Origin of the sequence: Thioclava sp. L04-15 (assembly GCF_002020275.1) — a bacterium.
Classification (GTDB): Bacteria; Pseudomonadota; Alphaproteobacteria; order Rhodobacterales; family Rhodobacteraceae; genus Thioclava; species Thioclava marina.
Window position 1 is genome coordinate 56,349 of the sequence record NZ_MPZW01000007.1, and the last position, 115,093, is coordinate 171,441.

The 115,093-nt window shown below is 64.9% G+C and carries 100 protein-coding genes and 1 riboswitch (2 of these 101 only partly in view); of the genes, 59 read left to right on the forward strand and 41 right to left on the reverse strand.

The window, feature by feature from the left end; translation table 11 throughout:
- The 7 genes from BMI90_RS14690 to BMI90_RS18610 form a co-directional block, all read left to right on the forward strand.
- Window positions 1–736, forward strand: partial view of an MBL fold metallo-hydrolase gene (locus BMI90_RS14690; RefSeq protein WP_078530251.1) — the 3' portion only. The gene continues 644 nt to the left of window position 1, outside the view; 736 of the gene's 1,380 nt are visible here — the last part of the coding sequence; its start codon lies off the left edge, out of view; its stop codon occupies window positions 734–736.
- Window positions 737–990: 254 nt separating this feature from the next.
- Window positions 991–1,100, forward strand: a riboswitch (guanidine-I (ykkC/yxkD leader).
- Between the two features lie 96 nt (window positions 1,101–1,196).
- A complete protein-coding gene (locus BMI90_RS14695) occupies window positions 1,197–2,264 on the forward strand; it encodes a putative urea ABC transporter substrate-binding protein (RefSeq protein WP_078530252.1) in 1,068 nt (355 codons plus the stop codon).
- A gap of 55 nt (window positions 2,265–2,319) precedes the next feature.
- Window positions 2,320–3,132, forward strand: coding sequence for an ABC transporter permease (locus BMI90_RS14700; protein WP_078530253.1), 813 nt, complete (start codon window positions 2,320–2,322; stop codon window positions 3,130–3,132).
- The gene (locus BMI90_RS14705; RefSeq protein ID WP_078530254.1) at window positions 3,129–3,914 is read left to right on the forward strand and encodes an ABC transporter ATP-binding protein; all 786 of its coding nucleotides are present in this window, start codon (window positions 3,129–3,131) and stop codon (window positions 3,912–3,914) included. Before BMI90_RS14700 ends, BMI90_RS14705 begins: the two co-directional genes overlap by 4 nt.
- A 102-nt stretch (window positions 3,915–4,016) precedes the next feature.
- Window positions 4,017–5,291, forward strand: a complete 1,275-nt coding sequence (locus BMI90_RS14710; protein WP_078530255.1) for an agmatinase family protein — start codon at window positions 4,017–4,019, stop codon at window positions 5,289–5,291.
- A gap of 3 nt (window positions 5,292–5,294) precedes the next feature.
- On the forward strand, window positions 5,295–5,789 hold the full coding sequence (locus BMI90_RS14715; protein WP_078530256.1) for a hypothetical protein: 495 nt from the start codon (window positions 5,295–5,297) through the stop codon (window positions 5,787–5,789).
- Entirely contained in the window at window positions 5,786–5,950 is a 165-nt protein-coding gene (locus tag BMI90_RS18610; RefSeq protein WP_146671307.1) for a peptidase M23, read from the forward strand. The genes BMI90_RS14715 and BMI90_RS18610 overlap by 4 nt, the downstream gene beginning before the upstream one ends.
- 5 nt (window positions 5,951–5,955) lie before the next feature.
- Here the strand turns inward: BMI90_RS18610 and BMI90_RS14720 are convergent, their stop codons facing one another.
- Window positions 5,956–6,876, reverse strand: a complete 921-nt coding sequence (locus BMI90_RS14720) for an endonuclease/exonuclease/phosphatase family protein (RefSeq protein WP_078530257.1) — start codon at window positions 6,874–6,876, stop codon at window positions 5,956–5,958.
- Between the two features lie 127 nt (window positions 6,877–7,003).
- On the opposite strand from BMI90_RS14720, the gene BMI90_RS14725 reads away from it, so the two are divergent.
- Window positions 7,004–7,552 (forward strand): flavodoxin domain-containing protein, encoded by a 549-nt coding sequence (locus BMI90_RS14725; protein WP_078530258.1) that lies wholly within the window; start codon window positions 7,004–7,006, stop codon window positions 7,550–7,552.
- Here the strand turns inward: BMI90_RS14725 and BMI90_RS14730 are convergent.
- On the reverse strand, window positions 7,549–8,028 hold the full coding sequence (locus BMI90_RS14730; RefSeq protein ID WP_078530259.1) for a MarR family winged helix-turn-helix transcriptional regulator: 480 nt from the start codon (window positions 8,026–8,028) through the stop codon (window positions 7,549–7,551). The two genes, BMI90_RS14725 and BMI90_RS14730, sit on opposite strands and share 4 nt — an antisense overlap.
- Window positions 8,029–8,174: 146 nt before the next feature.
- Between BMI90_RS14730 and BMI90_RS14735 the strand changes: the two genes are divergently transcribed.
- From BMI90_RS14735 to BMI90_RS14770, 8 genes are all read left to right on the forward strand, one after another.
- Complete coding sequence (locus tag BMI90_RS14735; protein ID WP_078530260.1) at window positions 8,175–9,254, forward strand: cupin domain-containing protein; 1,080 nt, start codon at window positions 8,175–8,177, stop codon at window positions 9,252–9,254.
- Between the two features lies 1 nt (window position 9,255).
- The gene (locus BMI90_RS14740; protein ID WP_168172799.1) at window positions 9,256–9,819 is read left to right on the forward strand and encodes a maleylpyruvate isomerase N-terminal domain-containing protein; all 564 of its coding nucleotides are present in this window, start codon (window positions 9,256–9,258) and stop codon (window positions 9,817–9,819) included.
- Between the two features lie 35 nt (window positions 9,820–9,854).
- Entirely contained in the window at window positions 9,855–10,550 is a 696-nt protein-coding gene (locus tag BMI90_RS14745) for a fumarylacetoacetate hydrolase family protein (protein ID WP_078530262.1), read from the forward strand.
- Window positions 10,547–11,194 carry a maleylacetoacetate isomerase gene (gene maiA, locus BMI90_RS14750; RefSeq protein WP_210401962.1) on the forward strand — a complete coding sequence of 216 codons (648 nt, stop codon included), beginning with the start codon at window positions 10,547–10,549 and terminating at the stop codon, window positions 11,192–11,194. The genes BMI90_RS14745 and maiA overlap by 4 nt, the downstream gene beginning before the upstream one ends.
- A 46-nt stretch (window positions 11,195–11,240) precedes the next feature.
- Window positions 11,241–12,230: a TRAP transporter substrate-binding protein gene (locus BMI90_RS14755; protein WP_210401963.1), complete on the forward strand. Its 990-nt coding sequence runs from the start codon at window positions 11,241–11,243 to the stop codon at window positions 12,228–12,230.
- Complete coding sequence (locus tag BMI90_RS14760; RefSeq protein ID WP_078530263.1) at window positions 12,227–12,721, forward strand: TRAP transporter small permease subunit; 495 nt, start codon at window positions 12,227–12,229, stop codon at window positions 12,719–12,721. Before BMI90_RS14755 ends, BMI90_RS14760 begins: the two co-directional genes overlap by 4 nt.
- Entirely contained in the window at window positions 12,718–13,980 is a 1,263-nt protein-coding gene (locus BMI90_RS14765) for a TRAP transporter large permease (RefSeq protein ID WP_078530264.1), read from the forward strand. Before BMI90_RS14760 ends, BMI90_RS14765 begins: the two co-directional genes overlap by 4 nt.
- Window positions 13,981–14,053: 73 nt before the next feature.
- On the forward strand, window positions 14,054–15,274 hold the full coding sequence (locus tag BMI90_RS14770) for a 3-hydroxybenzoate 6-monooxygenase (RefSeq protein ID WP_078530265.1): 1,221 nt from the start codon (window positions 14,054–14,056) through the stop codon (window positions 15,272–15,274).
- A gap of 63 nt (window positions 15,275–15,337) precedes the next feature.
- Here the strand turns inward: BMI90_RS14770 and BMI90_RS14775 are convergent, their stop codons facing one another.
- The gene (locus BMI90_RS14775; RefSeq protein ID WP_078530266.1) at window positions 15,338–15,526 is read right to left on the reverse strand and encodes a hypothetical protein; all 189 of its coding nucleotides are present in this window, start codon (window positions 15,524–15,526) and stop codon (window positions 15,338–15,340) included.
- On the opposite strand from BMI90_RS14775, the gene BMI90_RS14780 reads away from it, so the two are divergent.
- The 10 genes from BMI90_RS14780 to BMI90_RS14825 all read left to right on the forward strand — a co-directional run bounded on the left by BMI90_RS14780 (window position 15,525) and on the right by BMI90_RS14825 (window position 27,465).
- Window positions 15,525–16,553, forward strand: coding sequence for a BMP family protein (locus BMI90_RS14780; RefSeq protein WP_078530267.1), 1,029 nt, complete (start codon window positions 15,525–15,527; stop codon window positions 16,551–16,553). The two genes, BMI90_RS14775 and BMI90_RS14780, sit on opposite strands and share 2 nt — an antisense overlap.
- 3 nt (window positions 16,554–16,556) lie before the next feature.
- The gene (locus tag BMI90_RS14785; RefSeq protein WP_078530268.1) at window positions 16,557–18,107 is read left to right on the forward strand and encodes an ABC transporter ATP-binding protein; all 1,551 of its coding nucleotides are present in this window, start codon (window positions 16,557–16,559) and stop codon (window positions 18,105–18,107) included.
- On the forward strand, window positions 18,097–19,146 hold the full coding sequence (locus BMI90_RS14790; protein ID WP_078530269.1) for an ABC transporter permease: 1,050 nt from the start codon (window positions 18,097–18,099) through the stop codon (window positions 19,144–19,146). The genes BMI90_RS14785 and BMI90_RS14790 overlap by 11 nt, the downstream gene beginning before the upstream one ends.
- Complete coding sequence (locus tag BMI90_RS14795; protein WP_078530270.1) at window positions 19,146–20,090, forward strand: ABC transporter permease; 945 nt, start codon at window positions 19,146–19,148, stop codon at window positions 20,088–20,090. Before BMI90_RS14790 ends, BMI90_RS14795 begins: the two co-directional genes overlap by 1 nt.
- Window positions 20,090–21,367 (forward strand): amidohydrolase family protein, encoded by a 1,278-nt coding sequence (locus BMI90_RS14800; protein ID WP_078530271.1) that lies wholly within the window; start codon window positions 20,090–20,092, stop codon window positions 21,365–21,367. Before BMI90_RS14795 ends, BMI90_RS14800 begins: the two co-directional genes overlap by 1 nt.
- A gap of 190 nt (window positions 21,368–21,557) precedes the next feature.
- A complete protein-coding gene (locus tag BMI90_RS14805; RefSeq protein ID WP_078530272.1) occupies window positions 21,558–22,760 on the forward strand; it encodes a M24 family metallopeptidase in 1,203 nt (400 codons plus the stop codon).
- A gap of 308 nt (window positions 22,761–23,068) precedes the next feature.
- On the forward strand, window positions 23,069–24,166 hold the full coding sequence (gene dctP, locus BMI90_RS14810; protein ID WP_078530273.1) for a TRAP transporter substrate-binding protein DctP: 1,098 nt from the start codon (window positions 23,069–23,071) through the stop codon (window positions 24,164–24,166).
- 92 nt (window positions 24,167–24,258) lie between these two features.
- Window positions 24,259–25,581, forward strand: a complete 1,323-nt coding sequence (locus tag BMI90_RS14815) for a TRAP transporter small permease subunit (RefSeq protein WP_078530274.1) — start codon at window positions 24,259–24,261, stop codon at window positions 25,579–25,581.
- A 3-nt stretch (window positions 25,582–25,584) separates the two neighbouring features.
- Window positions 25,585–26,940 carry a TRAP transporter large permease subunit gene (locus BMI90_RS14820; RefSeq protein ID WP_078530275.1) on the forward strand — a complete coding sequence of 452 codons (1,356 nt, stop codon included), beginning with the start codon at window positions 25,585–25,587 and terminating at the stop codon, window positions 26,938–26,940.
- 81 nt (window positions 26,941–27,021) lie between these two features.
- Entirely contained in the window at window positions 27,022–27,465 is a 444-nt protein-coding gene (locus BMI90_RS14825; RefSeq protein ID WP_146671308.1) for a hypothetical protein, read from the forward strand.
- 36 nt (window positions 27,466–27,501) lie between these two features.
- On the opposite strand, the gene BMI90_RS14830 is transcribed toward BMI90_RS14825, so the two are convergent.
- From BMI90_RS14830 to BMI90_RS14855, 6 genes are all read right to left on the reverse strand, one after another.
- Window positions 27,502–28,407, reverse strand: a complete 906-nt coding sequence (locus tag BMI90_RS14830; RefSeq protein WP_078530277.1) for an N-carbamoyl-D-amino-acid hydrolase — start codon at window positions 28,405–28,407, stop codon at window positions 27,502–27,504.
- On the reverse strand, window positions 28,404–29,636 hold the full coding sequence (locus BMI90_RS14835) for a Zn-dependent hydrolase (protein WP_078530278.1): 1,233 nt from the start codon (window positions 29,634–29,636) through the stop codon (window positions 28,404–28,406). Before BMI90_RS14835 ends, BMI90_RS14830 begins: the two co-directional genes overlap by 4 nt.
- Window positions 29,633–30,868, reverse strand: a complete 1,236-nt coding sequence (locus tag BMI90_RS14840) for a diaminopropionate ammonia-lyase (RefSeq protein WP_078530279.1) — start codon at window positions 30,866–30,868, stop codon at window positions 29,633–29,635. The genes BMI90_RS14835 and BMI90_RS14840 overlap by 4 nt, the downstream gene beginning before the upstream one ends.
- Window positions 30,869–30,955: 87 nt before the next feature.
- Entirely contained in the window at window positions 30,956–31,993 is a 1,038-nt protein-coding gene (locus BMI90_RS14845; RefSeq protein WP_245795066.1) for a DctP family TRAP transporter solute-binding subunit, read from the reverse strand.
- 40 nt (window positions 31,994–32,033) lie between these two features.
- Window positions 32,034–33,317 carry a TRAP transporter large permease gene (locus BMI90_RS14850; protein WP_093470172.1) on the reverse strand — a complete coding sequence of 428 codons (1,284 nt, stop codon included), beginning with the start codon at window positions 33,315–33,317 and terminating at the stop codon, window positions 32,034–32,036.
- On the reverse strand, window positions 33,317–33,847 hold the full coding sequence (locus tag BMI90_RS14855; RefSeq protein ID WP_051692762.1) for a TRAP transporter small permease: 531 nt from the start codon (window positions 33,845–33,847) through the stop codon (window positions 33,317–33,319). Before BMI90_RS14855 ends, BMI90_RS14850 begins: the two co-directional genes overlap by 1 nt.
- Before the next feature lie 98 nt (window positions 33,848–33,945).
- Between BMI90_RS14855 and BMI90_RS14860 the strand changes: the two genes are divergently transcribed.
- The gene (locus tag BMI90_RS14860; protein WP_078530280.1) at window positions 33,946–34,815 is read left to right on the forward strand and encodes a MurR/RpiR family transcriptional regulator; all 870 of its coding nucleotides are present in this window, start codon (window positions 33,946–33,948) and stop codon (window positions 34,813–34,815) included.
- A 119-nt stretch (window positions 34,816–34,934) separates the two neighbouring features.
- Here the strand turns inward: BMI90_RS14860 and katG are convergent, their stop codons facing one another.
- Entirely contained in the window at window positions 34,935–37,109 is a 2,175-nt protein-coding gene (katG, locus tag BMI90_RS14865; RefSeq protein WP_078530281.1) for a catalase/peroxidase HPI, read from the reverse strand.
- Between the two features lie 305 nt (window positions 37,110–37,414).
- A complete protein-coding gene (locus tag BMI90_RS14870; RefSeq protein ID WP_078530282.1) occupies window positions 37,415–39,271 on the reverse strand; it encodes a heavy metal translocating P-type ATPase in 1,857 nt (618 codons plus the stop codon).
- 498 nt (window positions 39,272–39,769) lie between these two features.
- On the opposite strand from BMI90_RS14870, the gene BMI90_RS14875 reads away from it, so the two are divergent.
- Entirely contained in the window at window positions 39,770–41,383 is a 1,614-nt protein-coding gene (locus BMI90_RS14875; RefSeq protein ID WP_078530283.1) for a Na/Pi symporter, read from the forward strand.
- A gap of 7 nt (window positions 41,384–41,390) precedes the next feature.
- Here BMI90_RS14875 and BMI90_RS14880 read toward each other — a convergent pair whose 3' ends face one another.
- Entirely contained in the window at window positions 41,391–42,728 is a 1,338-nt protein-coding gene (locus BMI90_RS14880; protein WP_210401964.1) for a Glu/Leu/Phe/Val dehydrogenase, read from the reverse strand.
- 364 nt (window positions 42,729–43,092) lie between these two features.
- Between BMI90_RS14880 and BMI90_RS14885 the strand changes: the two genes are divergently transcribed.
- The 5 genes from BMI90_RS14885 to BMI90_RS14905 all read left to right on the forward strand — a co-directional run bounded on the left by BMI90_RS14885 (window position 43,093) and on the right by BMI90_RS14905 (window position 47,823).
- Window positions 43,093–44,310: an ABC transporter substrate-binding protein gene (locus BMI90_RS14885; protein WP_078530284.1), complete on the forward strand. Its 1,218-nt coding sequence runs from the start codon at window positions 43,093–43,095 to the stop codon at window positions 44,308–44,310.
- 75 nt (window positions 44,311–44,385) lie between these two features.
- Window positions 44,386–45,156: an ABC transporter ATP-binding protein gene (locus BMI90_RS14890; RefSeq protein ID WP_078530285.1), complete on the forward strand. Its 771-nt coding sequence runs from the start codon at window positions 44,386–44,388 to the stop codon at window positions 45,154–45,156.
- A complete protein-coding gene (locus BMI90_RS14895; protein ID WP_078530286.1) occupies window positions 45,153–45,875 on the forward strand; it encodes an ABC transporter ATP-binding protein in 723 nt (240 codons plus the stop codon). The genes BMI90_RS14890 and BMI90_RS14895 overlap by 4 nt, the downstream gene beginning before the upstream one ends.
- Before the next feature lie 46 nt (window positions 45,876–45,921).
- Window positions 45,922–46,827 carry a branched-chain amino acid ABC transporter permease gene (locus tag BMI90_RS14900; RefSeq protein ID WP_078530287.1) on the forward strand — a complete coding sequence of 302 codons (906 nt, stop codon included), beginning with the start codon at window positions 45,922–45,924 and terminating at the stop codon, window positions 46,825–46,827.
- Between the two features lie 12 nt (window positions 46,828–46,839).
- Window positions 46,840–47,823, forward strand: a complete 984-nt coding sequence (locus BMI90_RS14905; protein WP_146671309.1) for a branched-chain amino acid ABC transporter permease — start codon at window positions 46,840–46,842, stop codon at window positions 47,821–47,823.
- Window positions 47,824–47,942: 119 nt separating this feature from the next.
- On the opposite strand, the gene BMI90_RS14910 is transcribed toward BMI90_RS14905, so the two are convergent.
- The 5 genes from BMI90_RS14910 to BMI90_RS14930 all read right to left on the reverse strand — a co-directional run bounded on the left by BMI90_RS14910 (window position 47,943) and on the right by BMI90_RS14930 (window position 54,206).
- Window positions 47,943–50,636 carry a DUF2339 domain-containing protein gene (locus BMI90_RS14910; protein WP_168172801.1) on the reverse strand — a complete coding sequence of 898 codons (2,694 nt, stop codon included), beginning with the start codon at window positions 50,634–50,636 and terminating at the stop codon, window positions 47,943–47,945.
- A gap of 194 nt (window positions 50,637–50,830) precedes the next feature.
- On the reverse strand, window positions 50,831–51,592 hold the full coding sequence (locus BMI90_RS14915; RefSeq protein WP_078530289.1) for an enoyl-CoA hydratase/isomerase family protein: 762 nt from the start codon (window positions 51,590–51,592) through the stop codon (window positions 50,831–50,833).
- Window positions 51,589–52,893: an AMP-binding protein gene (locus BMI90_RS14920; RefSeq protein WP_078530290.1), complete on the reverse strand. Its 1,305-nt coding sequence runs from the start codon at window positions 52,891–52,893 to the stop codon at window positions 51,589–51,591. The genes BMI90_RS14915 and BMI90_RS14920 overlap by 4 nt, the downstream gene beginning before the upstream one ends.
- Window positions 52,890–53,564, reverse strand: coding sequence for a TetR/AcrR family transcriptional regulator (locus BMI90_RS14925; protein WP_078530291.1), 675 nt, complete (start codon window positions 53,562–53,564; stop codon window positions 52,890–52,892). Before BMI90_RS14925 ends, BMI90_RS14920 begins: the two co-directional genes overlap by 4 nt.
- A gap of 81 nt (window positions 53,565–53,645) precedes the next feature.
- Window positions 53,646–54,206, reverse strand: a complete 561-nt coding sequence (locus BMI90_RS14930) for a PAS and helix-turn-helix domain-containing protein (protein ID WP_078530292.1) — start codon at window positions 54,204–54,206, stop codon at window positions 53,646–53,648.
- Window positions 54,207–54,298: 92 nt separating this feature from the next.
- Here BMI90_RS14930 and BMI90_RS14935 point away from each other — a divergent pair, with 92 nt between their 5' ends.
- The 3 genes from BMI90_RS14935 to BMI90_RS14945 are packed head-to-tail and all read left to right on the forward strand — an operon-like array spanning window position 54,299 to window position 57,770.
- Window positions 54,299–55,465: an acetyl-CoA acetyltransferase gene (locus tag BMI90_RS14935; RefSeq protein ID WP_078530293.1), complete on the forward strand. Its 1,167-nt coding sequence runs from the start codon at window positions 54,299–54,301 to the stop codon at window positions 55,463–55,465.
- Complete coding sequence (locus BMI90_RS14940; RefSeq protein ID WP_078530294.1) at window positions 55,462–56,970, forward strand: AMP-binding protein; 1,509 nt, start codon at window positions 55,462–55,464, stop codon at window positions 56,968–56,970. Before BMI90_RS14935 ends, BMI90_RS14940 begins: the two co-directional genes overlap by 4 nt.
- Window positions 56,967–57,770, forward strand: a complete 804-nt coding sequence (locus BMI90_RS14945) for a 3-hydroxybutyrate dehydrogenase (protein WP_078530295.1) — start codon at window positions 56,967–56,969, stop codon at window positions 57,768–57,770. The genes BMI90_RS14940 and BMI90_RS14945 overlap by 4 nt, the downstream gene beginning before the upstream one ends.
- A gap of 30 nt (window positions 57,771–57,800) precedes the next feature.
- Here BMI90_RS14945 and BMI90_RS14950 read toward each other — a convergent pair whose 3' ends face one another.
- The gene (locus tag BMI90_RS14950) at window positions 57,801–59,414 is read right to left on the reverse strand and encodes a hypothetical protein (RefSeq protein WP_078530296.1); all 1,614 of its coding nucleotides are present in this window, start codon (window positions 59,412–59,414) and stop codon (window positions 57,801–57,803) included.
- A 75-nt stretch (window positions 59,415–59,489) separates the two neighbouring features.
- Window positions 59,490–61,052 carry an alkaline phosphatase PhoX gene (locus BMI90_RS14955; RefSeq protein WP_078530297.1) on the reverse strand — a complete coding sequence of 521 codons (1,563 nt, stop codon included), beginning with the start codon at window positions 61,050–61,052 and terminating at the stop codon, window positions 59,490–59,492.
- Between the two features lie 503 nt (window positions 61,053–61,555).
- Here BMI90_RS14955 and pstS point away from each other — a divergent pair.
- The 4 genes from pstS (at window position 61,556) to pstB (ending at window position 65,308) form a co-directional block, all read left to right on the forward strand.
- Window positions 61,556–62,608, forward strand: coding sequence for a phosphate ABC transporter substrate-binding protein PstS (gene pstS / locus BMI90_RS14960; protein ID WP_078530359.1), 1,053 nt, complete (start codon window positions 61,556–61,558; stop codon window positions 62,606–62,608).
- A gap of 76 nt (window positions 62,609–62,684) precedes the next feature.
- Window positions 62,685–63,653 (forward strand): phosphate ABC transporter permease subunit PstC, encoded by a 969-nt coding sequence (gene pstC, locus BMI90_RS14965; RefSeq protein WP_078530298.1) that lies wholly within the window; start codon window positions 62,685–62,687, stop codon window positions 63,651–63,653.
- A gap of 3 nt (window positions 63,654–63,656) precedes the next feature.
- Complete coding sequence (gene pstA, locus BMI90_RS14970) at window positions 63,657–64,499, forward strand: phosphate ABC transporter permease PstA (protein ID WP_078530299.1); 843 nt, start codon at window positions 63,657–63,659, stop codon at window positions 64,497–64,499.
- Window positions 64,499–65,308, forward strand: a complete 810-nt coding sequence (gene pstB, locus BMI90_RS14975; RefSeq protein WP_078530300.1) for a phosphate ABC transporter ATP-binding protein PstB — start codon at window positions 64,499–64,501, stop codon at window positions 65,306–65,308. Before pstA ends, pstB begins: the two co-directional genes overlap by 1 nt.
- Before the next feature lie 39 nt (window positions 65,309–65,347).
- On the opposite strand, the gene BMI90_RS14980 is transcribed toward pstB, so the two are convergent.
- Window positions 65,348–67,642: an arginine/lysine/ornithine decarboxylase gene (locus BMI90_RS14980; protein ID WP_078530301.1), complete on the reverse strand. Its 2,295-nt coding sequence runs from the start codon at window positions 67,640–67,642 to the stop codon at window positions 65,348–65,350.
- A gap of 266 nt (window positions 67,643–67,908) precedes the next feature.
- On the opposite strand from BMI90_RS14980, the gene BMI90_RS14985 reads away from it, so the two are divergent.
- The gene (locus BMI90_RS14985; RefSeq protein WP_078530302.1) at window positions 67,909–69,585 is read left to right on the forward strand and encodes a thiamine pyrophosphate-binding protein; all 1,677 of its coding nucleotides are present in this window, start codon (window positions 67,909–67,911) and stop codon (window positions 69,583–69,585) included.
- 7 nt (window positions 69,586–69,592) lie between these two features.
- Here the strand turns inward: BMI90_RS14985 and BMI90_RS14990 are convergent, their stop codons facing one another.
- Together BMI90_RS14990 and BMI90_RS18890 are read right to left on the reverse strand one after the other, a co-directional pair.
- Window positions 69,593–70,666, reverse strand: a complete 1,074-nt coding sequence (locus BMI90_RS14990; RefSeq protein ID WP_078530303.1) for a site-2 protease family protein — start codon at window positions 70,664–70,666, stop codon at window positions 69,593–69,595.
- 265 nt (window positions 70,667–70,931) lie between these two features.
- Entirely contained in the window at window positions 70,932–71,171 is a 240-nt protein-coding gene (locus tag BMI90_RS18890; protein ID WP_210401965.1) for a hypothetical protein, read from the reverse strand.
- On the opposite strand from BMI90_RS18890, the gene BMI90_RS14995 reads away from it, so the two are divergent.
- Window positions 71,154–71,375 carry a hypothetical protein gene (locus BMI90_RS14995; RefSeq protein ID WP_146671310.1) on the forward strand — a complete coding sequence of 74 codons (222 nt, stop codon included), beginning with the start codon at window positions 71,154–71,156 and terminating at the stop codon, window positions 71,373–71,375. The genes BMI90_RS18890 and BMI90_RS14995 overlap by 18 nt on opposite strands.
- 153 nt (window positions 71,376–71,528) lie before the next feature.
- On the opposite strand, the gene BMI90_RS15000 is transcribed toward BMI90_RS14995, so the two are convergent.
- The 6 genes from BMI90_RS15000 to BMI90_RS15025 form a co-directional block, all read right to left on the reverse strand.
- Entirely contained in the window at window positions 71,529–72,527 is a 999-nt protein-coding gene (locus BMI90_RS15000; protein ID WP_078530305.1) for an FAD:protein FMN transferase, read from the reverse strand.
- Entirely contained in the window at window positions 72,508–74,715 is a 2,208-nt protein-coding gene (locus BMI90_RS15005) for a PepSY domain-containing protein (protein ID WP_078530306.1), read from the reverse strand. Before BMI90_RS15005 ends, BMI90_RS15000 begins: the two co-directional genes overlap by 20 nt.
- A 12-nt stretch (window positions 74,716–74,727) precedes the next feature.
- Window positions 74,728–75,198 (reverse strand): DUF2271 domain-containing protein, encoded by a 471-nt coding sequence (locus BMI90_RS15010; RefSeq protein WP_078530307.1) that lies wholly within the window; start codon window positions 75,196–75,198, stop codon window positions 74,728–74,730.
- Window positions 75,199–75,236: 38 nt separating this feature from the next.
- Complete coding sequence (locus BMI90_RS15015; RefSeq protein WP_078530308.1) at window positions 75,237–75,626, reverse strand: PepSY domain-containing protein; 390 nt, start codon at window positions 75,624–75,626, stop codon at window positions 75,237–75,239.
- Window positions 75,627–75,801: 175 nt separating this feature from the next.
- Window positions 75,802–76,479, reverse strand: a complete 678-nt coding sequence (locus BMI90_RS15020) for a cytochrome b/b6 domain-containing protein (RefSeq protein WP_078530360.1) — start codon at window positions 76,477–76,479, stop codon at window positions 75,802–75,804.
- Complete coding sequence (locus BMI90_RS15025; protein WP_078530309.1) at window positions 76,472–76,789, reverse strand: PepSY domain-containing protein; 318 nt, start codon at window positions 76,787–76,789, stop codon at window positions 76,472–76,474. Before BMI90_RS15025 ends, BMI90_RS15020 begins: the two co-directional genes overlap by 8 nt.
- A gap of 144 nt (window positions 76,790–76,933) precedes the next feature.
- On the opposite strand from BMI90_RS15025, the gene BMI90_RS15030 reads away from it, so the two are divergent.
- The 8 genes from BMI90_RS15030 to BMI90_RS15065 all read left to right on the forward strand — a co-directional run bounded on the left by BMI90_RS15030 (window position 76,934) and on the right by BMI90_RS15065 (window position 85,851).
- Window positions 76,934–77,593, forward strand: a complete 660-nt coding sequence (locus BMI90_RS15030; protein WP_078530310.1) for a response regulator transcription factor — start codon at window positions 76,934–76,936, stop codon at window positions 77,591–77,593.
- Window positions 77,590–78,933, forward strand: coding sequence for an ATP-binding protein (locus tag BMI90_RS15035; protein WP_078530311.1), 1,344 nt, complete (start codon window positions 77,590–77,592; stop codon window positions 78,931–78,933). The genes BMI90_RS15030 and BMI90_RS15035 overlap by 4 nt, the downstream gene beginning before the upstream one ends.
- 355 nt (window positions 78,934–79,288) lie before the next feature.
- Entirely contained in the window at window positions 79,289–80,395 is a 1,107-nt protein-coding gene (locus BMI90_RS15040; protein ID WP_078530312.1) for an ABC transporter substrate-binding protein, read from the forward strand.
- 73 nt (window positions 80,396–80,468) lie between these two features.
- Window positions 80,469–81,323: an ABC transporter permease subunit gene (locus BMI90_RS15045; protein WP_078530313.1), complete on the forward strand. Its 855-nt coding sequence runs from the start codon at window positions 80,469–80,471 to the stop codon at window positions 81,321–81,323.
- On the forward strand, window positions 81,320–82,108 hold the full coding sequence (locus tag BMI90_RS15050; protein ID WP_078530314.1) for an ABC transporter permease: 789 nt from the start codon (window positions 81,320–81,322) through the stop codon (window positions 82,106–82,108). The genes BMI90_RS15045 and BMI90_RS15050 overlap by 4 nt, the downstream gene beginning before the upstream one ends.
- Window positions 82,109–82,111: 3 nt before the next feature.
- Window positions 82,112–83,170 carry an ABC transporter ATP-binding protein gene (locus BMI90_RS15055; protein WP_078530315.1) on the forward strand — a complete coding sequence of 353 codons (1,059 nt, stop codon included), beginning with the start codon at window positions 82,112–82,114 and terminating at the stop codon, window positions 83,168–83,170.
- 557 nt (window positions 83,171–83,727) lie between these two features.
- Window positions 83,728–85,050, forward strand: coding sequence for a hypothetical protein (locus BMI90_RS18985; RefSeq protein WP_078530316.1), 1,323 nt, complete (start codon window positions 83,728–83,730; stop codon window positions 85,048–85,050).
- A gap of 3 nt (window positions 85,051–85,053) precedes the next feature.
- On the forward strand, window positions 85,054–85,851 hold the full coding sequence (locus BMI90_RS15065) for a hypothetical protein (protein ID WP_078530317.1): 798 nt from the start codon (window positions 85,054–85,056) through the stop codon (window positions 85,849–85,851).
- A gap of 7 nt (window positions 85,852–85,858) precedes the next feature.
- Here the strand turns inward: BMI90_RS15065 and BMI90_RS18800 are convergent, their stop codons facing one another.
- From BMI90_RS18800 to BMI90_RS15075, 3 genes are read right to left on the reverse strand one after another with little or no spacing between them, the layout of a single operon-like run.
- A complete protein-coding gene (locus BMI90_RS18800) occupies window positions 85,859–86,023 on the reverse strand; it encodes a hypothetical protein (RefSeq protein ID WP_168172802.1) in 165 nt (54 codons plus the stop codon).
- Window positions 86,020–87,150 carry a YeeE/YedE thiosulfate transporter family protein gene (locus BMI90_RS15070; RefSeq protein WP_078530318.1) on the reverse strand — a complete coding sequence of 377 codons (1,131 nt, stop codon included), beginning with the start codon at window positions 87,148–87,150 and terminating at the stop codon, window positions 86,020–86,022. The genes BMI90_RS18800 and BMI90_RS15070 overlap by 4 nt, the downstream gene beginning before the upstream one ends.
- Window position 87,151: 1 nt before the next feature.
- A complete protein-coding gene (locus tag BMI90_RS15075) occupies window positions 87,152–88,093 on the reverse strand; it encodes a rhodanese-like domain-containing protein (protein WP_078530319.1) in 942 nt (313 codons plus the stop codon).
- Window positions 88,094–88,677: 584 nt separating this feature from the next.
- Between BMI90_RS15075 and BMI90_RS15080 the strand changes: the two genes are divergently transcribed.
- Window positions 88,678–89,220: a flavin reductase family protein gene (locus BMI90_RS15080; protein ID WP_078530320.1), complete on the forward strand. Its 543-nt coding sequence runs from the start codon at window positions 88,678–88,680 to the stop codon at window positions 89,218–89,220.
- Window positions 89,221–89,343: 123 nt separating this feature from the next.
- Here the strand turns inward: BMI90_RS15080 and BMI90_RS15085 are convergent, their stop codons facing one another.
- Complete coding sequence (locus BMI90_RS15085; RefSeq protein ID WP_246831559.1) at window positions 89,344–89,889, reverse strand: cysteine hydrolase family protein; 546 nt, start codon at window positions 89,887–89,889, stop codon at window positions 89,344–89,346.
- Window positions 89,890–89,980: 91 nt separating this feature from the next.
- A complete protein-coding gene (locus tag BMI90_RS18805; RefSeq protein ID WP_168172796.1) occupies window positions 89,981–90,205 on the reverse strand; it encodes a hypothetical protein in 225 nt (74 codons plus the stop codon).
- A gap of 212 nt (window positions 90,206–90,417) precedes the next feature.
- Here BMI90_RS18805 and BMI90_RS15090 point away from each other — a divergent pair, with 212 nt between their 5' ends.
- From BMI90_RS15090 to BMI90_RS15110, 5 genes are all read left to right on the forward strand, one after another.
- Window positions 90,418–93,054, forward strand: coding sequence for a cation-transporting P-type ATPase (locus tag BMI90_RS15090; RefSeq protein ID WP_078530321.1), 2,637 nt, complete (start codon window positions 90,418–90,420; stop codon window positions 93,052–93,054).
- A gap of 119 nt (window positions 93,055–93,173) precedes the next feature.
- Complete coding sequence (gene acsA / locus BMI90_RS15095) at window positions 93,174–94,913, forward strand: acetate--CoA ligase (RefSeq protein ID WP_078530322.1); 1,740 nt, start codon at window positions 93,174–93,176, stop codon at window positions 94,911–94,913.
- Window positions 94,910–96,907, forward strand: a complete 1,998-nt coding sequence (gene pdhA / locus BMI90_RS15100; RefSeq protein WP_078530323.1) for a pyruvate dehydrogenase (acetyl-transferring) E1 component subunit alpha — start codon at window positions 94,910–94,912, stop codon at window positions 96,905–96,907. The genes acsA and pdhA overlap by 4 nt, the downstream gene beginning before the upstream one ends.
- A gap of 6 nt (window positions 96,908–96,913) precedes the next feature.
- A complete protein-coding gene (locus tag BMI90_RS15105; RefSeq protein WP_078530324.1) occupies window positions 96,914–98,095 on the forward strand; it encodes a dihydrolipoamide acetyltransferase family protein in 1,182 nt (393 codons plus the stop codon).
- Window positions 98,092–98,334 (forward strand): acyl carrier protein, encoded by a 243-nt coding sequence (locus BMI90_RS15110; RefSeq protein WP_078530325.1) that lies wholly within the window; start codon window positions 98,092–98,094, stop codon window positions 98,332–98,334. Before BMI90_RS15105 ends, BMI90_RS15110 begins: the two co-directional genes overlap by 4 nt.
- A gap of 163 nt (window positions 98,335–98,497) precedes the next feature.
- On the opposite strand, the gene BMI90_RS15115 is transcribed toward BMI90_RS15110, so the two are convergent.
- From BMI90_RS15115 to BMI90_RS15125, 3 genes are read right to left on the reverse strand one after another with little or no spacing between them, the layout of a single operon-like run.
- On the reverse strand, window positions 98,498–99,409 hold the full coding sequence (locus tag BMI90_RS15115) for a U32 family peptidase (protein ID WP_246831560.1): 912 nt from the start codon (window positions 99,407–99,409) through the stop codon (window positions 98,498–98,500).
- Between the two features lie 5 nt (window positions 99,410–99,414).
- Window positions 99,415–100,413 carry a peptidase U32 family protein gene (locus tag BMI90_RS15120; protein ID WP_078530327.1) on the reverse strand — a complete coding sequence of 333 codons (999 nt, stop codon included), beginning with the start codon at window positions 100,411–100,413 and terminating at the stop codon, window positions 99,415–99,417.
- A gap of 19 nt (window positions 100,414–100,432) precedes the next feature.
- Window positions 100,433–100,939: an SCP2 sterol-binding domain-containing protein gene (locus tag BMI90_RS15125; RefSeq protein ID WP_078530328.1), complete on the reverse strand. Its 507-nt coding sequence runs from the start codon at window positions 100,937–100,939 to the stop codon at window positions 100,433–100,435.
- 296 nt (window positions 100,940–101,235) lie between these two features.
- Here BMI90_RS15125 and BMI90_RS15130 point away from each other — a divergent pair, with 296 nt between their 5' ends.
- Window positions 101,236–101,649, forward strand: coding sequence for an Rrf2 family transcriptional regulator (locus tag BMI90_RS15130; protein WP_078530329.1), 414 nt, complete (start codon window positions 101,236–101,238; stop codon window positions 101,647–101,649).
- A 91-nt stretch (window positions 101,650–101,740) separates the two neighbouring features.
- Here the strand turns inward: BMI90_RS15130 and BMI90_RS18810 are convergent, their stop codons facing one another.
- Window positions 101,741–101,917: a hypothetical protein gene (locus BMI90_RS18810; RefSeq protein WP_158521757.1), complete on the reverse strand. Its 177-nt coding sequence runs from the start codon at window positions 101,915–101,917 to the stop codon at window positions 101,741–101,743.
- Between the two features lie 632 nt (window positions 101,918–102,549).
- On the opposite strand from BMI90_RS18810, the gene BMI90_RS19085 reads away from it, so the two are divergent.
- Entirely contained in the window at window positions 102,550–102,678 is a 129-nt protein-coding gene (locus BMI90_RS19085) for a hypothetical protein (protein WP_281251075.1), read from the forward strand.
- A gap of 181 nt (window positions 102,679–102,859) precedes the next feature.
- Here the strand turns inward: BMI90_RS19085 and BMI90_RS15140 are convergent, their stop codons facing one another.
- The 4 genes from BMI90_RS15140 to BMI90_RS15155 form a co-directional block, all read right to left on the reverse strand.
- Entirely contained in the window at window positions 102,860–104,155 is a 1,296-nt protein-coding gene (locus tag BMI90_RS15140; protein ID WP_078530331.1) for an HlyD family type I secretion periplasmic adaptor subunit, read from the reverse strand.
- Window positions 104,156–104,189: 34 nt separating this feature from the next.
- The gene (locus BMI90_RS15145; protein ID WP_078530332.1) at window positions 104,190–106,091 is read right to left on the reverse strand and encodes a cadherin-like domain-containing protein; all 1,902 of its coding nucleotides are present in this window, start codon (window positions 106,089–106,091) and stop codon (window positions 104,190–104,192) included.
- 3 nt (window positions 106,092–106,094) lie between these two features.
- On the reverse strand, window positions 106,095–107,873 hold the full coding sequence (locus tag BMI90_RS15150) for a type I secretion system permease/ATPase (protein ID WP_078530333.1): 1,779 nt from the start codon (window positions 107,871–107,873) through the stop codon (window positions 106,095–106,097).
- A 72-nt stretch (window positions 107,874–107,945) separates the two neighbouring features.
- Window positions 107,946–114,755 (reverse strand): peroxidase family protein, encoded by a 6,810-nt coding sequence (locus BMI90_RS15155; RefSeq protein WP_078530334.1) that lies wholly within the window; start codon window positions 114,753–114,755, stop codon window positions 107,946–107,948.
- A 251-nt stretch (window positions 114,756–115,006) separates the two neighbouring features.
- On the opposite strand from BMI90_RS15155, the gene BMI90_RS15160 reads away from it, so the two are divergent.
- Window positions 115,007–115,093: the 5' portion of an ATP-binding protein gene (locus BMI90_RS15160; protein ID WP_168172803.1), read on the forward strand. Its footprint extends 1,392 nt past the window's final position; only the first 87 of its 1,479 coding nucleotides appear in the window; the start codon lies at window positions 115,007–115,009; the stop codon falls past the right edge of the window.

A 115,093-nucleotide genomic window follows, 5' to 3' on the forward strand; every position in this document is an offset into this window, starting at 1 on the left:
TCGGACCCATCGCAGCCTCGAAGCCTCGGTCGAAGAGTTCACCCACGCCATCACCGCGACCGAACGGCGCGGCGGCAATGTGATCATCCCGACCTTCGCCCTTGAGCGCGCGCAGGAAATCCTGTGGTTCCTGCGCGAGGGGATGGAGGGGGGCAAGATCCGCAAGTCGCTCAAGGTCTTTCTCGACTCGCCGATGGCGATCTCCGCCACGCGGATCTTCGCGCGTCATGAAGAGGCGTTGCGGCCCGAACTGGCGAAGATGATCGCCCATGGCCGCGATCCCTTCCAGCTGCCCGAGTTGCACATGACCCGCGAGACGCAGGAATCAATGGCGCTGAATGAGATCCGCGCGGGCGCGGTGATCATGGCGGGCTCGGGCATGTGCACGGGCGGGCGGGTGCGTCACCACCTGCGCCACAATCTCGCGCGGCGCGATGCGAGCGTTATCTTCGTGGGCTATGCGGCCGAAGGTACGCTTGCGCGGATCATCATCGACGGGGCGAAACATGTGAAACTCTTCGGCGCGGAGATCCCGGTTCAGGCGCAGATCCACACGATCAACGGCTTTTCGGCCCATGCCGACCGCGACGATCTGATCGAATGGCTGAGCCGTACCGGACACCCCTCGAAGGTCTTTCTCGTGCATGGTGAGACCCGTGCCATGGAGAGCTTCGCCAAGGCGATCGGGCCGGAGCGGGTCGAGATGCCGAAAGCCGGACAGAGCTTCGAGCTCTGAAGGGTGGCGAACCGGGTGCACTGGGTGCCCGGTCATCCACCGGGAGCAGGCATCACGACAGCCCGCGCTGTCGCGAAGCGGCGATGCGATACGTTGCGATGGCGCGGCTGAGATCGGTGGTTTCGCCCGCGAGGGAGTCACTTCCGCGATCATCCCGCCGGGATGCGCGCCTGTTTTTTGGGCAGCTGGAGTCTCGGGGCGAAAAAGAGCGAGGCCTCGCTTTGAGAAGCGCGGCGGAGTGGTTTTTGATGAAAGGGCAGGGCGCTTAGGGTTCCGTTGCCGATACGGCAGGTCTGGTCCGAGAAGTGCCACCCTTGCGGCAAAATCCGCGACGGGCACACGGCGGGCCAAAATCCCGGGAGATTACTGCGCAGGTCTGACCCGCGCCTAATCTCTTGTTCCGCCAGCGGGTCGGCCTCTACGCCAAAATACGGCGGGACGCATGCCAACGGGGAAGACCATGACCAGAACGAAATTCCTGTCCGCCACGGCCCTCGGCTTGGGCATTCTCGCCGCCTCCTTCTCGCCCGCGATGGCCGAGAAGAAAACCGATTTCAAACTCGCCTGGTCGATCTATGCCGGCTGGATGCCCTGGGGCTATCTGGACAGCTCGGGCATCATGGACAAATGGGCCGAGAAATACGGCATCACAGTCGATATCGTGCAGATCAACGACTACGTGGAATCGATCAACCAATATACGGCGGGCGCCTTCGATGGCGTCTCGGCGACCAATATGGACACGCTTTCGATCCCCTCGGGCGGTGGCGTGGATACGACCGCGCTGATCGTGGGCGATTATTCCGACGGCAATGACGCGATCATCTCGAAGAGCGCGAAAACGGTCGAGGAGCTGAAGGGCACGAAGGTGAACCTCGTCGAGCTGTCGGTGTCGCATTACCTGCTGGCGCGCGCACTCGACAAGGCGGGGCTGGCCGAGAAGGATCTGGCCGGTGTGGTGAACACCTCCGACGCCGACATGATCGCGGCCTTCGCGACCCCCGAGGTCGAGACGGTGGTGACCTGGAACCCGCTCGTGTCTGAAATTCTCGGCTCGAACCCCGATGCGATCAAGCTTTTCGACAGCTCGCAGATCCCGGGCGAGATCCTCGACCTGATGGTGGTCAATACCGAGACCCTCAAGGACAATCCCGAGTTCGGCAAGGCCGTGGCCGGTGCCTGGTATGAGGTGATGGCCAAGATGGCCGCGGGCGACGAAGAGGCGCTGAGCGCGATGGCCGAGGCCGCCGGGACCGATCTGGAGGGCTACAAATCCCAGCTGGCCGCCACGGCGATGTTCTACGACCCGTCCAAGGCGGTCGCGCAGGCGACGAGCGCCGAAATGCCCGAGACGATGACGATGGTCGCGAATTTCCTCTTCGACAAGGGGATCCTCGGCGTCGACGCGCCCTCCGCCGATTTCGTGGGTGTCGAATATCCCGACGGCAAGGTCACCGGCGATCCGGCCAATGTGAAGTTCCGCTTCGACACGACCTACATGCAGATGGCTGCCGACGGCAAACTCTGAACTGACTTGCCCGGCCTTCGGGCCGGGTCTTTTTGCCGACAGCGCGGGACCGCCTATGCGCCTTCTCAACCGACGTCCGACCCGACCCGCAGGCGTCCTGCTTGCCGCGCTGCCTTTCGTGGCGGTGTTGATCGCCTATTGGATCGGCTCGGAAATCCGGCTGGCGGCGAACCCGCAGGACAAACTCCTTCCCGCGCCCGCGACGATCCTGAACACCGCTGGCGGGCTCTTCACCGAGCCCAACAAGCGCACGGGCGAGATCCTGCTCTGGGCCGATACATGGGCGAGCCTGCGGCGGCTGGCGCTTGGCGTCGGGATCGGGGCGCTGATCTCGCTGACGGTAGGTGTGGGGATCGGGCTTTTGCCTTACATTCGGCGGGGGCTGTCGAGCTTCGTCGCGGTGCTCTCGATGGTGCCGCCGCTGGCGCTTTTGCCGATCCTGTTCATCGTTTTCGGACTGGGCGAGACCTCGAAAGTCGTGCTGATCGTGATCGGCATCACGCCCTTCCTGACCCGCGACCTCTCGCAGCGGGTGCTCGACATTCCGCACGAAGAGATCGTGAAGGCACAGACGCTCGGGGCCTCGACTTGGGTCATCGCGCTGCGCGTTGTGCTGCCGCAAATCCTGCCGCGCCTGATCGCGGGGATAAGGTTGTCGCTCGGCTCCGCTTGGCTGTTCCTGATCGCCGCCGAAGCCGTCGCGGCCGAGGTGGGCCTTGGCTACCGGATCTTCCTCGTGCGCCGCTATCTCGCGATGGACATCATCCTGACCTACGTCATCTGGATCACGCTGCTCGCCTTCCTGATCGACTTCGCGCTCAAGACGCTCTCGCGCAAAGCCTTCCCCTGGCTGGGAGGTGGGCTATGAGCTTCGTCACCGTTCGCGACGTGTTTCAGGAATATGACGGCCGCCCGATCATCGAGCGGGTCAATCTCGACGTGGCCGAGGGCGAGTTCGTCTCGATCGTCGGCGCCTCGGGCTGCGGCAAATCCACCTTCCTGCGGTTGCTCTTGGCCGACGAGACCCCCACGCGCGGTCGCATCACCGTCGATGGCGGCAAGCCCGCACGAGAGCCGGGGCGCGAGCGCGGCGTGGTGTTCCAGAAATACTCGGTCTTCCCGCATATGACGGTGCGCGACAACATCGTCGCTGCCGAGAGCTTCCCGAAAGGCTGGGGCTGGTTTCACGGTGCGAAGCTGCGCGAGGCGCGCGCGCGGGCCGATGAGGTGCTGGAGCGCATCGGGCTGGCGCATGTCGCGAAGAACTACCCCTCAACGCTGTCGGGCGGGATGCAGCAACGCCTCGCCATCGGGCAGGCGCTCCATGCCCGGCCTCGTATCCTGCTGCTCGACGAGCCCTTCGGTGCGCTCGATCCCGGCACGCGGCTTTCGATGCACGACTTCCTCACCCAATTGCGCGCCGAGACCAAGATGACCGTCTTCATGGTCACGCATGATCTGGGCGAGGGGTTCAAGCTGGGCGACCGCGTTCTCGTTTTCGACAAGACCCGCTGGGACCCGGACTATCCCGAACGCTACGGTGCGACGATCACCTATGATTTCGACGCCCGCGATCACGGCATCCCCTACCAGCACATCCTCGACAAGATCCCGTCTCTGGCCGCCGCCGCGACCCCGCCGCCCGCCTGAGACCCAAGTTTCACCGCGCGCGCCGCTGGGCCCCGCGCGCGGGCCGCCGCCAAGGTCCAGAAAAGCCTGCCCCGACAGAGGGGCGATAGATTGGAGACAGAAATGTTCCATGATCTGCCAGGCGGGCGCTCGCGCCCGCATCACCCGCAAGCGGCTATTTCGGCACGTGTCCAGCGCGAGCGCCGCCAGCATCACCCGGACTTGACGAAGCTCGCGGGCTGGAAGGCGATGCGCAAGGAAGCCGAGCTGCCCGAGGGCCGCTGGGCCGAGGAACGGGCCTGGGCGCTGCGCATGGGGCTGACCGGCGCGGACAGCATCGACGACAAGTCGATCCCGACCTTCGCGCGCGGGGAACTCCCCCATTACGCAGGCATCAACACCTTCCTGAAGGCGCCCTATACCGAGGACGTGCTGGAGGTCGCCCATTACGACGCGACCGTGCTGGGCATTCCCTTCGACGGCGGCACCACCTACCGCGCGGGAACCCGTTTCGGGCCGCAGGGCGTACGCAAGATCTCGGCGCTCTACACGCCTTACAACTACGAGATCGGCGTCGACCTGCGCGAACAGATGACGCTCTGTGACGCGGGCGACGTATTCACCATCCCCGCGAATATCGAGAAGAGCTTCGACCAGATCAGCCGCGCCGTGTCCCACGTCTTCTCGTCGGGCTCGCTCCCGATCATGATCGGCGGCGACCACTCGATCGGCTTTCCCTGCGTGCGAGGTATCGCCGAATGCACCTCGAAGAAGATCGGCATCGTCCATTTCGACCGCCATGCCGACATTCAGGAGAAAGACCTCGACGAGCGGATGCACACCACGCCCTGGTTCCACTCGACCAACCTGCCCAATGTGCCCGCGAAGAACCTCGTGCAGATCGGCATCGGCGGCTGGCAGGTCCCGCGCGAGGCGGTGAAGGTCGCGCGCGAGCGTGAGACCAACATCATCACCATGGGCGACATGGAGAAGATGGGCATCGACAAGACGATCGAGATGGCGCTCGAGATGGCCTGGGACGGGGTCGACATGGTCTACATGTCCTTCGATATCGACAGTATCGATTGCGGTTTCGTGCCCGGCACCGGCTGGCCCGAACCGGGCGGCTTCCTGCCCCGCGAGGCGCTGGCGCTGGCCTCGGGCATCGCCGCCGAAGGCATCTGCGGGATGGAGCTGGTCGAGGTCGCACCGCCCTATGACACCTCCGATATCACCGCGCTGATGGGCACGCGCGTGATCGTGGATGTGCTGGGGGCGCTCGTGTCGAACGGCAAGCTCGGGGCGCACAAGAAGCATATCGACAAGCCGGTCTCGATCCCGCATGGCGAGTTCGAAGGCAAGCGCTGGTCGAACCCCGATCCGCATAAGGTGGGTTGAGCCATGCCGCATGATCACGGCCCCCACGGGCACCATCATCACCACGATCACGGGCACGCCCATTCGCACGGGCATAGCCATGATCACGCCCATCACGGGCATGGCCACAATCACGCCCATGGCGAACACCTGCACAGCCACATGCATCACGAGGACGAGGCGGCCGACCTGCAGGTTCTCGCCACCCAGTTCATCGACGGTTTCGTGCAGGCTTCCGACAAGACGAGCTATCTCAAGCTCGCCGGAGTGCCCTTCGAGCGCGCCTCGGCGACTGGGCCGAAATCGCTCAAGCTCGTGGATGTCGAGCTCAAGACCGAATGGCAGGTGGGCACCGCCTCGCCCTCCTTCGGCTCGCGCGAGCTCTCCTACCTTCCGTTTCCGGGCGAAATGGTCCGTGAGCGCACCAACATGTCGCTGATCTACGTGTCGATGGATGAGAAATCCGTCCTCGACATCCGCGACTTCCTGACCCAACGCAAGAAAGAGATCGACCAATGAAACCGCTGTTTTTCGCCCTCCTCGCCACGCTCGCTTCTGGCCCCGCACTGGCCCATGACGGGATGCACATGCATCCGCATGGCTTCGAGAACGTGATCTCGCTCGCGCTTATCGCGGCCGCCGTCTGGGGGCTGGTCGTGGTGATGAAGCAGCGCCGCTGACGCTCTCACAACCCCGGCAGGTCGATCACCACGGCGGCATGATCGCTCGCATGGGGCCGGTGAAAGCCCACACCCTCGAGCCGCGCGCCCGCAAAGCGCGCGGCTTCTTCGCCCAAGCCCTTGCGCAGGATGCGGGGCACCGCATCCGGGTAGCGCGCGGCCAGCGCGGGCGAGGCCAGCATCGCATCGGGGCAGTGATAGCGGCCCGAATGCGGATCGAAATAGGTCCAGCGTTCCGGGCGCGGCATGCGCGCCATCAGATCCACACTGAACCCCTGTTCGAGCGGTACGGTCGCACGTGGCAGCGCCAGTTGCGGATCGTCGGGCTCGTTGAGATCGCCGAGGATCAGCCACAGCGCTCGGGAGGGATCTTCGAAACGCCGCTCGATCAGCGCGCGCGTCGCCTGTGCTTCGAGGCTCCGGGTGCGCCATGACGCCGCCTCGTCGGGATAGGGCGATTTGAAATGTGTCACGAACAGCGTCAGCGCGCCGACCTCGGCCGTCAGGCAATCGCGCCGGAAGACCGGCATCTCGGGATCGACGCCCTCGGGCAGGCGCAGCCCCAGATCGCCCGGGGTGAGCGTGGCATGGCTGCGCACCTCTCCCAACGCCCTGCGCGACAGGATCGCCACGTCGAGCCCGCGCCCGTCATTGCCCGGAAGGCAGACCCGGTGAGGGTAGGGGCGCGCGCCACTGGCAAGCAGGTAACGGGCGTGGAAATGCTCCAGCGTGGCGAAGTCGAACACCTCCTGAAGCGCGATCAGATCGGCGTCGGCTTCGTGCAAAAGCTCTGCGGTGAGCCGCCGGTCGATCCGGTCGAGGCGCGGATCTTCGGGATCGTCGCTGTCCCACGCGCCGTGCAGCTGCCCCACCTCCCGGTTTGGCAGCAGGCGCATGTTCTGGGTGTTCAGGCTCGCGATACGCATCTTGGCGGCACTTTCGCATGGGCGAGGTGGAAAGGGGTAGAGCGAAATCGCGCGCTGCGGTTGATGCGGCTCAATGCGCGCCGATGCAAGTTCGGCTAAGTTAAAAGCCAGCAAAGAGGAGGAGGGGATGATAATCCTGATCGCCTATGCCAGCAGCGAGGGCCATACTCGCAAGATCGCGCGCCATGTCGCCGACCGGATCGCCGGGGCCGGGCAGGGGGTGGAATTGATGCCGCTTTCCGAGGCTGATGAAACGCTCGATCTCGGGCGGTTCTCCGGGGTGATCCTCGCAGGATCGGTGCATGTCGGCCAATACCAGCGCGCGCTCGGCGAATTCGCGGGCGATCATGGAAAGGCCCTTTCCGCGATGCCGTCGCTCTTCGTTTCGGTCTCTCTCGCAGCTGCGGGGCATGATGCCGAGGATTGGCGCGGGCTCGACCAGATTCTTGAGGATTTTATCGCCGCGACCGGCTGGCATCCGGGGCGGGTGGCGCAGGTGGCCGGGGCTTACCTGCCTTCGAAATATGATATCTTCCGCCGCTTCGTGATGCGCCGGATCGTGGCGAAGAAAGATCCGCAGGCCGATCTCGACGCCGATCGCGAATATACCGACTGGGCGGCGCTCGACGCGCTGGTCGATGACTGGATTTCCGGACAGGCGAAAGAGGCGACCTAGCGCGCGGGCGCCTTGGGCGGGGTCGGGCGCAGTGGCGCGCGGCTCAATTCGTTATTCGCATCGGCCATCTTGCGCAAAAGCCGCAGCAGCGTTTCTTGCTCTTCGGGGGTGAGATCCTTCAGGATCGTCTCTTGGGTGCGCCGAACGGCGGGCCAGACAGTGGTGAGGACGGATTCGCCCCGCTCGGTCAGGCGCAGCTGGCGTGCGCGCCGATCGGTTTCGCTGATCGTACGCTCGATCAATCCGCGTGCCTCGAGCCGGTTCACCACTCCCCCGAGCGTCACTCGGTCATAAGCGATCAGCCCCGCGAGCGTCGCCTGGTCGATATCGGGGTGTTCCTTGAGCATCCGCAGCGCCGCGAATTGCACCGGCGTCAGGTCGAAACCGGCCGCGCCCACCTCCTGGGTGAAGGCGGAGACGGAAATCTGATGCAGGCGCCGGATCAGGTGGCCGGGCAATTCGTGAATGACGCTCATGCTTTCTGCCTAAGTCAACCGGCCGGTCCAGACAAGATGGGGGACGCACCATGCAAACATGATAAGCATACGTATCTTTGATTGACACGTATACTAATGATAAGCATACTTCCTATAAATCGAGTCGCTTTTAGGGAGGAGTGCCGATGGAGGCCAACGCCATGCAGCCGGACGATAGTCCGGCCCTGCGTCAGCTCTACGCAGATTTCAAATCTCAACACCTCAACCCGCTCTGGACCCAGACCGGAGACCTGATGCCGCGTCATCCGCGCCCGAAGGCGCAAGCGCATGTCTGGAAATGGTCCGATCTCTACCCGCTGGCAAAAGCCTCGGGCGATCTGGTGCCGGTGGGCCGTGGCGGCGAGCGCCGCGCGATCGGTCTGGCCAATCCGGGGCTGGGCGGGGCCGCCTATGTCTCGCCGACGCTCTGGTGCGCGATCCAGTATCTCGGCCCCAAGGAAACCGCGCCCGAGCACCGTCACTCGCAAAACGCGTTCCGTTTCGTGGTGGAAGGCGAGGGGGTCTGGACCGTGGTGAATGGCGATCCGGTGCGCATGAGCCGCGGGGATTTTCTGCTCACCCCGGGTTGGAATTTCCACGGCCACCACAACGAGACCGACCAGCCGATGGCCTGGATCGACGGGCTCGATATTCCATTCAGCTACCAGAACGACGTGGGCTTCTTCGAGTTCGGCTCGGATCGCGTCACCGATTACGCGACGCCCAATTTCTCGCGCGGCGAGCGGCTCTGGTGCCATCCGGGACTGCGCCCGCTCTCGCAGTTGCAAAACACCGTTTCCTCGCCGATCGGCGCTTATCGTTGGGAATATACCGACGCGGCGCTGACCCAGCAGTTGCTGCTCGAGGAAGAGGGGTACCCGGCCACGGTCGAGCAAGGCCATGCAGCGGTGCGCTACGTGAACCCCACGACCGGCGGCGACGTGATGCCCACGATCCGCGCCGAGTTCCACCGCCTGCGCGCAGGGACCGAGACGCCCACGCGGCGCGAGGTCGGATCCACCGTTTTCCAGGTGTTCGAAGGCAAGGGCGCGGTGGTCATGGGCGGCGAGACGACCAAGGTCGAGAAGGGCGATATCTTCGTGATCCCTTCGTGGGTGGCGTGGTCGCTTCAGGCCGAGACCGAGTTCGACCTGTTCCGCTTCTCGGATGCGCCGATCATGGAACGGCTGCATTTCGACCGCACCCAGATCGAGCCGGCCGAATAATATGGCGGATCTCGAGCAAGCACGCGCCGCGCTGCGCGAGCGTCAGGGCATGGGGGCGCGTTACGATGCCCCCGAGGCTCCGGCCGCCGAGCTCGCGCTCGCCCGCAGCGGCACGGCCTATTTCGCGCGCAAGCTCAACGAGCTGAGCGACGCGGCGCTGTATCAGCCCTCCGCGATCGCGGGGCAGAGCCGGGCGCATGTGATCTGCGCGGTCTCCTATCGGGCGCGCGCACTGGCGCGTCAGCTTGAGGCCGCGACGTCGGGGCAGGCGATCCCGCCGATGGTCGATCCCGCATGGGCGGAGCTTGAGGATCTCGATCTGGGCGCGACCCTGCCGCCGCGTGCGCTGCGCCATCTATTCGACCATTCCGCGATCCATCTCGACGTGGTCTGGCGCGATCTGCCAGGCCCGGCCTGGGATCTCGAGGCCTCCGACGTAACGGGGCGGATGCGCCCTCTGCGCGCCACCGCAATCGAGCGCGCTCATGCCCTCTGGCATGGCGCCCTGCATCTGGGCAATGGTGCGCGCATGCGCGACCTGCCGCCCGAGCTGTGCGTGAACTAAGCCGCGCAACGATCTGAAAAACAAGGAAACGACAGATGACCAACCTCTTTCCCTCGCCGCAATGGCCCACCGTTCCCGTCAAGGGTGAGACCGCGGCTTATCCGGTGCACCGCATCTTCTGCGTCGGGCGCAACTATGCCGCCCACGCTGCCGAGATGGGTGTCGAGGTCGATCGCGAAGCGCCGTTCTACTTCACCAAATCGGCGCTGATGGCGCAGGCGACCGACACCACCATTCCCTATCCGCCGGGCACCGAGAATTTCCATTACGAGATGGAGCTGGTGATCGCGATCGGCGCGCCGGTCTTCAAGGCCGATACCGAGCGTGCCGCGAAGGCGATCTACGGTTATGCCTGCGGGCTCGACATGACGCGCCGCGATCTGCAACTGGCCGCGCGCGCCAAGCAGCGCCCCTGGGATTTGGGCAAGGATGTCGAGCAATCGGCAGTCTTCGCGCCGATCACCAAGGCGGGCGAGTTCGCCGCACCGGGGCCGCAGCGCATTCACCTCGAGGTCAACGACGAGACCCGCCAGGAGGCCCGGCTCGACGACCTGATCTGGAAGGTCGAGGAGATCGTCTCGCACCTGTCGCATTACTATCACCTCCAGCCGGGTGACCTGATCATGACCGGCACGCCCGCGGGCGTCGGCGCTGTCGTCGCGGGTGATGTGATCACCGGCGGGATCGACGGGCTCGATCCGATCAAGCTCACCATCGGGGCGGCGGAATGATCCGCTTCCACGGATATTTCCGATCCTCCAGCGCCTATCGCTGCCGGATCGCCTTCAACCTCAAGGGGGTGGAGTATGACTTCACCTCCGTACATCTGAGGAAGGATGGCGGGCAGCAGAAGACGCCGGGCTATCGCGCGCTCAATCCGCAGGCGCTGGTGCCGACGCTGGAGGAAGGCGATCTGCGCCTCACCCAGTCGCTGGCCATCATCGAGTGGCTCGACGAGGTGAAGCCGGGGCCGAAACTGCTGCCCGACGATGCCGGTCTGCGCGCGCAGGTCCGCGCCTTTGCTCAGGTCATCGCCTGCGACGTGCATCCGCTGCAGAACCTGCGCGTGCTCGATTATCTCAAGGCCGAGTTCGGGGCCGATCAGGCCGCGCTCGACGCCTGGTGCGGGCGCTGGATTCACGACGGTCTGGCTGCCTGCGAAGCGCTTCTCGCGGCGCGACCCGAGAGTGAATTCTGCTTCGGAGACACGCCGGGGCTGGCCGATATCTGTCTGATCCCGCAGGTCTTTTCCGCCGCCCGCTTCAAGGTCGACATCTCCGATCTGACCCGCGTCAGCCGCATCACCCAGACCTGCAACGCGCTCCCGGCTTTTGCCGATGCGCATCCGAAGAACCAACCGGACTGGGAGGCCTGAGGAGGGCCCCATCCAACGAGACCGTCATGCACAGGGAGGATACGCCATGACATTCGCCAAACTCACCAAATCCGCGCTGATCGGCGCCTTGATGGCCACCGTGGCCGCCGGTGTCGCGCAGGCGCGCGACCTGCGCATGGGGCTGATCACGCCCCCCAGCCATGTCTGGACCAAGGTCGCCAACCGGATCGCCGAGAAGCTTCCCGAGGCCACCAATGGCGAGTTGACTGTCTCGGTCTTCCCCGCGGGCCAGCTCGGTTCGGAACAGGAGATGTTCCAGCAGATGTCGGCGGGTCTTCTGGATGCGGGCCTGATGACGGCGGCGATCACCTCGCTGCGCGCGCCCTCGATGCAGGGCTGGTTCACGCCCTACCTGTTCAGCGACGTGACCGAGGCGGAAAAGGCCGCAAGCCTTCCGGCGGCAGGCCAGATGCTTGACGAGCTCCAGGCCGCGAACCTGCACGGCATGGGCTACACTTTCGCCGGGATGCGCCAGATCCTGATGAAGGACAAGCCCGCGACCTCGGTCGATGATCTCAAGGGCAAGAAGATCCGCATCGTGCCCTTCCCGGCGATGAAGGTCTGGTGGGGCGAGATCGGCGCGGTGCCGACCCCGGTGAACCTCACCGAGGTCTATCAGGCGCTGCAAACCGGCCTTCTGGACGGGATCGACATCGACCTCGACGCGCTGGTCGGCCTGAAATTCGACGAGGTGGCCAAGGGGCTGACGATCACCAATCACATGGCCTTCCCGGCGGTGATGATGGTCTCGAACCCGACCTGGAACAGCCTGTCTGATGCCGACAAGGAGGCCTTCCAGAAGGTTGTCGACGAGGCGCTCGCCTGGGGCTCGGCCCAACAGGTCGAGGCGGAGAAATCGAACCTCGCCGCCCTCGAGGGCAAGCTCGAGATCGTGCATCTCGACGATGGCGCCAAGGCCTTCGCCGCCGCCGACGACGCGGTCGCGCAAAGCTTCGCGCAATACCCGCTGATCGCCGCGTTCCAGCAGGAAGTCGCCGCGGAGCAAGGTCAGTGAGACTGTTTCCCGCTCTCTCGGGCGGGCTGGTCCGGCTGGAACGCTGGGCCAGCCGGGCCCTGGTCGTGCTGTTCGTGGGGCTGATCGTGGTAAATGTCGCCATGCGCTACCTCGCGGGCAAGCCGATCGTCTATGCCGAAGAGCTCGCGGCGATCCTGCTGGTCTGGCTGACCCTCGTCGCGGTCTCGATCTCGATCCGAGACAAGGCGCAGATCGGAGTGACGCTGATGGTCGACAAACTGCCGCGCGTGACCCGGCTCTGGGTCGATGCGCTGATCTGGGCGCTGATCGCGGGGATGTTGGGGCTCTTGCTCAAGGCCGGCATTGCCTGGGTCACCGGTCCCTCGGTCGGATTTGAGCAGGTCATCACCACCGGCTGGCCGAAATGGCCTTTCTTCTGGATTTTCCCGATCTTCTGCGCGACCGCGCTCATTCATGTCCTTGGCCATCTGAGCGATGCCGTGGCCCGGATCACGGGGAGGCTCGCATGACCGGCGGTGTTTTCCTTGCGCTGATGCTCACGGGTATGCCGATCGCTTTCGTGCTGATCGGCGCGACCCTCGCTTTCGTGGCCTTCTCGGGCAACACCGCGATCCTCTCGGCGATCCCGCAGATCGCCTTCGGCTCGGTCGAGAATTTCGACCTGCTTGCGATCCCGCTCTTCGTTCTGCTGGGCGAGATCATGAATGAAAGCGGGCTGACCCGCCGCATCATCCTTGCGGTGCGGGTCTGGCTCACACGGCTTCCGCATAACCTCGTCATCGTGAACCTCGTCTCGAACCTCGCGCTGGCCGCGATCATGGGCTCGGCCACAGCGCAGATGGCGGTGATGAGCCGCGTTGTCGTCCCCGAGATGGAGCGTGACGGCTACAAGCGTGGCTATGCCGCCTCGATCACGGCTTCGGCCGGTCTGCTGGGGCCGATCATCCCGCCCTCGATGGTCTTCATCATCTATGGCGTGATCGCGCAGGTCTCGATCGCGGACATGTTCACGGCGGGCATCATGCCGGGGCTGTTGCTCTTCGCGCTGATGGTCGCGATCGCGATGTGGCAGGCGGGGCGCAATCACGACCCGGCGGCCGCGGGCGCAGGGCTGCCCGATATCCCGCGCTGGAAGGCGACGCTGCCGGGGCTGGCCACGATGCTCATTCCGCTGACCATCGTCGGCGGGATCTCTGCCGGGATCTTCACCCCGACCGAAAGTGCTGCGGCCGCGATCGTGGTGGCGCTCGTCTTCGGCGGCCTCGTCTTCCGCGAGCTGCCGCTGCGCGCGATCCCGGCGATCATCGACCGGACCGTGTCGAACTCTGCGATCGTGCTGTTCCTGATCATGGCGGCCAAGGTCTTCGGTTGGGTGCTGACCTACAATCAGGTCCCCCAGGCGGTTGCGGCCTTCATCACCTCGCTCTCGGACGATCCCACGATCTTCATGCTGCTGATCATGGGGGCGCTGATGGTGGTGGGGATGTTCCTCGACGGGGTGGCGGCGCTGATCATACTGACGCCGATCCTGCTGCCGGTGGCGATGAACCAATATGGCATCGACCCGATCCAGTTCGGCGTGATGATGAGCCTGACGCTCGTGCTGGGCCTGCTGACCCCGCCGGTGGGGACGGGGCTTTACATCGCCGCGGCGCTGTCGAACGTGCCGATCCTTCAGCTCTCGAAACTGGTCATGCCTTACGTGCTGGCCACGATCCTCGTGATCCTCACGACGATCTTCCTGCCCTGGATGGTCCACCCGTTCTGAGGCGGGCCATTCCTTCATCATCTGACCCTGACACCGGGCCCGGTTCCGCCGCGGCCAAAGGAGGAGACTTGTCATGACCCAAGACCAACCCATCCTGATCGCGGGCGGCGGTATCGGCGGGCTTGCCACCGCGATCGGCCTTGCCCAGAAAGGTTTTCGCTCGCTCGTGCTGGAAAAGGCGCCCGAGCTTGGCGAGATCGGCGCGGGCATCCAGCTCGGCCCGAACGCCTTCCACGCCTTCGACTATCTCGGCGTGGGCGATCAGGCCCGCGAGATGGCGGTCTATATCGACAACCTGCGCCTGATGGACGCGATCGACGGCACCGAGATCACCCGCATCCCGCTCGACGAGGCCTTCCGCGCGCGCTTCAGGAATCCTTACGCGGTGATCCATCGCGGCGATCTGCACAGCGTCTTCCTGCGCGCCTGCGAAGCGCATCCGCTCGTCGGGCTGCGCACCAATTCCGAAGTGGTCGATTACGAACAGGACGGCAGCTCGGCCACCGCGATCCTCGCCAACGGCGAGCGGGTCACGGGCCGGATGCTGGTCGGCGCGGACGGCCTGTGGTCGAATATCCGCAAGAAGGTGGTGGGTGACGGCGCACCGCGCGTCTCGGGTCACACCACCTACCGTTCGGTGATCCCGACCGAGGAAATGCCCGAAGATCTGCGCTGGAACGCGGCGACGCTCTGGGCCGGGCCGAAATGCCATATCGTGCATTACCCGCTCAAGGGCTGGAAGATGTTCAACCTCGTCGTGACCTACCACAACGACGCGCCGTCGCCCGAGGCAGGTGTCTCGGTCACCCATGAAGAGGTGAAGAAGGGTTTCGAACATGTCGCCCCCGTCGCGCGACAGATCATCGACCGTGGCCAGAACTGGAAACGCTGGGTGCTGTGCGATCGTGATCCGGTGACGAACTGGGTCGACGGGCGGGTGGTCCTGCTGGGCGATGCCGCCCATCCGATGCTGCAATATTTCGCGCAAGGGGCCTGCATGGCGATGGAAGATGCCGTGGCGCTTGCGCATTGCATGGAAGCGCATGGCGATCTCGACGTCGCCTTCCGCCGCTATCAGGACCTGCGCGAGCTGCGCACCGCCCGCGTCCAGCTGCAATCGCGCGAGATCGGCCAGCATGTCTATCACCCCGCCGGGGCCCATGCCGAGCTGCGCAATGCCGTGATGCGCGCCAAGTCTCCCGAGAACTGGTACGACATCGTCGACTGGCTCTATGGCTCGACCGGTCTCGAGGGTGCCGTCTCGGCCGAGACCCACAACGCGCACGCCGCCTGAACGTCTCGGGATTGAACGGAAATTCCCCGGTCGCGCCCCCAGCGCGGCCGGGTTTTTCGTGACTCAGGTGCGGCGGCACGAGATCGTCGCCTGTTTTTTGCGCAATCCGGTCCGAAATGCGGCATCTGCCGCGAAAATTTCGCGCCTTGCGACTTCGCGAAAGTCAGAGAATTGACCGGGTTGTGCAAAAAGTTTCACCACTTGATCAAATCTCTGCAATACTTCGCGCACCATCAACAGGAGATCACCCATGGCTGCCAAGACCCGTTTTCTCTCGCCCTCGCGCCGCGCCTTCCTGCTGTCCTCGCTTGCAGGTGCCGCACTTGTCGGCACCGCACCGGGCCGCGCGCTCGCGCAGGACGCCAAGAAGCTGAAGGTCGCGGGCATCTACACCGTTCCGGTCGAGCAGCAATGGGTCAGCCGCATCCACATCGCCGCGATGGCCGCGCAAGAGCGTGGCGATATCGAATACACCTATTCCGAGAACACCGCGAATGCCGACTATCCGCGCGTGATGCGCGAATATGCCGAGGGCGGTTACGACCTGATCATTGGCGAGGCCTTCGCGGTCGAGCAGGAGGCCCGCGAGGTCGCCGCCGACTATCCGGGTGTGGCCTTCCTGCTGGGCTCGTCCTTCAAGCCCGACGCGGCGCTGCCGAATTTCGCGGTCTTCGACAACTACATCCAGGACGCCTCCTACCTGTCGGGCATCATCGCGGGTGCGATGACCAAATCGGGCAATATCGGCATGGTCGGCGGCTTCCCGATCCCCGAGGTCAACCGCCTGATGCATGCCTTCATGGCCGGCGCGCGCGAAATGAACCCCGAGATCAAGTTCCAGGTCGCCTTCATCGGTTCGTGGTTCGATCCGCCCAAGGCCAAGGAAACCGCCTATGCGATGATCGAAAACGGCGCGGACCTGCTTTATGCCGAGCGCTTCGGCGTCTCGGATGCGGCCAAGGAAAAGGGCATCCTTGCCATTGGCAACGTGATCGACACGCAATCCGACTACCCCGACACGGTCGTGGCCTCGGCGCTGTGGCATTTCGAGCCGACGCTTGATCACGCGATCGAGCAGGTGCGCGCGGGTTCTTTCTCGGCCGAGGATTACGGCATCTATTCCTTCATGAAGGAGGGCGGCTGTTCGCTCGCGCCCTATGGCACCTTCGAGGGCAAGATCCCGCAGGAGGCGCTCGATCTGGTCGCCAAACGCAGCGGCGAGATCATGGATGGCAGCTTCACCGTCGAGATCAACGACGCAGAGCCGAAATCCTCCTGATCCATGACAGACAAGGCGCAGGCGCAGACCGTTCTGCGCCTTTCCCACATCACCAAGCGCTTCGGCGCGTTGACGGCCAATGACGATGTGAGCTTCGAGCTGAAGCGGGGCGAGGTGATTGCCCTGCTTGGCGAGAACGGCGCGGGCAAGACCACGCTGATGAACATCCTCTTCGGCCAATACACCGCCGATGCGGGCGAGGTGGAAGTGTTCGGGCAGGTTCTCCCGCCCGGCAATCCGCGCGCGGCTCTGGATGCGGGCGTGGGCATGGTGCACCAGCATTTCACCCTCGCAGGCAACCTGACGGTCTGGGAAAATATCGTGCTGGGCACGCAGGCCCTGGGCGCGCTGCGGCTCGATGCGAAAGCGGCACGGGCGAAGATCAAGGCCCTGTCGACGCGGTTTCATCTCGCCGTCGATCCCGAGGCGAAAGTGGGGCGGCTCTCGGTGGGCGAACGGCAGCGGGTCGAGATCCTCAAGGCGCTTTATCGCGAGGCGCGCATCCTGATCCTCGACGAGCCGACCGCCGTTCTGACGCCGCAGGAAAGCGACGCGCTCTTTGCGACGCTGCGCGAGGCGGTGGGGCAGGGGCTTTCGGTCGTTTTCATCTCGCACAAGCTGCATGAGGTGATGGCGATCTCGGATCGCACGGTGGTCCTGCGCCATGGCAAGCTGGTGGCCGAGCGCGCGACCGCCGAGACATCGCGCGAGGAACTGGCCGCGCTCATGGTCGGCGGCCAGGTTTCGGCGCCGAAGATCGAGGCGATGCCGCCGGGGCCCGCACTGATGCGGCTTTCCGGCGTCTCGACCAGGGGCGAGGGCCGTGCGCCGGGGCTGCATGCGGCCGATCTGACGCTTCATGCGGGCCAGATCAGCGGGCTCGCGGGCGTGTCAGGCAATGGGCAGAAGGCTCTCTCGGATCTGATTTCGGGGCTGGCCCATCCGGTCGCGGGCAGCTTCGAGATCGCGGGTGAGCCGGTCGCCGACTGGTCGCCGCGCCGCGCTCTGGCCCGTAGGATCGGGCGCATTCCCGAGGACCGCCACCACACTGGCACGATTGCCGATTTCGACCTGACCGAGAACGCGGTTCTCGAGACTTACGCCTCCGATTTCGCCCGTCACGGCTGGATGGACTGGAAGGGCGCGCGGGCGCAAGCCGAGGGGTTGATCGCCACCTACGACGTGCGCTGTCCCGGGCCCGATACGCGCATTCGGCTGCTCTCGGGCGGGAATATGCAGAAACTGATCCTCGGCCGCGTGCTCGAGACCGCGCCACGTATCATCCTCGCCAACCAGCCGGTGCGGGGGCTCGATATCGGGGCGGTGAATTACGTGCACGGACGCCTTGCCGAGGCGCGCGAAAAGGGGGCGGCGGTGCTGCTGATCTCGGAAGATCTCGACGAGATCATGAAGCTTTCGGATGTGATCCACGTGATTTCCGAGGGGCGCCTGAGCCCCGGTTTCGCACGCGGCACGATGCGCGCGGAAGAGCTTGGCCAGTGGATGGCGGGCGAGGGGTTCGCCCCGCTGACGGAGGCCGCCCATGCGTCTTGAACCGATCGCCGACCCAAGCCTTGCGCGCAAGCTCTTGCCGCCGGTGCTCGCCATTGTGGGCAGTTTCCTTGTGGCGAGCCTTCTGGCGCTGATCGCCGGTGGCAATCCCTTCGCGGTCTTCGGGGCCATTATCAAGGGCGCGGTGGGTTCGAAATTCGCGCTGCTGGAGACCCTCAACCGCGCCACACCGCTGATTTTCACCGGGCTCGCGGTCGCGGTGGCCTTCCGCGCGAAGCTCTGGAATATCGGGGCGGAGGCGCAGCTTTACGCGGGCGCGGTTGTGACCGCGGTGCTCGGCACTGGCATGTTGCAATGGCCCGTCGCACTGCTGTTGCCCACCATCGCAGTGCTGTCGATGCTGGCCGGGGCGTTCTTGCTGCTGGGCCCGGCGCTGCTCAAGACCCGGTTGGGTGTCGATGAAGTCGTCACCACGCTGCTTCTCAATTTCATCTTCCTGCTCTTCGTCAGCTACCTGCTCGAAGGGCCGCTGAAGGATCCCATGGGCATGGGCTGGCCGAAATCGCCGCGCCTGATCCCCGAGGCCCGCCTGCCGCGCATCATCGACGGGTTGCGGCTGCATTGGGGCTTCGTGCTGGCGCTGATCGCGGCGATTGCGCTCTGGGTCATCAACACGCGCACGACCCTTGGTTTCGAGATGCGCGCGGTGGGCCAGAATGCGGAAGCGGCGCGGTTTGCCGGAATGCCGGTGACGGGTGTGATCCTCAAGACCGCGCTTCTGTCGGGCGGTCTGGCCGCGCTTGCGGGTTTTTCCGAGGTGTCGGGGCTGAAGGGATCGCTCACGCTCGATATCTCGCCCGGCTATGGCTACACCGGGATCGTGGTCGCGATGTTGGCGCTGCTGCATCCGCTGGGGGTCGTGGCGGCGGCGCTGTTCGTCGCGGCGATCTTCGTGGGGGCCGATGCGATGAGCCGCGCGCTCGATGTGCCGAGCTATCTGGCCGATATCATGCTCGCCTCGGCGCTCCTGATGATGGTGCTGGCGATCCTTCTGACGAAATTCCGCGTGGTGAGGGACTGATGGACATTTTCGAGATCCTCACTTCCGCTGCCTTCTGGGCCGCCGCGATCCGCATCGCCTCGCCGCTGATCTTCGCGACGATGGGCGAGTTGATCTGCGAGCGTGCGGGCGTGCTCAACCTCGGGATCGAGGGGATCATGGTCGCAGGCGCCTTCGCGGGCTGGATCGCGGTCTGGGCGGGTCTGCCGCTTTGGGGGGGCGTCGCAGTGGCCTTCGTGACAGGCATGGCGTTTGGCCTGCTGCACGGGATCTTCTCGGTGCCGTTCGGGTTGTCGCAACACGTGGTGGGGATTGGCGTGACGCTGCTTGCGACCTCGCTGACCTTCTACACCTATCGCGTGGTTTTGCCCGAGGTCTCCTCCCCGCCCAAGATCACGGCCTTTCAGCCGGTCGAGATCCCGCTCCTGTCGAAAATCCCGCTGATCGGGCCTGCGCTGTTCAACCAGACGCCGCTGACCTACGCAGCCTTTATCCTCGTTGGTCTCGTCGTGCTCGTCCTTTACCGCACGCCGCTGGGCCTTGCGGTGCGCGCCGCCGGAGAAAGCCCCTCGGCGGTCGCGGCCCAAGGTCTGTCGGTTACCGCGATCCGCATGGGCGCGGTGATCGTCGGCTCGGGCTTCATGGCGGTGGGGGGCGCGTTCCTGACGCTCTCGGCTTTTGACAGCTTCTTCTTCGACATGGTCAACGGACGCGGGTGGATCTGCATCGCTCTGGTGGTCTTTGGCGCGTGGAAGCCGGGCAAGGCGCTTCTCGGCGCGATCCTCTTTGCCGCCTTCGACGCCTTGCAGATCCGCCTGCAACAAACCACGATCGGCGCAGTGGTGCCCTATCAGCTCTTCCTGATGCTGCCCTATATCCTGTCGATCCTCGCGCTCGTGCTGATGTCGCGCCGCGCCGAGGTGCCTGCGGCCCTGATGGTGCCGTTCAACAAAGGGGAACGTTGATGTTCGATCTTCTCGTCAAGGGCGGCACGTTGCCCGATGGCACCGTGGCCGATATCGCGATCACGGGCGACCGGATCGCCGAGATCGCGCCGAAGATCGAGGGCGAGGCGCGCGAGGTGATCGACGCCGCGGGCGATCTGGTCTCGCCGCCGTTTGTCGATCCGCATTTCCACCTCGACGCCACGCTCAGCTATGGGCTGCCGCGGGTGAATGCCTCGGGTACGCTGCTCGAAGGGATCTCGCTTTGGGGCGAGCTGCGCGAGATCGCGACGGTCGAGGAGATGGTCGAGCGCGCGCTGCAATATTGCGACTGGGCGGCCTCGACGGGGCTCTTGGCGATCCGCAGCCATGTCGATACCACGCCCGATCACCTCAATACCGTGACGGCGATGCTCGAAGTGCGCGAGAAGGTGAAGGATTACATCGACCTGCAACTTGTGGCCTTCCCGCAGGACGGTCTCTATCGCACGCCGACAGGACGCGAGAACCTGATCCGCGCGCTCGACATGGGCGTCGAGGTGGTGGGCGGTATCCCGCATTTCGAGCGCACGATGGCGGATGGGGCCGAGAGCCTCGCCGATCTGTGCGAGATCGCCGCCGAACGGGGCTTGCGCGTCGACATCCATTGCGACGAGACCGACGACCCGATGAGCCGCCATATCGAGACACTGGCCTTCGAGACCCAGCGGCTGGGCTTGCAGGGCCGGGTGGTCGGCTCGCACCTGACCTCGATGCATTCGATGGACAATTACTATGTCTCGAAACTGCTGCCGTTGATCGCGGAGGCCGGGATTTCGGCGATCCCCAATCCGCTGATCAATATCGTGCTGCAAGGCCGTCACGATACCTTCCCCAAGCGCCGGGGCCTGACGCGGGTGAAGGAGATGCAGTCGATGGGGATCCCAGTGGGGTGGGGGCAGGATTGCGTCCTTGATCCATGGTACAGCCTTGGCACGGCGGACATGCTCGACGTAGCCTTCATGGGGATGCATGTCGCGCAGATGACCCATCCCGAGGAAATGGCGCGCTGCTTCACCATGGTCACCGAGACAAACGCCCGGATCATCGGGCTCGAGGATTACGGGCTGAAGAAAGGGGCGAAAGCCTCGCTGGTGGTGCTGGATGCGGCAAGCCCGGTCGATGCGCTCCGGCTGCGGCCCGCGCGGCTGGCGGTGGTCTCGAAGGGCAAGGTGATCGCGCGCGCACCTCGTGGGGATTCCGGGCTTTCGATCCCCGGTCGCCCGGAAAATGTGCGCCGCCGCGCGCCGCGCCGCTGATCCGCGCGAGAGAGCTTGGCGGCGGCGCGTTTCTCGGCCAGTGTCATTCCCGAGGGCAGGCGATGGCGTCGCCAGCGCAGCTTGCGCGCCCGTTGATCCGTCCTGAACGCCGGGATCTTGCTTTGCCGCTGCCGCGGTGAGGGGAGATCGCCCCTCGCGTGGCCGAGCGGCCTCGTGAAGGAGAGTGTCGATGGACCGTCCCGAATTCTACCGTTTCCACCAGGGCGACCGCGTGTTGCCCTTCGCATCCGAGGAATATGACGCGCGCCTTGCCGGTCTGCGCGCCGCGATGGAGGCCTCGGGCGTCGAGGCCTGCGTTTTCACCTCGATGCACAACATCGCCTATTACTCGGGTTTTCTCTATTGCAGCTTCGGGCGGCCCTACGGGCTGGTCGTGACCGCAAGTGAGAGCGTCACGATCTCGGCGGGGATCGACGCGGCCCAGCCCTGGCGGCGCTGTCATGGCGACAACATCACCTATACTGATTGGGCGCGGAACAATTACTGGCGCGCGATCGCCTCGGTGATCGGCACGGGCAAGGTGGTAGGGGTCGAGGCCGACCATCTGACGCTGGCGCAGGCGGGGCTCTTGCAGGAGTTCCTCGCCCCCGCCGAAACCCGCGACATCGCGGGCGCGACGATGCGCCAGCGGATGCACAAGTCCCCCGCCGAGATCGCGCTGATCCGGCACGGTGCGCAGGTGGCCGATGTCGGCGGTTACGCGATCCGCGAGGCGATCCGCGAAGGCACCCGCGAGATCGACGTGGCGATGGCGGGCCGCGACGCGATGGAGCTGGAGATCGCCAAGCGCTTCCCCGGGGCCGAATATCGCGACACCTGGGTCTGGTTCCAGTCGGGCATCAACACCGACGGCGCGCATAACCCGGTGACGGGGCGGGTGCTGGAGCGCGGCGATATCCTCTCGCTCAACGCCTTCCCGATGATCTCGGGCTATTACACGGCGCTGGAGCGCACGCTCTTCGTGGGCGAGGTCGATGACGCGTCCCTGAAGATCTGGGAGGCCAATGTCGCGGCGCATGAATACGGGATGAGTTTGCTCAGGCCCGGCGCGACCTGCGCGGAAATCACCCAGAAGATCAATGCCTTCTTTGACGAACGTGATCTGCTGCAATACCGCACCTTCGGCTATGGCCACAGCTTCGGGGTGCTGTCGCATTACTACGGGCGCGAGGCGGGGCTGGAGCTGCGCGAGGATATCGACACGGTGCTGGAGCCTGGCATGGTGATCTCGATGGAGCCGATGCTGACGATTCCCGAGGGCCAGCCCGGTGCGGGCGGCTATCGCGAGCACGACATCCTCGTGATTACCGAGGAGGGCAACGAGAATATCACCGGCTATCCCTACGGCCCCGATTTCAACGTTGTCGGCTAAGCCTGCAGAGCGCGGCGCCGCTGGTGCCGCGCCACCGAGGATCCCGCTGAAAAAGTGAAGATCGCCAAAGTGATGTTCACGAAACCTCCCGTGCATGTGAACGCTTGCGAAATGCGACGGCACATGCAAACCTTTGCGTCACAGGGGGAGAAAAGAGGCTTTCCGTTTTTGAGGAGAAACGGAGAGTGACCTTATCACCAAGGCTCACAGCCGCGCGATCTCGTTTGAAGGCAAGAATCGCGGTGATCTTTGCTCCCCTTATCGCAGGTGCCGGGCCAACCGGTGTCGCATTCAAACGGGGAGGAACCATGAAACATATCACGAATCGCAGACACGCTCTGCGCACTCTGGCCGCTGCGGGGGCCGCAACGCTCGCCGCACCGCATATCGCAGGGGCGCAGGCCAAGGGCACGACCTGGAAGGTCCAGACCTCGTGGCCCGGCGGTGTCGGGCTTCAGATCTTCAAGGACTGGTGTGCCTCGATCGCCGAGAAGACGGGCGGCGAGCTCGCGTTCCAGCCTTTCGGCGCCAATGACGTCGTGGGTGATTTCCAGCTTTACGACGCGGTGAAGAACGGCGTCCTCGACGCGGTGAACCCGTTCACCATCTACGCGCAGGGCATCATTCCCGCCGCGACCTTCCTGACCTCGATCCCGCTGGGTCTGCGTCAGCCGTCGGAATTCGACACGTTCTACTATGGCCTTGGCGGGCTCGATATCGCACGCGAGCTCTATGCCAAGCAGGGCATGTATTTCGTCGGTCCGATCCACCACGACGCCAATATCATCCACTCGAAGGTTCCGATCCGCTCGATCGACGACTTCCGCGGCCGCAAGATGCGCCTGCCCGGCGGCATGGTTGCCGAAGTGTTCAGCGAAATCGGCGCCGAGACCACCGTTCTTCCGGGCTCGGAGATCTTCCCGGCGCTCGAAAAGGGCACGATCGACGTGGCCGATTACGTGGGTCCTGCGGTGAACTACGCGCTCGGGTTCAGCCAGGTGACCAACTACATCGTCATGGGCCCGCCCGGCTTCATGTCGCTCTACCAGCCGGTCGACATCATGGATCTGACGGTGGGCATGGATGCGTGGAACGCGCTCAGCCCGCAGATGCAGCAGTTTGTCGAGATGGAAACGCATGTCTATTCGGACATGCATTACGCCGCGATCCAGGAAGCCGACCAGGAAGCCTGGAAGAAGTTCGAGGCCGACGGCACCGAGGTCACGCGCCTGAGCCAGGACGATGTTGAACTGATGACCGAAGTCGCAGCGCCGATCTGGTTCAAATACGCGAACCGCGATCCCGACAGCGCGCGCGTCTTCAAGATCCAGCTCGATTACATGATGTCCGGCTCGCTGGGCTACGTGACGCCCGAACTCGTCGACGGGCTCGAGCTGAAACTCTGAGCGGATCTCCATGATCTGAGGACGGGCCCGCCCTTTGGCGCGGGCCCGGTTCAACTTATAGCCGGGCGCGATCCGGCAACAGGGGGTGGGCAATGCCCAATATTGACTTCACTCTACCGCATTGGGCCTATTGGGCGGGTTTGATCCTGTTCCCGCTCATTGCGGCGGCGCTGGCCAATCGGCCGCGCAAGACCGAGCGGCGATATTCGCTTACGCTTGGCTATTTCATTCTGGTGACCGGTGGGATGCTGGGGCTGCATCGCTTCTACGTGAAGAGCCTTCTGGGCTTTCTCTTCATCCCGGTATTCATCGTCATCCTCTATGCGAACTCGCAGGGCCACGAGGCACGCGGGGTTCTCTCGGACATGAACAACGTCGTGCGCGTGGCGGAGCGTTCCCTGAGCCGCGAGACTGAACGGTTCGAAAGCGCGCAGGCGGATCTGCCGCAATTGCGCGCAGAGCTGGCCGCCACCGAAGAGGGCAGTTTCGCCCAGAAGCGCGCACAGCGGAACGTCGACCGGGCCGAAAAGCGGATCGCCGAGGGCGAGGCGCTGATCGAGAAAGCAAAGGCCGATCTCGCCGAGGCGCAGCCCCGGATGGAGACCGCCTCCGCCATGCTCGTGAAATGGCGCAGCATCTCGAAATATGCCTTCTGGGTGCTGTTGGCGGGGATCGTGATTGACGCGCTCCTGATGCCGATGCTGGTGCGCCGCGCCAATGCCACGCTGCCTGAGCACGAAGAGGAAAGCGAGGTCGAACGCCGTCTGGAGGAACTCGAAGAGGCCGAGGGCAAGGAAGACGCCCGCCATGTCTCGCAAGGCTGGACCGGCTGGATCGACCGGCTCTCGCTCAAGGCGGGCGAGTTTGTCAGCTACTGGGCGATCATCGCTGTCTTCGTCTATTATTTCGAGGTCATCAGCCGCTACGTCTTCAACAGTCCGACAAGCTGGGCGCATGAGGCGATGTATCTGATGTTCGGGATGCAATACCTGATCTCGGGCGCCTATGCGATGCTGACCGAGAGCCATGTGCGCGTCGACATCTTCTACGCGCCGCTGTCGAAACCGCGCAAGGCGTGGGTCGATCTGCTCACCTCGGTCTTCTTCTTCATCTTCGCGGGCACCCTGCTGGTGACCTCGTGGATCTTCGCGATGGACGCGATCGCCGTGCCGACGGGCAACGGGCTCATTTCGCAATGGGCACGCGGCGAGATCCCCACGGGCGAGATGCTGGCGAACTGGAACCTCGCGCAGTGGACCGATCCGAATATCCGCTGGGGCGAGATCAGCTTCAACGAATGGGAGGTGCCTCTGTGGCCGATGAAATGGGTCATGGTGATCGGCGCTCTGCTGCTTGTTTTGCAGGGCATTTCGAAATTCGCACAAGATCTGCGGATCGTGATGAGCAGGGGCTGATCAATGGGACTTGATATTGGAATCGAGTGGCTGACACTCATCATGTTCGGCTCGCTGGTCGTCCTGCTGATGGCAGGGCTACCGCTGGCCTTCGTTACGGGCGGTCTGGCCTGTGTCTTCCTGTTCATTCTGGGCGACGAACGCGCGCTCAACATCGTGCCAAGCCGGATCTTCCCGCTGATGACGAATTATCAGCTCTCGGCGATCCCCTTGTTCATCTTCATGGCGTCAATGCTGGAGAGGGCGGGGATCATCAACGAGATGTTCGACGTCATCTACAAGGTGCTGGGCGGGGTGCGCGGCGGTCTGGCCGCGGCCACCATCATCGCCTCGACGGTGCTCGCCGCAATGGTGGGCGTGATCGGCGCCGCGGTGGTGACGATGGGCATAATCGCGCTGCCGGCGATGCTCAAGCGTGGCTATGATCCGAAGATCGCGATGGGCTCGATCATGGCGGGCGGTACGCTCGGCATCCTGATCCCGCCGTCGATCCTCGCGATCATCTACGCGGTCGTGGCCGAGCAATCGGTGGGCGAGCTGTTCATCGGCGCGGTCATTCCGGGCCTGCTGCTCTCGGGCATGTACGTGGCCTATGTGCTTGTCCGTTGCGCGATCAACCCCGAGATGGGGCCGCCGATCCCGATGGAAGAGCGGATCACGGGCCGCGAGAAGATGCGTCTGATGGGCAACATGTCCGCGCCGATCTCGCTGATCGTGATCGTTCTGGGCGTGATCTTCACCGGTGTCGCAACCCCGGTGGAGGCCGCCGGTATCGGCACCTTCGGCGCGATCATCGTGGCGGCGATCCACCGCAAGCTCGACTGGCAGACGATCCGCGAAGCCGCGATCACCACGCTCAAGGCCTCGGCCATGGTGATCTGGATCATGTTCGGCGCGACGATCTTCGTCGGGCTCTACGTGCTCGAAGGCGGTCAGCAATTCGTGCAGAACGCGTTGCAGGCGACGGGTCTCGGGCCCTGGGGTATCCTGATCATCATGCAGATCGTGCTGATCATCCTGGGCATGTTCCTCGACTGGGTCGGCATCCTGCTTCTGTGCGTGCCGATCTTCGTGCCGATCATCAGGGCGCTCGGCGCGGAGGCTTTCGGGCTGAGCGATCCGGACGATCTGGTGCTGTGGTTCGGGGTTCTCTACCTGGTGAACATGCAGATGAGCTTCCTCTCGCCACCCTTCGGCTACGCGCTGTTCTACCTGCGCGGGGTCGCTCCGCCGGAGATCCCGATGGCGGATATCTTCCGCTCGGCGCTGCCCTTCCTGGCGCTTCAGGTGGTCGGTTTGCTGCTGTGCATGTTCTTCCCCGAGATCATCATCTGGCTGCCAAAACTGGTCTACGGTTGATCGGCCGGAAAGGTCTGATCCTTGCCCCGAGGCGCAACCCGCGCCTCGGGGTTTTCTTTTGTTGAAGACGCGGGGCTCGCCGTGCCGGTCCTCTCTGCTTGCGTCGAGACTTCGCAGACGGGGCTTCCGGCCGGGGGGCAGGCGAAATACGCGCGCGCCGGGCTTGTCGCGGATGTGGGCGACCGGGTGGTGTCGAGTAAATGGCAGGCGGCGCTCAACACGCTCGGACAGGATTGCAATCCGGGGCGCGATTTCTTCGCGATCTGGATCCGCAATCCCGAGGCCGACAGGGCCTGGATCGGCGAGAATGCCTGCATGGTGGGGCTGCAGGCCATGCTGGTCGATCCCGCGACCGACGAGGGCGTCACGCAGGGCGTTCAGGTCACCGGACGCACGATCATTCCCGGCAAGCTGACGGCGCGGGATTGGGATCACCTGCCCAAGGCCGAGAAGAGGTTCTGGGCGCCTGCCGCTCGGCGCTCAACAGCGCGGTCTCGCAGTCGCTGCGGAAGCTGGATGTGGTGAAGTGAGCCCGGGCGGCGCAACCGCCGCCCCAAGCGTTCAGCGTTCGGCGATCTTGCGATATTCCTCGGGTTCGCGATGCTGCGCGAAATCGAAGACATTGCGCCGGATCTCCGAGCAGCGGTCGAGATCGATCCGCGCGGTGATCACCTCGTCGTCCGAACCTTGCGTGCGGGCGAGCACCTCGCCGGTGGGGGCGACGATGACCGAGCCCGCGATCAGCTCGCACCCCTCCTCGAAGCCCGCCTTGGCCACCGCAACCGCCCAGAGCCCGTTCTGATAGCAGCCCGCCTGGATCGACAGCTCGTTGTGGAAATATTGCAGGTGGTCATGTTCGGGCGCGGGCGGGTAATGCAGGGGCGTATTATAGCCCAGAACCACCAGCTCTGCCCCGTTGAGCCCCAGCATCCGCCAGGTCTCGGGCCAGCGCCGGTCATTGCAGATGCACATGCCGAGTTTGCCGCCGAATGCATCGAATGCGGGAAAGCCCAGATCGCCCTTCTCGAAATAGTATTTCTCGAGATGCTGGAAGGGCCGCCAATCCTGCCGGTCGCGATGGCCGGGCAGGTGGATCTTGCGATATTTGCCCAGGATCGCGCCATCGGGGCCGACGAGGATCGCCGTGTTGAAATGGCGTCCCTCGGGGGTCAGCTCAGCATAGCCGAGGTGAAAGCCGATCCCCAGTTCCACCGCCAGATCGAAGAGCGGCTGCGTGTCGGGCCCGGGCATTTCGGTCTCGAACCAGCGGTCGATCTCGTCCTGGTTCTCGGGCCACCAGCGCGGGAAGAAGGTGGTCAGCGCCAGTTCCGGAAAGACCACGAGTTCCGCACCACGCGCCTTCGCCTCGCGCATCATGGCGCAAAGCCGCGCGACGACGGAGGGACGGGTCTCTTCCTTGGCGATCGGGCCGAGCTGGGCGCCCGCGACGATGAAACTGCGGCTCATGATTTGCCTCCTGCGAGATCGAGCACGACGTCGAGCAGCACCTGCGCGCCCGCGACGAGGTCCTGCGCCTCGGTATGTTCGTTGATATTGTGGCTGAGCCCGTCCTTCGAGGGCACGAAGATCATCGCGGTCGGGCAGGCGGGCGCGAACATCTGCGCGTCATGCCCTGCGCCCGAAGGCATCCGTTTCACGCTGAGCTGGCGCGCGTTGGCGGCGGCCTCGACGCGGTCAATTACCTGAGGCGCGAACGCGACCGGGTCGAACCGGACGAGGCTGCGCCGCGCAAGCGTGCAGCCATGCGCGCTCGCGGCCTCTGCGGCGGCGCTTTGCAACCGTGCTTCGGCCTGTTTGAGCAGGTCGTTGTCGGTGTTGCGCAGATCGACGGTCAGTCGCGCTTTCTCGGGCACGACGTTAACCAGCGCGGGCGAAAGCTCGAACACCCCCACGGTCGCGACTTGGGGCGGTCCGAGACCGGCGGCGATCTCATGCGCGGCCAGAGCGATTTTCGCAGCCACAACGCCCGCGTCGTGGCGCAGCGCCATCGGCGTGGTCCCTGCGTGGTTCGACTGCCCCGAGATCGTGTATTCGGTCCAGGAAATCCCCTGCACGCCGGTCACGGCCCCGATGCGGATCCCTTCGCGTTCAAGGACCGGGCCCTGTTCGATATGCAGCTCCAGATAGGCTGCGGGCGTCACCGGCAAGTCGCTGCCGCGATAGCCGATCCGGTCGAGTTCTTCTCCGAAGATCGCCGAGCCATCAGTCGCGACGGTCGCCAGCATCTCCTCGCGGTCGAGCGCGCCCGTGTAGACGCCGGACCCCATCATGTCGGGGGCAAAGCGCGCGCCTTCCTCGTTGGTGAAGGCGGCCACGGCCAGAGGCGCATGGGTGGTGATGCCCGCTTCATTGAGCGCCGCGATCACCTCGAGCCCCGCCAGCACGCCAAGCGCCCCGTCATAAAGCCCGCCCGTCGCCACCGTGTCGATATGCGACCCCATCATCACCGGCGCGCCATCGACGAACCCTTTGCGCAGCCCCCAGATATTGCCGATCGCGTCGATCGAGACGGTCAGCCCGAGGGCCTCCATCTGTGCCACCAGCCAGTCGCGCCCGGCGCGGTCGGTATCGGTGAGCGCGAGGCGACAGACCCCGCCGCCCGACAGCGCGCCGACGCGGCCCAGACCGGCGACCCGGTCGAGAAGACGGCTAGAGGAAATTTCCGGTCCGCTCATGCTTGCGCCCTCACGGCCTCGGCGCTCATGCCGACGAGTTCTTCATAAAGGGCCGGATCGGTATCGCCTTCGGTCCCGAACACGACGACGCGCGAGGTCTCGTCAAGTTCGAGGGCCGCGCGGGCTTCGGCGACCGTCATCGCGGCGGCCAGCCCCGCAAGACCTGCCACGGCGGACTCGCCCGCCACGATCGGCGGATCGCCGGGCAGCGGATGGGCGAGACGGCGCATCTCGGCCACGGCGGCGGCATCGGTCAGGGCCATCACCGCATCGGCATGATCCTTCAGGACCTCCCAGGCGAGCGCGGAGACCTCGCCACAGGCCAGCCCCGCCATCAGCGTATCGAGATCGCCCTCGACCGCGACCGGCTCGCCCGCGCGCAAGCTGTCGAGCCAGCAGGCCGACTGGTCGGGATCGCACAGGACGATCCTGGGACGTGCCGCGCCCCAGCGGCGCACGGCCTGCGCGGCGACCGCAGCGGCCATCCCGCCCACGCCGGTTTGCAGGAAAACATGGGTGGGGGGCTGATCGAGCGCATCGAAGGCCTCCGCCGCCATCACCTCATAGCCCTGCATCACGTCCTTGGGCACCTCCATGTAGCCCGGATAGGAGGTGTCGGAGACCACGAACCAGCCTTCGCGCGTTGCGGTCTCCTGCGCCTCGCGAACGCTATCGTCGTAATTGCCCGCACAACGGCGCACCTCGGCACCATAGGCTTCGATCGCGGTCTTGCGGCCGTCGGAGACAGTGGCGTGAATGAAGATCACGCAGTTGCAGCCGAAGCTCTGCGCCCCCCAGGCGACCGAACGGCCGTGATTACCGTCGGTGGCGCAGCAGACGGTGATCTCGCGGGCCTGAGGGATCGCGCGGGAGGTGATCTCTTCCATCGAAACGGGGCGGCCCAGCCGCTTGCCGAGTTCCGATTGCAGCAGTCGCGCCACCGCGTAAGCGCCGCCGAGCGCCTTGAAACTGCCCAGACCGAAGCGCCCGCCCTCATCCTTGTAATGAATCGCGGCAACGCCAAGATCGGCGGCCAGCGCGGGCAGGGCATGCAGCGGCGTCGGGGCATAGCCCGGCCAGCCCGAGATCGTCGCGCGCGCAGCGGCGAGGCCCGCATCGCTCAGGATCGCATCCTGCGCTGGGCTCCAGTTTCCGTCGCTGCGAGCTTCGGGGTTGAGCAGCAGGGTAAAGGCCGCGTCCGTTCCCGGCGCGTGGTGGAGTTCGGTGGACATCAGTAAACCTTTGGATATGTCGAGCCCGCTCAGTCTGGCGGGAAAAATGCCCGGGCGAAACCCTGCCGCCCGGGCCAGTCGGACCGATCAGAAGTCGGTCTTCTCTTCGTTGATCGAGGTCATCATCGCGTCGAGCATCTCGGTGCCCTCGGCGCCGAATTTCTCTTCGATGAGCGCACGCACGGCAGGCTGCGAGGCGGCGGCGAATTTCTCGAGCTCGGCCGGATCGACCGCGTTGACTTCCATCTTGGCCGCCAGTGCCGGCAGACCCTTGTCGGAGGCTTCGATGACGCGGCTCATCGAGCGGCCCGCATCGGTGGCGACGTCAGCCGCCCAGGAGATCAGGTATTGATCCTCGGGGCTCAGGCCTTTGTAGAAGTCCTCGTTCATCGTCCAGACATAGGGGGTGATGAGGTGGTTGGTCAGCGAGAGGTATTTCTGCACCTCGTCGAATTTCGCAAACGCGATGATCGGAACCGGGTTCATCTCGCCATCGACAACGCCGGTCTGAAGCGCGGTGTAAAGCTCTGCCCAGGGCATCGGCGTCGCGTTCGCGCCCAGAGAGTTCACCAGCGCCTCCTGCGTCGGGACGGTCATCGTGCGGATGCGCAGGCCCGCCATGTCCTCGACCGTCTTGATCGGCTTCTTCGAGTTGGTGAATTCGAAGAACCCGCCCGAGTCGAGCAGCCCCAGAACCTTCAGCCCGGTCTTGGCTTCGAGATCGGCGGTGAACTTCTTGCCGAACGAGCTGTCCTTGGTGATCACCTTGGAGGCCACGCCGATATTGGGGAAGGCGAAGGGAATGTCGAACACGCCCACGAGCGGGTAGTGCTGCGCGATGCCGCCCGAGGACGAGATCACGCTTTCCACCAGCCCGTTGCGGACCTGGTCGATCACCTCGTTATCCTTGCCAAGCTGGCCGTTCGGGAACAGCTGCACCTCGATCCGGCCGCCCGAATTGCTCTCGACGATCGATTTGAACACCGCCGCCATCGCGCCCGAATGGCTGCCGAACGGGTCTTCGGGGTTCAGGTGCGCCAGCCGGATCGTGATATCGGCGGCCTGCGCTTGAAACGCCATGCAGGCGGCGGCGAGCGTCGTCGCTGCGAATTTCATGAAACTCATGGAGGGGATCCTTTCCTGTTGGGTTGGATGCCGCACGGGTTCATAGCCCGAGCAGTCTGGGAACGAAGAGGGTGAGACTCGGCCAGAAGGCGATCATGATGAGGATCGCGACCTCGGCGAGGATGAAGGGCCAGAGCTCTTTGGTGATACCCTCGACCTTCTCGCCGGTGACCGAGGCCAGTACGAAGAGGCAGGCGCCGACGGGTGGGGTCATCAGCGAGATATTGAGCGCGAGAATGATCATGATGCCCGCATGCACCGGGTCCATCCCGATCTGCAGCGTCAGCGGCGCGAGCACGGGGGCAAGGATGATCAGCGTCGCGTTGATATCCATCACCAGCCCGATCGCGAGCAACAGCAACAGGATCATGCCGATGATCACCTGCGGGTTCGACGAGAACGACAGCATGCCGCTCGCGATCTCTTGCGGGATGCGGTTGAAGGTCATCCACCAGCCGAGGATCGAGGCCGAGGCGATGATGAGGAAGATCACGCCGGTGATGCGGGTGGTGCGCAGGGCGATCTCGTAAAGGTCGCGCCAGCTCAGCGCGCGGTAGATCACGCCGCCCACGAAGAGCGCATAGGCGACCGCGATGGCGGCGGCCTCGGTGGGCGTGGCCCATCCGCCCAGGATCGAGCCGAGGATGAAGACCGGCAGCAGCACCGCGAGGAAGCCCTCGCGCAGCGCGGTGAAGACGATGCGGATGCTCGGGCGGCCCTGACCTTTGGGCAGGTTCTTGCGCTTCGCATGGGCCGCGATTACGCCCATGCAGATCGCGCAGATCAGCAGGCCCGGCAGGATACCTGCCGCGAACAGACCCGCGATCGACACCCCCATGATCGAGCCGTAGATGATCGCCAGCGTCGAGGGCGGGATGGTCGGCCCGATGATCGAGCCCGCCGCCGTCACCGCGCAGGCATAGCCGCGCGAATAGCCCGCGCGCTGCATCGCGGGCACCAGCGTATTGCCGAAGGCCGCCGCATCGGCCGTGGCCGCCCCGGTCAGCCCCGCGAACATCACGCTCGCCACCATGTTCGAATGCGCCATGCCGCCGCGCATCCAGCCCACCAGCGCATCGGCCAGCTTCACCAGCCCCTCGGTAATTCCCGAGCGGTTCATGATCTCGCCCGCGAGGATGAAGAACGGCATCGCGAGGAAGGGAAACAGATCAAGGCCCGCAAAGACGCGATCCGGCGCCATCGCGAGAAAGCGCGGTCCCATGTCGAGGATGCCGATCATCCCCGCGATCCCGATGGAGAAACCAACCGGCATCCCAAGGGCCATCAGTCCGAAAAACGCGATGACGACGAACAGCGTGCCCATCATTCCTCTCCCTGAACGAGGGTGGCGCCGGTGCGCTCGGGCGCGCGGGCGGAAAAGAAGTCATGAATGCCGACCAGCAGCAGTTGCAGCGCCGCCATGAAGGCCGCGAGCGGAACCCCCGCGAAGGGATAGGCCTTGGGAATCGCGTTGATCATCGTGAAGCGCGAGAAGCCGCGGATCGTGAAGCCGAGCCCGTAGAGAAACAGCAGCGCGAAGAAGAGGAACGCCATCGCGTCGAAGCTGACGGCGAGCCAGCGACGCATCTTCGCGGGCAGGCGGCCGAAGATGAATTCGACCCCGATATGCTCGCGATAGGCGATGCCCGACGACACCGCGAGCAGCGCCATCCAGATCATCAGGTAGCGCGCGAGTTCCTCGGTGAAGGTCAGCGGCAGCGGGATCACGTAGCGCACCAGCACACCCAGCCAGACATCGAGCACCAGCAGCGCGAGCAGCACCACGCAGGCGATCTCGACCACGCGGTTCACCCGCAGGCTCCAGCGCCGCGCCGTATTGGCAATCTCGGACACGTTGCGATTCTCCTTGATCCGTGCTGTCCTCTCGATGCAAAACCATTTTCGTAAAAACTGACAATGCGAAAATAGATTTCCACAGAGGGAGTCCGGAAATGCCCGAAAAATATGCATCCGCCGTGCCCGGATCGGTTTCACAGCGTATCCACCGGGCATTTTCGGAACTCTCCGAGGGCGAGAGACGGATCGCCGATCAGGTTCTGGCCGCCCCGGGCGAGTTGGCCTTTCTCTCGGCGTCTGAGCTTGCGGGGCAGGCGGGGGTCTCGAACGCGACGGTGAGCCGGTTCTTCCAGCGGCTGGGCTATCGCAATTTCGATGCTGCCCGTCAGGAGGCGCGGCGGTTGCGCGAAACCGGTTCGCCGCTCTATCTCTCTGGTGGGGCGGGGCAGGGCACGCCTGCGGGCGATCCGCTTTCGGCCCTTTTGCAGGAAGAGGCGGCACGGCTCGAGGCGACACTGCGCGGCGTGCCGCAGCCGCTTTTGGCCGAGATCGCGCAGGCCATCGCCGGGGCGGGGCAGATCCGGACGCTGGGGTTTCGCAATAGCCATTTCCTCGCGCAATATCTGACCGCGCAGCTGGCCCAGATCCGGCCCGGGGTGGCGCCTTTGCTGATGCCGGGGCAGACCCGCGCGGAGGCGATCGCGGGGCTCGGGGCGCAAGATCTGGCGATTGTGATCGGGCTGCGACGGCGTCCGGCGGATTTTCTGCGCACTGTGGAACAGATTGCGGCTCAGCGCGTACCGGTGCTTCTGGTGAGCGATCCGACCGTGCGCGGGGCTCCGGCGCTGGCGCGCTGGACGCTGAGCTGTCATGTCGACACCGCGCAATTCCTCGACAGCTACGCCGCCCCGATGACGCTGTTGCGGATGATCACTCTGGAAGTCGCGCGTGAGCTGGGTGCGGCAGGGCGGGCGCATCTCGACCGGGTCGAGGCGCTGCGCGGGGATCTGAACGAGCTGGAATAGGGCGCGGTCAGATTTGGCCTGCCGCCTGTCCCTTGGGGCGCGGCGGACATTCGAGATCGCGAAACGAAATCACCCCCGCACGCAGGCGGGGGTGACAGTCTTTTTCCGAACCGTTCGGATCAGGCCAGGTCGAAGCGATCGGCGTTCATCACCTTGGTCCAGGCGGCCACGAAATCCTTCACGAATTTCTCGCCATTGTCGTCCTGGGCGTAGACCTCGGCATAGGAGCGCAGGATCGAGTTCGAGCCGAAGACCAGATCGACGCGGCTGGCGGTCCATTTCACCGCGCCGGTCTTGCGGTCGCGGATCTCGTAGGCGCCATTGCCCACCGGGTGCCAGCTATAGGCCATGTCGGTCAGGTTGACGAAGAAGTCGTTCGTCAGCTGACCCTCGCGGTCGGTAAAGACGCCGTGCTTGGTGCCACCGTGGTTGGTGCCCATCGCCCGCATGCCGCCGATCAGGACGGTCATTTCCGGCGCGGTGAGCCCCATCAGCTGGGCGCGGTCGAGCAGCATCTCCTCGGGCGAGACGATGTAGTCCTTCTTGAGCCAGTTGCGGAAGCCATCGGCGAGCGGTTCGAGCACGTCGAAGCTGTCGGCATCGGTCATCTCGTCGGTCGCGTCGCCGCGACCCGGTGCGAAGGGCACCGCGACATCATAGCCAGCCGCCTTGATCGCTTTCTCAAGGCCAACGTTGCCCGCCAGAACGATAACGTCGGCCACCGAGGCCCCGGCTTCGGCCGCGATCGGTTCGAGTACCGAGAGCACCTTTTGCAGGCGCGCGGGCTCGTTGCCCGCCCAGTCCTTTTGCGGAGCGAGACGGATATGCGCGCCATTGGCGCCGCCGCGCATGTCCGAGCCGCGATAGGTGCGCGCGCTGTCCCAGGCGGTCGAGACCAGTTCGGCCACCGACAGGCCCGAAGCTGCGATCTTCGCCTTCACCGCATCCACGTCCCAACCGGTCGAACCGGCGGGCACCGGATCTTGCCAGATCAGGTCTTCCGCAGGCACCCACGGGCCCTTGTAGCGGACCTTCGGGCCCATGTCGCGATGGGTCAGCTTGAACCAGGCGCGGGCGAAGGTGTCCTTGAAATACTCGGGATTGGCCATGAACTTCTGGCAGATCGCGTTGTAGATCGGATCGACCTTCATCGCCATGTCGGCATCGGTCATCATCGGCATCCGGCGCTGGGTCGGGTCCGAAGTGTCGACCGGCATGTCCTCTTCGGCGATCTCGACAGGCTTCCATTGCTTCGCGCCCGCGGGGCTCTGGGTGATTTCCCACTCATGGCCGAAGAGCATGTCGAAATAGCCCATGTCGAATTCGAGCGGTTTCGTCGTCCACGCGCCTTCCGGACCGCCGGTGATCGCGTTGGTCGCCAGCCCTTTCATGTTCGGGTTGAACCAGCCAAGGCCCTGCTGATCGACATCGGCCGCTTCGGGTTCGAGGCCGAGCGCCGAGGCGTCGCCATTGCCGTGGCATTTGCCGACGGTGTGGCCGCCTGCGGTCAGCGCAACGGTTTCCTCGTCGTTCATCGCCATGCGCGCGAAGGTCTCGCGCACCTGCGCTGCCGTCTTCATCGGGTCGGGCTGGCCGTTCACGCCTTCGGGGTTCACGTAGATCAGGCCCATCTGCACTGCGGCGAGCGGGTTTTCCATCGTGTCGGGCTTGTCGACATCCGCATAGCGCTCGTCCGAGGGGGCGAGCCATTCCTTCTCGGCGCCCCAATAGGTGTCCGTCTCGGGGTGCCAGATGTCTTTGCGACCAAAGCCGAAGCCGAAGGTCTTCAGACCCATGCTCTCATAGGCGACATTGCCGGCGAGGATGATCAGGTCGGCCCAGCTGAGGCGGTTGCCGTATTTCTTCTTGATCGGCCAGAGCAGGCGACGGGCCTTGTCGAGCGACGCGTTGTCGGGCCAGGAGTTCAGCGGTGCGAAACGCTGGTTGCCGGTGCCGCCACCGCCACGCCCGTCGGCCAGACGATAGGAGCCTGCCGCGTGCCAGGCCAAACGGATCATCAGACCGCCATAATGGCCCCAGTCGGCCGGCCACCAGTCCTGGCTGTCGGTCAGCAGCGCATGCAGATCGGCCTTCACGCCTTCGAAATCGAGTTTTTCGACTTCCTTGGCATAGTCGAAAGCCTGGCCGAGCGGATCGGTCTTGGTGTCATGTTGGTGCAGAATGTCGAGATTGAGGGCGTTGGGCCACCAATCCATCACATTCGAGCCCATGGCAGTATTGCTGCCATGCATCACCGGGCACTTGCCCGAAGTGTTCACATCATTTCCGTCCATCTGGATCTCTCCCTAGCAAAAGCTGTCGCTTGGTCGTCCGGGGCGCGATCTGGCCCGGGGTGCCATCATCTTGAAGTGCGGTCGTCATCCGCAGCTGTGCGACGGTTGTATCAGGCTGCGTCATAAACAAAAATTCTAAATTCTAATCGTCTGTATAGTAAAACCTTATCGAGATTGCGCGATCAATGAAGTCAGACGGTTAGCCTTTTCGGCGAAATCATAGTGAGCTTCGTTGGTTTCAGTACCTGAACAACTTTCCATTCGCGTGACAATCCTCAGGCAAAATGCGCATTCGGGGCACCGGGTCATGTCGCGCTGTCTTGCGTTTCGGGGCGAATTCGCAGCGCGCGCAAGGCGTTGAGGATCACCGCCACGTCGATTGCTTCCTGAAGCAAAGCGCCTTCGACCGGCGTCAGATAGCCCAAAGCAGCCGCGATCATGCCCAGCACCGAAAGTCCGATCCCTGCGATGACGCTCTGGGTTGCGATCCGGCGTGCGCGGCGGGCGATCTCGATGCCCGGTGCGAGCCGGTCGACCCGGTCGACCAGCAGCACGACATCGGCGGCTTCGGCCGAGGCTGCGGCCCCGCGCGCGCCCATCGCGACGCCCACATCCGCCGCCGCCAGCGCAGGCGCATCATTCACCCCGTCGCCGACCATCATCACTGGCCCGTTCTTGCGCTCGGTCAGCACCGTCAGCACCTTTTGGTCGGGCGTGAGGCCTGCACGCAGCGCATCGAGCCCCAGCCCCGCGGTCACCACGCGCGCCACCTCGGCGCGGTCCCCGGTTGCAAGCAGGATCCGCTCGATCCCCTCCCGACGCAGTCGTGCGATCATCTCCGGGGCGCCCTCGCGCAGTGGATCGGCCATGACGAGATGGCCCGCCATATGCCCATCGACTGCCACCGCGACGAGGACCGAGCCGGTGGGGAACGCGCCATGCTCGCCCGCCGGTCGCCCGACGCGTTTGGCGACGAAGGCGTCTCCGCCGACGAGAACGCGATGCCCTTCGATCTCTCCGATCACGCCTTCGCCGGGGATTTCCGCGACCTCGCTGGGCACCGGAAGGCTGAGGCCCTGCTCCTGTGCCGCCGCGACGATCGCCTGGGCGACGGGATGTTTCGAAGCCTGATCGAGTGCCGCTGCGAAGCGCAGGATCTCGGCGGTCTCCATCTTGTCGTGGCTGTCGATTGAAACGATCCGTGGACGGCCATCGGTCAGGGTGCCCGTCTTGTCGAGGATCAGCGTGCGGATGCGCGCCATCGCTTCGAGCGGTCTCGCCCCCTTGATCAGCACGCCGAATTGCGCCGCCCGCGACAGCCCCGCCACGAGGGCGACCGGCACGGCGAGGATCAACGGGCAGGGGGTCGCCACGACCAGTACCGCCACCGCGCGGATCGGATCGCCGGTGAACCACCAGGCCGCCAGCGCGATCGCGACGGTCACGGCGAGAAATCCCAGCGACCACTGATCGGCGAGCCGCGACATCGGCGCCTTGGAACGCTGCGCCTCTTCGACGAGACGCACGATCCCGGCATAGGTGCTGTCGCTGGCCATGCGCGTCGCGATCAGATCGAAGGCCTCGCCCGCATTGGTGGACCCGCTCAACGCCTCGTCGCCTCGGGCGCTGCGTACTGGCATCGGCTCGCCCGTCAGCGCGGAGGTGTCGAGAAAGGCGGCCTGCGATGCGATCGTGCCGTCGGCGGGCACCACGTCGCCCTGCCGGATCAGCAGCCGGTCGCCGGGGGCGATCTCGTCGAGCGGGATCTCTTCGAGCCCGCCATCGCGATGGCGAGTCGCCGTGCGCGGCACGCGCGAGAGAAGATCGCGCATCTCGCGCCGCGCGCGGCCCTCGGCAAAGCTCTCCAGAAAGGTGCCGCCCGAATACATCACCGCGACCACCGCCGCCGCGAGTGTTTCGTCGAAGGCCAGGGCGGCACTCATCGACAGGGCGGCGACGATATCGAGCCCGACCTCGCCCTGCGCGATGCTCGAGACGATCTCGATCACCAGCGCGATCAGCGCGGGCAACACCCCCGCGATCCAGACGAGCCGTGCGATCTCGGGCTGGCCCGCGAAATGCAGGCCCAGACCGACCAGCAGCCCCGCGAGCGCGATCCCCAGCAATGCGACCTTCAACCGGTCAGTCGTCGTATGCTCCACCTCTGCGCCGCCCTTTCGCTTACGTCCGGCGCGGGATGCGGGCGATGTGCCCGAGCCTGGCCAAGGGCAACCTGCGTCGAGAGCAGGCGCCGGTCAAGCTTTGCCGCAGGCGGATCTTTTTGCTCTGAGGCGTGGGGTCGCGCGGAGCGCTGATCCGCGCGCGGAAATTTCGGACCTTCAGCCCTTGCGCGCGGAAACGCCGCGGGGGACACGTCTTGCCCGCGCTATGCGCTTCAAATGCGATCCGAAAACGGAGGGCGATGAGGTTCAGTCTGCGCTCGCGTGCGCGGAGAATCCATATTTCCCGACCTGAATCCGGTAATAATTCATCGCTTAGAGTGGGTTACGTCTCGTTCTTAAAGCATCGTCTTTGGGTGATGTCCCGAAACGTCGAGCCATTGCGCAAACAGAAACGCGTGATCCCCAGACCGTGCCCCGACCGTGAACGGAGCGCTTTGGGCCCTTGTGAAGCGCGAGGGCTGAGAGAATAGTAGGCGCATGATCTGGAACGCCGTCAATGCGCTCGGCGGGGTCGGGTTGTTCCTCTTCGGAATGATCTGGCTGACCGAAGGGCTTCAGGGGCTCGCGGGGCAATCGCTGCGCCGCGTTCTCGCCCGTTTCACCAATACGCCGCTGAGCGGCGCGGTGACGGGGGCGGCGACAACCGCGCTGATCCAGTCGTCGAGCGCGACCACGGTGACGGCGGTCGGCTTCGTCAGCGCCGGACTGCTGAGCTTTCCGCAGGCGCTGGGGATCATCTTCGGCGCCAATATCGGGACGACGATGACGGGGTGGCTCGCGGCGATCCTCGGGTTCAAGCTCGATCTGGGCCAGATCACCATGCCGCTCATCTTCCTTGGCGCGTTCGCGCGGCTCTTCGGAGGTGCGAGGCTGCCGCTGATCGGCACGGCCCTCGCCGGGTTCGCGCTGATATTTCTTGGCATCGACGTGCTGAAATCGAGCCTTTCGGGGCTCGAGGGTGTGCTGACGCCGGCCGATTTCCCGAACGACGATCTTTTCGGCCGTTTGCAGCTGATCGGCATCGGTATCGTGATCACGCTCGTGACCCAATCCTCGAGCGCCGGGGTGACGACGGCGCTTGCGCTGCTGGGCGCAGGGGTGATCAACCTGCCGCAGGCGATGGCGCTGGTGATCGGGATGGATGTCGGCACGACGGGGACGGCGGCGCTCGCGACGCTCGGCGGCTCGACCCCGGCGCGGCGCACGGGGCTGTCACATGTGATCTACAACTGCCTGACCGGGGTGATGGCGTTTCTGCTGCTCGGGCCTGTCAGCGTGGCGCTCGGGCCCCAGGGGATCGGGCTCGACGGCCAGATCGCCCTCGTGGCTTTTCACTCCGGGTTCAATATCCTCGGCGTGGTGCTGATCCTGCCTTTCGCGCGTCCTTTCGCGCGGCTCGTGACCTTGATCGTGCGCGACAGGGGGCTTTCGCTCACCCGCAGCCTTGGCAAGGAAATGCTGAGCGACCCGAGGGCTGCAATGGATGCGGCGGTGTCGACGCATGAAGCGATCGCGAAGGCGCAATTCGCCTATCTCGCGCACCGGCTGCGTCACCGAGAGGATACGCGCGACGAGAAGGCGGAGCTGCGCGATATCCGCGCCGCGATTGCTGAGCTGCGCAGTTTCGTCGAGGCGGTCCCCACGCTGCAAAAGACCGATCCGGATGCGGCGCGGCTCTCCTCGATCTTGCATGCGCTCGATCACTTGCGGCGGCTGAATTTCCGTTGCACTCAGGAGCCACGACTTGCGACCCTTCGCCGGGATGCGCGGTTGCGGCGGCTGGCCGGGCTGCTGGCGGGATGCGCGGGACTGGCCGCGCAGGACGCGGATCGCGCGGCGCTCGAGCATCGGCTGGACCGGCTCAGCCGGCTTTTGCGCAAGCAACGCGAGATTTATCGCGCCCGGATCGTGACGGGTGGATCGGGGCGCCTGAACGCCGAGGAGATGGGCGAGCGCCTCGATGCGATGCGCTGGCTCGACCGGGTGGGATATCACCTCTGGCGGATCGAATATCACCTGACCAAGATCAGCGATAGCCAGCTGCCCGTGTCGCCCGAACGCGAGGCCGCGGTCGAGGTGTTGAAGGATTGAGACTCCCTCAATCCCCGTCGAAATAGGCCTGCGTGCCGCGCGCCTCGACCGATTCCGCAATCCGCCGCAGCCCGTGGATATAGGCCGCTTCGCGCATCGAGAGCTTCATCTCGTTATGCAGCGCCCAGATCGCCTGGGTCTCGCGCTCCATCGTTTTCTTCAGGTGATCGGCGACTTCCGAGGCATCCCAGTAGTAGCCGGACCGGTTCTGCACCCATTCGAGATGCGAGACCGTCACGCCCCCCGCATTGGCGAGGATGTCGGGGATGATGATGCGCCCGTCTTCGGTGAGTTTGCGGTCGGCAGCGGGGGCGATCGGTCCGTTGGCAAGCTCGAGGATCACCCGCGCCTTGACCCGGTCGCAATTTTCCAGCGTGATCTGACGCTCCAGCGCGGCCGGCACCAGCACTTCGCAGTCGAGTTCCAGCAGATCGGCATTTGTGATGTTGCGGGTCTTGCCGTGCCCCTTGGCCCCCTGAACCGAACCCGTTTCGTGCTTGTGCTGCATCACCGCGAGCGGGTCGAAACCCTTCTCGTCATAGATCCCGCCCGAGGAGTCGCTGATGCCGACGATGGTGTAGCCATCCGCATGCAGCAGCTTCGCGCAGTGATATCCGACATTGCCGAAGCCCTGGATCGCGACGGTGGATTTGTCCGGGTCAATCTCGAGCGAGTTCTCGAGATGGCGCAGCGCGTGATAGCCGCCGCGCGCGGTCGCATCGACGCGCCCGACCGTGCCGCCGAAGGCCAGCGGCTTTCCGGTCAGCGCACTGGGCGAGGCCTGCCCGGTGATCGAGCTGTATTCATCGGCCATCCAGGCGATGACGATCCCGTTGGTGTACATGTCCGGCGCGAGGATATCGCGATCGGGACCGACGAAGGGGGCGAAGGCCTCGATATAGGCGCGGCTGAGGCGTTCGAGCTCGGTCTGCGAAAGCTCCTTGGTGTTGACGCAGACCCCGCCCTTGCCGCCGCCGAAGGGCAGGTTCGCGACCGCGCATTTGAACGTCATCCAGAAGGCGAGCGTCTCGATCTCGTCGAGCGAGACGTTGGGGTGAAAGCGGATGCCGCCCTTGGTCGGCCCGCGCCGGTCGTTATAGCGGCAGCGCCAGGCCTTGAAGGCGCGTCGGCTGCCATCGTCCATGCGGATCAGCAAGGTCGCGGACAGGGTCTCGCGCGGCCATTTCAGTTCCTCGAACACATCGGGGTGGATGTTGAGCTGGTCGCAGGCCGTGCGCAGGCTCTCGCGGGCCTTGGCGAGCATCGGCCGCTTCAGCGTGGTCGTTTCTGCGGGAGGGCTGTCCTTTGCGCGCATCGGGTCGGGCTCCGTCTCAGGTCGGTTCATGGCCCGAACTCTAGAGGAGGGGCAGGGCGGGGGTCCATCCCGATCTGGCATCCATGCGGCATTAGGCGGCAGCGAGCGCGAGCGGCGTCGCACTCCGCTTTGCTCACGATCGCTCAAGAAAAGTTTACCTGACGTGATGGATCTGTGCGGATCAACGGGTTGAAAGCCGGACGCCGGCTCTAGCTGATGGGGCGACCGAACGGGGGAGGAGCAAGACAGCCCGGTTCGGCAGGAGGACAGAGAAATACACCAGAAAACAGCCCCGGGCGCTCGGCCTAGGGGCGAGGCCTCTTGCACCCATCCGCACGGATCACCGGAGCGGAAGGCTGGAGGCGTGTTTCGGAAAAACCAGGGAGGATGGTTCATGAAGAAAGCAATCACCGCAAGCGTCAGCGCGCTCGCGATCAGCCTCGGCGCAGGGGCGGCGATGGCGCAGGACGCGATCTCGGACGGTGTCGTCAAGATCGGCGTGCTGGGCGACATGTCGGGTGTCTACTCGACCGGTTTCTCGGGCAAGGGCGCGGTCGATGCCGTCAAGATGGCGGTGCGCGATTTCGGCGGCACGGTGCTGGGCAAGCCGATCGAGGTGATCTCGGCCGACCACCAGAACAAGGCCGATGTGGGCTCCGCGACCGCGCGCCAGTGGATCGACCAGGATCACGTGGACATGATCGCCGACCTCACCAACTCGGCCGTGGCGCTTGCTGTGCAGCAGCTCGCTTCGGAGAAGCACACGCTGACCTTCGCCACGGGGGCGGCCACGTCGGCGCTGACCGGCAAGGAGTGCACCAATTACGGCATCCATTACGGCTATGACACCCATGCGCTGCCTGTGGGCACCGCGACGGCGGTCGTGAAGAACGGCGGCGACAGCTGGTATTTCATCACCGCCGACTACGCCTTCGGCCACGCGCTTCAGGACAACACCGCAAGCGTCGTCGAGACGCTCGGCGGCTCGGTCGTGGGCAGCTCCGACGTGCCGCTGGCGACGACCGATTTCTCGTCCTACCTGCTTCAGGCGCAAAGCTCGGGCGCGAAGGTGATCGGTCTGGCCAATGCTGGCCAGGACACCGTCAACGCGATCAAGCAGGCCCATGAATTCGGCATCGTCGAAGGCGGTCAGCAACTCGCGGGCATGCTGGTGCTGATCTCGGACGTGAAGTCGCTTGGCACCGATGTTGCCAAGGGTCTGCAATTCACCTCGGGCTGGTACTGGAACCAGGACGACGCCTCGCGCAAGTGGAAGGAAGAATACGAGAAGTTCTCGGGTGGCGAAGCCCCGACCTTCCCGCACGCGGCTGACTACTCGCTGACGATGGCCTATCTGAAGGCGATCGAGGCGGCGGGCACGGATGATCCCGACAAGGTCCGCGCCGAGCTTGGCAAGATGAAGATCGACGACTTCTTCGCGAAGGGCGGCACGATCCGTCCCGATGGTCTGCTCGAGCACGACATGTATCTCCTGAAGGTCAAGGATGGCGGCACCGATCCGTGGGACGTGGCCGACGTGGTCCGCACGATCCCGGGCAACGAGGCCTATGCCTCGCTCGCCGACGGCGGCTGCCCGCTCGTCAACAACTGATCTGAACCAGAAACAGGGCGGGGGGCGCGGCTGCGTGCTCCCCGCCTCTTGACGTATCAGTTCGAAGGGCCCTGCATGAGCGATACCATCCTCGAGGCGCGCAACCTGACCAAGAGTTTCGGCGGCTTCGTTGCCGTCAACGGCGTGGATCTGTCCATCGCGCGCGGCGCGATTCACGCGATCATCGGCCCGAACGGCGCGGGCAAGACGACGATGTTCAACCTGCTGACCAAGTTCATCACGCCCACCTCGGGCGAGATCCTGTTCAACGGGAACGACATCACCCGCCGCAAACCCGCCGAGATCGCGAATATGGGCATCGTGCGCTCGTTCCAGATCTCGGCCGTCTTTCCGCACCTGACCGCCTTGGAAAACGTCCGCCTCTCGCTGCAGAAGAGCCTCGGGGTGAGCTACCAGTTCTGGCGCTCGACCAAGGTGCTGCATGATCTCGACGCGCAGGCGATCGCGCGGCTCGATCAGGTCGGGCTGGCAGATTACGCGCATCTCAAGGCGGTCGAGCTGCCATACGGGCGCAAGCGCGCGCTGGAGATCGCGACGACGCTGGGGCTCGAGCCCGAGCTGATGCTGCTCGATGAGCCGACGCAGGGCATGGGCACCGAGGATGTGGGCGCCGTGACCGAGCTGATCGGGCGCGTCCGCGAAGGTCGCACCATCGTCATGGTCGAACATAACCTTGGGGTCGTGGCCGAGCTGGCCGATACCATCACCGTGCTCGCGCGCGGCGAGGTTCTGGCCGAGGGCACCTACGATCAGGTCTCGAAGAACCCGGCCGTGATGGAGGCCTATATGGGCGTCTCCGCCGAAGAGCAGGAGGCCGGCGCATGAGCACGCAGACCCTGACGAAACCGATGCTCAAGATCGAAGGGCTCCATGCCTGGTACGGCGAAAGCCACGTGCTGCACGGGATCAATCTCGAACTGGCGGAAGGCCAGCTGATCACGCTTCTGGGCCGCAATGGCGCAGGACGTTCGACCACGCTGCGCTCGATCATGGGGATGGTGGATCGCCGAGAGGGCTCGATCCTGATCAATGGCGAAGAGTTCATCACCAAGCCCGCCCACCGGATCTCGCCCGATGCGCGGATCGGCTTTTGCCCCGAGGAGCGCGGCATCTTCGCCTCGCTCAGCGTGGAAGAGAACCTGATGCTGCCCCCCACAGTGGGAGAAAACGGCATGTCGGTCGAGGAACTGTTCGAGATGTTCCCGAACCTCGCCAATGTGCGCAAACGGATGGGCACGCGGCTCTCGGGGGGCGAACAGCAGATGCTGGCGATCGCGCGCATCCTGCGCACAGGCGCGCGGCTTTTGCTGCTCGACGAGATTACCGAAGGGCTGGCCCCGGTCATCGTGAAAACGCTGGGCCGGGTGATCCGCGACCTGAAATCGCGCGGCTATACGATCGTGCTGGTGGAGCAGAACTTCCGCTTCGCAGCCCCGCTCGCCGATCGCCATTACGTCATCGAACATGGCGAGGTGATCGACGTGATCGAGGCTGCCGATGTCGAGGCCAGCATGGACCGGCTCAACCATTACCTGAGCGTGTAACGAGAATCCGGGCCGGGAAACCGGTCCGACAGGGAGGAAAAACCCGATGGATCCCATGATCCGACTGATCCTCGCCCAGGGTATGCTGGGCCTCAATAACGGCGTGTTCTACGCGATGCTCAGCCTTGGGCTCGCGGTGATCTTCGGCCTGCTGAACGTGGTGAATTTCGCGCATGGCGCGCTTTACATGCTGGGCGCGTTCCTGGCGCTCATCCTCTATTCGAACCTCGGGCCGTGGCTCGGTATCGACGCGCTTCATATCGGCTTCTGGCCCGCGCTGGTGCTCGCGCCGCTGATGGTCGCTGCTTTCGGCATGCTGATCGAGCGCTTCCTGCTGCGCCGTCTCTACAAGCTCGACCCGATCTATTCGCTGCTGCTGACCTTCGGGATCACGCTGGTGCTGCAAGGCGTGTTCATCAACTTCTTCAACGCCTCGGGCACGCCCTATCCGGGGATGCCCGACAGCCTGAAAGGCGTCGTCAATCTCGGCTTCATGATGTTCCCGAAATACCGGCTCTTCGTGATCGTCTTCTCGATCATCGTCTGCTTCGGAACCTGGTTCATCATCGAGCGCACCCATATCGGCGCGCGCCTGCGGGCGGGCACCGAGAACCCCGAGCTGGTGAAGGCCTTCGGGATCAACGTGCCGCTGATGGTGATGCTGACCTTCGGTTTCGGCACAGGGCTTGCGGGGCTCGCGGGTGTTCTCGCCGCGCCGATCTATTCGGTGAGCCCGCTGATGGGCGCGAACCTGATCATCGTGATCTTCGCGGTGGTGGTGATCGGCGGCATGGGCTCGATCCTGGGCGCGGTCGTCACCGGCTTCTCTCTGGGGCTGATCGAGGGGATCACCAAGGTCTTCTACGCGCCCGCCTCGAACACGGTGATCTTCCTCTTGATGGTCATCGTTCTGCTGGTGCGCCCGCAAGGGCTGTTCGGAAAACACGGGTAAGGGAGGCGCATCATGACGGATATCGCTGAATTCGAAGCCGAAACTGCCCCCGAGACCGTGAAGCGCGGCCGGGTCGTGCAAGGGCTCGCCTGGGCGGTGCTGCTTGCCGCGGTACTGATCGCCCCGGCGTTCCTCTACCCGGTCTTCGCGATGCAGCTGCTGTGCTTCGCGCTCTTCGCGGCAGCCTTCAACCTGCTGATCGGCTTCACCGGGCTCTTGTCCTTTGGCCATGCCGCCTTCTTCGGCGGCGCGGCCTATATCGCGGGCCATGTGATCAAGATCTGGGGCTTTCCGCCGATCCTGGGCATCCTGGCGGGGACGCTATTCGCTGCCGCATTGGGCTGGCTGGTCGGGATGCTCGCGATCCGCCGGCAGGGGATCTATTTCGCGATGATCACGCTGGCGCTGGCGCAGATCGTCTATTTCTTCGCGTTGCAGATGCCCTTCACCGGCGGCGAGGACGGGTTGCAGGGCATCCCGCGCGGTCACCTGCTTGGCGTGATCGATCTGAGCCAGCCGCTCAACATGTATTACTTCGTGGCGGCCGTCTTCCTGATCGGCTTCGCGGTGATCTACCGGGTGGTGCATTCGCCCTTCGGGCAGGTCTTGCAGGCGATCCGCGAGAACGAGCCTCGCGCGCTGTCGCTGGGCTATAACGTGGATCGGTTCAAGCTGCTGGCCTTCGTGCTCTCGGCCGGGCTTGCGGGGCTTGCGGGCTCGACCAAGGCGCTGGTGTTCCAGTTCGCCTCGCTGACGGATGCGCATTGGCAGATGTCGGGCGAGGTGATCCTGATGACCCTGCTCGGCGGCATGGGGACGATCTTCGGCCCCGTGGTGGGCGCGGTGATCGTGGTGGCACTACAGCATATGCTCAGCGGCATAGGATCGTGGGTGCAGGTCGTCATCGGTGGCACCTTCATCGCCTGCGTGCTGCTGTTCCGCCGCGGGATCGTGGGCGAGATTGCCCGGATGCTGAAGGTGGGTGGCTGGCTCTGAGCCCACCCCCGCCATTGAAACCGCGAACGGCGGGGGCGAGGCAATCGCTCCCGCCGTTTCGGTTTCCGGCCCGGCGTCATGTCCGAGTGAGAGCGATGAAAGCTTCGGCGAAACCGCTCTCAGCCCTTGCGCCAACGCGCGTCTATCTTGCGGTTGATCCAGGCCAGCCCCGCCAGCGCGAGGCCGAGCCCGACGAAGGAGGCCACGCGCGTCAGGCCCGAAAGCCCGCTCATGTCGAGAAGGAAGACCTTGACGATGGTCAGGGCAACGCCGCCCATGGCCAGTCGTCGCAACGGTTCGGAGCGACGTATGACCGCGATGGCGAGAACGCTCAGTGAGACCAGAAGCATCGCCAGAGTGTAGCTGTAGAGTTCGCCGTCGGAGGGGCCGGATGCGGACAGGTCGGGGCCACGCCACAGCCTGCGGATCTCGAAAAATCCCCAGATCAGCGCTATCGCGGCCGCACCCGGAACGAGGGCGCGTTGTAGCAGCCGAGCGAGCCGTTCTTGCCGCCGCCCCATCGCCCAGGCGCCAAGCGCGAGCGTCAGCGCAAGCGGCAGGAAGGCCAGCGCGAGCCCGTCGAAGACCGGCGGCCCGTTGACCTCGATGCCCGTCGCGAAATTGGCCATCCAGCTTGTCGTGCCGATCTCGATGGCCGCAAGGCCCGCGGCGGTGACGCCGGAAATCGCGGCAAAGACCGCCCGGATCACGCGCGCCGCGCGTGTCGAGGAGGGAAGCCGCCAGACTTGGGCAAGAGCGACGGCCGCCCACGAGGCCGCACAAAGCCCGGGCAGCCAGAAATTATGCCCGTCAAGATCGACATAGCGGGTAATGGCAAGCGTCAGGGTCATCGCCAGAGTGGTCAGGAAGGCGGACTCGGCCACCGCAATCAGGACGGGACGGTCCTTGCGGGCGATCCGTCGCGTCGCCTCGAACCCTGCCATCGCACCAAGATAGGAGAGCGCGAACTCTGCCCAGCTTGCATCCTCGATCGCGTAGAAGAAACCGGGATCGATCAACAGCCGATAGCCGATCACAGCCGCGCCGAGCTGCGCGACCCAACTCAAAACGCGCAGGTCGAAGCGCCGGTCGATCAGGCTTGCAAGCACCATCAGCAGCGCCAATGCGAGGGTCAGCGCGGCTTTGGTCAGCAGCAGGAAGAAAGCCAGCGCGATCATCAGGATCGCGGCTGCCGCGAGAAGCCCCAGATCGCGTGGCCGCGAGGCGCCGGCCCGTGCGCCGCGTCGTTGCGCAAGCAGCACCATCATCGCCGCCCCCGCCATCGCCGCGAGCGCCCAGGGGTAATTTCCGATCACCGCGCGCGGGTTCCAGAGGAACTCGATCACCAGCGCGCTCGCGGGCATCATCGCCGAGGCTGCCAGCGCCCAGGGCAGGGCGCGAGCCGAGGCATCGACTTCGGGGCGCGTGGCGATCAGGTTGAGCCGCCAGGTCGCCGTCGCCGCCATCAGCGCAGCCGCCCCCATCAGCCACCAGAGCGTTGCAGGCATCGGCGTTTCGGGAGCCGCATCAACCAAGGCGCGGAAGGTCCGGTAGATCTCGCCCTGCTGACGGGGTTGCACGGCAAGCGCTGCAAGGAAGGCGATGCCGGGCAGGGCGATCGTCAGATCCAGCGTCGGGGCGCGATAAAGCCAGAATGTGATCGCAAGGAAGATCGCGGTAAGCGCGCCCATCCCGAGGGCGAACTCGGTCGGGTTGGAGCCGGGATCGAGCGCAATGACGCTCGCCCCGAGGCTCGCGATCACGATGCCCGCCGCGCCGAGCAGGGTCGGGAAGCCCGGGCGTTGATCCTTGCGCCAGCGGTGAAGTGGCACGCCATCGAAGGCGGGAACAAGGTGGCGTTCGGGCAAAACGAGCGCGCCAAGCCCGAGCGCGAAAGCCGCCCCGAGCAGACCGGGCGCGGAGCCCACGTCAAGATGCACGAACGAAAGCCCCGTACAGGCGAGCACGAGTGCGAGCGCCGAGACCCAGGCCCAATGGCGAAAGCTGTCGATCGCGAGCCCGGCAAGCCCGATGATCGCGAAATAGGCGTAGAAGGGCGTGGCGTCGGTGTCGCTTGCGCTCACGAGGAAGGGCGCGCCGGTCGCGCCCAGCAGCCCGACCGCAGGCAGGACCGCGCCGTAAAGCCAACCCATCAGCACAGCGCCCGCGGCAACCAGCGCCACGCCCCCGATCGCGGCGCCGGGGCCGATCAGACCATAAAGCGCATTCGCGGCTAGAATCCCGATGAACAGCACGACCACGCCCGCCCCGCCAAAGATCGAGGGGAGGTGCTTCGTGCTGGGCGTCGAGACATCGCCGAATTTGCGCCGCAGCCATTCGCCGCCGCCGATCAGCGCGAGCCCGAGGATCAGCGCGCCGATCACCCGCAAAGGGGGCGTCAGCAACCCGCGCTCGACGCCGTATTGCACCATGAAAAGACCGCCGAAGATCAGCGACAGCGCCGCCACGGCCAGTGTCCAGTTCGTGCGCAGCCAGTTCCCCAGACGCGCGAAATTCTCTGTGCGCAGGACATAGGCCTTCGACGGCTCCCGGGTCTCGGGCATGATCGGAGGAGGCGAAACCCCGGAAGTCTGCCAGGGGCCTTCAGTCGCTTCGGGGCGGGGCGGAACCGGGGGCGGGGTTGCGGACTGCCGATCGGAAGTCTCGGGTGTCGACGTCGCTTCGGGCTCTCCCAACTTCGCTTCGAGCTGTGCGATACGCTCTTTCAGGCTTCGGATGGTGAACAGTGCGTAAGGCAGGCCGATGAGGATCAGCAGTCCGTAGATCGCTCCGATCAGGCCGAGAAGAAACATAGTGTTCTCCGTTGGATAGGCGGCAAAGTTCACCCGAGTTGGCAAAGCTTCGCGCGGGATCGCCCCGAAATCAAGCATTGGTGAGTGGGCGCGTGCGCGGACAAGGGCGGGATCGGGAGCCGTGGCGAGGTTCCGTTTCGCGCCGCAGCTTTAAGTGTTCATATTAAATATATGAATTATAACGAAATACGTGGTCAGAAGGACTTGAGCCTTTGCGTGGTTTCCGGATCGAGGAATCCGGTCACGGTCGCGTCGGTCTCAAGCTGAAGGGCTCGATGCAGGTCCGGCATCGCGACCGCGTTGAGCACGCGCTTCATTGCGCGCAGCGCCAGGGGCGGCAAGGCGGACAGACGTGCGGCGACCTCGGTGGCGTGCTCTATCAGTTCCTCATCCTCGACCACCTTCCAGGCCACGCCGATCCGCGCCAGCTCTTCGGCACTGTAACGCTCTCCGAAGATCAGCATCTCACGCGCCTTGTTCAGCCCGACCAGCGCGGGCAGCAGTGCCGTGACGCCGCCGGTGACAAAGAGATTGAGCGAAACCTCGGGGAAGAACCCCGTCGCGCTGCGCGCCCAGATCGGGAAGTCGCAATTGATCGCCCATTCGAAGCCACCTCCCACGGCCCAGCCATTGATCGCGCCGACCACGGGTTTCGCACCGAGCGTGATCGCATGGGTCGCGCGCTGGATCGCCTCCACCAGATTGCGGGCGTCTTCCTCGCTCTCGGGATGGGTGTGGGCCTTTCGGTCGTCGCCCGCGCAGAAGGCCTTGCCCGCGCCGGTGAAAATGATCGCGCGCGTCGCGCGATCGGCATTGGCATCCTCAAACGCCTTTGCGACATCGTCGATCAGCGCGCGGTTCATCGCGTTGAGCCGCTCGGGGCGGTTGAGCGTAATGGTGCGAACGCCGTGGTCGCCGAGCGTGCTGAGCACGGTTTCATAGCTGAAATCGGTCATCGGTAGCTCCGGATCACGCGTTTCGTCTTGCCCTCGGTGCGCGGGAAACCGTGCGCGGGGCAGAGGGTGACGGTGGCGCTTGCGCCAAGGCGCGTCTTGATCGCCTGCTCTACCTTGTAGCGTAGCGCTTCTGAGACGGGCACGCCTTCGGCAAGCTCGGCCTGAACGGGCAGGGTGTCATGGGGCGGGGGCGCATCGAGTGTGATGCGATAGTCGCCCGAAAGCTCCGCGATCTCGTTGAGAACGGCCGCCACCATCGAGGGGAACATGTTGAGCCCGCGCACCACCACCATGTCGTCCGAGCGTCCGACCACCGAGAACCGAAAGCCTGTGCCGCCGCAAGCGCAGGGCTCGGTCGCGCCGATCTCGATGATGTCGCCGGTGCGAAAGCGCACAAGCGGCTGGCAATCGCGTGCCAGGTGGGTCAGCACCAATTCACCTCGCGCGCCGGGTTCCAGCGGTAAGGGCGTGCCGCTCTCAGGCTCGATCAGCTCGGGGTGGAGAACATCGGCGGCCATGAAATGCAGCCGCGTGTCCTGCGCGCATTCGGCGGCGAAATTCGAGAACACGTCCGAGACGCCGTAATTGGCGTTGCGCGGCTCCATCCCCCAGGTCTCGCGCAGCCGGGCGCGGAAGGCGGGGTCGTCGAGCCCGGGTTCGCCTCCGAAAAGCCCGAGCTTCAGCCCAAGATCGCGCGGCTTCAGCCCGGGGAAACGCTCGGCGAGGACCCGTTCGAGCACCGCCGGATAGGAGGGTGTGCAGGAGATCGCGGTGATGCCGACCTCGCGGATCGTGCGGATCAGCAGATCGGTCGCGCCCACGCCGAAGGGCACGACCAGCGCGCCGGTCGCCTCCAGCGTCATGTGATCGGTCAGCCCGCCCATCCACATCTGGTAATTAAGGCAATGCACCACCGTATGATCGGGACCAAGCCCCGCCGAGGCATGGCAGCGCCCGCCAACCGCCTGCGTCACCTGCGCGTCGCGGGCCGAGAGCGCGAGGTTCATCGCCTGACCGGTCGTACCCGAGGTGCGATGCAGCCGGTTCGCGAGGCTGCGCGGAGCTGCGAGATAATCCCCGAAAGGCGGATGGGCGGCCTGTGAGAGGCGCAGCTGGGTTTTGTCCGAAAGCGGGAGCTCGGGCAGATCGCGCAGGTCACGCGGCGGCTCGCGCCCGTCCCAGAGGGTTTGATAGAAGGGCGAATGGGCCGCGACATGGGTGCGCTGCGTCTCCCAGGCCTGCACGATATGTGGCGCGAGATCGGCCATCGACAGGCGCTCGGCCCCCTTGATCGTGCTCATGGCCACATCCCCCGCTCCCAGATCAGTGACAAGGTTTCGAGCGTCGCCTCGCGGTCTCTCGAGAGCGCGATCAGCGTGGGGTCGCGCGACAAAAGAAGGCTCGAGAGATACTGATCGACCATCCCCCCGAGCGCATAGGCGCGCCGCATCAGCTCGTCATGTGGGATCGTCTCGGTCCGCCCATCTTGCCGCATCCGGCGCTCGACGGCGGCCACGACGGTTTCGATCCACTCCCGGTTCAGGCGCTGGAAGGCCGCGCTTGCCTCGGGAAAGGCGTCGATGTGATGCACGAGGCAGCGCATGAGCCCGCGGTTCTGCTCGAACAGATCGAAATAGGCGCGCGTGGCGGCGCGGGGGGCGGCCTCGGGCTGAGCCGCGCTCGCCGCGCGCATCGCCGTTTGCACAAAGAGGGCGAAATCGCTCAGCAGCGTGTCGAGCAACACCGCGCGGTCGGGGAAGTAGAGATAGAATGTCCCGTTCGACACGCTCGCCTTCTCGCAGATCGCCGAGATGGTGAGATCCTGCGGTCCGCTGCCATCGAGCACCGCACAGGCCGCGATCTGGATCTGCGCGCGGGTCCGTTCGCCCTTGGGGCGGCCCGCGCTGATCGTCGCGAGATGGGTGGGGTAGGAGAGGATCGGGAGATCCTTCGGGGCGGGGCGAGGATGCATCTCTGACGATTCCTGAAACTGACGTCAGTTTCATAAAATGAGAGATGCCCAAGCGTCAAGCGTGGACGAAGAGGGCGGCGTTCAGACCGGCAGTCCGGTCAGCCGCGCCACGAGTTCGGTTGCGTTGCGCGCGCCGAGCTTGGCCTGCAGCCGCGCGCGATGGGCCTCGGCGGTGCGCGGCGAAAGGTTCAGAAGCCGGGCGATCTCCTTGTTCGTCCGCCCCTCGGCGAGAAACGCCGCGACCTGCCGCTCGCGCACCGTCAGATCCACCACGGGGCGCGATTCCGAGATGTCAGCGAAGCTCCAGATCGCGCGGGTGAACGGATCGTCGGGGGTGAGCGACTGGCCCCGGACCCGGCACCAGAACAACCCGCCGTCGCGGCGCTGCATGATCCGCTCATCGGCATAGCGCCCGGTGTCGAGCATCTTCTGCCGACCAATCTCGCCGATACGCTGGAACTCCTCGGCCGAAGGGTAGAGCGCGGCCAGCGAACGCCCCGCCAGCTCCTCGGCCCCATAGCCGAAGGTCTCGCAAAACCGCGCGTTGCATCGCTCGATCACCCGGTCGCAGGTGAGTGCGAGGCCCACGGGCGCGTGCTCGAAGGCCAGCGCGGCTGCCTCTGCCTCCTCTTGCTTGCCCATCCCTGCAATGCCTCCCCGATTGCGTAATTCTACGAATAGAGCGGGTGCGCGGCAGTTGCTAGTCTGCGGCGAAATCGCGGGAGGAGGATGAGATGGACGCGAAAATCGTGGGCTGGGGGCATACGCAATTCGGACGGCTCGAGGGGCAGACGCTTGAGGATCTGATCCTCGCGGCGGGCGGGCAGGCGCTCGATCATGCGGGGATCGACCCGGGCGAGATCGACGGCATCTGGCTGGGCCATTTCAACTCGGGGCTGGTGCCCGACGGTTTTCCCAGCTCCCTCGCGCTGGGGCTTGACGAGCGGCTGCGCTTCACCCCGGCCACGCGGGTCGAGAATGCCTGTGCGTCGGGTTCTGCCGCGATCTATGCCGCGCGCGACGCAATCCGCTCGGGCCGGGTGAAGGCCGCGCTGGTGATCGGAGCGGAGAAGATGACCGCGAAGGACACCGCAGGCGTGACCGAAGCTCTGGCCGGGGCGTCCTACCAGGCTGAAGAGGCAGGCGTTTCCTTCCCGCAGATCTTCGCGCGCTTTGCCCAGGCCTATTTCCAGGCGCATGGGGATCGCTCTGCCGCGCTTGCCCGGATTGCGGCGAAGAACCACCACAACGCGCTGGCCAATCCGCTTGCGCAGATGCGCAAGGAGGTGGGGTTCGAGTTCTGCAATACCGTGAGCGAGCGCAACCCGATGATCGCCGCGCCGCTGCGGATGACCGATTGCTCGCTGATCTCGGACGGGGCGGCGGCGCTGGTCATGGTGGCCGAGGATCGCGCGGGCGATTTCGCCAATCGGATCGGGTTCCGCGCCGCCCAGCAGGTCAATGACTACCTGCCGATGTTGCGCCGGGATCTTCTGGCCTTCGAGGGACCGGCAGAGGCCTTCGCGCGCGCCTATGCGGAGGCGGGCATCGGCGTGAAGGATCTCTCCTTCGCGGAGGTCCATGACTGTTTTACCATCGCGGAACTGCTTGTTTATGAGGCGATGGGGCTCGTGCCGCGCGGGTCTGGTGCCCGCGCGATCGACGAGGGACTGGTGACGCGCGAAGGGGCGCTGCCGGTGAACCTCTCGGGCGGGCTCAAGGCCAAGGGGCATCCGGTTGGCGCGACGGGTGTGTCGATGCATGTGCTGGCCGCGATGCAGCTCACCGGGCAGGCGGGCGAGATGCAACTGCCCGGCGCGGAGCTTGGCTGCGTGTTCAACATGGGCGGGTCGGGCGTCGCGAATTACTGCTCGATCCTCGAGGCGGAGCGCGCGGAATGAACCCGGCGGAGTGGCTCGTCCGCACCGCAATTCGTCGCCCCCGCGCGCCTGCGCTGATGCGTGGCGAGGAGGTTCTGGCCGATTACGCGCAGTTTGCCGACAGGGCCGCGCGGATCGGGGCGGGGCTTGGCGCGCGCGGGATCGCGCCCGGAGACCGGGTCGCGATCTTCATGAAGAACCGCACCGAATATCTCGAGGCGCTTTACGGCGCGTGGTTCGCGGGCGCGGTGGTGGTGCCGATCAATGGCAAGCTGCATCCGCGCGAGGCCGAGTGGATCATCGAGGCTTCGGGGGCGAAGCTGACCTTCGTCACCGCCGATCCCGGGGCCGAGCTGCACAGCGAGACGCTCGATATCGAAAGCCACGCCTATCGCGCACTGATGGAGCATGCGCCGATGGCCGCGCCCGTGCCGATCGAGGCCGATCAGACCGTCTGGCTGTTCTACACTTCCGGCACGACGGGACGGCCCAAGGGGGTGAAGATCACCTCGGCCAATCTTCAGGCGATGTGCCTTGGTTATTTCTCCGATGTGGATAGCGTCGAGGAGGAGGATGCGATCCTCTACGCAGCGCCGATGTCGCACGGGGCAGGGCTTTACAATTTCGTTCATGTGATGCGCGCGGCGCGTCATGTGGTGCCACTCTCGGGCGGGTTCGAGGCCGAGGAAATCCTGGATCTCGCACCGCGTCTCGGGAATGTCTCGATGTTCGCCGCGCCGACGATGATCCGCCGACTCGTCGATCGCGCCAAGGCGAGCGGGTCGACCGGAGAGGGGATCAAGACGATCGTCTATGGCGGCGGACCGATGTATTTGGCCGATATCGTCGAGGCGGTCGAGGTGATGGGGCCGCGTTTCGTGCAGATCTACGGCCAAGGCGAGAGCCCGATGACGATCACAGCGCTCTCGCGCGAGATCGTTGCCGATCGCAGCCATCCGCGCTGGCGCGAACGGCTCGCTTCGGTGGGGCTGGCCCATAGCCCGGTCAGCGTGCGGATCGCGGATGGCGACGGCAACCCGCTGCCACACGGGCAAACCGGCGAGATCCTCGTGCGTGGCGCTGCGGTGATGGCGGGCTATTGGGAGAACCCCGAAGCGACCGCGCGTGCGATCCGCGACGGCTGGCTGTGGACCGGCGACATGGGGGCGATGGATGCGGACGGGTTCGTCACGCTTCAGGACCGCTCGAAGGATGTGATCATCTCGGGCGGCACGAATATCTACCCGCGCGAAGTCGAAGAGGCGCTGTTGCTGCATCCCAGCGTGCACGAGGCGGCGGTGATCGGCACGCCCGACGTGGAATGGGGCGAGAGCGTTCTGGCCTTCGTCACCCCGGCCCCGGGGAGCGCGATCGACCCTGCTACGCTCGATCGCCACTGCTGCGAGAGCATCGCGCGTTTCAAGCGCCCCAAGGCTTACCGCGTCGTCGCGGCGCTGCCCAAGAACAATTACGGCAAGGTTCTCAAGACAGAGCTGCGCCGGATCATCGAGGAGGAGAGAAAATGACGCAGCTTCAGGGAAAGACCGCGCTGGTGACGGGATCGGTGCAGGGGATCGGGCTTGCGATCGCCGAGGCGCTGGCCGGGGCGGGGGCGCGGATCGCGCTGCACGGGCTGGCCGGTCCCGAACAGGTGTTCGAGGTTACGCAAAAGCTCAAGGCTGCGGGCGCGCCGGAGGTGAGGTTCTTCGATGCCGACATGGCCGACCCTGCGGCGATCGACGCGATGATGGATTCGGTGGCGGACTGGGGCGGGGCGGATATCCTCGTGAACAACGCGGGCATCCAGCGCACGGTGAGCCTGGCTGAGGCCGCGCCAGAGATCTGGGACGCGGTGATCGCGGTGAACCTGTCGGGCGCCTTTCACACGATGCGTCGCGCGCTGCCCGAGATGGCGGCGCAGGGCTATGGCCGGGTGATCAATATCGCCTCGGTGCACGGCCTTGTGGCCTCGGTCAACAAGGCGCCCTATGTGGCCTCGAAATTCGGTCTCGTCGGGATGAGCCGGGTCGCGGCTTTGGAATATGCGACCGCGGGCAGCAAGGCCTCTGGCGGGGTGACGGTCAATTGCATCTGCCCGGGTTGGACCGAAACCGAGATCCTCGCGCCCCAGATCGCCGAGCGGGCCTCTGCCCATGGCGGGGATCGCGCGGCGGGGGTGGCAGCGCTTCTGGCCGAGAAGCAGCCGACGCAACGAATGTCGGACCCGTCCGAGATCGGGGCGCTCGCGCTGTGGCTCTGCGCGCCGATCGCCCATAACGTGACCGGAACCTCGATCCCGGTCGATGGGGGCTGGACGACGCAGTAGGGCGGTGCCGGGGGGCAGGCGCCCCCCGGATCACTCTCCCCAGTTCAGCCGGATATCGTGGCGGTAGCGATACTGCGGCGGCAGCGTCGGCGCGGTGGCTTCGTCGATCTCGGCATGGACATTGGCAGGCGGCGTCACCGTCGCGTCGCGCCCGAAGAGGAAGCTCTGCTCGACCACGAGCACCCGATAGGCCTTGTTCAGCGCCAGCGCGCGCTCGCGCGAGGGGGTGATGAGATCATAGACCGTCTTGCCCGCCATCGCCTCGGTGTTGACGCGGCCATCGGGCGTGAACCAGCGCGCGATCATCTCGGTATTGGAGCGAAATTCATCCCCGCCGCCGCTGCGTTCGAGATATTGCGCGATCTCGCCCATGCTCTCGCCCAGATTGGGCACGTCGCGCTGGCTGTGCAGGTCGATATAGCCCCAGCCCTTCGCCCCGGTGATCTTGCGCGGGAAAGCCCAGGTCTGGTCGATATTGGCGCCCGTCGTAGTGTGGCAGCCGCGGCAGAAGAACAGCTCTTCATTGGTCTGGCGGCGCAGGCGGCCCGTCTCGTCCTCGATGAAGGCCAGAAGCGTCCAGCCCATGCCGTTATCCATCCCCTTGTCGCCAAGGTCGACATAGCGCGGCAGATTCTCGTCGAGCTTTTCCTGACGTTCATTGCCATAGCGCGAGGCGATCTGCGGGATCGAGAGGGCGCGGGTCTTCACCATGTAGCGCAGTTCCTTCATGCGCGGCGGTGTGGTGATCGCGTCATTCTCGCCAAGCCCCACATATCGCACGGAATGCAGGAATTCGGTGCCTTCGGGGTAGAGCATCCGCTGCACGGGCTCATCCGAGGCCGCCCCGAGATAATGCGCGCTGCGCTTGATCGTGGCCGTTTTCCCAAGCGTGCCGTCGCCATCGAGATCCACGCCGATCGCGGCTTCATCGACCTCGGGCAGGCTGATCGCGTCACGGTCCTGAAAGGCCATCTCCAGAAGTGCGAGATTGGCGAAGTAGAGATCACGGCTCTCGCGCCCGTCCGTGTCCGTGTAGAACGGCGCGGGCAGACGGATCAGAACGTCATCGGTCGAGCCGTTCGTGGGCCAGAAAGTCGAGGGCTGCGGCTTGTAATTGAACGCAACCCACCACGAGCCATCCCGCGAGAGGCCATCGGCGTCAAAGGCTCCGGCGCCATCGGCATAGCCATCAAGATCGGGGATCCACCCCTCGAAGCCTTCCGCGCGCAGGCGTCCGGCCAGATCGGAATAATTGTCCTGCCCGATCCAGTCGAGGATCGCCCCATCCGAGATCGCCGCAACCTTGGCCGAGCGGTCGATGAAGAGATTGGCGTAATGGTTGGTCATGCCCGCTTCCGAGAAAGCGTATTCCGCCTGCAAACCGCCGTCCTGCATGAAATTGGGGCGCTCCCGGTCGGTGTTCGACTGGTGGCAGACATAGCAGGGATTATAGCGCCCCTCGATCTCGGTGTAGCATTGCGGCGGGATCGGGGCCTCGGGATTGTAGCGCCGTCCGGCCTCGGCGAGATCCTCGGAGGCAGGCCGCAGCGCCATCAGCGCGGCGGTGTCGAGCTTCGAGAGCGGTTGCGCGGCGGCCGCGAGCGGGGAGAGGGCGAGAAGCGCGCTCGCCAGACGATACAGCATGACAGTCTCGGGCTTGGAAAATGATAACCGGGGGCAGGTCGTGCCCGCCCCCGGTCGGATGTTTTCGGACGAGGCTTACATCGCGCTGCGATCGGGGGTGTAGAGCCACATCGCGTTGTTCTCGTGATGGCCGGTATCCTCACCGATCAGCACCTGGCCCGAGGGCAGGACGACGATGTTGTCGGGGTTCGAGATCGCGTTCACGTCGCAGGCATTGGTTTCGGCGTTCTTGTCATACGCGCCACCCGCCACGGCCGGGATCATCGTCGCGACGTTATAGGCCGCGTCGAGCTTCATCTCGTAGACGACGCCGCACTTGTTCTCGGCGACCTGCACATCGCCCTTGTCATCGGCCATGCCCTTGGCGACTTCCGACATCGCCATGTACATGTAGGGGACCGAGCCGTCGGCCGCCGCGTCGAAGTTGATGTTCACGCCTTCCATCTTGCGGAATTCGGCGGTCGCACCCTTGGCCTTGGCGGCCTTGCGGCTTTCGAGGAAGGCCGCGCGGTCGTCTTTCGCTTCGCCCTTCGCCCAGGCCGCGACGTCTTCGTCGGAGATGTAGGAGCTCTTGCCTTCGGCGTAATCGGCCTGGGTGATACCGTCATAGTCCGCGATCCATGCGGCGATATCGGCTTCGGTGCCATGGGCCAGCTCGATCCATTCGACATCGAACCCGCTTTCGGCCGCGGCGGTGCCCGGAGCGGTCTTCTGGGTCATCTTCGCGGCGTAGAGCGTGCCGGCCGAAAGATCGCCCGCCTCATCGGCGACGAATTTGAAGAACACGACATTGGTGCCGTCATCGGAGAGATAGACAGTCTTGCGATCGGGCATCACCACCGAGTTCTCATGCGAGAAGCGACCCATCGCGAAACGCTTGACCGGGGTGGCCTGACCGGCCGGATCGGCGATCTCGACGATGAAGCCGTAGCGGTAGGGGTTCGGATACTGGCCCAGATACTGCTCGAGCCCGGCCACATCGCCGATCTCTTCGAAGTTCGGGTTGTTCCAGTCGGCGGTTTCGTCGAAATACAGCTCTTCCGAGCTGAGCGGGGTGTTCCAGGGCGAGAGGGTGCCGAAGCAGTTCACCCAGGTGCCGTGCACGGACGAGAAGTCGAGCATCATCGCGTCATTGGCGTCCGCGCTCCAGGTGCCGTCGGCCGCACGCGACAGCTTCACCCGCGACATGCCGCCGGGACGGTCCTCCCAGTTGGTGAAGAGATAGCCCGCATCCTCGCCGGTCGCGACGAAGGCGTTGAAGTCGGGATCGTTCGACTCGAGGATCTCGCCTTCCGCGTTGGTGATCTTGCCGATCTTGTCGAAGTCGCCTTCCTGCACCAGCACCTGGTATTTGCCCAGCGAGGTCTTCACGACTTTCTTGTCGTCGCCTTCGGAAACGTCCGACGCCTTGGCCTTGAAATCCGCATTCGAGACGACGCCGATCGTCGCTTTGGCAAATTCGTTGCCCATGTCGTCGGCGGGGTGCTGGACGTTGAAGAACAGGTCGCCCTTTTCGAGGAACATGCCGGTGATCTCGCCGCCCAGCGGCACGGTGACCACGCGGGTGAGGGTCTCGGCAAGGACCGGCGTGCTCAACGCGGTCGACAGGACGAGCGAGGAAAGAAGAGTGGATTTCATGATGCGGCTCCCAGAGTTAACGCTACGGGGGGCTTTAGGGGGCGATTGTATCGGATTCCTCACGAACAGATAACAGAACTGTGAAACCCAAGGGACGGGGAAACGCGCCTGCCAAACTGCGCGGTGATCCGCCTTTCACGAGGGGGAAATCGCCGGGCAAGCGGCTTTCGCGAGGCCCGACCCTGCGCCTGTGCATCACAAAACGACGAGATTTCCCGGCCTTTGGCAGAGTGATCTTGCGGATTTTCCGGCGGCCTCCCGGAAATGAGATCGGATGTGTTCTCTTCCGTGTTCCCTCAGGGATTTGAAATGGCAGGAAAATATCTTTCGCAATGGGTATCTGGGGGCGGCGCTCTGTGCGGTGAGTCTCGGCGCAGTATCACGCCCGTTCACCGCTGCGCGATTGTTACATGGCTGTCAGAAAGCGCGCCCAAACCGTCAGGCAACGAAACGGGGTGCTCTCGTTTCGGCGTGAAATGACAGACAACGAGGATCGTTATCCCATGTTCAAATCCCGTCTTTCCCTCACCGCCGTGATCGCCGGTGCTACGCTGGTCTCGGCTGTCGCGGCGCAGGCTGGCGACATCTCGGGCGCTGGCGCGACCTTCCCTTATCCGATCTATTCGGACTGGGCGAAAACCTACAAGGAAAAGACCGGCACCGGGCTCAACTATCAGGCCATCGGCTCGGGCGGCGGCATCAAGCAGATCGAGGCCCGCACCGTGACCTTCGGCGCCTCCGACAAGCCGCTGGGCGGCGATGAGCTGAAGGCCAATACGCTCGTGCAATTCCCGACCGTGATGGGCGGCATCGTCCCGGTCGTGAATGTCGACGGCATCAAGCCGGGTGAGCTGGTGCTTGATGGCGCGACGCTGGCCAAGATCTACGAAGGCAAGATCACCAAGTGGAACGATCCGGCCATGGCCAAGCTCAACGAAGGCGTGAAGCTGCCCGACGCGGCGATCGCGGTCGTCCACCGTTCGGACGGATCGGGCACCACCTTCAACTTCACCTACTATCTCGCTGCCGTCGATCAGGGCTGGAAGGACGATATCGGCGTCTCGACCGCGGTCGAATGGCCGGTGGGTCTGGGTGCGAAAGGCAACCAGGGCGTCGCCGCCAACGTCGATCAGACGAAGAACTCGATCGGCTATGTCGAATATGCCTACGCGCTGCAAAACCACATGACCTACACGGACATGATCAACAAGGACGGCAAGCGCGTGGCGCCCAAGGCCGACGCCTTCGCTGCGGCCGCCGCCAATGCCGACTGGTCGAGCCAGCCGGGCTTCGGTGTGATCCTCGCCAACCAGCCGGGCGAGGCGACCTGGCCGATGACGGCAGCGACCTTCATCCTGATGCATTCGGATGCCAAGGACGGCGCGGCGTCGGCTGACGCCCTGAAGTTCTTCGACTGGGCTTATGCGAATGGCGGCGCGGCTGCGGCCAAACTCGACTATATCCCGATGCCCGCCTCGGTCGTTTCGCAGATCAAGGCGGAATGGACGCAGATCAAGGGCAAGGACGGTGCCTCGGTCTGGGCGATGAACAACTGATCGCACGATCCCCCGCATGATCTCGGGAGGGCTGTTTCGGCGGCCCTCCCTTTGCCCGTTTTGAAGGGAGTGCAGAATGAGCGTCGTGACTGAGTTTGAGGCAGGTCCGCGCGCGGCCAACCCGGCGGCGCGATCCGATCGGGTCTTCGGCACGCTGACCTTTGCTGCCGCCGTGGTGGTGCTGTTGACCCTGCTGGGCGTGTTCGTCTCGCTGGCCATGGGTGCCTGGCCCGCCTTCCAGCATTTCGGAGCGAGCTTCCTTGTGACGGCGAAATGGAACCCGGTGACCGACAGGTTCGGCGCGCTGGCCCCGCTTTATGGCACGGTGGTCACCTCCGTGATCGCGATGCTGATCGCGGTGCCGGTGGGGCTCGGGATCGCGATTTTCCTGACCGAGACGTGCCCGCGCATCCTCCGCCGCCCGCTGGGGATCGCGATCGAGCTGCTCGCGGGTATCCCCTCGATCATCTACGGCATCTGGGGGCTCTTCGTCTTCGCGCCCTTCATGCAATCGGTGGTGCAGCCCGCGCTGATCGACACGCTGGGGCAGGTGCCGCTGATCGGCACGCTGTTTTCGGGCGCGCCCTACGGGATCGGGATGCTGACCGCCGGGCTCATCCTCGCGATAATGGTTCTGCCCTTCATCGCCTCGCTGGCGCGCGACATCTTCCTGACCGTGCCCGACATGCTGCGCGAGAGCGCCTATGGACTCGGCATGACCCGCTGGGAGGTCAACCGCCATATCGTCATCCCGCATGTGCGCACGGCGCTGGTGGGGGGCATCATGCTCTCGCTTGGGCGCGCCTTGGGTGAGACAATGGCCGTGACCTTCGTGATCGGCAACGCGCACCGGATTTCCGCCTCGATCCTGCAGCCGGGCACGACGATCTCGGCCGCGATCGCGAATGAGTTCACCGAGGCCACGACGCCGCTTTACACCGCCTCGCTGATCGCGCTGGGGTTGGTGCTGTTCATCCTCACCTTCATCGTCCTCGCCGTGGCGCAATACATGCTGCGCCGGATGAAAGCCAAGACGGGAGCCTGACCCATGTCCGCCAGAATGACCCGCCGCAAGGCTGTGAACACAGTGATGATGACGCTCTCGACCGGGGCCGCCGCGCTGGGATTGTTCGTGCTTGCCGTGATCCTGATCCACCTTGTCGCGAAGGGCGCAGGCGCGCTGAACCTCGCCGTGTTCACGCAGGATACGCCCGCGCCGATGGATGCGGGGGGCTTGCGCAACGCGATCCTCGGCTCGTTGATCATGTCCGCGATCGCGGTGGCGATCGGGACGCCGATCGGCATCCTTGCGGGCACCTATATGGCCGAATACGGGCGGTTCTCGAAGCTCACCAAACTGATCCGCTTCGTAAATGACATCCTACTGTCGGCGCCTTCGATCATCGTGGGCCTGTTTGTCTATCAGCTGCTCGTCGTCTCGCTGGGGCATTTCTCGGCGCTGGCAGGCGCGGTGGCGCTGGCGATCCTCGTGATTCCGATCGTGGTGCGCACCACCGAGGACATGCTGCTGCTGGTGCCCGATCAACTGCGCGAGGCAGGTCTTGCGTTGGGCGCGCCGCGCTGGGTGGTGATCCGCACCATCGCCTACAAGGCCGCCCGCGCGGGCATGGTGACGGGCGTGCTGCTCGCCATCGCGCGGATTTCCGGAGAGACCGCGCCGCTGCTGTTCACGGCGCTGTCGAACAACTTCTTTAGCCTGAACCTCACGCAGCCGATGGCCTCGCTGCCGATTACCATCTTCCAATTCGCGCTGTCGCCTTACGACAACTGGCAATCCCTCGCCTGGGCAGGCGCGCTTCTCATCACCGTCGCGGTGCTGGCGCTGTCGATCATCGCCCGCCTCGTCACCTCCCGAAAGGAGAAAGCCTGATGGATACACTCATTCGCGACCGCTCTCCGCTCACGTTCCACGACATCGACCCGGCACCTAAGCCGCGCATCTCGATCCGCAATCTCGAGTTCTTCTACGGCAAGACCCGGGCGCTGAAAGGCATCGACCTCGATCTGCCGGAAAACCGCGTGACCGCCTTCATCGGTCCTTCGGGCTGCGGGAAATCGACGCTGCTGCGGGTACTGAACCGGATGTATGACCTCTATCCGAACCAAACCGCGACGGGCGAGGTGCTGCTCGACGGAAAGAACATCCTTGCGAAGGGCACGGACCTGAACCGGCTGCGCGCCAAGGTCGGGATGGTGTTCCAGAAGCCCACGCCCTTCCCGATGACGATCCATGAGAACATCGCCTTCGGTCTGCGACTGATGGGCACCGCGAAATCCGAAATCGACGACCGGATCGAGGCGGCCTTGCGCGGCGCGGCGCTGTGGGAAGAGGTGAAGGACAAGCTGCAAGCCTCGGGTCAGTCGCTCTCGGGCGGCCAGCAGCAGCGCCTTTGCATCGCGCGCACGATCGCGGTGGAGCCCGAGGTGATCTTGCTGGACGAACCCGCCTCGGCGCTCGACCCGATCTCGACGGGCAAGATCGAGGAGACGATCCATCAACTGAAGGAACGCTTCACCATCGCCATCGTCACCCACAACATGCAGCAGGCGAGCCGCGTCAGCGACCGCACCGCCTTCATGTATCTGGGCGAGCTGATCGAGGCGGGCGAGACCGCGCAGATCTTCACCCGACCTCGCGAGGAGCGGACCTCGGATTACATCACAGGCCGGTTCGGCTGACAAAGGTCGGGCAGGGGGCGCAACGCGCGCCCCCGCGCCTCATTCGGCCACGCAATCGGCGAAATAGCAGGTCTCGCCATCCGGGCCGGTTTCGACCACGAGCCCGTGGATGTCTGTCTCGAAACCGGGGCATTCGCGGGCGAATTCCCGGTTGAACCGCAGGTAATCCACGATCTTCGCGTTGAACACTTCCCCCGGGATCAAGAGCGGGATCCCCGGCGGGTAAGGGGTGACGAGGCTCGTCGTGATGCGCCCTTCCAGCTCGTCGATCGGCACGCGCTGGGTCTTGCGCCGCGCGATATGCGAGAAGGCGTCGGAAGGCGTCATCGCGGGCAGGTGGTCGGAGAGATAGATCTCGGTCGAGAGCCGCGCCACGTCGTATTTCGCGTAAAGTGTGTGGACGTGCTGGCTGAGATCCTTCAGGCCCATGCGCTCATAGCGCGGATGCTTGGCGGAGAACTCCGGCATCACCCGCCAGAGCGGCTGGTTCTTGTCGTAATCGTCCTTGAACTGCTGGAGCGCGGCCAGAAGCGTGTTCCAGCGGCCCTTGGTGATCCCGATGGTGAACATGATGAAGAAGCTGTAAAGCCCGGTCTTCTCCACCACCACCCCATGCTCGGCGAGGTATTTTGACACGATCGAGGCGGGGATGCCGGTCTCGTCGAAACGCCCCTCGATATCGAGGCCGGGTGTTATGATCGTGGCCTTGATCGGGTCGAGCATGTTGAACCCCGGCGCCATGTCGCCAAAGCCGTGCCAGCTGTCCGAGCCGGTGCTTTCGACGCCCTCGGCATCGGTTTTCTTCAGCACCCAGTCGCGGGTCTCGGCCATGCCATCGCCGTCCGAGCGGAAATCGGTCGGTCCCCAGACCTGGAACCACCAGTCCTCGGGGCCGTATTCCTCTTCGACCTTCACCATGGCCCGGCGGAAATCCAGCGCCTCGACGATGCTTTCCTCCACGAGCGCGGTGCCGCCTGGAGGCTCCATCATCGCCGCCGCCACATCGCAGCTTGCGATGATCGAATATTGCGGGCTGGTCGAAGTGTGCATCAGGTAGCTCTCGTTGAAGAGATGCCGGTCGAGTTTGGCTTCCTGGCTATCCTGCACGAGCACATGGCTTGCCTGCGAAATCCCGGCGAGCAGCTTGTGCACCGATTGCGTCGCATAGGTGATCGACTTCTCCATGCGCCCGCGCTTGCGGCCCATCGCGTGATACTGGCCGTAGAACGGGTGGAAGGCGGCATGCGGCAGCCAAGCCTCGTCGAAATGCAGGTTGTCGATCCAGCCGTCGAGGAGCCCCTTGATCACCTCGGTATTGTAGAGCACGCCGTCATAGGTCGATTGCGTCAGCGTCATGATCCGCGGGCGCACCGTGTCGGCGTCGTAATCCTTCAGAAGCGGATTGGCGCGGATCTTCTCGCGGATCGAGTCCGGCTCGAATTCCGACCGTTGGATCGGGCCGATGATGCCCCATTGATTGCGTGTTGGCTTGAGGAAAACCGGGATCGCCCCGGTCATGATGATCGAGTGCAGGATCGACTTGTGACAGTTGCGGTCGACGACGACCACGTCGCCGGGCGCGACCGTGTGGTGCCAGACCATCTTGTTCGAGGTCGAGGTGCCATTGGTCACGAAGAAACAGTGATCGGAGTTGAAGATCCGCGCCGCGTTGCGCTCCGACGCGCCGATCGCGCCGTTATGGTCCAGAAGCTGGCCCAGCTCCTCGACAGCGTTGCACACATCCGCGCGCAGCATGTTCTCGCCGTAGAACTGGTGATACATCTGACCGATCGGCGATTTCAGGAAGGCCACGCCCCCCGAATGGCCGGGGCAATGCCACGAATAGGAACCATCCTCGGCATAATCGAGAAGCTGCTTGAAGAAGGGCGGCTGGATGCCTTCGAGATAGCTCTTGGCCTCGCGGATGATGTGCTTGGCGACAAACTCGGGCGTATCCTCGAACATGTGGATGAAGCCGTGCAACTCGCGCAGGATATCGTTGGGCAGGTGGCGCGAGGTTTTGGTCTCGCCATGAAGGAAGATCGGGACGTCGGCGTTTTTCCAGCGCACTTCCTCGATGAAGGTGCGCAGCTTCTCGACCGCCGGATCAAGCTCGGGGCCAGCCGAGAATTCCTCGTCGTCAATGGCCAGCACGAAAGCCGAGGCGCGGCTTTGCTGCTGGGCGAATTGCGAGAGATCTCCGTAGCTTGTGACGCCGAGAACCTCGAACCCCTCGGCCTCGATGGCCTGGGCGAGCGCGCGGATCCCGAGCCCCGAAGTGTTCTCGGAGCGGAAGTCTTCGTCGATGATGACAATGGGGAAGCGGAATTTCATCGGGCGTCCTTTCTCGAAAGCGTCCGGTTGCCTCGTACATCTCAGTCCGAAGCGGGCCACGTCAAGGCCCATGCCTTGAATTGAGAGGTTGCGCAAGGCGCTGTGACGATGCGCGGGCAGGGGTGGCGGTGCTTCGCCGCAACCGATGATCTCAGGGGGCATCGCGCCAGCCGTTTGCGCCGAACCGCATCCCTTTTCAGCGGGCGCATTTCCTTCGTCGATCGCTCGCGCTACGGTCGCCGCCGGGTAGGGGGAAAGGATCCGCGATGCGAAACGGTGGACAGCTGCTCGTCGAATGTCTGGTGGCGCTCGGGGCGCGCAAGGCCTTCGGAGTGCCGGGGGAGAGCTATCTGGCGGTGCTCGATGCGCTGCATGACACGCGCGGGAAGCTCGATTACGTGCTCTGCCGGCAGGAGGGCGGGGCGAGCTTCATGGCCGCGGCCTATGGCAAGCTCACGGGGCAGCCGGGCCTGTGCATGGTCACGCGCGGCCCCGGTGCGACCAATGCCGCGATCGGGGTGCATACGGCGATGCAGGATTCGGTGCCGATGATCCTTTTCGTGGGACAAGTCGGCACCGACATGAAGGGGCGCGAGGCGTTTCAGGAACTCGATTATCGCGCCGTCTTCGGCACGATGGCGAAATGGGCGGTCGAGATCGACCGGATCGAACGCATCCCCGAAATCCTCGCCCGCGCCTGGAGCACGGCGATCTCGGGCCGTCCGGGGCCGGTCGTGGTGGCACTGCCCGAGGATATGTTGACCTCGATGACGGATGCCGCCCCTCTGCGCGGCCCCGTAGAGATCACCGAACCCCACCCCGATCCGGCGGCGATGGAGCGCCTTCGCGAGATGCTGGCAGGGGCCGAACGCCCGCTCATCCTCTATGGCGGGTGCAACTGGAAAGGCCCGGGCACGCGCCCGATCCAGCGCTTCGCTGAAGCCTCGGATATCCCGGTGGTTTCGGTCTTTCGCTATCAGGACCAGTTCGACAACCACTCGCCGAGTTTCTGCGGCGAGGCCGGGGTCGGGATGATGCCCCATGTGAAGGCGCTGATCCGCGAGGCCGATGTCATCCTCGCGATCAATGCGCGCTTTGGCGAGAACGCGACCGATGGCTACACGCTCCTCGATGTGCCACAGCCGCGCCAGCGGTTGATCCATGTGCATGGCTCCGATCGCGAGATCGGCAAGGTCTATTGCCCGGAGCTGGCGATCCAGTCCGGGCCGAACGCCTTTGCCGAGGCGCTCGGGGGGCTCGCGCCGGTCAAGGGCAGTTGGGGCGCGTGGCGTGCCGAGGGGCGCGCGGCCTATGAGGCGGGGTTCGATCTGCCCGATCTCCCCTCGCCGGTCGATATGGGCAAGGTCTGCGCCCATCTGCGCGCAACGCTGCCCGAGGATATGATCGTCACCAACGGCGCGGGAAATTTCGCGATCTGGTCGGGGCGGTTCCTGAAATTCGGGCCCGAGGCGTGGCTCCTTGCGCCGCAATCGGGCGCGATGGGCTATGGCGTGCCCGCCGCGATCGCCGCGAAGCTGGTCCACCCCGCGAAGACGGTTCTGTGTTTCGCCGGCGATGGCGATTTCCAGATGACCTCGCAGGAGCTTGCCAGCGCTGCGCAGGCCGGGGCGCAACCGATCATTCTCGTGCTCAACAATGGCATCTATGGCACGATCCGCGCCCATCAGGAGCGCAATTATCCCACGCGGGTTTCCGGCACCGAGATGACCGCCAATCCCGATTTCGCGGCGCTCGCGCGGGCTTACGGCTTTCATGGTGAACGGGTCGAGCGTACCGAGGATTTTGCGGCGGCCTTCGAGCGGGCCTTGGCATCACCGACGGGAGCCGTGCTCGATCTGGTGATCTCGCCCGAGGCGCTGACCCCGCGCCAGACGCTCTCGCAGATGCGCGAGGGGGCGCTGGCTGCGGGCAAGGGACGTTGAGCGCGGCTCAGCGCCGCGCGAGGATGAACCACTCGCCGATATTCTCGCGGTTCACATAGCCGATGAACCGGCCGTGATCGCCGGTGACGGCGACGGCCGGAACGTGGCGCCCCGACATCGCCTCGAGCACGGCCTGAAGCGGTGCGGTGGAGGGCAGGGCGTGCAGGCCCGTCAGCATGTGGTCCGAGACGCGCTCGGCGCGGTGTTCAGGCTCGGGGAAGGACATCACCTCGGCGCGGGTCAGAAACCCGAGGAAGGCCCCATCCGGCCCCAGCACCGGAAATTCGGATTGCGTGGTGCGCAGGATCAGACGCGCGGCGTCCTCGAGGCTGTCCTCGGGCGACAGGCTCGCGAATGCGGTGATCATCGCATCACGCGCCTGCGCGCCGCGCGCGCGCCCGCGCATCGTGACATCGGCGCTTTCCGCCCCGCCCGCGAAATAGATGAAGACCGCGATCAGCACGAGGATCGGGCTCGATTGCATCACCCCCCAGAGCCCCAGCGCGAGCGCCAGCACCCGCCCGACCTGCGCGGCGATCTGCGTGGCCTTCACCCGGTCCATGAACAGCGCGAGGACCGCGCGAAACACCCTGCCGCCATCCATCGGGAAGGCGGGGATCATGTTGAAGGCCACGAGCAGCAGGTTGACCACGGCGAGCCGCGCCCAGAAATCCTGCGTCGGGCTCTCGAGCGATTGCAGATCCGCGATCTGCCCGCGCACCCCGATCAGCACCGAGAGCACGATCCAGATCACGATATTGACCGCAGGCCCCGCCACCGCGATCAGAATCTCCTGTTTCGGGTTTTCGGGGATGCGCTCGAGCCGTGCGAGCCCCCCGATCGGCAGCAAGGTGATGTCAGGGGTCTTCACCCCGAACCGCGCCGCCATCGTTGCATGGCCCAGTTCGTGCAGCATGACACAGGCGAAGACCGAAACGATGAAGAGCATGTTCACCAGCGCCGATTGCGGCCCTTCGGCCATCCAGGCGCCGACCATGATCCAGGCCAGCAGAAGGAAGAACGTGACATGCACCCGCAGCTCGGTGCCGCGAACTTTGCCGATGGGAAAGGACCAGCTCATCTCTGCTCTCCGTTGGGTCTGGTGCGACGGTAGCGAGAGGAGGCCACGTTCGGTCGCCGGGTGCAAGCCCCGCAGGAGAACAGTGTTTGTGGGTTTCGGTGGATTTCGATATAATCCTTTTTAAATCAATGGCGTGCGGTTTGAAGTTTATCCGCGGGGATGAAGCGATGACTGAGTCGATCCAACGACCCAGACTGGAATGCCCGTTCGATATTTCCGCGTTCTAGACGAAATCGGTGGCCTTCCCGGCGCGCATCGCGCGTGATCACCCGAGCTCCATGGTGGCGATCGCTTGCAAGGACGCGCTCGTGTTCGGGGCGGGGCCGCGATACATCCGGGCGGTCTCGAAAGCCGATGTAAAACCAAGCTGCGACAAACGGGCCCTTAACGGCGCGTAGCCTTCCGGCAGATCGATCGACACGGGCGCCGCCGGATAACGGCTCGCGACCGCGATCGGAACGGCGCGCGCACGCTCGAGGTGTGCATCGTGAACAACACGCGCCACGTCAAGGCCTTCTCGGTGAACGGGCAGGGGCGCAAGGAGGTCAAGCCGACGCATCGCGGCTCCCAGTCGATCACGCCGGGCACCACCAATATCCGGCTTTGGAAACAGACGGTCCTGAAGCAGTTCAAGCAAGTCGATGGGTGGAACTTCGACACGACCGGTCGTGGTGGCGGGCGTGTGACGTTCTTCTGGGTGACCGACTGATCTTCCGCGCAACACGGTCGGCACCAGTTCAAAAGGCGGCCCCATGGCCACCTTTTGTCCTGCGTCGATGGGGGACGGTCCCTGTGAGGGTCTCCGCGTCGGCGCGATAGCCTAGCAAGAGCGTCCGGCCCGCCGCTTCCCCACTTTGCGAACTCAGACGCCGTCGGCCCCTCGGGCCTCCAAGGTCGAAGACGGGTCCGGGACGCTGACGGAAAACAGGCTGCCCTCTCCAACGCTGCTGACGCTTCCGTCTTCCTCGCGCATCAGGAAAAGCGCCGAGAGCTGATATTTCCGTGCAAGCGTGCGTCCTCCCTCGGGACCGAGGACCATCAGCGCCGTTGCCCACGCATCGGCCTCGGCACAACTGCGCGCGACCACCGTCACAGACGCGGGCGATGAGAGCAAAGGGGCACCGCGCGAAAGATCCATCGTATGCGAGAGCCTGCGGGCGCCGAGGTCGATCCAGTGACGGTAATCGCCCGAGGTCGCGACGGATGCATTTTCGAGCGCGAGGATCGAATGCGGCGTGCGCCGCAGCGGATCCGGGCTTTCGACCGCGATCGTCCAGGGCGTGGCATCGGGCCTCAGGCCGCTTGCGCGCATCTCGCCGTCGATCCCGACGAGACCGGCCTCGATCCCCTGCGCAGCGAGCGTCTGAGCGAGACGGTCGACCCCGTAGCCCTTCGCGATCCCGTTCAGGTCCAGAACCAGAGGCCCGCGCTTGCGAGCCCTGCCATCGTCGAGCTCGAGCCGCTCGAAGGCGGGTTGTCGCTGCGCGCTCATCGCGGCGCGGATCCGGTCGGGAGCTGCATCCTCGGGGCCGAATCCCCAGGCGGTGACCGCATCCCCGAGACCGATATCGAACGCCCCCTCCGAGGCTTTGCCGATTTCGAGCCCGAGCCGGAGCACTTCGGCGAGCCGCTCGGGCACCGCCACCCATTCACCCTGCGCCGCCGCGTTGAGCCGCATCAGATCGCTGTCGGGTTTCCAGCTGGACATCTGGGCATCGACTTCCTCGACCGCCGCCTGAAGGGCTTCGCGGATTGGCGCGGGGTCGCGCTCGGGCGGGGCGAAGAACAGGGCCGTCCAGCGGGTGCCCATCGTGGGGCCGTGCAGAGCGTGGCGCACCAGATCAGAAGATGTCTTCGACATAGCGTCCCTCCGCTTTCAGTTTCGCCGGACTCAACCCGGTCGCCGCGAGAATATCACGCAGGGCCTCGGAGACCCCCGCAGCCATGTCCCGCCCGCCGCAGACCATGATCCGCGCCCCGCTCTGGACCAGTCGCACAAGTTCGGGCGCATCGGCGCGCATTGCGTCTTGCACGTAGCGTGGTCGCTGGGCGCGCGAGACCGAGGTGACGAGACGCGACAGGCGTCCTTCGTTCTTCCAGTCGCTGATTTCCTGCGCATAGAGAAAATCGCTGTCCGGATCGCGCATGCCGAAGAAAAGGTGGATCGGACGGTGTTTCGCGTTTTCGCGCACGAACCCCGCCAGAGGCCCGATCCCCGTGCCCGCGCCGATCAGGATCAGGGGTGCGCGCGAGCGGTCCGGCCGGAAAGCGGGGTTGCGCCGGATGAAGGCGCGCACGCTCTCACCGGGCTCAAGCGCGGTCAGCTGGCCCGAACACAGGCCGCCGGGATGCTTCTTCACCACGATCTCCACGAACCCGTCGCGCCGCGAAGAGGCGAGCGAATAAAGCCGCGGCGCCTGCGCGCCGTCGGGCACGATCGCAACCAGATCGCCCGCGCTGAACCGTGCAAAGCCCGTGCTCGTCAGCTTTTGCCACAGCGTCGGGCGGGGCAGGGCAAAGCGGAGGATCGAGGTCGGAGCCTGCACTTCCGCCCCGAAATCGCGGCGCGACACAAGCGTGAGGTCGGTGGTGGAAGGGAGGACGGGCTGGTGGCACAGATCGAGCTCGACCCCGAGCGCCGCCCCCAAAGCCTGCCCCCAGCGCGCGAAGGCCTGCGGCGACTGCCGGTCGATCGTGTCGTAAGGCAGCAGAACCGGCCATCCCGCCGCTTCTGCGGTATCGGCAACCGCTTGGGCATAGGCACAAAAAGCCGGGAAGGTCCGGTCCCCGAAGCCGAGCACCGCGATCGGGATGTCATGCGCGCCGCGATGGGCCGGAAGTGTCTCCAGAAAACCCTTTGCCGAGGAGGGTGCCACGCCGTCACCATAGGTGGCCGCGAGCAGGATGATCCGCTCGGCCCGGGTATAGCGCTCGGGCGCGAAGGACGACATCGGCGCGATATGGGCCTTCTGCCCCGCAGCACCGAGCGCCCGATGCAGCGTCGAAGCAAAGCCCCAGGTGCTGCCGCCTTCGCTGCCGACAAGGATGATGGTGTCGGCGCGTCCGGGCGGCTGGTTGGCACGAATGCGCGGACGTCCGCGCCGCCCCGCCAGCCAGATCAGGACACCCGTGGCGCCCATCGCGGGCACCCCAAGCGCCATGATCCCCAGTACCGCGCCCAGCAGGGCGGCACCCTGACCGGTATGAAGGGTGTAGATCGTTTCGGAAATGCGCTGCCACGGGCCGAGATCGGCCCAGGCGAGCACCGCGCCGTTGCCCTGATCGAGATAGCCTGTGCCCCGATCGGTCTTCAGCGTGAATACGTCCGTTGCATCGCCGGGATAGGGAAAGCTCAGGCTCCGCAGCTCCGATACGGGCGTGGTCCCGAGCAAGGCAAGCTCGGCGAGCGGTGCGCCGGTCTCGCCGCTCGCCTGCGAGGGGATGGCAAGCGAGGGGCCGCCGTCGGGGATCAGCTCGAACGTGGAGGCGGTCATCCACAGAGCCGTGGCCGAGGACAGTATCAGACCGACCACGGCGACCCGCGCGATCTCGACATGCACGCGCCCGGGAAGGGGCCCGCGCAGACGGGCGAACCAGTGACGCCAGCCACCTGTACGCCGCGCGACGAGAAACGCTCCGGACACCGAAAGCACCAGCATCGCCGCCGCTCCGAGCGCGCTGATCACGCGGCCCGTATCTCCGAGAAAGAGGGCGCGGTGAAGGTTGGTCAGCCAGCGCTGAAGGGGATCGGGATCGGCCGAAGCGACGCCCTGTCCGGTCGTGGGGTCGATCACCGCCGCGCCGGGTTGTCCCAAGTCGAACCAATAGGCCGTGATCCGCCCCGAAGGCGCGCGCCGGATCTGCTCGAGCCCAGGATAGACCGCCTGAACGCGCTCGGCGAGCGTTGCGACGCTCAGTCCCGCCTCGGCCTGCGGTGCCGCGATCCGCTCCGTGACCGGATAGACCGCGAGCACCGCGCCGCTGAGCGCAAGCACCGTGACAAGAGCGAGGGCGATCAGCCCCGGCCAGCGATGAAACGCGCGGATCATGGCCCTGTCACCTCACATGTCGTAGGCAAAGCTGGCGACGTAGCGACGCCCGGCAACCGGCTTGCCCATGCCATCGGTCGTGAGCGGGACGGCAACCTCGTTGGGGCTGTCGCGCATGTCCTCGACGGCGGCGTCGATATGAAGCGTGTAGCCCGCGTCAAACAGGGCATCCGCCAGATCGAGCGTGATCTCGAGCGTGCGGCCCGCACCGACGCTCGCGCCGGTGATGCCGTTGATCTGCGCCGGATCGCCGCCGGTCGCGCGATACCAGTCACTCAGATGCTCGTAATATTTCGACTTGCCGCCCGCCATCCAGAGGCTGCCCGCATAGGCGCCCGAAGCGTCGGTGACATAGAGCGCGAGATAGGCGCCGTCGCCACCGTAATTGCTGAGCGTCGTCGTCAGCGTGACCGGCCGCGCAGAAGCGAGGCCGGGAAGGGTCAGCGCCGTGCTCAGCGCCAGTGTTGCGAGAAGTGACTTCATCTGGGGTTTCCTTTTTCAGGCGTTGCGTCGCGCGGGTCTCAGTTCACCTGGACCTTCGGCGGGGCGCCGTTGCCGAAGAGGCCGTTCTGGGGCGGGGCGACCGTGCCCGCAGGGGCGGGGTTGCGCGTGGACGCGCCGTAATCGTCATCATCCTCTTCGTCGTCATGCTCCATCTTGAGGACGCGCAGCGTCACCGGATCGACCTTCGCTTCGATCTTGCGCCCCTCGCGGTCGCGGCCTTCGATCTCGTATCGGCCGTCCTCCATCTCGATTTCGCGGACAGTCCAGCCGTTCTCGCGCGCGAGTTGCATCACGGCATCGCGGGACTGCGATTGTCCGCGCGCGGTTTTTTCATAGTCGTCATCGGCAAGGGCCACGCCCGCGGGAAGCAGGGCGATGAGGGAAATTGCGGTCAGGGTCTTACGCATGGCAGGGTCTCCTTTTTCATCTGCTACCGACAATCTGGGGTGTCGACCTGAGCGGTTCCTGACAGCCCGGCACTTTCCGCTTCAGCTTCGCGTCAGGAAAAAAGGCCCCACCTTGTGAGGGCGGGGCCAGTGAGGCCGCAGGACGAAACGGCCTTGGGGTCGCGATCAGGAACGATCAGGCGATATCGCCGGGATCGGGTGCACGCTTGTCGCCGGTCAGCATTGCTCGGGCGAGGTTTTCGCGATGCCGGAAGGAGGCCAGAACCACCCCGCCGACATGCAAGGCGACGAGCAGCAGGACCAGATTGGCGAGAACCTCGTGCGCTTCCTCGAGGGCCTCATTCCCTCCGCCTTCCGCACCTTCTCCGCTTTCGCCGTATTCGCCATCCTCGTCCGCGAAGGCCGGGGTCGCGATCTGCGGCAGCTCGGGAAGCATTGCCAGACGCGCAGGTTCCGCCATGAGCCAGCCGGTGAAGGCTGTGCCCGACAGCGAGATGAGCAGGGCCACGATCATCAGGGCCCCGGCGGGGTTGTGACCGAGATAGCGGCGCTCCTTCCCGCGCAGCATGTCGCCAAGATAGGACAGCGTCGGCCCGGGCCCTCGGAGGAATTGGGTGAACCGGGCATAGCGCCCGCCCACGACCCCCCAGATCAGCCGGAAAGCGATCAGCCCCGCGACTGTGTAGCCGGCGATCTCGTGCACCGGCTGCAACTCGTCAGCCGTAAGCCACGCCGTCGCAAAGGCCGCGACTAGGCCCCAATGGAAGATACGCACCAGCGGATCCCAGACCCGCACCTTGCCTCCGGCGCTTCCGCCGGGATGGGGTTCGTCGTGAAACGTTGCGTCAGTCATGTTTGCCACCTTCACCATCTTCACGGGAACGACTCCGTTCGTCGTCCTCGTATTCGATCTCGAGAATCTGAAGCGTCGAGGGATGAACCTTCACTTCGACGCGGCGGCCCTGTGCATCGTTGCCGTCGATCTCGTAGCAACCGTCATCGATCTTGATACGACGCACGGTCCAGCCGTTCTGCGTGGCCAGCTCGGCCACCGCATCACGCGGCTGCCAATTCGCCATCGGGACGAAACAGTCGTCATCCGCCAGAGCCGTTCCGGCAGGGAACACCGCGAGAAAGGCGAGAATTGTCACTGTCTTCTTCATGGGCCAAACTCCTGTTCGCGGCCAACTCGATGCCTTTCTTCGGCAATCAATCTGACGGGAACCTGAAGCCGCACCGCGCGACGTGTCAGCTTGGCGTCAGCGTGGCGGATCAAGACAGGGAACGAAACAAGAGATGGAACGGAAATGCGCATCCTGCTGATCGAGGACGACACTATTCTGGGCGCCGCCGTGCGCGATCAGATCGCCAGCGATGGCCACTCCGTGGACTGGGTTACGCGGCTCGACGAGGCGGGGGAGGCGATCCGCAGTGCGGGCTATGATCTTGTGCTGCTCGATCTCATGCTGCCCGATGGCCGTGGCATCGGTTTCCTGAAATCCCTGCGCAGCCGGGGCGATGTGAGCCCGGTGATCATCATGACCGCACTCGATCAGGTTTCGGATCGGATCGAGGGGCTGAATGCGGGTGCCGACGATTATCTGGTGAAGCCCTTCGATCTCGCCGAGCTTTCCGCGCGCATCGGTTCGGTCGCCCGGCGCTACAGCGGCAATCCCAATCCGATCGTCACCCATGCCGGGCTTGAGATCGACCTTGCCGCGCGCAGCATTCTGCGTGACGGCAAACCAGTGCAGCTGACGGCGCGCGAATGGGCGCTGTTCGAGGCCTTTCTCTCGCGCCCCGGCCAGCTGCTTTCCAAGGCACAGCTCGAGGAAAAGCTCTACGCCTTCGACGCGGAGGTGGAGAGCAACACGATCGAGGTCCATGTCAGCCGCCTGCGCAAGAAGCTCGGAGCGCATGTGATCGAGACCGAGCGCGGTCTTGGCTACCGGCTGGGCAAGCCATGAGATTGCCCAGAAGCCTTCAGGCCCGCCTGGGGCTCTCGCTGGGGGTCGTTCTGACGCTCATGTGGATCGTCGCCGCGACGGCAACCGCGCTGATCGTGCGCAAGGAGATGGACGAGGTTTTCGATTCCACGCTTCAGGAAACGGCGCAACGGATCCTCCCGCTTGCGGTCATGGATATCGTCAACCGGGACGGCAACAACGTGACGCAGCGCCTTGCGAGCCTGCGCGACCACGAGGAATTCTTCACCTATATCGTGCGCGACGCGGAGGGGCATATCCTCCTGCAGTCCCATGCGGCTGACCCCTCCATCTTCCCCGACACCGCCGAGCGCGGATTCAGCCAGACGGCCACGCATCGATTCTACAGCGACGCGGCGCTTCGGGACACGGTTCGCATCACCGTCGCGGAACCGCTTTCTCATCGGGCGCGGATTGCGCGGGAGATCGCGCTCGGCCTCGGGCTGCCGCTGCTGATCGTGGTCCCGCTTGCCTTGGCGGCGGTCATTCTGGCGGTGCGAACGAACCTCGGTCCCTTGCGGCGATTCCGCACCAGCCTCGAAGCGCGCAGCGCGCGCGATCTCACCCCCATTCCGACCGATGATCTGCAAACCGAGATCGCCCCTGTCGCGGCCACGCTCAACAATCTTCTGGGCCGGTTGCGTGAAGGCTTCGAAGCCGAACGAAGTTTTGCGTCCAACGCCGCGCATGAGCTGCGCACACCCCTTGCGGGCGCCATTGCGCAGACGCAACGCCTGAGCGCGGAAACCAGCGATCCCGTCGCAAAGGCGCGTGCCTCGGATATCGAAGCGACGCTCAAGCGACTCACACGGCTCTCCGAGCGCCTGTTGCAGTTGGCGCGTGCGGAGGGCGGCCCCCTGCGACTGGACCGAAGCGCGGATCTGCGCGTCGCAGCCCGGCTCGTCGTCGAAGACCTCGCCCGCGGTCTCGAACCGGGACGCATCGCTTTGGACCTGCCGAACGCGCCGGTCATTTCAGACCTCGATCCCGACGCCTTCGGAATCGTGTGCCGCAATCTCGTCGAAAATGCCCTCAAACACGGGGCGCTGGACAAGCCCGTCTCCGTGCGCCTGACCCCGGACGGCGTTCTGAGCGTGACGAATGACGGCCCCGTCATTCCCCAGGAGACGCTTTCGCGCCTGACCGCGAGGTTCGAGCGCGCCGGAAGCACGAATGACGGCAGCGGGTTGGGGCTTGCGATTGTCGCGGTGATCGCCAAGCGGATCGGAAGCCCGCTTTCGCTGACTTCACCCCCGCCCGGGAGCGTGTCCGGTCTTGAGGTGCGGATACAACTCCCCGTGAACTCCGCTTGGGCAAAGTGAGCTTTTGCGGCATTTCCGGAGCGGGGGAGGCGCGGGTTTGCCGGGTTTCGCTCAAATGAAAACCCGTTGTCGGCGCGATCTGCGCCCCGGATTTCTTGAGATTTGCCTTTGATTTCGGCGCATGTGGCGATCGCGTGATCATTGCCACACGGATATGTTCACTTGAGCATCACGGATTATCAAAAGAAAATTGACTACGTGGTCCAGTCTGCCAAAGTCCTGTTACATGATCCGCATAAAGGGTCGCCGATGCCGGAGCCAACTGGCAGGGCACAACCGTCGAGAGACGTCAGATTCGGAGAGACAGGACCGCAAGGTGCGGCACCGCTCTTCATGAACGGGGAGAGACCTGAAAATGAACTTCAAATTCCAATACCTCGCGGCAGTCAGCGCCGTGGCTCTGGCGGCGAGCGCCGGCACCAGCTTCGCCGAGAGCCTCGACGACCTCTATGCCGCCGCGAAAGAGGAAGGCAGCCTGACCACGATCGCGCTGCCCCATTCGTGGTGCAACTACGCTGGCGTCATCGAGGGCTTCAAGCAGAAGTACCCGGGCATCACCGTGAACGAGCTCAACCCTGATGCGGGCTCGGCCGACGAACTCGAAGCGATCCGCGCGAACAAGGACAACAAGGGTCCGCAGGCTCCCGACGTGATCGATGTCGGCCTGTCCTTCGGCCCGGCGGCCAAGGAAGAGGGGCTGATCCAGCCCTACAAGGTCTCGACCTGGGACACGATCCCCGCCGATGCGAAGGATGCCGAAGGCTACTGGTACGGCGACTATTACGGCGTGCTGTCCTTCGCGGTGAACAAGGACCTCGTCGACAACGTTCCGCAGGACTGGTCGGACCTTCTCAAGCCCGAATACGCCAACTCGGTGGCGCTGGCGGGCGATCCGCGTGCGTCGAACCAGGCGATCCTCGGCGTTCTGGCCGCGGGCGTGGCCGCAGGCGGCGAGCCGGGCAAGGCTTCGGGCGAAGCCGGCCTCAACTACTTCGCCGAGATGAACAAGAACGGGAACTTCGTCCCCGTCATCGGCAAGACCGGCACGCTCGCGCAGGGCGCGACGCCGATCGTGATCGAGTGGGACTATAACGCGCTGGCCGGTCGTGACACGCTCAACGGCAACCCGCCGGTCGACGTGATCGTGCCGCAATCGGGCGTCGTCGCGGGCGTCTACGTTCAGGCGATCTCGGCCTATGCGCCGCACCCGAACGCCGCGAAACTGTGGATGGAGTATCTTTATTCGGACGAGGGTCAGCTTGGCTGGCTCGAGGGCTATTGCCACCCGATCCGCTTCAACGACCTGTCGGCCAACGGCAAGGTCCCGCAGAAGATGCTCGACGCCATGCCGCCCGCGGAAGGTTATGCCAAGGCGGTCTTCCCGTCGCTCGACGCTCAGGCTGCGAACAAGGAAGTCGTGACCGGCGGTTGGGACAGCGTCGTCGGCGCGAACGTCCAGTAATCGAGGCTCTTCTCTCACCCCGCGCCATGGTGCGCGGGGTGAATTTTTCGACATTTCTGTAAGACGAGGCTCGATGCATAGCCGCAAGCTGCCGCTGACCTGGGTGGGGATGGTTCCCTTCACTCTGTTCGCGCTTTTGTTCCTGATCGCGCCGACGATGTATATCGTCATCGGGGCCTTCCGTACGGTGGACGGAGGCTTCACGCTGTCGAATCTGGTGAATCTGTTCCAGCCAACGATCCTCGCGAGCTACTGGATCTCGATCAAGATCAGCCTCGCCACGGCGCTGGTGGGCTGTCTCGTAGGCTTCGCGCTGGCCGCCGCCGTCACACTGGGCGGTTTGCCCAAGTGGCTGCGCGGGCCGGTGATGACCTTTTCGGGCGTGGCTTCGAACTTCGCGGGCGTTCCGCTGGCCTTCGCCTTCCTTGCCACGTTGGGGAGGCTGGGCCTCGTCACCGTGCTGCTGAAGTCATGGTTCGGTTTCAACATCTACGCTCATGGCTTCAACCTGCTGAGCTTCTTCGGCCTGACGCTGACCTATCTGTTCTTCCAGATCCCGCTGATGGTGCTGATCATCACCCCGGCCCTCGACGGTCTGAAGCGCGAATGGAAGGAAGCGGCCAGCATCCTCGGGGCGACCGGCTTTCAGTACTGGCGCATCGTGGCGCTGCCGATCCTCTGGCCCGCTCTGCTGGGCACGCTGGCGCTTCTCTTCGCCAACAGCTTCGGCGCGGTGGCGACCGCCTATGCGCTGACCGGTTCGTCGATGTCGATCGTGCCGATCATGCTTTACGCGCAAATCCGCGGTGACGTGCTGCAAGACCCGCATCTGGGATATGCGCTGGCCTTCGGGATGATCGTGATCACCGGGCTTGCCAATCTCGCTTATGTCTGGCTGCGCGTGCGCTCCGAGAGGTGGATGAGATGATCTCCAAACGGTTCTGGTCCTGGCTCGCGCTGGCCTTCGGTATTCTCTATTTCGCCCTGCCGCTTCTGGGCACTCTGGAGTTCTCGCTGCGCGCACGGCGCGGGGTCTATTCGCTCGATGCCTATCGTTCGGTGCTCGCGGACCCGCAATTCCGCGAGACCTTCACCTATTCGGTGGTGATGGCGATCTTCACCATCCTCGTCGGCGCGCTGATCGTGGTGCCGACCGCGTATTGGGTGCGGCTCAAACTGCCGAAATGGCGCCCCGTGGTCGAGTTCATCACCCTGCTGCCGCTGGTGATCCCGCCCATCGTGATCGTGTTCGGCTATATCCGGCTTTACAACACCTCGTCTTTCCTGCCGCTCACCGGCTCGATCACGGGGACCAATATCCTGCTGATGCTGGGCTATGCGACGCTCTCGCTGCCCTACATGTATCGCGCCGTCGATACGGGGTTGCGCACGATCGACGTGGCGACCCTGACCGAAGCGGCGCAAAGCTTGGGCGCGGGCTGGGGCACGATCCTCGCACGGGTGATCCTGCCCAACGTGCTGGTGGCGGTCCTCTCGGGCGCCTTCATCACCTTCGCCATCGTCATCGGCGAATTCGTCCTCGCCTCTCTTCTTAACCGGCCGGCCTTCGGCCCCTACATGCAGCTGACCGGCGCGAACAAGGCCTATGAGCCCGCAGCGCTCGCGGTGATCGCCTTCTCGATCACCTGGATCTGCATGGGGCTCATTCAGCTCGTCACCCGGTTCTCCAAACATACGAATGCAAAGCGGTAACCCATGGCCTCTCTCGAGATCGAACATCTGGAAAAATCCTTCGGCGCGAACCGCGTGGTGAAGGATTTCAACCTCTCCATCGCAGAGGGGGAATTCATCTCGCTGCTCGGTCCGTCGGGCTGCGGCAAGACGACCGTTCTGCGGATGGTGGCGGGCTTCGAGCACCCCTCGGGCGGTGCGATCCGCATCGGCGGGCAGGACGTGACCGCGCTGCCTTCGAACCAGCGCAATATCGGGATGGTGTTTCAGGCCTATGCGCTGTTTCCGAACCTGACGGTCGCGCAGAATGTCGGCTTCGGGATGCGTGTGGCGGGACGCTCGCGTGCGGAAATCAAGACGCGCGTGGCGGAAATGCTCGACCTGATCGGCCTGCCGGATCTTGGCAACCGCTATCCGTTCCAGCTCTCGGGCGGGCAGCAACAACGTGTGGCGCTGGCCCGCGCGCTTGCCATCCAGCCGCGGGTTCTGCTGCTCGACGAGCCGCTCTCGGCGCTTGACGCAAAGATCCGGGTAAGTCTGCGCGAAGAGATCCGCGAGATCCAGCGCCGCCTGGGTATCACGACGATTTTCGTGACCCACGATCAGGAAGAAGCGTTGTCGATCTCGGATCGGGTCGTGGTGATGAATGGCGGCGTGGCCGAACAGATCGGCGCGCCTTTCGAGATCTACAATCAGCCCAAGACCCGCTTTGTCGCGCAATTCGTGGGCACGCTCAACGCGCTCACCGCGCAGGTGGCCGATCCCGCGCGTGGTGCTTTGCGTGTGGGCAGCACCGAGGTGATCCTCGGCGCACCCGTCTCGGCGGGCACGAACGCCGAGGTGACCCTGGCGGCGCGGCCCGAAGTGCTGGCGCTGGGGCGCCGGGAGGGGAACGACACGATCTTTTCGGGCAAGATCGCCGAGGTGCATTTCCTCGGCTCGATCCTGCGCGTGAAGCTGGAGGTGGAAGGCCAGACGATCGCGCTCGACACCTTCAACCGCCCCGGAAACCCGCCGCCCGAGGTTGGCTCCCTGGCGGAGGTGAGTGTCGCGAGCCGGGATCTGCTCGTGCTCGCGGACTGAGATCGCTGCGGCCAGCCTCTGGCGCGGAGTTGCCTTCGGGCTGGCCTATTTCTTCACCGGTTGGACGGACCGACGAGGCATCGCGTGAAAACGGTGCGGGATGGGGCGCATCCATCAGGGGGCGTCGCACCGGCTCAATGTGAACCTTCGATCTGTTCCCGAAATTCCGTGTAAGGATTCATTTCGTGTGTCCAACAGGGTAGACGAGCGGTATGTGTCGACTGCCCACCGAGCTGCAAGATCGGGAACGCGCTCGTCCATGGGATCGCTGTTGCGCCGAGGGCTCTCTACAGAACGCGATTGATCTCAAGAGGCACAGGGATGCCGTGCCTGCTGGCAAACGGTGCCGTCCAGCCTCTCGCCGCCGCTGTGACGGTGGATTTCGGCTTGCACCCCTCTGATTTCCGAGGCCGTTGAAACACCCTGTCCGGGGGAAGGGGGCGCGCGGCTATCAGCCTGATTTATGCAACAAAACCCGTCGTGACCCTTAAAATTCGCGCCCTCATCCCCCAATTGTGATCAGTTCCCGAACCCAATCGTGACGAGGGCGAAAGCCGATGACAGAGACCCCCAGAAGACTGAGCGCGGCCGAAACGAAGGGCCTGCGCACCGCAAAGGAGCTGGAGGGCCATCTGGCCTGGCTCGACACGATCACGCCCGCAGCACTCGGCGTGCTGGCGATCGCCTCGGGCATCTACACCTATCTCGGCGTCTCCTCGATCCTCGAGGATACCGGCGCGATGAGCTTTTTCGCGGCGCTTGCCTATTCGATTGCCGTCTCGGTCGGGATCTTCGTCTTCTGGAGCTACATGCTGCGGCTCTTGCCCGCGATGCGTACGGCGAGCGGCTTCGTCGGGCTGACGGTCTCGACCATCGTCGGCTCGCTCGCCATCGTCGCGATGTCGAGCTGGCTCAACGCGGCGGCGCTGGCGGGATCGGCGGCGGTCGAGCAGCACCTCGATACCACGGTGCGCGATTATCAATCCGCGCTCGAGCAGGCCCATGACATCGCCCTTTCCGCGCAATCGCTGGGGCGCGAGGTCGAACGGGCGCGCGACGCTTTCGAGGCGCTGGCCGAACAGGAGCAATCGGGCCAGTTGTCAGGCGCGGCAGGCCGGGGCGCGGTGTTCCGCGTTCTGACCCAGAAAACCGAAGAGCTTGCCAATCTCGAAGAGCAGATCCGCGCCCAGCAGCCGCAGATCGACGAGGCCTTCGAGACCGGCAACCAGATCTTGGGACGGATGCGCGCGCTGATCGTGGCCCCCGGTCCGGTCGAGAAGCGCTCGGTCGAGTTTGCGGAACAGAGCGTGCGGCTTGCTGGCGTGATCGCGCGGCTCGACCAACTCTCCGTGGCCCCGCTGGTGGCGCGGGCGGCGCAGGATCTGCCCGCCTCTGTCGTGCTGCCGGAACTTGACGGGCGCACAACCAATGTCCGAGACGCGCAATCCTCGACAATCGATTCCGTGCTGGAGGCGCTTGACCAGCGCGGCCGCACGCTGGAGCGCGCCGCCGATGAGGTGCTGGCGCGCGATCCGCCGATCCAGACCGCCTACAACCCGATCACCAGCGCCGAGGCCGTGATCCGCTATGCGGGCAGTTTCGTGCCTTCCTGGGCGGGGGCGATCGCGATCGACCTTCTGCCCGCCGTTCTCGTCTTCGTTCTGGCGGTGACGCAGGCCGCGATCCGTTCGGGCCGCGACGGTCTGCCGATCGAGGAGACTCTGACGCTTGCCGATTTGAAAGCGGCGCTCAACGCGATGCGCGACGTCGAGCAGACGATGGGCGGGGCCGATGCCGAGATCCGCAAGCGGGTGTCCGGGCTTTCCGAGACCGAGCTGCCCGACGCACCCGACGCGCCGCCCCGCGCCACCGAGAGCTGAGTGATGCGCCTGTCGTTTCCGAAGCTTGCGCATCTTGATATCCGGCGCGGGCTGATGATGGTTCTGTGGCTTCAGGTCGCGATTGCCGCGGTGATGATCGCGGGTGATTGGCTGGGCCGCAATCCGCCCGGGGCGCCTTCATCCGTGCCTGGCATGAGCGACCCGGTCGCGCCGGGCGATCAACGCCGCCGCTTTGATCCCGACCGGCCCCTGCCGCGCCGGGATGCGCCTGCACTGCCGCCGGGGATCGATCTGCCTTCGACCTACCCAGACCGTCTCACCTTCGAGCGCAAGACTATCGAGGGTTTCGGAGAGGTGCTTCTCCTGAACGGCTCGATCGCGACGGGCGATGCGGATCGCCTCGCGAGCTATCTCGACGGGGCGTCGACTGAGGATCTCCCCGCGACCGTCGCGCTCAGCAGTCCCGGCGGGCAGGTGATCGAAGCGCTGGCCATCGGGCGCATGTTGCGCGAGGCAGGCAAGAACACCGCGATCCTTCCGGGCATGGCCTGCATGTCGGCTTGCCCCTATATCCTCGCCTCTGGTGAACAGCGTCGTGTCTCCCCCGAGGGCTATGTCGGGATGCACCAGCATTACTACGACGAGAACCTTTACATGCCCGCCTATTTCGCGGTGGAGGAAATCCAGCGCGGACAGGGGCGCACGATGGAATATCTGATCGACATGGGCGTCGATCCCGGCGTGATGATCTATTCGCTCACCACCCCGCCGGAAGACATCTACATCCTGCTGCCCGAGGAATTGCTCGACAGCCGCCTCGCGACTGAGATGCTCGACTAGACGCGGCTTAATCCGGCAGCGCGCCGCAGAAACCGCCGCTGGCCACCTGACCCGAGCCCAACGCGAAAGCGGGCGGGGCATGATAGGGGTTGTGCGGCGCGGCGAGCAGGTCGGCGGCGATCAGGGCGAGAAGGCCTGCGATTGCAATAAGGGCGGTGCTCTTGCGGGTCATGCGCGCGCCTCCAGCCCGAGGATCGGGCGCAGCCGAATGCCGAGGAAGGCGCCCGCGAATGCGGCCGCGAACCAGACCCAGCCGTGAAGGCTGCCGGTCGAGATGCCAGAGAAGAAGGCGCCGACGTTGCAGCCGAAGGCGAGCCGCGAGCTGTATCCCAACAGGAAGCCCGCCACGACAGTTGCGACCCAGGCGCGGGCGGGGTAGCGCGGAAGCGTCTGCGACAGACCGCCTTGCCGCCATGCCGCGACCCCGAAGGCCCCCGCAATCAGCCCGATATCGGTGAGCGAGGTGTAATCGGTCAGCAGGTTCTCGTGCAGTCGGGTGACCGATCCCGGCGCGCTCCAGAAGGCCGAGCCGGACAGATCGATACCCGCGCCCTGGACCCCTTTCGCGACCCAAAGCCCCAGCCCGTAGACCACGCCCCAGGGCTGGCCCGCGACGACCAGGTTGCCGATGGCGAGCGCGGCGAGCACGAGCGCCGCAATCACGTAGCGCCGGGGCAGGGCGCGCGATCCGGGCTTGCCGAGCGCGAAGGCCACGCCCGCGACGAGCGCGAGCAGAACCAGCGTCACCGCAAGCCCCGTCGTGCCGCGCAGGGTCAGGATCGGCAATGCGCCGAGCGAGGTCCACCAGATCAGACCGTAGGCGCCGAAGAAGCTGCCGATGGCGAAGAACGGAAGCGCCACCAGGCCGACCGGATTGCCCGAGCCCGCGTTGACCAGCGTCCCCGAGCCGCACCCCAGGACCACCTGCATCGCCGCGCCGAAGACGAAGGCGCCACCGACCATGGCCCAGCCGATCGGGGCCTGAGCGCCGGTCAGCTCACCCGGATGGCTCGACAGAAGCGGGATCGCCACGATGGACACCAGCGCAATTGCCAGAAGCTGTGCCAGAAGCCCCGCCGGTTCGCGCCGCAGGATCATCGCGCGCCACGGGCCGGCAAAGCCGAAGCGCAGCCCCTCGAGAGCAATGCCGAAGCCCAGACCGATGGCCAGCAGAAAGCCGTAACGCGCCCCGCCCAATAGCGTGAGCGCGCCAACCGCGACCAGCGCGGCGAGCACCAGCGCCGCCCGCCGAAGCGCCGTGGCGGATCCGCTGCTCGCCTCAAGAACCGTGCTCGTCATCTCAGCCCCCGGTCAACTGGTTGAGCAGGTTGCGCAGCAGGCCGGGTTGGTTCTCCATCGCGCCGTCAGTCGCTGAATATTCGACCATCGAACCGGGATAGAGCTTCACGTTCTCGATCCCCGCCAGCTCGGAGAGCGCGAACCATTCGGTCGCGGCCCAATGTCCGGTGTTGCAAAAGGAGACGACCTCTTCGCCATCCGCGATCCCGAGCTTGGCCTTCAGCGCCGCCGCATCGACCTGGCGGTCGATCACCGTCGCACCGGGGCGGAAGAATTGGGTATAGGGCAGGTTCTCGGCCCTTGGCAGCGTCCCGGGGCGGGCTGCAGCACCATGTGCGGATTTGCCCTTGTAGAAGGCGGGCGGTCGCGCATCGACCAGGACCGCGCGGCTCTTGCCGTCGACGATACCGCGCACCGCTGGCGTTTCCGCGGTCCAGCGATCGTCCCAGTTCAGCGACAGATCGGTGGGCATCAGGGTCTCGGTGGCGGTCGAGATCGGCAGCCCCGCATTCGCCCAGGCGGTCGTGCCGCCGTTGAGGATCGACAATTCGGTGAAACCCGTGCTTTTCAATGTCCAGTAGACCCGTGCCGCCGCGCCGAAATCGGTATCGGTATCGCCTTGCGCGATGATCACGATCGGGCGGTCGGTCTCGAGCCCGATTTGTTCGAAAGAGGCCTCGAGCTTGGCAAGTGGCGGCACTTGACCGGGATTGTTGTCGGGGCCGCGAAAGATCGAATAAGGCGCGTAGACGGCCCCCTCGACATGGCCCTTTTCATAGACCCCGACGCGGATATCGAGCAGCACCGGATCGAGATCCGCCAGCTCCGCGTTCAACTCGCTGGGGGTGACGAGCGGGCCGAGATGCGCGGCGGCGAGAGGGGCTGCACCAAGGAGGCTCGCGCCGACGAGCGTGGTGGCGGCGATGGTGGCGAGAAGGTTCATGGGTGACCTCGCGAGATGGAATTTTCTCCCAGATCGGGCGAAAATAACGCCAGATCAAGGGGCGGCGTCGTCGCTGATAATAGGGGTGGCGGGAAATCATTCCGATTTGCGTGGCGGCGATGGCAAGGCCGTCTTTCTCGCGCGCCTGTCGCGAACATCCGCCCCTGCACGCCGGGGCTAGGCGTGACGCTGTTCTTATTTGAGCAAAGTCGTGAGAGTTGCCTCCCGTGCCCGCCAGCTTGTCATTTTTCCGAAGGCTGCGTGGAATGCATGTGCGGAAAGGGTAATGCCAGAAAACGGCTCGGCCTGCGCCCTTCTTGTCGAAGCGGGCGGATCACCTTTGCGTGCTGGTGCGGCGCGTCCACCGTTTGCGCCTGATAGGCTCAGGTCTTGCCGCATGAGGCCTGATACAGGCGGCGCGGCGACCCGGCCTTCCGACGTGCGGGGAGATGAAGAGACCGCAGCCGGACGCCAAACGCCGTTTCGGAGCCACGCTGCAACGGTCATTCTGATATCGCGCGCCATTTCATCTAGGCAATTTCCACGATGGGTCTAAGCTCTCCATGACCGAAAGGAAGATGCCGATGACTCCGCTACCGCTTTCGCGCGCCTTCACCTTGATCGAACCCGGGCCGGTGGTTCTGGTGACGACCCATGACGGGGCGAGGGCCAACATCATGACCATCACCTGGACAATGGTCCGTGGCTTCGACGCCAGTTTCGCGCTCACGACCGGACCTTGGAACCACTCCTGGAACGCATTGTGCGAGGCCCGTGAATGCGTCCTCGCCATTCCCACCGCCGACATGATCGATACGGTCGTCGGCATCGGGATGTGTTCGGGCGCTGATACCGACAAGTTCGCGCGTTTCGATCTGACGCCCTTGCGCGCGCACCATGTCGGGGCGCCGCTGATCGGCGAGTGCCTCGCCAATATCGAATGTCGCGTCGAGGAGATCGTCGAACGGCTCGACCTTGTCTTGCTCAAGGGCGTCGCCGCCCATATCGACCCCGACCGGCAGGATAAACGCCTGCTTCATGCGGTCGGTGACGGGACCTTCACCGCAGATGGAGAGCGGTTCGACCGAAGCGAGGCCATGCGCGCCAAGCTCCCCGCCGGTCTGTAGGCGAAGGAGAGCCGAAGCCCTCTTTCGACCCGCTCCCGGCTTGCGCGCGCCCCAATTCGGACGTTCATCGGCAGGACATTGCTGCCTTTGATCCTGCCCGATCATATGGCCGGGTATGTGGTGCTATTCGGACAGTATCTGCGTTGACAGGCAAACCCGCGCGAACTCCCCGTGGAGATGCGCCAGAGCCGAGCGATGAATTTCCTCCGCGGACAGCGTTGGCCCATCATCAAAGCTGACATCGGCATTGGAGGTGAAAGCCGCGCACGCATCCGCGACGAGGCGCACCCTGTATCCCAGATTGGCGGCCATTCGGGTCGTGGTGGACACGCAATGCGGCGTCGTCAGGCCACAGATTGTCAGGGCATTTGCGCCAAGCTCCTTGAGATGGTCGTTCAAATTCGTCCCTATGAAAGCCGAATTGACACTTTTCTCGATGATGGTTTCGCCGGGCAAAGGCTGCACTTGCGCCTTGAACTCGGTTCCCGATCCGCTGAGCGGTGAGCCAGGCGTCGTACTGACATGTCGGACGTGAATGATTGGCGAACCTGAATCGCGCCATTTCTGAAGCAGGTCACGCGCGCGGTCTTCTGCTTGAGGATTGTTGCGTTCGCCCCAGACGGGATCTTCAAATCCGGCCTGAATGTCGATGAGAATCAATGCGTTCACTTTAAACCCTTCAGTGAGAAATGATCCACGCGAAGAGCTAACGCCTATGGGAAAGCAGACCCGTGAGCAAGTCGCGGCACTCGCTGCTCGCCTATGGGCTCGATCCGGCATCTCCCTGCGCCCGCGTGCAATGCTGGCAAACCTGGGCGCCAGCGTCGGGTTGGCGTTGCGGCTGCATGTCATCGGCAATGGGGGCCTCTATCGAGATCGCGTACTGTCCGGTCTTTTGCACGGGGCCGAGAAAGGCCGAGGGCTGGCGGCGCGCATTCATCGCCTCGATAATGGCGGTATTACTCAGCGTCTTCGGCAGGCTCACGGTCGACCGCCGGATGGCGCGCGAAGGGCTTTTTCTGCGCCGTCTTGATCCTCTCTCCAGTGCCTTCAGGTTTCGAGTCACCAACCCACGAGAGGGCGAAGCCGATCCCCTAGCCGCGAGGGGCGCGCTCTGCGGCATCACTACGCAAGGCCGTGCGGTTGCGTGGCCTGCGGAAAGGCTTACCATCGGCGCGGGACGACCGAAGGCCCGCGATGCAGGACACTGATTCCGAGACAGCTTATGCCGAAACCGCCGAGGCGGTGCTTGCGCGTCTATCCGTCCCGTTCCCGAACGGGCTGGCCGCGCAGGAGGCCGCCGAGCGCCTCGAACTCCACGGCCCGAACGCTTTGCGCCGTCAGAAGCCCCGAAGCGCGCTGCGCATCCTTGTGCACCAGTTTCAGGGCGTGATTGTCGCTCTGCTCGTTCTGGCGACGGTGTTCTCTCTCGTCATCAACGATATCGTCGAGGCGCTGGCGATCCTCGTCGTGCTGCTCCTGAATGGCGCGATCGGGTTTTTCACCGAGCTGCGCGCGACCCGCTCGATGGAGGCATTGTTCAGCATCGCGGAGGTCCGCACCCGCGTGCGCCGCGACGGGATGCTGATCGAAATCGACGCGCGCGATGTCGTGCCGGGCGATCTTGTCGTGCTCGAAGCGGGCGACGTGGTGACCGCCGATCTGCGGCTCGTCGAGGCCTCGGGGCTCTATTGCGACGAATCCGTTCTCACCGGCGAATCCCTTCCGGTGCTCAAGGGCACCGACCCGCTGCCATCCGACGCGGTGCTGGGGGACCGCACCAACATGGGGTTCAAGGGCGCGGCCGTCACGCGCGGGGCAGGGACGGGCGTGGTGGTTCGGACCGGCATGGAGACCGAGATCGGCAGGATCAGCCAGCTCGCGATGGAGGCCAGCACGGAGCCCACACCGCTCGAGCGACAATTGACGCGGCTCGGCCAGCGATTGGTCTGGCTGACGATTGTCCTTGCGGCCGCGATTATCGTCACAGGGCTGGCCCAGGGTCACCCGCTCACGGGGATGATCCAGACCGGGGTCGCCCTTGCCGTTGCCGCGATCCCCGAAGGCATCCCCGTCGTGGCCACGCTCTCGCTCGCGCGCGGGATGTGGCGCATGGTGCAGCGCAATGCGTTGATCAGCCGTCTTTCCTCGGTCGAGACGCTCGGGGCGACCACGCTGATCCTGACGGACAAGACCGGGACGCTGACCGAGAACCGGATGAGCGTGGTGCAACTGCTGCTCGATGGCGAAAGCGTGGATCTGGTCGGGACGGTCGCCGGTATCGAGCAAGACCGTCTTCGTTTGGCGTTGAAGATCGGCATACTGTGCAACAATGCCGAACTGGGCGGAAGCGATGATCGCCGGATCGGCGACCCGACCGAACTTGCGTTGCTGAGTGCCGCGCGGGAGGCGGGGCTCTCACTGGACGGCGCCGAGCCGCGCCTTGTCCAGCATGCTTTCGAGACCGATAGCCTGATGATGGCGACCGTCCATGCGCTGCCCGACGGCGGCGTGCTCTATGCGGTGAAGGGCGCTCCGGAGGCGGTGATCGAGTCTTGCTCCGAGGTGCTGGGGGCAGACGGCCCGCGACCTTTGAGCGCCGGAGCAAAAGAGAGCTGGATCGCGCGCAATGCGTCTGCCGCAGGTAAAGGACTGCGTGGGATCGGGCTTGCGATGAAGCGGTCGGACGGGACGCAGGACGCGCCCTATGAACGACTGACGCTGGTCGCGATCGCCTGTCTTGCAGATCCGTTGCGCAAGGACGTGCCGCCTGCGATCGCGGCCTGCCAGAGCGCGGGAATCCGGGTGATCATGCTGACCGGCGATCATGCCGAGACCGCCGCGCGCATCGCGAAAGATGCCGGGATCAGCGAGGATGGCGTGGTGGCGATCGAAGGACGCGAACTCGCAGGGATCGATCTGGAAGACGCCGGGGAAGAAACGCTCGACCGGCTCCGCAAGGCGAGCGTCTTCGCCCGCGTTGCTCCTGCGACGAAACTGGCGCTCGTCAGTTTCTACCAACGCGAGGGCGAGACCGTCGCGATGACGGGGGACGGGGTGAACGACGCGCCGGCGCTGAAGAAAGCCGATATCGGCATCGCGATGGGCCAGCGCGGCACGCAAGTGGCGCGAGAGGCGGCGCATATGGTCCTCAAGGACGACGATTTCGCGACCATCGTCGAGGCGGTGCGGCAGGGCAGGGTGATCTTCGGCAATATCCGCAAGTTCGTCGTCTACCTGATGTCGTGCAACCTCTCGGAGATCCTCGTGGTCGGGATCGCCGTGGGGGCGGGTCTTCCCGCGCCTCTCCTGCCGTTGCAGATCCTGTTTCTCAATCTCGTCACGGATGTCTTCCCCGCGCTTGCGCTCGGGATGGGGCGGGGCGACGGGCATGAGATGCGCCGCCCCCCGCGCGATCGCGCCGAACCGATCCTCGCGCGTCGGGAATGGGGGCGCATCGTCGCGCTTGGGGCCATCGTGACCCTCGCGACGATGCTGGCATTCGGGGGGGCGCTCTACGGATTGCGGCTCGAACCCGGTGCCGCCGTCACCGTGGCCTTCGTGACCCTCGCCCTGGGTCAGCTGTGGAATGTGTTCAACATGCGCGAAGCCGACACCCACGCGCTGCGCAATGACGTGACGCGCAATCGCTATGTCTGGGGGGCCCTCGGCCTGTGTCTCGTGCTTATCGCCGGAGCGCTGTGGCTGCCGGGGCTTTCGGACGTGCTTCAGTTGCCCTCTCCGGGTGCCGCGGGGTTGCTGCTTGCCGGGGCGATGAGCCTTCTCCCGCCGCTGCTGGGATTTCTCGTCGTGCGCGGGGTGAGTCGCGGGTAAATTCCGCCCTCCGCGTTGAGCCGCATCAATGCAGTGCCGCTTTCCATGGACTAAGCAAGGCCATGGCTTCCCCTGAAATGGGCGGTCAGTCGACTGGCATCACCTTGGGAGGAGGCGTGATGACTTGGGCGATTATCCAGAAGTCGGCCGCCGAACGCGCAGCGGCGACGCTGACCGATGAGGTCCGCGAGGCTTTTACCTGGGAGACCGCACGAGCGATGCTCGACGGCTTTCCCGATGGCGCGCTGAACATCGCTCACGAGGCGGTGGATCGGCATGTCGCCTCGGGCCACGGTGCTGATGAGGCGATCTTGTGGCTTGGCAAGGACGGCGAGCGGGAAAGCCTGAGCTATGGCGATCTCGCCACCCGGACCGCGCGCTTTGCCAATGTTCTGAAAAGCCACGGGCTGCAAGCCGGCGATCGGGTTTTCGGTCTCGCGGGGCGGGTGCCCGATCTCTACGTCGCGGCACTGGGCACGCTGAAGGCCGGGATGATCTTCTCGCCGCTCTTTTCCGCCTTCGGGCCCGAGCCGTTGCGCACCCGGCTCGAGATCGGCGAGGCCGATGCGCTGATCACCACCGCGTCGATCTATCGCCGCAAGATCGCGGCTTGGCGCGACGAGATCCCCTCGCTGAAGCTGGTGCTGATCATCGGGGACGAGGCGCCCGAGGATTGCGTCGCGCTCGGCCCTGCGATGGCGGCGGCCTCCGAGCGGTTCGAGACGGTTCGCACCCGGCCCGAAGACCCTGCGCTGTTCCATTTCACCTCCGGCACCACGGGGCGCCCGAAAGGCGCGGTCCATGTGCATGATGCGGTGGTGATGCACGCTGCCGCTGGCCGCTATGCGCTCGAACTGACGCCGGGCACGCGCTATTGGTGCAGTGCCGATCCGGGCTGGGTGACGGGCACCTCTTTCGGGATCATCTCGCCCTTGGTGAACCGGGTACGGATGGTCATCGACGAGGCGGATTTCGACCTCGAACGCTGGTACGGCCTTCTCGAGCGCGAGAAGATCGAGGTCTGGTACACGGCGCCGACCGCGATCCGCATGATGATGCGCGCAGGCAAGGAGGCTGCCGCGTCCCACGATTTCTCGCAGCTGCGCTTCATGGCCTCGGTCGGCGAGCCGCTGAACCCCGAAGCCGTGGTCTGGGGCAACGAGGTCTTCGGGCGGCCCTTCCACGACAACTGGTGGCAGACCGAGACCGGCGGGATCATGATCGCCAACACCCGCGCGATGGATGTGCATCCCGGCTCGATGGGAAGGCCCTTGCCGGGGATCGAGGCGGGCATCGTCGCGCGTGTCGATGATGGGCTGCGTGAATGCCCGCCCGGCGAGATCGGCGAGCTGGCGCTGCGTCCGGGCTGGCCCTCGATGATGCGCGCCTATCTGCATGAAGAAGCGCGCTACAAGAAGTGCTTCGTCGATGGGTGGTATCTCTCGGGCGATCTCGCGATGCGCGACCGTGAAGGGTATTTCTGGTTCGTCGGGCGCGCCGACGATCTGATCAAGTCCTCGGGCCACCTCATCGGTCCCTTCGAGGTCGAAAGCGCGCTGATCGAGCACCCGGCGGTGGCCGAGGCTGCCGTGATCGGGTTGCCCGACGAGACCGCGGGCGAGGTGGTGAAAGCTTACGTCGCGCTCAATCCTGGCTTCGAGCCCTCCGAAGATCTCGAACGCGACATCCGCGGGCTTGCGCGCAAGAAGCTTGGCGCGGCGGTCGCTCCGCGCGAGGTGGTGTTCCGAAAGACCCTGCCCAAGACCCGCTCGGGCAAGATCATGCGCCGGCTATTGAAGGCGCGCGAGCTGGGCCTGCCGGAGGGTGATATTTCGACGCTGGAGAGTGACGAGACATGAGTGCCGACAAACCGCATCTGACCCACGATCACATCCGCGAGTTGCTCACGGCGATGATCCGCATCCGTCATTTCGAGGATAAATGCGCCGAGCTCTACACGCAGGAAAAGATCCGTGGCTTCCTGCATCTTTATGACGGCGAGGAGGCGGTGGCCTCGGGCGTGATCCCGCGCCTTGGCCCCGATGACCGCATCGTCGCCACCTATCGCGAGCATGGCCATGCGCTGGTGCGCGGCGTGCCGATGGAGCGCGTGATGGCCGAGATGTATGGCAAGGCCACGGGCGCTTCGGGCGGGCGGGGCGGCTCGATGCATATCTTCGACGCCGAGCGCAATTTCTATGGCGGCAACGCGATCGTGGGCGGCGGGCTGCCGCTGGCGGTGGGGCTTGCGCTGCGCGACCGGATGATGGGCGCGCCGAATGTCACCGCCTGTTTCTTCGGTGAGGGCGCGGTGGCCGAGGGCGAGTTCCACGAGTCGATGAACCTCGCGCAGCTCTGGTCGCTGCCGGTCCTGTTTGTGTGCGAGAACAATGGTTATGCGATGGGCTCGGCCCTGGCGCGCACCGAGTCCGAGACCGATATTCGGCGCAAGGCGGCCGCCTATGGCACGGTGACCGAGCAGGTGGACGGGATGGATGTGGTCGCGGTCGAGGCGGCCACGCGCCGCGCGCTCGCCGCGATCCGCGAGACCGGCAAACCCTATTTCCTCGAATGCCTGACCTATCGTTTTCGCGCGCATTCGATGTTCGACGCCCAGCTCTACCGCGACAAGGAAGAGGTGGCCGAGTGGCGCGAGAAAGGGCCGATCGTTCGGTTCCAGTCCTGGCTTTATGAGACAGGGCTGATGCATCCCGAAGAGGTCGCGCAGATCGAAGCAGGCGTCGAGGATGAGATCGCCGCCGCTGTCGCCTATGCCGAGGCGAGCGAATGGGAACCTCTCGAGACGCTCACCCGCCACGTCATGGCCGACGACCGCCCCGCGCCGCCCGCGCCGCCCGAACAGGGCGCCGAGACCGTCGAGATGACCTATCGCGAGGCGGTCAAACAGGCCATCCGCGACGCGATGATCCGCGACGAACGGGTCTTCCTGATGGGCGAGGATGTGGGGGCCTATGGCGGCTGCTACGCGGTCTCGAAAGGGCTGATGAACGAATTCGGTGAAGATCGTATCCGCGATACGCCGCTGTCCGAGTCCGGCTTCACCGGGGCCGGGATCGGTGCGGCCGCGGCGGGGATGCGGCCCATCGTCGAGGTGATGACGGTGAACTTCTCGCTGCTCGCGCTCGATCAGATCATGAACACCGCCGCCACGATCCGGCATATGTCGGGCGGGCAGTTCGGCGCGCCCTTGGTGATCCGTCTCGCGACCGGTGCGGGCAAGCAACTGGCCGCGCAGCATTCCCATTCGCTCGAAGGGTGGTATGCGCATATTCCGGGGTTGCGGGTGCTGGCGCCGGCCACGCTCGAAGATGCGCGCGGGATGCTCTGGACTGCGATTGAGGATCCCGACCCGGTGCTGATCTTCGAGAATGTCATGCTCTACAACATGACCGGTCAGATCGCCACGAATGCGGGGCCGGTCGATATCGACAAAGCCGCGATCCGGCGCGCGGGCAAGGATATCAGCCTCATCACCTATGGCGGTTCGCTTTGGAAGACGCTCGAGGCGGCGGAGGCGCTGGCGGGCGAGGGGATCGAGTCCGAAGTGATCGACCTGCGCTCTCTGCGCCCGCTCGATGATGCGACGATCATGGCCTCGCTTGCGCGCACGCGCCGCGCGGTGATCGTGGACGAAGGCTGGCGGTCGGGCTCGCTGTCTGCCGAGATCGCGGCCCGGATCGGTGAGCAAGCCTTCTGGCATCTCGATGCGCCGGTGGGGCGGGTGTGTTCGGTCGAGGTGCCGATCCCTTATCCCAAGCATCTCGAGGATGCCTCCGTGCCGCAGGTGCCAGCGATCGTCGCCGCCGCCAAGGCGGCGCTCGGGAAAGGGTGAGGCGCGATGGCGGTCTTCAAGATGCCCTCGCTCGGCGCGGATATGGAGGCGGGCACGCTGGTCGAATGGCTGGTGAAACCCGGAGACCCGGTTCAGCACGGCGATATCGTCGCCGTGGTCGAGACCCAGAAAGGCGCGATCGAGATCGAGATTTTCGAGGATGGCGTAGTCGAAAAACTGGTGGCCGAACTCGGGCAGAGCCTGCCCGTGGGCGCGCCGCTCGCGATTATCCGTGCGCCGGGAGAGACGCGGGAAGAACCTTCGGACGTCGCGGCGCCAGTTGCGCCGCAGGCCGGTGCGGAAGCGATTTCACCCGTTGCAAAGCCGGTGCCCCCAGTCGTTCCAACCGCCGCCGCGCCGACAGGGACCCCCGCATCTCCTGCCGCGAAGAGGCGCGCTGCGGAACTGGGGATCGCACTGGAAAGCCTCACCGGCAGCGGCCCGGGCGGCGCGATCGTTCTGGCGGATGTCGAGGCGGTCGCGCGCGCTGCGCAACCGAGCCCGAAGCCCGAGCGCGGCGCCTATCTCGCCGAGATGCGCAAGGCGATCGCCGCCGCGATGGCCCGGTCCAAACGCGAAATACCGCATTATTACGTCACCCACACGGTCGATCTCACCGCTGCGACCGACTGGCTGAGCGCCACCAATGCGGACCGCCCTCCGGAGGAACGGCTCCTGATGGGCGCGCTCCTCATGAAGGCCGTGGCGCTGGCGGCGCGCGAGGAAAAGGCAGTGAACGGCCATTATGGGGCGGATGGGTTCATACCCTCTGCGGCAATCCATCTCGGCCTCGCCATCGCGCTTCGGGGTGGTGGCCTCGTCGCTCCCGCGATCCTCGACGCCGACCAGAAGAGCCTGCGTGAGCTGATGGAGGCGATGCGCGATCTCACCATGCGCGCCCGTGCCGGGAGGCTCAAGAGCTCGGAGATGAGCATGGCGACGCTCACCTTCTCCGCGCTTGGCGAAAGCGGGGTCGAGGCGATGGCGGGGATCATCGTGCCGCCGCAGGTCGCCATCGTCACCGCAGGTGCACCGGGTGCCCAGCCGCTGGTGCGCGACGGACAGGTGATCGCCGCGCAGGCCGTGACGCTAACGCTTGCGGCGGACCACCGCGTGAGCGACGGGCGACTGGGCTCGAAATTCCTGACCGCGCTCGACGCGAAGCTGCAAACACCGGAGGAGTTATGACCGAAGACGAAATCCGTCGCGCCTATATCGAGGAGCTCGTGCGTGTCGCCCCCGATCTCGATCCCGCCGAGATCGCGGGTTCGGACCATCTTCAGGACGATCTCGAGCTCGACTCGATGGATATCCTGAACCTGGTGATTGCACTCAGCAAACGTTTCGGTGTCGCGATTGCCGAAGCGGACTATCCCCGGATCGCCACCCCCGACCTTGCCGCGGCATTCCTCGCGAAGCGGGTTTGAAGGGCGGAAGGCTCAGTTCCGACATCCGGCGTCTGTTGGGGGCCATGTAGGGTTGTCGCGACAGGCGCGCCCATAGGAATTCAGAGAGTCGCCGAACGGGCCCGCGATGACACATCGTCCGATGCCGTTCCGAAGATCGAGCTGTGTTCGCACCCTGCCGCGATCAGCCTGCCGCGGCAGCGGCAATGCGCCGATATCCCGCCTGACCGTGGTAGAACCCGTTGGAGAACGAAATCCCGTCGCAAATCTGGCGCAGCATGCTCTCCGCCTCGGTCAAGCTGCGGGTGCCATCCAGAACGTCGCGGAACGCCGTGGCCACCGCCACCATATCCACTGCCTGAGGCATCAGCCGCAAATGGGTGACGCCGTTCTCGATCATCTGTCCGGCTTCGGGCAACAGGTCGATGTAGCTTTCTGACTGGGTCTGGATGCCGTTCACGCGAAGGATCGGGCGGTCATCAGTGGTGCGCAAGGGCATGCCGTCCGCATCCTCTTCGCACACGAACTGGCAGTTGTCCTTGGTCCGGCCATGGGCGCGCGCATGATAGCATCTTGCGGACACCGCAAGCGAAGCACGGCCAAACACCTGCACCTCCACCCCGAGCCCAAGCTCGCGTGCCGCCGCAGCGGCCGCAGCAATCGCCGGGGCAGGCATTTCGGTCGGCAGGCAGACATGCGTCGCGCCCCGGCCCGCCATCCAGGCGATGGTCGCTTCATTATAGGCGTTCATGAACGGGCCGATGCGGTGCGGGCGCTTGCCTCGTGCAAACAGGCCCGCTGCGTTGTTGATCTCGATCTCGGGCGCTTCCATGGCGGCCAGATCGGCTGTGGCCTTGCGTTCGCGCTTCAACATCACCTCGGCCAGCGAAGACAGGATCACCGTCTTGCCACCGCGTTCCAGCCGTTCGATCGTGGCAGGCAGATCGGCCTCGTGAAACGGCGCGCGCTTCGAGCAGATGACCTCGCCCAGATAGACCTCGTCAATCGGCGCCTCGTCGGCGACACGAGCGTAGAAGTCGCGCCGCGTCTGGGTGGACCAGTGATAGGCGATGGGTCCAAGGGTCAATTTCGTCATATCGTTTACCGCCATTTCTTTGTCTCGAACGCGCCCTGGGTCTGTTTCTGGCCCTCGGTCAGGGCGACCAGATCGGCGATATTCGCCTTTCGACCCGCGCGGATGTCATCAACGGCCTGCCGGAAGGCCGACACCACACCTCGGACATAACTCTTCGAGCGCTGGCGTCCCTCGATCTTGAAGGCGTGAACGCCGGCGTCGATCAGGTCGGGAAGCAGCCGGGAAAGGTTCAGGCTGATCGGCTCCTCGAAGGCATAATATGGCTCGGAGCGGTGCGGCGCCGTGTAGCGCCCCTTGCAGATTGTCGGGTAGCCTGCCTTTTCGTCGGCCCCGAAGCAGTCGATGGTGAACCCCGCGAGTTGCGAGGACATCGAGCCATCCGCGTGGCGCTTGTATTCGACGTCCGAGGCCGGAGAGCACACCCCGTCCATGTTGGTCGATTGCCCGGTGAGGTAGTTTGTCAGGCTGCACCGCCCTTCGACCATCAGCCCGTGATTGCCGAAGATGAAGGTCTCTATCTCACAGGGGATTTCCTTGCGGATTTCGCGGATCTCGGGGATCGTCAGGATGCGCGGCAGCACGACGCGCTTCACGTCGAAATTCTCGCAATAATACCGGATCGCCTCGGGACTGGAGGCGGCAGCCTGAACTGACAGGTGCAGACGGACACCGGGATGGGTGCGCGCGATGTAGTCGGCCACGCCCGTATCCGCGACGATGAAGGCATCGACCCCAAGCCGCGCGCCTGTATCGGCTGCCTTTCGCCACAGATCGACCTTGCCCGCAGGCGGGTAGGTGTTCAAAGCCAGTAAAACCTTGGTGCCCTTCTCATGCGCGTAGGCGACCGAAGCGGCCAGTTCGTCCGGAGTGAAATTCAGCCCCGGAAAGTTGCGGGCGTTGGTGGCATCCTGAAAGCCGCAATACACCGCATCGGCGCCGGCATCGACGGCGGTGCGCAGGGCGGCAGGCGTGCCGGCCGGGCAGATCAGTTCGGCGAGGCTCATGGGACGAGAGGTCCTTTCTTCACGTTGGATAGGCGCGGCGTAGTCTTGCCAGAATGGCGCGGCCAGCAGGGCCGAACATCTCGGCGGTTTCCTCGGCGATCGACCCATCGACATCGTCGAGTGCGTTGCGAAGCCGCACGACGGCTTCGGTGTCGCCCGTGACCTCCAGATCGCGGGAGAAGAACGCGGCATCTCCGTCCTCTTCGGAGTCGATCAACTCCAGAAGCAGCATGAACTTCCCTCGAATTGTGGCCCCCGCTTCGGGCGCCGCATTGCGCGGAACGGCCCGGAACACCAGCGCTTGCGGATCTGGTCGCAGGTGCAGGGCAAAGGGCAATTCCACCGGATCGATCACGAAGTCGGTCCCCTGATGTGGACCGAGCCGCGAGAAAAGAGACGGGTGCTGTTTGGCGACACGCTTGACCACCCGGGTCAGGACGGGTTGCACGATCACGCAAGAGAGGCGAGCGAGCACGGACGTGCCCGGGTCGGCGGCGCGGGGGAGTGTATCGTCGCCCGTACTCATGGCTGGGGCTTTCGGGTTGCGCGCGCAGGCGATCCGAGCCGGGACGGCCGGGCGAAAATGACGGAAGGGAGTGAGTGGATCATCGTCTTGCCGTTTCTTGTCCGAGCGAGTGCATGGCTGCCTCGATCCGTGAAAAGAGCCCCTCGTTTTCGAGGCTGCTGCGTTCGTCGAGATCTTCCGCGAGCGGCTGTCATGGCGTGGCGTCCGAGATTGCGGATTCTCTCGGGAATTGGTATTTGAGTTACGCATTACACCTGCTCAATGCGCATTGTAAATACCAAACCACGGAGCTGCCTTTGCGTCTCACCTCCTTCACCGACTTCGGACTGCGCGTCCTCATGCGGATGGCCGGCACCCCTGATCGACCGTTCACCGCCGCGGAGCTGGCGGAAGAGTTCCGTATTTCACGAAATCATCTGGCAAAGGTGATCTCGTCGCTGTCGGCTGCAGGCTATCTCGAAACGCGGCGCGGCGGCGGCGGCGGTGCGGTGCTCGCGCGGCGGCCCGAGGAGATCCTTCTGGGCGACGTCGTTGCCTATCTCGAGGCAGATCAGGCGCTGGTCGAGTGTTTCCTGCCCGGTGGCGCCGCCTGCACATTGACGCCGCACTGTCGCCTCAAGGCGCGCTTGGCCGCTGCCGAGGCTGCCTTCATCGCTGATCTCAACCGCAGTTCGCTTGCGGATTGCATCTATCCCCCGGTCAAGGTCTGACGGTCCGCCGACGCTCGTCGGTGCAGATACAGACGAGGGTGAGGATCGCGCCGACCGTTTCGAGGAAAGCCTGTCCGAGCGCAGCGGCATGTCAGATCGGGCGTGCAAGGCGTGGTACGTGCGGCGCGGTGACGAAGGTCAGCGCGGTCGTGCCGACGCTCGAGACGATTGCTCCCGAGATATCGGCTCGGCCCTCATGGCGCTCGCCTGTGCCGATGACGCGCCCGGTCGCAAAGCAGAGGGTGAGGCCGACGGAAACGTTTGTCACCGACCCAAGACGCCAGTTCAGGAGACCCGCGAAGATACCACCAGCACGGGCCCGACACGTGCGCCTGCACCGGCGACCAGCGAAGATCACACCAAGGCGCGCGAAACTCCTTCACCTTCCCGGAAGGTTGCGGAAAGACCCGCAAACTCCGCAGGTGAGCGGATCGTCGCGCCGTTCCCTTGCGCCGCTCGCGCGCCGTTCGAGGATATCGCACAGCCGTGCGGCCATCAGCATCGCCCCCCGAAGCTCAGCCGATAGGCGTTGCGAACCTCGGATAGCGCCACCGGGCCAAACGCCAACGTCCGCGCACCCTCCGGCTGACCTGTGAAAATGATCGACAGGTCCAGGACGATCATCAGAGAGCCGGTGAGGGGGACGGCGGGGAAGACATTGCCAGAAGCGTGGGGGCAGGTCTCCATGGCGACGCAGTTCAATGCGCCGCTCCGATACAAGCGGTGCGAGGCCGCTCTGAAAAGAACAAGAAAAAAGGTATGAAGCTACCCTGCCGAGGGGCGGTTACGCTTGCGGAAGGGCCTGATCCGATGATTGGTCCGGATTGGGGAATAATGCTCGAAAGGCTCTCGGTCGGATTTTCACAGATCACGCGGGGACCAGAACGAGAGAGGACGCACGTGACCGTCGGCCCCGGGACATTGCAAAGCGCACTCGGTAACGTGGTCCGGCGTCTCGAAGAGCGTCTCTACGCGCCGCTGCTGCCATGCGTGACCGGCAATGCAGCGCTTGCCGATGACGGCGCGTGATTTGCCCAAGGCCTATAGAAGGGCAAGAATTCGGTGCGGATCAGTCTGGGGCTAGGGAAGTGCGTGGCGGCACCCTTGGCTGTTTCAAAACCCATGGTAGTCCGCAGACGCCGCGCGGCCGTCCCTGGTAAATAGGGTTCGCATCATTTGCGTTTGACGCCCGCCGAAGACGGCTGCGGCCTCAATCCTCGCGCATCGAGCGGTGCACCTGATCGGCGACCGGCTTGAGCAGGTAGGAGATCGCGGTGCGTTCGCCGGTCTGGAAAAAGACCTCGACCGGCATGCCCGGCATCAGCTTGCGGCCATCGGGCAGCTGCGCCGCTTCGGTCATCGCGACTGTGCAGAGGTAGTAGCTTGCGCCGGATTCGTCCTTGGTGGCCGAGGCGGCCACGACGCGCACCATCCCCGCGACTTCGGGGGTCGTGCGCTGGTTGAAGGCGGAGAAGCGCAGGCGGACCGCCTGACCGGGCATGACCTGATCGATGTCGGTGATCGGCAGGCGCGCCTCGACCATCAGCTCGCCATCGGGCACGATCGCCATCACCCGCTCGCCCGGCGCGATCACGCCGTTGACGGTATGCACGCCCAGCTCGTTGATCACGCCCGCGATCGGAGCGCGGATCTCGGTGCGCGAGAGCCGGTCGCGCGCGGCCACGGCGCGTTCGTGCAGCTCGGCCAGTTGCGCGTCGATGTCGCGCAGTTCCTTTTGCGCCGCGGTGCGGGCTTGATGGTCAAGCTCGAGAATGCGCAGGTTGGACTCGCTGATCTGCCCCTTCACGCGGGCGATATTCGCTTCGATCTCGCCCGCCACCCCGTCAAGCCGCGCCATGTCGCGCTCGACCTCGGTGATCGCGCCCTGTTCGGTCAGGCCTTTCTTCAACAGTTTGGACAGGCGGGTGTGATCCTCGCCGCGCAGCTTGCGCTCGATGCCGTTCGAATGGCTCTGAGCTTCCAGCGCACGGATTTCATCATCGAACTGGTCGATCTGGGACAGCAGCTGATCGCGCCGCAGGGCCTGCATCGAGCGGTCATGGAGCAGCAGCCGACGCTCGCCCTCGGCGATCGCAGCGGTCTCGGGGCTGGTTCCGAAGCCAGCGGGAAAAACGATGTCCTCAGTGCTGTCGCGCACCGCGATCAGCCGCGCCTTGCGGCCGGCGAGCTCGCGGATCTGGGTCTCCACGATGCCGAGTTCGGATTTCAGCTGCGTATCGTCGAGGCGCAGTACCACATCGCCCGCCTGAACCCGATCACCATTGTCGACGCGGATCTCGTGAATCACCCCGCCATCTGGATGCTGGACCACCTTGAGCTGGGATTTCACCGCGACCTGTCCATGCGCGATTACCGCGCCGGAGAGTTTCGCCTGCGCCGCCCAGCCGCCGCCGACGAGGATCAGAGCCCCGAGGAATACGGTCGCGAAAAGGATCCGGGCGCGGATCGAGAAGAGTTGCGTCTCTGCGGTATCAACCTTGGTCATCGATTTATCCCCCCACAGGATGTCGGTTCAGGTGTTAAGCGCTGTCTTCGGTGTCGAAGACGAAGCAGGTTTCGTCGAGCTCGTGATGCCCATCGAGTTCGATTTCGAAGTCGAAATAGTCCTCGTCATCCTCGTCGAGGCTGAACTTGGCTTTCACGATGGTGAATTCCTGCGCGTCCTCCTCGTCGAATTCGAAGGCGATGAAGACCCCGCCACGGGCTTCTGCGACCTCGCCGGCGCGGCCCGCGAAGAACATGCGCAAATCGCCATAGCCTTCGCCTGCGGGGTCGATCTCCGAGAAGTCGATCCGGTCGCCGGGTTCGAAATCGGTGATCCGGTCATGGCCCTGGCCGTTGTTCTGGACCGCGGCGACGGTGTTGAAGACGAAAAGATCCTCTCCCGCGCCGCCGGTGAAGGCGTTGCAGCTGTCGCTCGCCACGATCACGTCGTCACCCGTCCCGGCCATGACGTTCTCGATGTTCGAGATCGTGGCCTGCGCCCCGCCGATCGACAGCGTGCCTGCCATAAGATCGACGCGCGCACCTTCAGCGATCCGGCTAAGATCGAGCGTGTCGCAATCGGCGCCGCCATCGTAGCTGTCGCCCTCGCATTCCTCGGCAGCGGCGAGCGTGATCCGGTCCGCACCATCGTCGCCCGAGACGGTGTCCGCCCCTTCGCCGCCGTCAAGCAAGTCATCCCCGTCGCCGCCGCGAAGCAGATCGGCCCCGGTGCCGCCAAAGAGGCTGTCCGCCCCGGCGCCGCCGTCGAGATAGTCATTGCCCGCCTCGCCATGCAGCGCGTCATCGCCCGCGCCGCCAAAGACGAGATCGTCGCCCTCGCCGGCAAAGACGATATCATTGCCGGTTCCGCCATAGATCACATCGGCTCCGAGGCCGCCGATCAGCACGTCATCGCCCGCACCGCCGTCGAGCACGTCATCGCCTTCGCGCCCGTAGAGAATGTCGCGACCCTCAAAACCTCGGATCGCATCGCGGTCCGGTGTGCCGACAAGGAGATCGTCCTCCGGCGTGCCCACGATATCGTGGAAATTGGGTGGCAGGATTTCTACCATTGCGGTCTGTTCGACGGCATATTCGCCATCCGTGACGAGATAGGTGATCTGCGCCTCGCCCTCGAAGCCCTGATCGGGCTTGAAGAGCCAAGCGCCCTCGGCGTGGGCAATCAGTTCGCCACCCTCCGCGCGCATCGACAGGATCGAGAGCGGGTCGCCGTCGGGATCGGTGACCCCGGTCAGTAGAACGGCAGCGAGAATGAAGAAGCTCTCGTCGCGCCAGCCAGGCGACAGGCGCAGCGGCGATTTCGCTTCGGGGGCGCGGTTGCCTTGGGTGTCGGGCGCATTCGGACCCTCCGACGCAGACGGAGTGGAGGCATTTCCCTCGGGTCCTTTTTGCGACTTGCGCGCGGCGTCGCTGCGCGACGAGGTGAAGACCGGCAATTTCGGAAGGTCAAATTCCGCCAACTCGATGGAATCGGGAAAGAACAGCGTATCCTCGCCTGCCTCGATCGCAGGTGCGCGCGTGGCATGCCAGCGCTGAGGCGACAGCGCGAAGGGCGCAGGCTTGACGCCGGGAAAGAGGATCACGTTGTCGGGCAGGGCCTCATACACATCTTCCTCGCCCTCGGCATCCCGGGAGGGAGGCATTTCAGGAATGTGACGGTAGACTGCGCTCTCGCCTGGACTGGCCGGGGCGTCGGGCTCATGGGGTGGGGTCCCGGAATGAGCCTCGACGCCCTCGGCCTTCGCGCCCTCGGGCACGAACAGTTTGCTTGCAACCACTCCCCAGGCAAGTGCAAGCAAGCCAATCGCGGCGCGACCCGTCCAGACGCGCCGGTCTTCGCCCGTGCGATATTTCTGGTGCGGAGCGGTGGCCGCTTCGTCGTCCGGAATGCCGAGTTCGAGAGCGTCGCGGTCCATGGTTCACCCCACCGCCTGTTCGCGCGTATCAAGCACCGGGGCAGGGGTGGCGCGCGATTTGGATTTGGCTTTCGGCAACGGCTTGGTCGCCACGGAGCGATTCACGATTTCGTCCTTGGGACCGAAGGCCACGAGCCTGCCGCCCTGCACGAAGCCCACCAGGTTCACCGCCTCGAGCGCTTTCGGACGATGCGCGATCACCACCACGATCCCGCCACGGGCGCGCACCGAGGCGATGGCCTTGCTCAGCGCCGCTTCACCCTCGGCGTCGAGGTTGGAATTGGGTTCGTCGAGCACCACGAGGAACGGATTGCCGAACAGCGCGCGGGCGAGACCCACCCGCTGGCGCTGGCCGGCCGAGAGGGATTTGCCGAAGGGGCCAAGCTGCGTCTGGTAGCCATCGGGCAGGTGGATGATCGTCTGATGCGCCCCCGCCGCCTTCGCCGCCGCGACGATGTCTTCATGAGTTGCGTCCGGGGCGAAGCGCGCGATGTTCTGGGCAACGGTGCCCTCCATCAACGAGACCTCTTGCGGCAGGTATCCGATATGCCTGCCCAGATGATCGGGGTGCCATTGGTCGAGCGCCGCTCCGTCGAAGCGCACATGTCCGCGCAGAAGCGGCCAGACCCCGACGAGCCCCTTGGCCAGCGTGGTCTTGCCCGAGCCGCTCGGCCCGATCAGGCCAAGTCCGTCGCCCGCCTTCAGATCGAAGCTCACATCGCCCAGCAGGACGGCGCCAGAGCCCGGTGCGACGACCGTCATCCCCTCGACCGAGAAGTTCTCGACCGGGGCGGGCAGTTCGACCATCTCGCCATCGTCCTCGATGGTAGCCAGCGTGTCGCGCAGCCGCATGTGGCTGCGCCGCGCGGCGACAAAGCCTTTCCAGTTGCCGATCGCCATCTCGACCGGCGCGAGCGCGCGCGAGGCGGCAACCGAACAGGCGATGATCGCGCCAGGCGAGAGCTCTCCCACGATCGTGAGATAGGCGCCGAGGCCCAGAAGCGCCGATTGCAGCATCATCCGGGTGACCTTCGACAGCCCGCTGAGCGTGCCGGTGATGTCGCTGGTGCGCGCGTGCAGGCGCAGGTGCTCGGCATTGGCGGTGTCGAACCGTTCGACAGCGCGGCGCCCGAAGCCCATCGCATGCAGCACATCGGCATTGCGCGTGTTGGTGTCGGCGATCATCGCACGGGTGACGGAGGCCTTTTGCAGATCGCGTCCCGAGCGGCGCGACAGGATCTCGGTGATGACCGTCAGCGTGATCAGCACGCAGGCGCCGCCGATGGTCATCAGGCCCAGAAGCGGGTGCAGAATATAAACGAAACCGAGAAAGAGCGGCATCCAGGGCAGGTCCAGAAGCGCGATTGCGCCCGCGCCCGAGACGAAGCTGCGGATCGTGTCGACGTCGCGGCCACGCTCGAGCGCCTCGGAGGTGGAATAGCCAAAGCGCGGCATTTCGATCGCGACGCGATGGGCGAGGGGGGCCAGACGGTTGTCGATCCGCGCGCCGACCCGCACGAGGATCTGATTGCGCAGCACGTCGAACAGGCCCTGGAACAGGTAGAGCGCGATCGCCAGAACCGAGAGCGCCAGCAGCGTTGGAACCGACCCGCTGGTCAGCGCCCGGTCGTAGATCTGAAGCATGTAGAACGAGCCTGTCAGGGCCAGAAGGCTGATGACGAAGGACAGGCCCAGAAGAAAGGCGATCAGCCCGCGATAGCGGCCGAGGCGCTCGGAGACCGCCTCTTCGCTGGCCTGGAAACGGCGACGCTTGTTGCTCATGTGATCCTCCCACCAAGATCTTGAGACTTGAAAAAACTGTGCCCGGCGATTTCCACCGCCGGGCGTCACTCGTTAGTTCACCCCGTTGAAATCAGAGGCGTCGAGCGTGTGACGGCCCGAGAGGTCGAGCTCGAAATCAGCCTCGAGATCGTCATCGACATTGCCCGCGATGATCGTGTGCTCGCCGTCGTCGCGCATCTCGTAAGAGATCCGCAGCTCGCCCGCCGCGCTGAAATCGCCCGCCGCGAAGAGCACGAAGGATTGCGCCCCGGCCGTGCCCTGATCGGCGTCGATCCCGCTCAGGTCGATCTTGTCGCCCGGTGCGAAGCCGTCGATCCGGTCGCCATCGGCATCGGAGACCGAGGCGAAGACGAAGGTGTCGTGGCCGCCGCCGCCATCCATCACGTTGACCGATCCGTTCGCGATGATCGTGTCGTCGCCGCTGCCGGTGATGACATTCTCGAAGCTGTAGATCTGGTCGGCGGTCTCGCCGATCATCACCTGGCCGTGGCCGTTGGTGCCCTGGCCCAGATCGACCTCCACCGATTGCGAGATCGCGGCATAGTCCAGCGTGTCGGAGCCTTCGCCGCCCCAGTAGCTGTCGCGCCCGTCCTCTTCGGTCGCGATGACCATGTCGTCGCCCGCATCGGCAAAGACCATGTCGTCGCCCTTTCCGGCTTCGATCACGTCATTGCCCTCGCCGCCGAAGATCCGATCCGCGCCCCCGTCGCCGAAGATCATGTCATCGCCTTCATTGCCAAGCGCGTTATCGGCGCCGCCCCCGGCGAAGATGATGTCGTTGCCGGCCGCGCCGATGAAGGTCTCGTTGGTGTCGTCGCCCACGAGCACCAGCCCCTCGGGCATCGCGCTCTCGTCCTCATCGGGGCTGTCGGGATCGGTGCCGTCCTGCGCGCTGCCATGGCGCGCATCGACCAGCACGTCCTGCGAACGCTCGCCGCCCACGAGGACGTTGTCGCCGCCGCCGCCCCGGAAGACGATCCGGTGATCGGAGGTCAGCTGGGAGATGTCCACGGTGTCGTCGCCATCATCGCCGTTCACGGTGATCGTCGAGTAGTTCAGGCTGGTGCCCGAGAAGTCACCGACAACCGAGACATTGTCGCCGAAGAACCCGCCAGTATTGCCGCCATCGGGCACGCCATTGCCGTTGTCGGCGGTCACGTCGAGCGTGTTGATGGTGATTTCCTCGATATTGGCCAGTTCGGCGATCACGTCTCCGTTGCGCGTGATGACGATCTCGGCGGCCGCGTTCTGCACGGTCAGGTTCGCCGCGATTGCCGCCGCGACCGTGTAGATCACGAAGGTCTCGCGCGAGTTGTTGCCCGTCACGATGAACCGGTCGCCCGCGGCGCCATTGGCCCCGCCATCGACGAAGTAGCGCCCGTCGGGCCGTGCCGGATTAAAGAAGTTGCCATTGGTCACGTTCCAGACAATCGAGTCATTGCCCGCGCCACCAGTGATCGTGTCATTGCCCTCGCGGCCATAGATCGTCGTGTCGTTGGCGGCCGCGCTCAGGTCGATCACCTCATCCGTGGCATCGCCCGTGACGATGTCGAAGGTCTCGGTGATCTGCGTGCCCGAGGGATCGGTCGCCTGGATCGTGGCGCTCAGCGCCTCGTTGTTGCCCAAGCCCCCCAAGACGCGTACCTGATCCTGGTTGAACCCGCCGAGGTAGATGCGCGGATCGCCCGAGACGACTTCGTAGTCAGCCTGACCGCCGAAGGGCACATCTGCGCTCAGACGCGCGATCGTGCTGCCGCCACCAAAACCGCTGCCATTGCTGCCAGTCGCGTTCCACGTGATGTCCGACATCGGATCGACGTTCAGCGAGACCGTCTCGCCATCGGCGAACTCGGCCCATTCGACACCGACGAGAATATCGACGCCATCGGTCGCGACCGGGTTGCCGTTCTGGTCGGTCGGGCTGCGCAGATCGGTGATCTTCACCGCCTGATGACCGTTCATCGAGATCAGCTCGATCCGGTAGTCGTCACGGTTACCCGTATAGACCGCCGTATCGGTGCCGTCCGTGCCGGTATCGCCAAGGATATGGCCTAGCGAGCCGTCCGAGAACACGACGCGGGTGTCGCCCGTGCCATACCAGTTCTCGATGTAGTGATCGACGGTCACCGACTGGTCGTGACGGTTGTCGCCGATCCAGTAGAGGTTCGAATCCACGATCACACTGTCGCCGAAGATGAAATCGGCTTGGCCGGTGCTCTCGTCGCCGCCATCGCCCAAGCCCGTCATCCGATCGTCGCCGCCGCCGCCGACGAGGTAGTTGTTGGCGCCGTTCGAGCCGATGCCGTTCTCATCCGCGCCGGTCAGGTCGTCATTGTAGCGCGAGCCGACAAGCCCTTCGAGGAAGGCATATTGATCCATCAGGACCGAGCCGGTGCCCGCGTTGTTCGAGGTCTGAAGGTTCGCGACCACGTTGATATAGGCATCCTCGTAAGAGCCGATATCCATGTCGCCCTCGGTGCCGTCGCCGTTGAACTCGATCACCGGGTTCAGCGTGGCGGGGCTGTCGCCGTTCAGGCGGTCGCCATCATTCGCGGTCGGCCCGAGCCCGCCTTCGAGCAGGTCGTTGCCCGACCCGCCGTTGATGTTGTCGTCGCCCACGCCGCCGACCATCCAGTCGGAACCGTTGCCGCCGAACATCTCGTCAACGCTGTCGCCGCCATCCATGTAGTCGTTGCCGTCACCGCCCATCATCAGGTCGGTGTCGCCCTCGCCATAGAGACGGTCGTCGCCATCGTCGCCGAAGACCTCGTCGATGCCGTCGCCGCCATGGACCTCGTCATCGCCCTCGTTGCCATGCGAGGTGTCGAGTACACCGGGGCCCGCGAAGATCGTATCGTTGCCCGCACCGCCGAGGATGAAATCGTCATTCTCGTAATCGGTGATGTAGTCGTCGCCGTCGCCGCCATAGATATGGTCGTTGCCCTGCGCGCCCTCGATGCGGTCATTGCCCTCATCGCCATAGAGCACGTCATCGCCCAGAGCGCCGACGATGAAATCGTCGCCCGAAAGGCCGATCACGGTGATATGGCCGTCATTGGCCGGGCCGCCGGGGATGGTCTTCACCAGCGAGACATTGTCGATGAAGGCGATATTTCCGCTCGGCGTCGCGTTCACGATCTCGATGCGGTAGCCCATCCCGTCATACATCGCGTTGACGGGCAGGGTCTCGAGCGTCACGGTCGCCCATTCGCCCGAGCCGACCACGGTCACGTTCGGATCGAGCGAGGCATCCATCAGATGCGTCTCGGCCAGAACCGAGCCATCCTCGGCCACGATCCGCACGGTCACGTCGAAATCGTTGTTCTGGGCTCGGTTGCCGATGGTGACGGTCAGGGCATATGTGTTGCCCTCGGCCAGCGGCCCGTCGCCATTCTGACGCAGCATCCGGTTGGAGCTGATATAGGCCGCCTGCGAGCCGTCATGGCCTGCCACATCCATCACATTGGTCGAGGGATCCCAGATCCCGCCGCCTCCAAGCGCGAGGTTGCCATTCGTGGCCACCGCCAGTTCCCATCCCTCGGGCGTCCCTGCGACCCGAACGCCCGCACCATTGTTGATGACACCGGGGCCGGTGAAATCTTCGGCCTCGAAGCCAGCATTGGCGAGCACCACGTCCTTCACCTCGTTGGGCAGGCGTTCCAGCGTGGCGTTGAAATAGTCGTTGTAGCCGTAGTTATCCGTGCCTTCCGCAACCAGACCGTCACGGGCATTGTCGTGAATGGTCCCGGCGGAGGTGGTGCCGTCGAGCACATAGGTGGCCGAGGGCGTCGCGAAGGCGTCCGGGATATGCTCGAGCCCGGTGGTACGCATGACCAGATGGGCGAATTGCTCGCCGATGATCTGGTCGCCCAAGTGATGCCCGACCGGCATCCGGTAGAGATAATAGAAGCGGTCGCCATCCTGCAGGCGCTGCGTGAAGTCCAGAAGGATGAAGCTGAAAGTGGTGCCGAGCGGGCCGTCGAACATCGCCTGTTCGGCCAGACCGCCGACCCAGAGGTCGATATCCCAGAAGCCCTGATCTCCCTCGCCACCCGAGAGCGTCCAGCCCTCGCCCGGCGTATAGGTGGGCTCGCCCGAGCCGCGCATGAACATCAACGCCGCGTCATGCATCGGATCGGACGCATCCGCCGCCGCATCGAGGATCGCCTGCGCGGCCTCGCGGATCTGCCACAGCTCGCCCGTGCCCGCCTGATAGGCGTCTCGCGCGGCCTGCAGCCCGAACGTGCCGTCCTCGTCGCGCCCATAGGCCGCGATGAAGTTCACCAGCGATTCCGGGGTGCGCAGATGTGCCCCGAAATCCTCCCAGCTGTGATAGGGCGCGATGCCCGAGCCGTTGGTGTTGTTCGAGGTGTTCATCGTCAGCCCGTCGAAGACCTGCTGGCGCAGCTCGTTGAGCGTGGGCAGGCCGACATCGCGACCGCGCGCGATGTTCAGCGCGGGCAGATCGAGCGGCACGCCGACCAGCGACTGTTGCAGCGCGGCGGTGACGAATTCGTCCATCTCGTTGCCCTGCTGGGTCAGCAGACCCGCCGCGATCCCCGAGGCGCCATAGACGTCGAACTGATCGGGGTTGAGGAAGACGTCGAACAGTCCCTTTTCGACATAGGTCGGTACATAGCCCGGCTCGCCCGGATTGACGCCGGCCTCGTCGGTCACGGCGATCTGCACCGTCTCGCGCAGCTGCGAATGGCCGAGGCGGAACACGGCCTGCGCGAATTCGAGGCTGATATTGAGGTTGATATCGGCCGAATAGGACACGAATTCCGGCAGCGCCGGGTAGAGCGTCGTCATGTATTGGTCGACGGCGATGTGATTGTATTCGCTCTCGGTGATGATGCGCGCGGCCTGATAGACACGCTCGCCGTCCCAGGTGAGGCTGTCCACGATGCCCTGCACGACCGCATCATCGGTCATGTCGAGGCCCGCCCAGCTGTCGAAGGTCGCCTGATCGACATCGACGGCCAGCCAGCCCTCGTTCTCGGCGCTCTCGCCGTTGAGCCCGCTGAGATCGTTGCTCGCCACCGCATCGCGCACCGCCGCCATCTTTACGTTGAGCGCCTGGATGTTGTGCTCTTCGTGGAAGACATGGTGGACGGAGGTGAGCGTGATATTTTCGTTCACCCGGCCATCGCCCGAGACCTTGTGACGGGCCAGCAGTTCGTCGTCATAGGTGAAGGTGCCCGCGCCCGGGTCGGAAGCCGGGTCCAGCTCATGGCCCTGGGAGTCGAAGCCCGGCGCCGCGCCATGCGCGATATCGAGCAAGATCGCCTGATTGGTGGTGCGCACCTCGCCGATATCGGCGGCTGCGCATTGGCCCTCCATCGCATCCGTGAGCGTCCAGCGCAGGAACGGGTCGAAACCTGCCGCGGCGAGATCCGCATAGGAGGTGTAGGTTACGCCCCCGATCTCGATCCCGGTGGTCGAGGCGATCGCCTCGAGATCGGCCACGCTTTGATCCGAGCGGAAGAGGAAATCGCTTTGCGGCGTGTAGGTGAGACGCCCGATCGCATCGGCATTGATCCACGGGCAGTCGAGTACGTCCGTGTCGATCAGCTCGATCCCGATCCGCGTCGCGTTGACCTTCATGTCGGCCCAGCTCGCCAGCTCGTTCGTGCCATCGACCATCGTTCCGTCGGGCGCCATGGCCGGACCCATCGAGACGTCGAGCGCGACCAGATTGCCGCTGGCATCGGCGCGATGCACGGTCCCGTCCTCGGCCCCGTTGATCAGCAGCCCCGTGACCGTGCCGCTGGCATCGTATTGGCGCACCAGCACGTTGACCGCTTCGTGCGAGCCGTAGGTCTGACTCTGGTCGATCATCAGGCCGGTATTGTTGTTGTAGAGCGGGGTGACGCCTGGCAGCAGGTTGCCGTTCGCGTCGAAATCCGTATCGGGGTTCGACAGCTTCGCCCGGCTCAGCATCATCATGTTCGACACGCCCGAGATGTAGGACGGATCGGAGGGATCGACCCAGAGCGGATCGTTCGGGCTCAGCGGGATCATCACCACGCCGCCGGTCTTCTGGATGAAGTCCAGCCCGTGATCGAAGAACTGACCGAAAGCCACGAACCATTCGTTATAGGTCACGCCGCCAAGGATGCCGGGGTTCGGCATGAAGGCGGTGGTGATATCGCCCACGACCGAGTTCGACACCGCCACGGCCTCGCCGCCCAGGTTGTTCATCGCGGCCACGGCGGCGGGGTTGTAGTTCGGATCGGAGGTGTCGACATTCGAGCTCGTGATCAGTTGCGAGATCAGGCGCGGGGCGCTGTCCACCACAACCGAGCTGTTGAGAATGTCCTGCGTCGAGCCGTCGGGAGCGAACTGGTATTCCGCCTGGGCATCCGCCATGAGCGCCATCATCGACATCGCGTCGACGGTCGGCACGTAATCGGCCTCGCCGGGCATGCGGCCCTCGCTATCGGCCACGAACATCGAGGGCGCCATCGACATCGGATTGTCGACCAGAACGTCTTTCGAGGTCGCGACGTAATCGGGATCATCGGGCATCCGGCCCTCGCTGTCAGGCAGGATCAGCGTGATCCACATCTTCTGCACGGTGGCATAGCTCGTACCGTATTCCAGTTCGGTCGGATGGTTCGTCGCGAACATCCGCAGGAACTCGGTATCGGCCTGACCCCAGTCGGGATGCACATTGCCGCCGCTCCAGACGATCGTGCCGTCTTCGGCCACCGTGTAGCCGCCCGCGAGGTTGTTGTTTTGCCCCGAGACCTCGCGCACACCATTCGGGTCGAGCGCGCTCGTGAGCCGTGAATAATCGTTGAGAATATTCACCTGTTGCAGAAGATAGTCGAGATCGGCTCCGGCAAGATTGATCATTGTAACCCCCTAAGATCTGCGGGCCTGCATCGCAGACCCAGATACACCCATCGCCGGATGCTTGATCGTCGGAGAGTTGAAACGAGACGGCCGCATCTTCCTGCGCCGATCATCTCGCCGTCACCCCCACAAGCACGGCGCTTTCCCGTATTCCATGACGCCACGGAATGACCGGGACGAAAATTGTCTTAGGTCCAACGAGTTTTTCCCCTATGGTCGGGAACGGTCTTCGCCAAAGGACGGATGGGGCGATGCGACTAAGGTCTGGTGTCGATGCGGCGAAGGTCGGATTTGCCGACAGCTTCGCCCGCTGGTTACGGAACCCGCTGAGATGGTTT

Coding starts and splice junctions, on each gene's coding strand:
- BMI90_RS15105 (WP_078530324.1), top strand. CDS start 96,914: ATGGCGGTCTTCAAGATGCCCTCGCTCGGCGCGGATATGGAGGCGGGC.
- BMI90_RS14775 (WP_078530266.1), bottom strand. CDS start 15,526: ATGGGTGATCTCCTGTTGATGGTGCGCGAAGTATTGCAGAGATTTGAT.
- pstS (WP_078530359.1), top strand. CDS start 61,556: ATGTTCAAATCCCGTCTTTCCCTCACCGCCGTGATCGCCGGTGCTACG.
- BMI90_RS15155 (WP_078530334.1), bottom strand. CDS start 114,755: ATGATCAATCTTGCCGGAGCCGATCTCGACTATCTTCTGCAACAGGTG.
- BMI90_RS14900 (WP_078530287.1), top strand. CDS start 45,922: ATGGATCCCATGATCCGACTGATCCTCGCCCAGGGTATGCTGGGCCTC.
- BMI90_RS15140 (WP_078530331.1), bottom strand. CDS start 104,155: ATGACCAAGGTTGATACCGCAGAGACGCAACTCTTCTCGATCCGCGCC.
- BMI90_RS15035 (WP_078530311.1), top strand. CDS start 77,590: ATGAGATTGCCCAGAAGCCTTCAGGCCCGCCTGGGGCTCTCGCTGGGG.
- BMI90_RS15070 (WP_078530318.1), bottom strand. CDS start 87,150: ATGACGAGCACGGTTCTTGAGGCGAGCAGCGGATCCGCCACGGCGCTT.
- BMI90_RS15055 (WP_078530315.1), top strand. CDS start 82,112: ATGGCCTCTCTCGAGATCGAACATCTGGAAAAATCCTTCGGCGCGAAC.
- BMI90_RS14980 (WP_078530301.1), bottom strand. CDS start 67,642: ATGAAATTCCGCTTCCCCATTGTCATCATCGACGAAGACTTCCGCTCC.
- BMI90_RS14830 (WP_078530277.1), bottom strand. CDS start 28,407: ATGAGCCGCAGTTTCATCGTCGCGGGCGCCCAGCTCGGCCCGATCGCC.
- BMI90_RS15010 (WP_078530307.1), bottom strand. CDS start 75,198: ATGAAGTCACTTCTCGCAACACTGGCGCTGAGCACGGCGCTGACCCTT.
- pstB (WP_078530300.1), top strand. CDS start 64,499: ATGGATACACTCATTCGCGACCGCTCTCCGCTCACGTTCCACGACATC.
- BMI90_RS15115 (WP_246831560.1), bottom strand. CDS start 99,409: ATGACGAAATTGACCCTTGGACCCATCGCCTATCACTGGTCCACCCAG.
- BMI90_RS14880 (WP_210401964.1), bottom strand. CDS start 42,728: ATGAACCGACCTGAGACGGAGCCCGACCCGATGCGCGCAAAGGACAGC.
- BMI90_RS14745 (WP_078530262.1), top strand. CDS start 9,855: ATGACCAACCTCTTTCCCTCGCCGCAATGGCCCACCGTTCCCGTCAAG.
- pdhA (WP_078530323.1), top strand. CDS start 94,910: ATGAGTGCCGACAAACCGCATCTGACCCACGATCACATCCGCGAGTTG.
- BMI90_RS15045 (WP_078530313.1), top strand. CDS start 80,469: ATGCATAGCCGCAAGCTGCCGCTGACCTGGGTGGGGATGGTTCCCTTC.
- BMI90_RS14710 (WP_078530255.1), top strand. CDS start 4,017: ATGTTCCATGATCTGCCAGGCGGGCGCTCGCGCCCGCATCACCCGCAA.
- BMI90_RS15120 (WP_078530327.1), bottom strand. CDS start 100,413: ATGAGCCTCGCCGAACTGATCTGCCCGGCCGGCACGCCTGCCGCCCTG.
- BMI90_RS14770 (WP_078530265.1), top strand. CDS start 14,054: ATGACCCAAGACCAACCCATCCTGATCGCGGGCGGCGGTATCGGCGGG.
- BMI90_RS14780 (WP_078530267.1), top strand. CDS start 15,525: ATGGCTGCCAAGACCCGTTTTCTCTCGCCCTCGCGCCGCGCCTTCCTG.
- BMI90_RS14805 (WP_078530272.1), top strand. CDS start 21,558: ATGGACCGTCCCGAATTCTACCGTTTCCACCAGGGCGACCGCGTGTTG.
- maiA (WP_210401962.1), top strand. CDS start 10,547: ATGATCCGCTTCCACGGATATTTCCGATCCTCCAGCGCCTATCGCTGC.
- BMI90_RS14940 (WP_078530294.1), top strand. CDS start 55,462: ATGAACCCGGCGGAGTGGCTCGTCCGCACCGCAATTCGTCGCCCCCGC.
- BMI90_RS18985 (WP_078530316.1), top strand. CDS start 83,728: ATGACAGAGACCCCCAGAAGACTGAGCGCGGCCGAAACGAAGGGCCTG.
- BMI90_RS14860 (WP_078530280.1), top strand. CDS start 33,946: ATGCCCGAAAAATATGCATCCGCCGTGCCCGGATCGGTTTCACAGCGT.
- BMI90_RS14705 (WP_078530254.1), top strand. CDS start 3,129: ATGAGCTTCGTCACCGTTCGCGACGTGTTTCAGGAATATGACGGCCGC.
- BMI90_RS14740 (WP_168172799.1), top strand. CDS start 9,256: ATGGCGGATCTCGAGCAAGCACGCGCCGCGCTGCGCGAGCGTCAGGGC.
- BMI90_RS14955 (WP_078530297.1), bottom strand. CDS start 61,052: ATGAAATCCACTCTTCTTTCCTCGCTCGTCCTGTCGACCGCGTTGAGC.
- BMI90_RS18610 (WP_146671307.1), top strand. CDS start 5,786: ATGAAACCGCTGTTTTTCGCCCTCCTCGCCACGCTCGCTTCTGGCCCC.
- BMI90_RS14720 (WP_078530257.1), bottom strand. CDS start 6,876: ATGCGTATCGCGAGCCTGAACACCCAGAACATGCGCCTGCTGCCAAAC.
- BMI90_RS14730 (WP_078530259.1), bottom strand. CDS start 8,028: ATGAGCGTCATTCACGAATTGCCCGGCCACCTGATCCGGCGCCTGCAT.
- BMI90_RS14695 (WP_078530252.1), top strand. CDS start 1,197: ATGACCAGAACGAAATTCCTGTCCGCCACGGCCCTCGGCTTGGGCATT.
- dctP (WP_078530273.1), top strand. CDS start 23,069: ATGAAACATATCACGAATCGCAGACACGCTCTGCGCACTCTGGCCGCT.
- BMI90_RS15125 (WP_078530328.1), bottom strand. CDS start 100,939: ATGAGTACGGGCGACGATACACTCCCCCGCGCCGCCGACCCGGGCACG.
- BMI90_RS15145 (WP_078530332.1), bottom strand. CDS start 106,091: ATGGACCGCGACGCTCTCGAACTCGGCATTCCGGACGACGAAGCGGCC.
- BMI90_RS14850 (WP_093470172.1), bottom strand. CDS start 33,317: ATGGGCACGCTGTTCGTCGTCATCGCGTTTTTCGGACTGATGGCCCTT.
- BMI90_RS14905 (WP_146671309.1), top strand. CDS start 46,840: ATGACGGATATCGCTGAATTCGAAGCCGAAACTGCCCCCGAGACCGTG.
- pstA (WP_078530299.1), top strand. CDS start 63,657: ATGTCCGCCAGAATGACCCGCCGCAAGGCTGTGAACACAGTGATGATG.
- BMI90_RS14985 (WP_078530302.1), top strand. CDS start 67,909: ATGCGAAACGGTGGACAGCTGCTCGTCGAATGTCTGGTGGCGCTCGGG.
- BMI90_RS18800 (WP_168172802.1), bottom strand. CDS start 86,023: ATGACCCGCAAGAGCACCGCCCTTATTGCAATCGCAGGCCTTCTCGCC.
- BMI90_RS14935 (WP_078530293.1), top strand. CDS start 54,299: ATGGACGCGAAAATCGTGGGCTGGGGGCATACGCAATTCGGACGGCTC.
- BMI90_RS14725 (WP_078530258.1), top strand. CDS start 7,004: ATGATAATCCTGATCGCCTATGCCAGCAGCGAGGGCCATACTCGCAAG.
- BMI90_RS15065 (WP_078530317.1), top strand. CDS start 85,054: ATGCGCCTGTCGTTTCCGAAGCTTGCGCATCTTGATATCCGGCGCGGG.
- BMI90_RS14820 (WP_078530275.1), top strand. CDS start 25,585: ATGGGACTTGATATTGGAATCGAGTGGCTGACACTCATCATGTTCGGC.
- BMI90_RS15110 (WP_078530325.1), top strand. CDS start 98,092: ATGACCGAAGACGAAATCCGTCGCGCCTATATCGAGGAGCTCGTGCGT.
- BMI90_RS14890 (WP_078530285.1), top strand. CDS start 44,386: ATGAGCGATACCATCCTCGAGGCGCGCAACCTGACCAAGAGTTTCGGC.
- BMI90_RS14815 (WP_078530274.1), top strand. CDS start 24,259: ATGCCCAATATTGACTTCACTCTACCGCATTGGGCCTATTGGGCGGGT.
- BMI90_RS15015 (WP_078530308.1), bottom strand. CDS start 75,626: ATGCGTAAGACCCTGACCGCAATTTCCCTCATCGCCCTGCTTCCCGCG.
- BMI90_RS14790 (WP_078530269.1), top strand. CDS start 18,097: ATGCGTCTTGAACCGATCGCCGACCCAAGCCTTGCGCGCAAGCTCTTG.
- BMI90_RS15040 (WP_078530312.1), top strand. CDS start 79,289: ATGAACTTCAAATTCCAATACCTCGCGGCAGTCAGCGCCGTGGCTCTG.
- BMI90_RS14950 (WP_078530296.1), bottom strand. CDS start 59,414: ATGCTGTATCGTCTGGCGAGCGCGCTTCTCGCCCTCTCCCCGCTCGCG.
- BMI90_RS14915 (WP_078530289.1), bottom strand. CDS start 51,592: ATGACCGATTTCAGCTATGAAACCGTGCTCAGCACGCTCGGCGACCAC.
- BMI90_RS14845 (WP_245795066.1), bottom strand. CDS start 31,993: ATGAGTTTCATGAAATTCGCAGCGACGACGCTCGCCGCCGCCTGCATG.
- BMI90_RS15005 (WP_078530306.1), bottom strand. CDS start 74,715: ATGATCCGCGCGTTTCATCGCTGGCCGGGGCTGATCGCCCTCGCTCTT.
- BMI90_RS14735 (WP_078530260.1), top strand. CDS start 8,175: ATGGAGGCCAACGCCATGCAGCCGGACGATAGTCCGGCCCTGCGTCAG.
- BMI90_RS14700 (WP_078530253.1), top strand. CDS start 2,320: ATGCGCCTTCTCAACCGACGTCCGACCCGACCCGCAGGCGTCCTGCTT.
- BMI90_RS14840 (WP_078530279.1), bottom strand. CDS start 30,868: ATGTCCACCGAACTCCACCACGCGCCGGGAACGGACGCGGCCTTTACC.
- BMI90_RS14785 (WP_078530268.1), top strand. CDS start 16,557: ATGACAGACAAGGCGCAGGCGCAGACCGTTCTGCGCCTTTCCCACATC.
- BMI90_RS14895 (WP_078530286.1), top strand. CDS start 45,153: ATGAGCACGCAGACCCTGACGAAACCGATGCTCAAGATCGAAGGGCTC.
- BMI90_RS14920 (WP_078530290.1), bottom strand. CDS start 52,893: ATGAGCACGATCAAGGGGGCCGAGCGCCTGTCGATGGCCGATCTCGCG.
- BMI90_RS14930 (WP_078530292.1), bottom strand. CDS start 54,206: ATGGGCAAGCAAGAGGAGGCAGAGGCAGCCGCGCTGGCCTTCGAGCAC.
- BMI90_RS14835 (WP_078530278.1), bottom strand. CDS start 29,636: ATGAGCGGACCGGAAATTTCCTCTAGCCGTCTTCTCGACCGGGTCGCC.
- BMI90_RS15030 (WP_078530310.1), top strand. CDS start 76,934: ATGCGCATCCTGCTGATCGAGGACGACACTATTCTGGGCGCCGCCGTG.
- BMI90_RS15000 (WP_078530305.1), bottom strand. CDS start 72,527: ATGTCGAAGACATCTTCTGATCTGGTGCGCCACGCTCTGCACGGCCCC.
- BMI90_RS14990 (WP_078530303.1), bottom strand. CDS start 70,666: ATGAGCTGGTCCTTTCCCATCGGCAAAGTTCGCGGCACCGAGCTGCGG.
- BMI90_RS15075 (WP_078530319.1), bottom strand. CDS start 88,093: ATGAACCTTCTCGCCACCATCGCCGCCACCACGCTCGTCGGCGCGAGC.
- BMI90_RS15090 (WP_078530321.1), top strand. CDS start 90,418: ATGCAGGACACTGATTCCGAGACAGCTTATGCCGAAACCGCCGAGGCG.
- BMI90_RS15080 (WP_078530320.1), top strand. CDS start 88,678: ATGACTCCGCTACCGCTTTCGCGCGCCTTCACCTTGATCGAACCCGGG.
- BMI90_RS14885 (WP_078530284.1), top strand. CDS start 43,093: ATGAAGAAAGCAATCACCGCAAGCGTCAGCGCGCTCGCGATCAGCCTC.
- BMI90_RS14715 (WP_078530256.1), top strand. CDS start 5,295: ATGCCGCATGATCACGGCCCCCACGGGCACCATCATCACCACGATCAC.
- BMI90_RS14795 (WP_078530270.1), top strand. CDS start 19,146: ATGGACATTTTCGAGATCCTCACTTCCGCTGCCTTCTGGGCCGCCGCG.
- BMI90_RS14800 (WP_078530271.1), top strand. CDS start 20,090: ATGTTCGATCTTCTCGTCAAGGGCGGCACGTTGCCCGATGGCACCGTG.
- BMI90_RS14925 (WP_078530291.1), bottom strand. CDS start 53,564: ATGCATCCTCGCCCCGCCCCGAAGGATCTCCCGATCCTCTCCTACCCC.
- BMI90_RS15020 (WP_078530360.1), bottom strand. CDS start 76,479: ATGACTGACGCAACGTTTCACGACGAACCCCATCCCGGCGGAAGCGCC.
- BMI90_RS14910 (WP_168172801.1), bottom strand. CDS start 50,636: ATGTTTCTTCTCGGCCTGATCGGAGCGATCTACGGACTGCTGATCCTC.
- BMI90_RS14755 (WP_210401963.1), top strand. CDS start 11,241: ATGACATTCGCCAAACTCACCAAATCCGCGCTGATCGGCGCCTTGATG.
- acsA (WP_078530322.1), top strand. CDS start 93,174: ATGACTTGGGCGATTATCCAGAAGTCGGCCGCCGAACGCGCAGCGGCG.
- BMI90_RS14945 (WP_078530295.1), top strand. CDS start 56,967: ATGACGCAGCTTCAGGGAAAGACCGCGCTGGTGACGGGATCGGTGCAG.
- BMI90_RS15150 (WP_078530333.1), bottom strand. CDS start 107,873: ATGAGCAACAAGCGTCGCCGTTTCCAGGCCAGCGAAGAGGCGGTCTCC.
- BMI90_RS15025 (WP_078530309.1), bottom strand. CDS start 76,789: ATGAAGAAGACAGTGACAATTCTCGCCTTTCTCGCGGTGTTCCCTGCC.
- katG (WP_078530281.1), bottom strand. CDS start 37,109: ATGGACGGAAATGATGTGAACACTTCGGGCAAGTGCCCGGTGATGCAT.
- BMI90_RS14875 (WP_078530283.1), top strand. CDS start 39,770: ATGATCTGGAACGCCGTCAATGCGCTCGGCGGGGTCGGGTTGTTCCTC.
- pstC (WP_078530298.1), top strand. CDS start 62,685: ATGAGCGTCGTGACTGAGTTTGAGGCAGGTCCGCGCGCGGCCAACCCG.
- BMI90_RS14765 (WP_078530264.1), top strand. CDS start 12,718: ATGACCGGCGGTGTTTTCCTTGCGCTGATGCTCACGGGTATGCCGATC.
- BMI90_RS15050 (WP_078530314.1), top strand. CDS start 81,320: ATGATCTCCAAACGGTTCTGGTCCTGGCTCGCGCTGGCCTTCGGTATT.